Origin of the sequence: Thermochromatium tepidum ATCC 43061 (genome assembly GCF_009664085.1) — a bacterium.
Taxonomy (GTDB): Bacteria; Pseudomonadota; Gammaproteobacteria; order Chromatiales; family Chromatiaceae; genus Thermochromatium; species Thermochromatium tepidum.
Window position 1 is genome coordinate 2,186,662 of record NZ_CP039268.1, and the last position, 85,839, is coordinate 2,272,500.

An 85,839-nucleotide genomic window follows, 5' to 3' on the forward strand; every position below is an offset into this window, starting at 1 on the left:
CAGCCCATCCCGCACGGCGGCGCGGTCGGCATCGATATGGGTATTGCCCGGTTCGCCACGCTCAGCGATGGCACGTTCTACGCACCCCTCAATAGTTTCAAGCGGTATGAGGTTTCCCTGCGTAAAGCGCAGCAGGCCATGAGCCGCAAGGTGAAGTTCAGCAACAACTGGAAGAAGGCGAAAGCCCGCGTCCAGAAGATTCACTCCCGCATCAGCAACGCCCGCCGCGATTTCCTGCACAAGACCTCAACCGCGATCAGTAAAAACCACGCGATGGTGTGTATCGAGGATTTGCAGGTGCGGAACATGTCCAAGTCGGCGGCAGGCACAGCAGATGCGCCGGGAAGAAACGTTCGGGCCAAGTCCGGCCTGAACAAGGCCATCCTCGACCAAGGCTGGTTCGAGTTCCGCCGCCAGTTGGACTACAAGCTGGCGTGGAACGGTGGCTATCTCATCGTCGTGCCGCCGCAGAACACGAGCCGCACCTGCCCGTGCTGCGGCCATGTATCGGCGGACAACCGCCAGACGCAAGCCCGGTTCGAGTGCGTGGAATGCGGGTTCGAAGAAAACGCCGATGTGGTCGGCGCAATCAATGTACTAAGGGCGGGACACGCCCGGTTCGCCTGTGAAGTGAGCGGTGCAGTAGGGCCGCCAGCAGCAGGAACCCGCCGAAGCGACTCAGGAGCGGCTCAATGCCGCGCCTGAGCGCCGTAGAAATCTCCGGCCTTCTGGCCGGGGAGGATGTCAAGGCCTGGGTTGGGGCCCTGGTCCGCACTCTTTTGGTGCAAAAATGCCTGAATCCGTCTATTTGGGTGCATTTGGTTCGCGCGGCCACCGGGTTGAGCCCAACCCTGGCTGCGGCCAAATGCGTCCCATCAAACCGCTCTCGAACGCCAAGGAACTCGGATTCGATCCCCTCCTCCTCGCGGGCGGGTGAAGGGGTTAGGCTGAGCGGGCGAGTGAAATCAAGCGCTTATTCCACTCACCCGGCCCTTTTCGAGAGGCAGAGGGTGTCTTGTAGCCTTTCCCTTGAACCCTAAGCGCTTCATGACGCGACCCGGGGCATCTAACCAGCACCCGAGGTCAACTGACTTTTTTGGTTTGTTCCTTGCATAATGGCGGCGAGGCCAGGGTAGGCCCGTCTGGTCGGAGGATCGATTCCACCGTCCATCTTCACTCAGAACGACCGAATTCGTGCGACGCGCGCCGCAACCTGCTAGGCTCCCGCGCCAGGTCAGGATCGTATCGCTTTGGCTGGCCAGACTGTTCGTGGATATCCTAAGTAGCGGAGACAATTCGAATGACCGATGTCATCAAGATGATCAAAGAAAACGAAGTGAAATTTGTCGATTTTCGCTTCACCGATACTCGTGGCAAGGAGCAGCACGTCTCCGTGCCGGCCCACATTGTCGATGAGGATTTGCTCAAGGACGGCAAGATGTTCGATGGTTCCTCGATCGCCGGCTGGAAGGGCATCGAGTCCTCCGACATGGTCCTGATGCCCGAGGCCGAGACCGCGGTCATGGACCCCTTCGCCGACGAGGCGACCCTGATCCTCCGCTGCGATGTGCTCGAGCCCGATACCATGCAGGGCTACGAGCGCGATCCCCGCTCGCTGGCCAAGCGCGCCGAGGCCTATCTCAAATCGACCGGCATCGCCGATGCGGCCTTCTTCGGTCCAGAGCCTGAGTTCTTCATCCTCGACGATGTCCGCTGGGGTGCCGACATGAGTGGCGCCTTCTACAAGGTCGATTCCGAAGAGGCCGGCTGGAACTCGGAGCGGGTCTTCCCCGACGGCAACATGGGCCATCGCCCGAGCGTGAAGGGCGGCTATTTCCCGGTACCCCCGGTCGATTCCTTGAACGATATCCGCGCGGCCATGTGTCTGACGCTGGAAGAGATGGGCGTACCGGTCGAGGTCCACCACCACGAGGTCGCTACCGCCGGTCAGTGCGAGATCGGCACCAAGTTCGCCCCCCTGGTCAAGCGCGCCGACTGGACCCAGATCCTCAAATACGTGGTGCAGAACGTCGCCCAGGCCTATGGCAAGACCGCGACCTTCATGCCCAAGCCGCTGGTCGGCGACAACGGGAACGGCATGCACGTCCATCAGTCGCTCTCCAAGGACGGCCAGAACCTGTTTGCCGGCGACAAGTACGGCGGCCTGTCCGATCTGGCGCTCTATTACATCGGCGGCATCATCAAGCATGCGCGCGCGCTCAACGCCATCACCAATGCCTCGACCAATTCTTACAAGCGTCTGGTGCCTGGCTTCGAGGCGCCGGTCATGCTCGCCTACTCGGCGCGCAACCGCTCGGCCTCGATCCGCATTCCGCACGTCTCCAGCCCCAAGGCACGGCGTATCGAGGTGCGCTTCCCGGATGCGACCGGCAACCCCTATCTGGCCTTCTCGGCCATGATGATGGCCGGTCTCGACGGCATCCAGAACAAGATCCATCCGGGCGATGCCCTGGACAAGGATCTCTATGACCTGCCGCCCGAGGAGGCCAAGTCGATCCCGACCGTCTGTCACTCGCTCGACATGGCGCTGGAGGCCCTCGACCGGGATCGCGACTTCCTGACCGCGGGCGGTGTGTTCAGCGATGACCTGATCGACGCCTATATCGATCTCAAGATGAAGGAGGTCACGCGCGTTCGGATGACGACCCATCCGGTCGAGTTCGATATGTACTACAGCCTCTAAATCTCTCCAAATAAGGGGGGCTGTTCGGATCGGCACGCTTGGGCTAATCTTTACGGACCATGCTCAACGCCGCGCCGATCCTAGTCTTGCTATTGTTTTGCGCGCCTTCCAGCGCCGCGGTCTACCGTTGGCTCGATACCGAGGGTAAAGTCTATTATTCCGATCGTCGGGTATCGAACGCCGATCGACTCAATGTGGAATCTGGCAGTGTCACTGAGGCCAAGCCCGCCCAATTGGGTCCAAGCTCGCCCGACGAGCCCTATCTCGGACCCTATACCGCGCTTGAAATCCTCGCCCCAGGCGAGCAGACGACCCTGTCTGAATCCGGTATACCGCTGAGCCTGCGACTCGATCCAGCCCTGATCGAGGGCCACCGTCTGTTGCTGTTGGTCGATGACCAGGCTCTACCGGTCGAGGCGACCCAGACCCAGTTCAGGCTGACGGGGCTCGGTGCCGGGACACACAGGCTTCAGCTCCAGATCCGCGGGGCCGACGATCGGAGCGTCGCCCAGTCCGCCCCCACCACCTTCCGAGTCAGCGAACCCAGGGCGCCTGGTCAACTCCCCTGATCAGTGGGTTCCGTGTTCATGACGGTCATGTGCGCCTGGATCCAAGACTGGTGCCGTATTTGCTTGTCTCGTCAACAACGGTCGCTCCGCCAGAAGTGGTCGGTGCGGCCAATCACGATTCGGGATCCAATGGATGACGACTCATGCGACCAAGCCGACGCTCGAGCGCCGGATCCTCGATCATCTTAGCACGTCCGTGATGCTGTTCGACGCCGAATTGCGTCTTACCTATCTCAATCCGTCCGCCGAGGTTCTGTTTGAGGTCAGTGCGCGTCATCTGCTGGGGGAGCCGGCCGCGCGTCTGCTGCCCTGTCCGGACGCAGACATCGAGGAGCGTCTGAGCAAGGCGTTAGCCTCCGGTCATCCCTTCACCGAGCGCGAGATCAACCTCTTGATCGGCGACGGACGCACCAAAACGGTGAACTACACCGTCCTACCCTTACACCCTGTGGAGGCAGAACAGGAGTTGCTGGTCGAGCTCTATCAGGTCGACCGTCAGCTTCGGATTACGCGCGAGGAACAGCTGCTGTCACAACATCAGGCGACTCGGGCCTTGCTGCGCGGTCTGGCCCATGAGATCAAGAACCCGCTCGGTGGGCTGCGCGGCGCCGCCCAGCTCCTGGAACGCGAACTGCCGGAGGCCGCCTTGCGCGAATACACCCGCATCATCATCGACGAGGCCGACCGCCTCCAGGCGCTGATGGACCGCATGATTGGTCCGCATCACCTGCCGCCGCGCCGCGCGCTGGTGAACATCCATGACGTGCTGGAACATGTGCGAACACTCATCCTGGCCGAGTCGCCCCAAGGCCCATTGGTCCAGCGCGACTATGACCCGAGTCTCCCGGATCTCAACGCCGATCGTGATCGTTTGATCCAGGCGCTGCTCAACCTGGCGCGCAACGCGGCCACCGCCGCCGGTCCGCACGGCTGTCTGCAATTCAAGACGCGGGTATTGCGCCAATTTACCATCGGCAGCCGCCGTCACAAATTGGTGCTCCAGGTGCAGGTCCGGGACAATGGACCGGGCATCCCCGACGAGATCTGCAGCCGCATCTTCTATCCCATGGTCTCAGGCCGCCCGGACGGGACCGGGCTTGGGCTCTCGATCGCCCAGGAGCTCATCCATCAGCATGGCGGCCTGATCGCGTGTGAGAGCCGCCCGGGCGATACCGTCTTTCATGTCTACCTACCCTTGGAGCCGAGCTGTGACTAGGGTGCCGCATGTCTGGGTCATCGACGACGACCGCTCGATTCGCTGGGTGCTCGACCGTGCCCTGCGCAAGGCCGGGATGCAGGTGACCTGCTTCTCCGATGGGGTTGGTATCCTCGAATCGCTCCAGCGCGAGCAGCCCGATGTGATCCTCACCGACATCCGGATGCCGGGGATCGATGGGCTAGAACTGCTGCGTCAGGTAAAGGGCCGCTATCCGGGGCTACCCGTGATCATCATGACTGCGCACTCGGATCTCGACAGCGCGGTCTCGGCCTTCCAGGGCGGGGCGTTCGAATATCTGCCCAAGCCGTTCGATCTCGACGAGGCCGTCGCCCAGGTCAGCCGGGCCTGCCGGCGTGGACGGGAAGAGCGCGTCGAGGAGGTCAGTGTCACGCGCGGACCGGACATCATCGGCGCGGCGCCGGCAATGCAGGACGTCTTTCGCGCCATCGGGCGCCTGGCGCGTTCCAATATCACGGTGCTCATCACGGGCGAATCGGGCACTGGCAAGGAGCTGGTCGCCCAGGCACTGCATCGTCACAGCCCCAGGAGCGAGCGACCCTTCATCGCGCTCAACATGGCGGCCATCCCACGCGATCTGCTGGAATCTGAGCTGTTCGGTCACGAGCGCGGCTCCTTCACCGGCGCCCAGGCACGACGCGAGGGTCGGTTTGAGCAGGCCGATGGCGGCACCCTGTTCCTCGACGAGATCGGCGACATGCCCGCCGAGTTGCAGACCCGGCTGCTGCGGGTGCTGGCCACAGGCGAGTTCTATCGGGTCGGTGGCATGGCGCCGATCAAGGTCGATGTGCGCATCATCGCGGCGACGCATCAGAACCTCGAACACTTGGTGCGCGAGGGGCGCTTTCGCGAGGACCTGTTCCACCGGCTCAACGTCATCCGCCTCCAGCTCCCGGCCCTGCGCGACCGGCGTGAGGACATCCCGTTACTGATGCGTCACTTTCTGGTGCAGGCCGCGCGCGAGCTGGGCGGCGAGCCCAAGGTACTCCTGCCGGACGCGGTCGACCGGCTCCAGCAGCTCGACTGGCCGGGCAATGTGCGACAATTGGAAAACACCGCCCGCTGGCTGACCGTCATGGCCTCCGGCAAGCATATCCATGCCGAAGACCTGCCGACCGAGCTCCAGTCCGATCCGGGTGAGGGGGTCCGCGATCAGCCCTGGGAACAGGGCCTACGCCACTGGGCGCGGCAGCGGCTCAAGGATGGACGCGAGGGGTTACTCGACACGGCCTTGCCCGCCTTCGAGCGCATCCTGATCCAGGTCGCGCTCGAACACACGGGCGGTCGGCGTCAGGACGCCGCCCGGCTCCTGGGGTGGGGACGCAACACCCTGACGCGCAAGCTCAGGGAGCTGGGTCTGGACGCGGAAGAGGCCCCAGACGTTGTCAGTGAGCCAGGTGGGTAAGAGCGCTACCCTGGTTGTCAGAGATAAGGAGGACCGCGTTGGACAGCACCAGTATCGAACTCAAGGGCTCCGAGATCGAGTCGATCGACCATGACGGCGATCGCGTCGAGATCCGCTTTTCACGCGCCTATCTGATCAAGACGATGACGGGCTCGGTCGAACGCACGCGCTGGTGGCAGGCCGGCAGCCTGGTGATCGAGGGGGCCGAGGTCGCCGAACGCCCGCCGCAAGGTCCCTTGGTCTGCGCCGGCGGCGATCTCGACGAGAACGTCTACACCTACCGCGACATGATCCCGATTCCATTCGAGAGTCGTGGTCATATCCGGTGTGCGCTGAGGTTCGAAGGGACCGAGTCGAGGCTCGTCGTCACCGGGAACGCCGCCCGACTGAGGATGCTCGATGTCCCCAAATACATCGAGCATCTGCGCCCAGGGAAGGGTGGGTCCTGAACCCGCCCCTACAACCCTGCCATTGTGCGGTGGGGCCGTGTCAGCGCCCTCGAATCAGGGTACCGACGCCAGTATCCGTGAAGAGATCGAGCATGACGGCGTGCTCCACCCGACCGTCGATGATGTGCGCCGACTTCACGCCCGATTGCACGGCCTCGATGGCACAGCGGATCTTGGGCAGCATGCCCCCCTGGATCACGCCCTCATCGATCAGCGCCTGGACGCGCCCGACATCGAGCTCGGGGATGAGCTGACCCTGGGCATCGAGCAGACCGGCGGTGTTGGTCAGGAGCAAGAGCTTCTCGGCCCGCAGCACCTCGGCTATCTTGCCGGCGACCAGGTCGGCATTGATGTTGTAGGAATGACCATCGGCGCCCACCCCGATCGGGGCAATGACCGGGATGAAGTTGCCCTTGGTCAGCATATGGATGATGGCCGGATCGATGCTCTCGACCTCGCCGACATGGCCTAAGTCGATGATCTCGGGGGCCTGGAGTTCGGGGGCATCGCGCGTGATGAGCAGCTTGCGCGCGCGGATCAGATCGCCGTCCTTGCCGGTCAGGCCCACGGCCGCGCCGCCGTGCCTGTTGATGAAATTGACGATCTCCTTGTTGACCAGGCCGCCGAGGACCATCTCGACCACGTCCATGGTCTCGGCGTCGGTCACGCGCATCCCCTGCACGAACTCGCTCGTCTTGCCGAGCCGGTTCAGCAACGAACCGATCTGCGGCCCACCGCCGTGCACGATCACCGGGTTGATGCCGACGAGCTTCATCAGCACCATGTCGCGGGCGAAGCCCTCCTTCAGCGCCGCATCGACCATGGCGTTGCCGCCGTATTTGATCACCATGGTCTTGCCCTGGAAGCGCTTGATGTAGGGCAGGGCCTCGATCAGGACGTGGGCGATGGTCTGGGCACGTTCGGTTGGCAGTGACATGACGGCGGGACTCGCGATTGGAAAGGATTGACAGGGTGTTCAGGATCAAGCCCCATGCTGGGAGGCAGGGGCGAGCTGCGCGCCTGGCCTGGATGAAAAGGTAAAGTGTATCGGCATAACGGACGTGATGCTCGCCCACGTGTGCCTGGGCGGTTCAGATGGCTCCCTGCTATGGCCTCAGTGCGTACCTGTATGACCGAATCCACCCTCCCCGCGCGCTGAGGTCTCGAACGACCCGACGATCTCCAGATCGGCGTGCAGGATCGGCACTAGGACGAGCTGGGCGATGCGTTCCCCGATCTCGATCCTGAAGGGCTGATTGCTGCGGTTCCAGCACGAGACCATGAGCGGTCCCTGATAGTCCGAGTCGATCAGGCCCACCAGATTGCCGAGCACGATGCCATGACGGTGCCCGAGTCCGGAGCGGGGCAGGATCATCCCGGCGACGCCCGGCGCGGCGATATGCACCGCCAGCCCGGTTGGGATCAGCTCGCAGTGGCCGGGGGCGAGATCCAGCGGTGCGTCCAACATGGCGCGTAGGTCGAGTCCGGCAGAGCCCTCGGTTGCATAGTTAGGGAGCGGAACCTCGCGGCCCAGGCGCGGGTCAAGTAACTTGACTTTAAGACGATGCCGCATGGCGTCCCTGGTAGCGTTCGGCGATCAGCTGGGCCAGCGCGCGCGCGAGCCGGGTCTTGTCCATCAGCGGGAACTCGCGCCGACCGTCGCGCCAGAGCACGGTCAGGGCATTCTCGGGGCGCTCGAACCCACCCTGGTCACCGCCGACCCGATTGGCCGCGATCATGTCCAGTCCCTTCCGCAGGAGCTTGTCGCGCGCGTACGCCTCGACGTGGTCGGTCTCGGCGGCAAAGCCGACGGTGAAGGGCGGTTGGGATAGGGCGGCGACCGCAGCGAGGATGTCGGGGTTGCGGACCAGGTGCAGCGTCAGCGACTCGGCATCCTTCTTGATCTTGGTGGCAGCCGGGGTTTCGGGCCGGTAATCGGCGACCGCCGCGGTCGCCACGAAGATGTGGCAGTCGGCGGCGCGTACCATGACGGCCTCATACATCTCCAAGGCCGTCTCGACCTCAACCTGCTCGGTCACGCGCGGTGCAGCCAGCGCGGTGGGACCAGCGATGAGCGTGACCCGAGCGCCCAGCGCCTCCAGTGCCTCGGCCAGGGCGAATCCCATCCGCCCCGAACTCCGATTGCCCAGAAAACGCACCGGATCGAGCGGCTCGCGCGTCGGCCCGGCAGTCAGCAACACGCGCACGCCGGCTAGTGGGCGCGCCACTGGCGGGAACAGCGCCTCGGCGATCTCCAGCGGCTCCAGCATCCGCCCTGGCCCCTGATCCCCGCACGCCTGATCGCCCACGTCCGGCCCCAGGACACGCACGCCACGCGCGCGCAACGTCTCGAGGTTCGCTTGCGTGGCCGGATGGCGCCACATGGCCTGGTTCATCGCCGGCGCGATGACGAGCGGCGCCTCACAGGCCAGGGCCACCGTCGTCAGCAGATCATTCGCCAGACCCGCTACCAGTCGCGCCATGAGGTCCGCGGTGGCCGGCGCAATCAGCAGACAATCGGCCCAGCGCGCCAGTTCGATGTGCCCCATGCCGGCCTCGGCGGCGGGATCGAGCAGCTTGGTGCGCACCGGATGACCGGACACGGCCTGAAAGGTCAGCGGTGCGACCAAGGCCGTCGCCGCCTCGGTCATGACCACCCGCACATCGGCTCCGCGTTCCTTGAGCCGGCGCACCAGATCGACCGCCTTGTAAGCCGCGATGCCGGCGCCGACGCCCAGCAGCACCCGTGAACCCGGATTCAAATCCATGAGCTTATCGCGTAAGTTGATCGACCATGCCGGCTTTAGTGTAACCGATCCGTCGGTCTGGCACCGAGGGCCGACGCCATCTCATAGGGGGCACAGCGGGAACACATGTCGATCAAGGACTGGCCAGAAGGCGAGCGACCGCGCGAAAAACTGCTGGAGCGAGGCGCCGGTGCGCTCTCGGATGCCGAGCTACTCGCCATCTTTCTGCGCACCGGGATCCCCGGCAAGAGCGCGGTCGATCTGGCGCGCGCGCTGCTTGCCGACTTCGGCGGCCTGACCGGACTGCTTGCGGCCGATCGACGCCGCTTCTGCGACGGCAAGGGACTGGGCTTGGCCAAGTATGCCCAACTCCAGGCCGCGCTCGAACTCAGCCGCCGCTATCTGCTCACACGCCTCAGCGGCCAGGACGTGCTGACCAGTCCGGAGGTCACACGCGACTATCTCAAACTGCGGCTCTATGGCGCGCCGCACGAGATCTTCGCCTGTCTTTTTCTCGACAACCGCCATCGGGTCATCCTCTACGAGGAGCTGTTTCGCGGCACTATCGACGGGGCGAGCGTCCATCCGAGAGAGGTGGTGCGCCGGGTGATCGAGACCAATGCGGCCGCCGTCATCTTCGCCCACAATCACCCCTCCGGCGTGGCCGAACCCAGTCAGGCCGATCTGAGCATCACCCGGCGCCTCAAAGAGGCGCTGGCGTTGATCGATGTGCGGGTATTGGATCACATCATCATTGGTGATGGAGACGGGACCTCCTTTGCCGAGCGTGGGTTGCTGTGAGTCGCTGGCGCTTTGCCGTCCTGATGTCCACTCCGGCCTGCCCGCCTCGGATGGGCAAGCCGCCGAAGATTGTTCGAGCGGATGGGTGGCAAGACCCTGAATGGTTAAGGCGGCCACTGCGCTTGAGGTCCATCGCCCTTGACTTAGATCAAGTCGCCCGCTGGCGCGCGATGGGATGCTCACGCCGTCGAACGATCCCGTTCGCCTGAATGAGAGCGAGTCTGCCATGAGTATGTTCTGTTTCCAGTGCGAAGAGGCCTCCAAGGGATTGGGTTGTACCACCAAGGGGGTCTGCGGCAAGCATTCCAAGACGGCCCATTTACAGGATCTATTGGTCTATCTGCTCAAGGGACTGGCGGTCGTCGCCCAAGAGGCGGCGCGACAGGGCCGACCCGATCCGGGCCTGGGGCGTTTCATCGCCGAGTCGCTGTTCATGACCATCACCAATGCCAACTTCGACGATGCGCGCCTGGAGGCACGCATCCAGGCCGTCATCGCCCGCCGCGACGCGCTCAAGGCGGCCATCGGCCATTCCAGCGATCTGGATGCCGTCAACTGGACGGGCGGGCCCGATCACTACGAGAACAAGGGACTGGTCGTCGGTGTGCTGTCGCAGGCCAACGAAGACGTGCGCTCGCTGCATGAACTCCTGGTCTATGGTCTCAAGGGCATGGCCGCCTATGCCGATCATGCCGCCGTACTCGGCTTCGAGAGGCCTGAGATCTATGACTTCATGATCTCGGCTCTGGCCGCCAGCCTGACCGAATCCGACATCCAGACCCTGATCGGCTGGGTGCTCAGATGCGGCGAGTTTGGCGTCACCACCATGGCCCTGCTCGACGAGGCCAATACGACGCGCTATGGTCACCCCGAGATCACCAGGGTCAATCTCGGTGTTCGCCACAATCCTGGCATCCTCGTCTCAGGGCACGACCTCAAGGACATTGCCGAACTGCTGGAACAGACCCAGGGTACAGGCATCGATGTCTACACCCACAGCGAGATGCTGCCGGCACACTCCTATCCAGCGTTCAAGAGATATCCGCACTTCGTCGGCAACTATGGGGGTGCCTGGTGGGAACAGGATAAGGACTTCACTGCCTTCAACGGCCCGATCCTGATGACCACCAACTGTCTCACCCCGGTCAAGGACGACTACCGCGACCGCCTCTTCACCACGGGCCCAGCCGGCTGGCCGGGCGTGATGCATATCGCCGACCGCCCCGCGGGCGGGGTCAAGGACTTCTCGCCACTGATCGAACGTGCCAAGACCTGTGCGCCCCCGACCGAGCTGGAGCGGGGTGAGATCCTCGGCGGCTTCGCCCATGCCCAGGTGATGGCCCTGGCCGACCAGGTGATCGAGGCCGTCAAGTCGGGCGCCATCAAGCGCTTCGTGGTCATGGGGGGGTGCGATGGGCGTCACAAGCAGCGTTCCTATTACACCGATGTCGCCAAGGCGCTGCCCAAGGAGGCCGTGATCCTCACCGCCGGTTGCGCCAAATATCGCTACAACAAGCTTGATCTGGGTGAGATCAATGGCATCCCGCGTCTGCTCGATGCCGGGCAGTGCAACGACTCCTATTCGCTGGCCTATATCGCCTTGAAGCTCAAGGAAGCCTTCGGTCTGGACGACATCAACGAGCTGCCGATCTCCTATGACATCGCCTGGTACGAACAGAAGGCGATCATCGTCCTGCTGGCGCTCTTGCATCTGGGTGTCAAGCACATCCGGCTCGGCCCGACCCTGCCGGCCTTCCTATCGCCGAACGTGGCCAGGGTGCTGATCGAGAACTTCGACATCCGGCCGATCGGTGAGGTAGAAGCGGACGTGCAGGCGATGATGGCCGCCGCCTAACCGGCTGAGCGGTGGGTGGTAACCGCAAGGACGCGGGCGATGGGTCCCAAAATCAAAGAAGCGCTGATTTATTCCCCCTCCCCCTCTGGGCATAGGTATCTACACAATTTCATCCATCCCCTCCGTTAGCAAGAAGAATCGAGTTGGCGAAGGCACGGAGTTCTGGGATGGAAGAGTGATCAAGGGAATCGAGGATGGCGAACAGTATGAAAGCGCCAGCCAACAAGGCGGAGGGGGTAACAAGGCGAGATGCCTTCATCTGCCTGCCGGACAAGCGCACGAGAAACTGCCGGGCGGCTTGTGCCTCCTCGGTCTGCTGCGCAGAGAGGCGCCACACCAGGATACAGGCCTGGGTGGCGATCATCGGGGCTGATCGTGTCGGCACACGCGCTCCACACGCCCTGGGCCGTCACCAGATCCTGCACCGGCACCCCCAAGGGCGCGCCATCCTCGGCACTGACCAGGAGGCTGCTTTGCAGTTCGTCGCCCACATCCGTGGCATGGGTCATTTGCAGGCGATCCCGTTTCGAGGCGTGCCCTCCATCGTTCACTCTCGACCAGTCCGCCACCGCCAACACATACTCACCGCTGTCACCAAAATTCGTCGCATACCGCTTATTTGTACCTCATCTTCCCCGCGAGAAATCCCCCGAACAGAGCCGGATTTGTGTAGATACCCATGCCCCCGCGGGCGGGGGAGAGGGGATTGAATCAGCGTTTCCTCAAAATCGACGGGGTATGGATCGGGCACCCTGGGTCTCAAATGGCCGTGGTTTAACCGGGTCACACTGGGCACGCAACGCCAAGACTGGAGCCGAACGGACGGCTGAGCTATTTTAGTCAGACTGTGCAGCGCCCGGGATGGTCCCGGACGCACCGGACCCGAGGCTCCTTAGATACCATGGCCGATCTCGATACACCCCGTTCCGCCTATCCCAGCACCCGCATGCGCCGCATGCGCCGCGACGACTTCTCGCGTCGGCTGATGCGCGAGACCACCCTGACCCCCAATGACCTGATCTGGCCGGTGTTCGTGCTCGAAGGCCAGGGCCAGTGTGAACCCGTGCCCTCGATGCCGGGTGTGGAGCGTCTGAGTATCGATCTCCTGGTCGAGGCCGCGCGTGAGGCCCATCGACTCGGCATCCCGGTGATGGCGCTCTTTCCGGTCACGCCGATGGAGGCCAAGTCGCTCGACGCGCGCGAGGCCTTCAATCCGGATGGTCTGGCGCAACGGGCGGTGCGCGCGCTCAAGGACGCGGTGCCCGAGCTGGGTGTGATGACCGATGTCGCGCTCGATCCCTTCACCACCCACGGTCAGGACGGTCTGATCGATGACTCGGGCTATGTGATGAACGACGAGACGGTCGAGGTCCTGGTGCGTCAGGCCGTCTCGCACGCCGAGGCCGGGGCCGATATCGTCGCGCCCTCGGACATGATGGATGGTCGCATCGGTGCGATCCGCGCGGCACTGGAGTCCGCCGGCCACATCCACACCCGCATCCTGGCCTACTCGGCCAAGTATGCCTCTAGCTACTATGGCCCCTTCCGCGACGCGGTGGGTTCGGCCGCCAACCTGGGCTCAGGGAACAAATACACCTATCAGATGGATCCGGCCAATGCCAACGAGGCCATCCACGAGGTGGCGCTCGATCTGGCCGAAGGTGCCGACATGGTGATGGTCAAGCCCGGTCTCCCCTATCTGGACATCGTGCGCCGCATCAAGGACCAGTTCGGGGTCCCGACCTGCGTCTATCACGTCAGCGGCGAATACGCCATGCTCAAGGCGGCGAGCCTGAACGGCTGGCTCAACGAAAAGGCCGTGGTGCTCGAGGCCATGGTGTCGATGAAGCGCGCCGGGGCCGATGGCATCCTGACCTATTACGCCAAGGAGGTGGCGCGCTGGTTGTCCGAGTAGCATCCTCGCTGGCGCGCGAGCAGACAGATCATTCAGATGGCCCTAAAACCCTGGTGGACAACCGAGGGCATCCGCTGGCTGTTGCTCGATCTGCTTCGGTCTGATCTGGTCCGGATGCGTCCTGCGGCCGAGGAGGCGCTCCTGGCGGTCCCGGACCCGGATCTCAGTGCCCTGGTGCCAGACTCGCTGGCCTTTCTCGATCTGGCGACCCAGGTCGCACTCCAGTTCCAGCTCCAGGAGACGGGGCTCGACCTAGAGCTGGCCCGGTGCCGCCTGCTGTCTCAGTGGGTGGATCTGGTGCGCGAGAGCCGCTCGAGACAGGATCGAACGATCGGCTTCCTGACCTCGGGTTCGACCGGCCGTCCCAAGCTGTGCACCCACGCGCTGGCGCTGTTGGAACAGGAGATCGAGTTCTTTGCCGGGCTCCTGAAGGGGCCGCGGCGGATCCTGCGCGTGGTCCCGAGCCATCACATCTATGGCTTTCTGTTCGCCTTCATGCTGCCGGCGCGGCTCGGTATCCAGGTGCTCGATGTCCGTCGCGACCTCCCGGCAGCCGTCTTGCGCCAGGCCCAGCCGGGCGACCTGATCCTGGGGTATCCGGCCTTTTATGATCTGGCGGTGCGCGGACCCTTGGCGCTCGCCCCCGGGTTGACCCTGCTCAGCTCGACCAGCCCCTGTCCGTCCGAGCTCTGGGAGCGGCTGCACGCCTGCGGTTGCACGCGGATGATCGAGATCTATGGCTCCTCCGAAACCGCCGGTATCGGTTGGCGCGAGACACAGGAAATGCCGTTTCGGCTGTTGCCCTACTGGTCGCGCGATCCAGACGCGCCCGAACGGATCCGCCGCTTCGACGCCACGGGCAAACCACTGTTTTTTGAGTTGCCGGATCAGGTCGAGTGGCTCGATGACGCGCATATCCGGGTTTTGGGGAGACGTGACCGGGCGATCCAGGTCGGCGGCATCAATGTCTTTCCCGACCGGGTCCGCGCCTGTCTCGAACAGCATCCCGAGGTCGCTGCCGCCCTGGTGCGTCCGGATAGAGAAGGCCCTGATCGGCGCCTGAAGGCATTTGTCGTCCCCAGTACGGCATGCAGTGATCCGGATCGGCTGGCGCAACGACTGGATGCCTGGCTCGCCGAGCGACTCACCCCCCCAGAGCGCCCGGTCTCGATCACATTTGGTTCGCGCCTTCCAAGCTCGGCGCTCGGCAAGCCTGCCGACTGGGAGCCAACCCTTCAGACCCCGGAAGCGAGTCAATGAATTTCGAAGACGCCATCGACATCCATGCGCCACGCCGTCTTGATGCCCTCACCCCAGATGAGCTAAATCGGCTTCCGTTCGGCGCCATCCGGGTCGATGCCGAGGGGCGGATCCTCTTCTACAGCCGCGCCCTAGTGGACCTTGCCAACCGCCAGGTCGACTCGGTCTTGGGGCGCAATTTCTTCTCGGAGATTGCGCCCTGCACCGTGGTCCCGGAGTTTTATGGCCGTTTTCGGCAGGGTGTGTTGACCGGTCAGCTCCACACCACCTTTGAGTTCGTGTTCGACTTCGACATGCAGCCGGTGCAGGTGCGAATCGCCATGCACACCTCGGAGCGTCCGGGCGAATTCTGGATCCTCGTCCAGCCGCTCGCCCTGCTCCCAGCGCGCAACGACAAGCTGGCCTATGAGCTGATCTCCAACAAGTTTTGCGAACACCTCGTCACCCTCTCGGGGTTTTCGTTCGATTTCAGCCAGTGCGATCGCGAACCCATCAGCACCTGTGGCGCCATCCAGCCATTCGGCTGTCTGCTGGTCATCGAGTCAGAGGGCGAGCGGATCCTGGCTTGTAGCGCCAACACCGAGATGTATCTGGGCGTCCCGGCCTCCTCACTCCTCGATGCCCCGCTCTCCCAGGCCCTGCCACCTGCGGGCGCCCCCGAGCTCTATGCCGCGCTGGCAGCCGATCCGACGGGGGCCTGGCCCTATGCGAACTTCTTTCAGTTCAGTCTGCCGCACACTGATCTGCCCTTGGTCGTCCAGGTGCATCGCTGGGGTGGATACCGGCTACTCGAGCTCGAGCCCTATGGCAGGCTTGAGATGGAGGAACGGGTGCGCGGTTTCGACCTCGGCTCCTACCAGCGTCGTCTGCGAGAATATCACGACAGCGAATCGCTCTGCCGCACCATCGTGGAGGTCTTGCGGTCTCTGACCGGATTCGAGCGGGTCATCGTCTATCGTTTCGAGCCGGATGACTCCGGGGTCGTGATCGCCGAGAGCCTGGCCCCAGAGACCTGGCCTTCGATCTTGGGGCTGCGCTACCCAGCCACCGACATCCCCCGCCAGGCGCGCGAACTCTATCGCCTGACCCCCATGCGCTATGCACCCAGCCGCGATCACCCCGACATCCCGCTCCTGAGTCGCTCACTCTCCCCAGAGCACATCGACATCGGGATCGCCCATCTACGCGCCCAGTCGCCTATCCATCGCAACTATCTCAAGCGTTTCGGCGTCAACGGGTCGCTATCGCTGTCGCTGATGCAGGATCAACGGCTGTGGGGTCTGGTGATCTTCCATCATCGCGCCCCGCATCCGGTGCCGCTCTGGGTGCGCCGCTGGCTGATCCAATTTGGCGCGCTGCTTTCAGAACGGATCGCGCTGCTCGAGGAGCGCAAACAAAGACAGGCCAACCAGCTTGGTCAGCTGCGAGTCAACACCATGATCGGCGAGCTCGATGTCGAGCGACCCTTCCCCGAAAACTTCATCGGCAAGGAGGACAGGCTGTGCCAGCTGCTGGAGGCCGACCTGGTCCAGATCTATCACCATCGCCGTCCGATATTCGCCGCGCAGGATTTCGGTCTCGACCCAGGCGCGCTCAACGCCCTGCTCGATTTTTTGGCGAACCGCCCGGGTCCGATCTGGAATAGCGACTGTCTGTCCGCTGAGTTTGAGCCGGCGGCCGCCTATCCAGACCGGCTCGCCGGGGTCCTGGTGATCTTCACCGATGAACACCGCGAGAGCATGCTGGTATTCGGGCGTCGCCGGGTGTGCTATACGGTGGACTGGGGTGCAGATCCGGCCTCGCTGCCCTTTGCCGACGACGATCCGGCCTGGCGGCTGGGCTGGCCGACGCGCGAGTTTCGGCTCTGGCAGGAGGAGCGCACCCATCACTCGCTCCCCTGGTCGGACATTGCGCTCGCCACCGCCCTGGCGCTCAAACAGCTGATCCAGCAGGTTATCATCGCCAATGCCGCCTATTTCGAGCGCCTTGCCAAAACCCTGGCCCAGCAGCGCGACCAGCTCTACCGCTCGCGCGAGGAGATGCGCCACCGCGCCCTCCACGATGCCCTGACCGGGCTGCCCAACCGGGCCCAGTTTCGCGAGGCATTGTGCGAGGCGATCGCTGCCAGCAACCACAGCGGTGAACGCTTCGCGGTCGCGCTCATGGACATCGATCACTTCAAGACCATCAACGACACCCTGGGACACGACAAGGGCGACCTCCTGCTGTGTGCCGTATCTAGACGCATCCGTACCGAGCTCCCCCCGACCGGACTGGTCGCCCGGCTCGGCGGCGATGAGTTCGCCCTCCTGCTGCGCCATCTCCCCGATCCCGAGACCGCCTATGCCCAGGCCGAACGGGTAGTCGCCGCCCTGCGCCGCCCCCTGGTGATCGGTGAGGATAGTTTCAGCGTCACCAGCTCGCTGGGTCTGGTCATGGGTGGGGCCGACCTCGAACCGGGCGAACTCCTCAAGCGGGCCGATCTCGCCCTCTATCGCGCCAAGGAGGCTGGACGCAACCGTGTCGGTCATTTCGATTCCGATCTGGAGTCACAGGCCCAGCAACGGTTATCGATCGACCGCGCCGTGCTCGGTCGCGCACCGCAGGAGGCGATCGAGATCCTGCTCCAGCCCCAGCTCCCCATCAAGGCAGCGCAGGCGCGTCCGCGCTTTGAGGTCTTGGCACGCTGGCGGACCGAGGACGGTCGGTTGCTCATGCCGAACGACTTCATCCCCGCGGCCGAGCGCAATGGGGTGATCGGGGCGGTCACCTCGGCAGTGGTGTGCCAGGCGATCCGCCAACTGGGTCGCTGGCTCGACATCCAGGGGTGCGAGGCCCAGTTGGCGATCAATGTCTCGGCGGCCGACCTCGAGTCGCACGACTTTCCTCAGCGCCTGCTCAAACAGCTCCATGCCGCCGACATCCCACCCGATCTGGTCGAGATCGAGATCACCGAGTCGCTGTTGCTGCGCATGACGACGAGCGTGAAGGCGGCCCTATGCCGCCTCAGCCACGCCGGGATCTGGCTCTCGCTCGACGATTTCGGCACGGGTTTTAGCTCACTGGCCTATCTGCGCGAACTGCCGATCGCCACCCTCAAGATCGACCGCGACTTCATCCGCGGACTCGAGTCGCCGAATGATTACAATCTGGTCGCGGGGATGATCGCCATGGCCCATGCCATCGGCAAGGAGGTGATCGCCGAGGGCGTCGAGACCCCGCGTCAGCTCGAGCTGCTTGCCGAGATCGGCTGCGACTGGGGGCAGGGGTATCTATGGTCGCGTCCGATCCCGCCCGAACAGGCCTTCGCCAAATTCGGCTGATCGATCTGAAGTCCTGGCCCTGCATCCATCCTCACCGCTGAACCCGAGACATCCATCCCATGCCCAACAGCCTCTCCGCCCTTGAGGCCCTTGAGCGTCTGCGCGAAGGCAACGCACGCTTCTCGCGCAACCTCACCAGCCTCGACCGTATGCTGAGCTATCAGCGCCGCGCCGAGCTGACCGCCGGCCAAAGCCCCTTCGCCATCATCCTCGGCTGCTCCGATTCGCGCGCCCCAGCCGAGATCCTCTTCGATCAGGGACTCGGCGACCTGTTCGTCATCCGTGTCGCCGGCAATGTGGTCGCGCCCTCACAGATCGGCAGCGTCGAGTTTGCCGTCTCGCGCTACAACACCCGGCTGGTCGTGGTCCTAGGTCACTCGCACTGCGGCGCTATTGCCGCTACCCTCGAAACCCTGCTTGAGGGCGAAGGCAGCGAGTCGCGCAACATCGCCTCCATCGTCGATCGGATCAAACCCTCGGTGCAGCCGCTGCTCGACACCGATCTGCGCCACGATCGCGAGGCCCTAGGCTGCGCCGCCGTGCGCGCCAACGTCCGCGCCTCGGCCAACCAATTGCGTCATGGCTCGCGCATCCTCGAATCGCTGATCGAGAACGATGGACTGCTGGTGGTCGGCGCCGAATACGCGCTCGATACCGGGATCGTCGACTTCTTTGATGGAGTTCCGGGCCTCAGCAGTCGTCTGCCAAGATCGCCGTCAACCTGAGGGCCATCCTCGAGTGGTCTGGACGGTGTCTTGTACCGACCACCTTCGTTCAATTCCACCGTTTTCCGCACGGCCTCAGTCTTTAGGGAACCTCGCTCCATGTCACAGCCTTCTGCATCCGAATCACGCGGTCTTGCCATCCCCACGCAACGTCTGAGCCGACTCTGGCATCTCGGTCGCGCTGCCGGCGATCTGGCCGCCGGCATCGGTGTCCAGGGGCTGATCGATCTGGCGCGCACCCGTGCCAGCGGTCAGCCTGCACGCCTCCATCTGTCCCCAGAGCACACCCGTCGCTTCACCGATCGGCTGGCGCGGATGCGCGGGGCGGTGATGAAGCTGGGTCAGCTCATGTCGATGGACGGCTCGGACATCTTCACACCCGAGGCCGCCGAGATCCTGAGCACGCTGCGCGAGCGTGCCACGCCGATGCCGCTAAGTCAGTTGGCCCAGGTGTTGGAGCGCGAGTACGGCGCGGGCTGGGACAGGCAGTTCAAACGCTTTGAGTTCACACCGATCGCGGCGGCCTCGATCGGTCAGGTGCATCGTGCCGAGACCCGCGACGGACGACGGCTGGCGCTCAAGATCCAATTCCCCGGCGTGCGCGAGAGCATCGACAGCGACATCGCCAATCTGGCCCTGCTCGGGCGTTCGTTCGGGATGGCGCCAAAGGGGGTGGACATCGCACCCTTTCTGGAAGAGGCGCGACGCCAACTGCATCGCGAGGCCGATTACGAGGCCGAGGCCGAGGCGCTTGAGTCCTATCGCACCTGGGTTGGAGACGACCCGGATTTTTATATCCCAGCGGTGCACCGCGATCTGACCACGCGCCACATCCTGGCGATGGATTTTGCCGAGGGCGTGTCGGTCGATCGGCTGGCCGGTCCCGAGTATCGGCGCGCCGAGCGCGATCGGGCCGCAACACTCCTGATGCGTCTGACCTTGCGCGAACTGTTCGAGTTCGGTCTGGTGCAGACGGATCCGAACTTCGGCAATTATCTCTATGACGCCGCGAACAAGCGCATCCTGCTGCTCGACTTCGGGGCGACCAAGCCGGTCGCGCCCGAGCTGGTCGAACAGTATCGCCGACTGGCGCGTTCGGCGGTTCAGGGTGATCGCACCGGCCTGCGCGAGGCCTCGATCGCGCTCGGCTATGTGGGTACCGATGATCCCGACGAGCACATCGAGGCGATGTTGGATCTGCTTGAACTGGCCTCCGAGCCGCTGCGTCAACCGGGGTACTATGATTTCGGTCTCTCGGATCTGTTCGAGCGCCTCTATCATCGTGGGCGGGCACTCTTCCACTCCGGCGTTTTTAGCACCGCGCCTGCGCCGGAGACGCTGTTTCTGCATCGCAAGTTCATGGGGTCGTTCATGCTGTCGCGCCGGTTGCGGGCGCGCGTGGATCTGAGCGAGATGGCGCGCCTGTGTCTTTAAGGCGGATTGCGCGCTGCGATCGACCGCGACCACATCCGACTGACGCCGCGCGCGCTGTTGCGCTAACATGCGCGCCATCGGCCCAAACCAGACCCATCGTCGCAATCCTGTTCGACGTCATGGGCTAGAGTTCAGGTTCGTGGTTTGGTCGCGATGGACGCCGGTTGCGCATGGATGGCCATCAACCTCCATCAGCCATAAGTTCAGCGGCGCTTCGAAATATCCATGAAGATCAACCTCCCGGTCACGCAACGAGAATACGACTATCCGGACTCCTGGGTCATCGTCTCCACCACCGATACCAAGGGCATCATCACCTATTGCAACAAGGCCTTCATCGAGATCAGCGGTTTCACTGAAGAGGAGCTGCTGGGCGCCAACCACAACATCATCCGCCACCCCGACATGCCGCCGGCGGCCTTCAAGGACCTCTGGGACACGATCAAAAAGGGCAAACCCTGGCGCGGCATCGTCAAGAATCGCTGCAAGAACGGCGATCACTACTGGGTCGATGCCTATGTCACCCCGGTCTATGAGGGCGAGAAGCTGATCGGTTATCAATCGGTGCGCGTCAAACCGAGCCGGGCCGAGATCGCTGCCGCCGAGCGCCTCTATGCCCGGATCCGGGAGCGCAATCTGACTGAACTGCCACGCCGCTTCGATCTCGACTTCAGTCATACCACCTGGCTGACGGCGGCCTTTGTCGTGGTGGGTCTGGGCGCGATCCTGGCCGGCTGGATCGGCAGCCCCTGGGTGGGTGTAGGGGTGTTGGTGTTGTCCGTGATCCTCGCCCGTATCAGCGCCTACACCATCTTCAAGCATATCCACGAGGCCGTGCGTGTAGCCAAGAAGATCGCCGCCGGTGACCTCAGCTCGGCGATCCAGGTCAAGGGCAACAACGAGACCGCCGAGATCCTGCAAGCGATCAAGATGCTCCAGGCCCGGTTGGCTACCGTGATGGGCCGCATCCAGGAGGCGTCCAACACCCTGGCCTCGGCCATCACCCAACTCATCCAGTCCAGCAATGCGACTCATCGGCTGATGGAACAGCAGCACCAAGAGACCGACATGGTCGCCACCGCCATGAACGAGATGTCGGCCACGGTGGCCGAGGTGGCCAACAACACCACGGCCGCGGCCGACGCCGCGCACCAGGCCAGCCACAAGGCGCGCGAGGGCCGGATGGTGGTGCGTCACAGCGTCGATGGCATCCGCGAGCTGGCCACTGGCGTGGGCGAGGCGGCCCAAACCATCCACCAGCTCGAGACCGAGTCGGCAAACATCGGCAAGATCCTCGATGTCATCCGCGGCATCGCCGGTCAGACCAATCTGTTGGCACTGAATGCCGCCATCGAGGCGGCGCGCGCCGGTGAACAGGGACGCGGCTTCGCTGTAGTCGCCGATGAGGTCCGCGCCCTGGCTCAACGCACCCAGGAATCCACCCAGGAGATCCAAGACATGATCGCGCGTCTCCAGCAGGGTGCACGCAGTGCCGTGGCCATGATGCAGCGCGGTCAGGAACAGGCCGAGCAGAGCGTGCAGGCCGCCAACGAGACCGACCAATCGCTCGACTCCATCACCCAGGCGGTCGAGCGCATCAATAACATGAGCGACCAGATCGCCACGGCCGCCGAGGAACAGAGCGCCGTGGTCGAGGAGATGAACCGCAACATCGAGCGCATCCGTCATCTCTCGATGCAGACGCTTGAGAGCACGGATGGCGTGGTGGGCGCCACCAGTCATCTGGAGGATCTCGCCGGGAGACTGATGGAACTGGTCAGTCAGTACAAGGCCTGAGGCATCAAGCCGAGGCGGCGCGTTTGAGCCGCCAGGCCTCCCAGGCGACCAGGATCAGAAAGAGCACTAGACAGACCGTGCCCGCTCCGAGGGCGGGCCAGTCCTGTTGTGTCAAAAGCCAGCGGTTGAACCGATAGAGTCCGACGCCGAAGGCGATATAGCCGAGCACGCGCCCGACGTCATAGGGCACTGGGTAATAGCGCTGCCCAAGCCCGTAGGACAGTCCTACCATGGTTCCATAGCAGACCAGATGCGCCCAGGCCGCCCCCATATAACCCTGGACCGGCACCCACCAGATGAGCAGTCCGATGGTGATCGCCGAGCCGATCAGCGAGACACCCGCGCCCATGAGGGTGCGATCGCTGAGCTTGTACCAGATCGAGAGATTCACATAGACGCCGAGCAGCAGATTGGCCAGCAACAGCACCGGCACTACGTCCAGCCCAGCGCGATAGGCAGCGCCGACGAAATACTGGAACACGTCGATATAGAGCGTCACCAGCAGAAACAAGAAGACACAACCGAGCACGAACCAATTGAGCACCAGGGCATAGGTGCGCCCAGCGTCGCGTCGCTTGGCATAGCTGAAGAAGAACGGCTCGCCGGCATAGCGGAACGCCTGGATAAACAGCGACATCAGGATCGAGAGCTTGTAGCAGGCGCTGTAGATGCCGAGCTGCGCCAGGTTGGTCGACTCGTCATAGGGCAGCAGATACTTGAGCGCGGCGCGGTCGAGCATCTCGTTGACGATCCCGGCCAGGCCGATGACCACCATCGGCAGCGAGTAGCGGATGAGGCGTTTGAGCAAGCCAGGATCGAAGGCGCCGAGTCCGGCGGCCAACCAGGGCGCAAGCAGCACCAGCTTGAGCATGCTCGCGGCCAGATTGGCGATGAAGACATAGCCGATACCGATTGTTGGATCCCACAGCCGCCCAAGCAGCGACTCGGGATCAACCGCCTGCGCCTGACGGGCGACATAGATGAAAAGGATCGTCAGACCGACATTGACGCCGATCTCGCTCAGCTTGATGGCGACAAACACCCCTGCCCGCTCTTCGGCACGCAGCCGAGCGAAGGCCAGCGCCCCGATCGAGTCGAACGCCAAGATGGCGGCGCACCAGACGATGTATTCCGGATGCTCGGCATGGCGCAGCAGGGCGGCGAGCGGCTGGCTCGCCAGCAGGAAGGCCAGGAAACAGAGCGCGTTGATCAGCACGAGGAACCGCAGCACTGTCCCATAGACGGTCTCGGGTTGCCATTCCCCACCAGAGCGGAAACGGAAATAGCCGGTCTCCAGCCCAAAGACCAGGAGCACCGCCAGAAAGCCCATGTAGGCATAGAACTCGGCCACCACACCATACTCGGCCGGGGCAAAGGCATAGGTCAGGAAGGGCACCAGCAGATAGTTCAGGAAGCGCCCGAGGACGCTGCTGACGCCATAGATGGCGGTCTGCGAGGCAAGACGTTTGAGTGGGCTCAAGGCGTTGCGTGGAGACGGCTGATTGCGGGGAGTGTGGATGGTATCCTTAATCTAAACCCTATGGCAGACAGTCTCTTATATCGAGTGCATTCCACAGAGGCCGTCTCTAATTGATGCGCGATCGTCATAGTGGTCCTTATAGGAGGCACTTAGGCGTGACCTTCAAGACGCTTCAACGTTGGCGGCTGGCCACCTTAACGGCCCTCCCTGTGGCGAGTCCGTCCAGCCATAGCGGCGCCGCAGCAAGGATGGTCCTCAATACATTCGATGAAAGCACGCCTGTCAGACCTGAGTCAGCCCTAGGGCGCTCAGGGCAGGAAACGTACCTTGTGAAGGTTTGCACACTTTCTCGATAGCAGATGACCCCTTCCACTGATTTCATCGAACGTCTGGATCGACTCCTCGACCGGCTTGAGCATGTGCTGCCGCCGGCGAGCGCGCCGGTCGATTGGTCGGCTCAGGCCTTTCGCTGGCGTCGTGACGCCGCCGGGCGCGGCTGGCTGCAACCGGTGCGCGCGCCGCATCGATTGGCACTCGCCGATCTGTGCTGTCTGGAGCCTCAGACCGCCGAGATCGAGCGCAACACGCGCCAGTTCCTTGACGGAGGCGGGGCCAACAATGTGCTGCTGTGGGGCGCCCGTGGCACTGGCAAGTCGTCACTGGTCAAGGCCGTGTTCAATGCCTATTGCGAATTCGGGTTGCGTCTGATCGAGGTCGACAAGGACGATCTGGTCGCCCTACCGGACATCCTGGATCTGATCCAGGATCGGCCCGAGCGCTTCATCCTCTTTTGTGACGATCTGTCGTTCGAGGCCGGCGAGTCAGGCTACAAGGCGCTCAAGGCCGCGCTCGAGGGTTCGATCTCGGCCACACCCGAGAATCTGCTCATCTATGCCACATCCAACCGACGGCATCTGCTCCCCGAGTTTCACTCCGAAAACCGCGAGACGCGGATCCAGGATGGCGAGCTCCATCACGGCGAGGCGGTCGAGGAGAAGATCTCGCTCTCGGACCGGTTCGGACTGTGGATCTCATTCCATCCCTTCAGTCAGGCGCAATATCTGCAGGTGGTGCGCCACTGGGTCGAACGTCTTGCGCCGACGGTGGCGCCGCGCACTGCCGCCGACTGGGAGCCGATCGAACGGGCCGCGCTCCAGTGGGCGCTGCGCCGAGGCGCACGCGGCGGGCGTACTGCCTGGCAGTTCGCGCGCGACTGGACGGGGCGCCGTCTGGTCCAGGGTGAGCCTTCGAGAAACACTGATTAAATACCTCTATCCCCGCAAGCTTGGGTGAGGGCATTTTTAAATCAAGCACTCTCCCAGAGGTGGGTATTTTTCGGCCTTTCCTTTCCTTGAGATCAAGGTTAGGCGGCCGCCTTGAGGCTCAATCATAGGACAGGGGAGCGACTGATGAAATTTTCCGAGGCGGATGTAGGTAACGGCTATCTAATCGAGGGCTACAGTGCTGGCTGGATCAGTATCTCGGGGCGCCGCTACACGCGCAGCCTGATCCTGACGCCCTCGGACATCCTACCCTGGGGACCGACCCAGGCAGCGAACCTAACCCCCCTGCACCTAGAGGCCATCGCGCATCTGTCGCCACGGGTGGTCCTGATCGGTACCGGTGAGCGACCTGTCCTCGTTGATCCGGTGCTCTATGTGAACTTGCTCGAACGCGGCATCGGGGTTGAGGTCATGACGACGGGTGCGGCCTGCCGCACTTACAACATCCTGATGGCCGAGGGGCGCGAGGTCGTCGCTGGGCTCATCCTCGAAACGTCGGAGTCTCGCCATGATCATGATTGATTTCACCTTGGTCAAGCCTCGGCGCATCAATCTAGAGCGTTCGCGCTTCTTCTTGTGGTAGCGGGTGCGGACTGACCAAACACCCACAAAAAACCCCGCCGAAGCGGGGTGTGTTGAGCCTCCAGCTACAGCTGTAAGCCCCCAACTTGCAAGTGGCGGCTTGAGACGATGAGTAAGCTAGAACCTCGTCGCTGTGGGCCGAGAGCTGGAGGCAGGCGGCTGAAGGTGACGCCTTACATCATGCCCATATCGCCGCCCATGCCGCTGCCCGGCGTGGTCGCTGCCTCGTCCTTTGGTTCGTCGGCGATCATGGCCTCGGTGGTGATCATCAGGCCCGCGACCGAGCAGGCGTTTTGCAGCGCCGAGCGCGTGACCTTGGTCGGATCCAGGATGCCCATCTCGACCATGTCGCCGTATTCGCCGGTGGCAGCGTTATAGCCGAAGCTGCCCGAACCCTCAGAAACCCTGTGTAGCACGACCGACGGCTCCTCGCCCGCGTTGGCGACGATCTGACGCAGCGGCTCTTCCATGGCGCGCCGGGCGATGGCGATCCCGACGTCCTGATCGTGGTTGGCGCCCTTGAGGTCCTTGATCGCATTGAGTGCGCGCACCAGGGCCACACCGCCGCCGGGCACGATGCCCTCCTCGACCGCCGCCCGGGTGGCATGCAAGGCGTCCTCGACCCGCGCCTTCTTCTCCTTCATCTCGATCTCGGTCGCCGCCCCGACCTTGATCACCGCCACACCACCGGCGAGCTTGGCCAACCGCTCCTGGAGCTTCTCGCGGTCATAATCAGAGGTCGTCTCCTCGATCTGGGCCCGGATCTGGTCACAACGGGCCTTGATGGCCTCGTGCGAGCCCGCACCATCGATGATGGTGGTGTCGTCCTTGCCGACCTGGACCTTCTTGGCCTGACCCAGATCGTTCAGGCTGGCCTTCTCCAGCGACAGACCAAGCTCCTCGGAGATCACGGTCGCACCGGTCAGGATGGCGATGTCTTGCAGCATCGCCTTGCGCCGATCGCCAAAGCCCGGGGCCTTGACCGCGCAGACCTTGAGGATGCCGCGCAGGTTGTTGACCACCAGGGTCGCGAGCGCCTCACCCTCGACGTCCTCGGCAATGATCAGGAGCGGCTTGCCGGCCTTGGCCACGGCCTCGAGCACCGGGAGCAGGTCACGGATGTTAGAGATCTTCTTGTCGTGGAGCAGGATGTAGGGCTGATCCAGCTCAGCGCTCTGGCTCTGCTGGTTGTTGATGAAGTAGGGCGACAGATAGCCACGGTCGAACTGCATGCCCTCGACCACATCCAGTTCGTTCTGCAGTGAATTACCTTCCTCGACCGTGATGACGCCTTCCTTGCCGACCTTCTCCATGGCCTCGGCGATGATGTTGCCGATCGATTCGTCGGAGTTGGCCGAGATGGTGCCGACCTGGGCAATGGCCTTGCTTTCAGTACAGGGCTTAGAGAGTGCCTTGAGTTCGGTCACAGCGGCCTCGACCGCCTTGTCAATACCGCGCTTCAGGTCCATCGGGTTCATGCCGGCGGCAACCGCCTTCAGACCCTCGCGGACCATGGCCTGGGCCAGCACGGTCGCGGTGGTGGTGCCGTCACCGGCGACATCAGAGGTCTTGGAGGCGACCTCCTTGACCATCTGGGCACCCATGTTCTCGAACTTGTCCTTGAGCTCGATTTCCTTGGCGACCGAGACGCCGTCCTTGGTGACGGTTGGGGCGCCGAAGGACTTCTCCAGCACCACGTTGCGACCCTTCGGGCCCAGGGTGACCTTGACCGCATTGGCCAGGATGTCGACGCCGTGCAGCATCCGGACACGGGCATCCCCGCCGAACTTCACGTCTTTTGCGCTCATGCTTCTAAATTCCTCGGAATGAATCTGTTTCTGTCTTGGTGGGGAAAGACCAGATGTTGGTGCGGAAGGCTGATCAGCCCTCGATGACCGCCATGATGTCTTCCTCGCGCATCACCAGGAATTCTTTGCCCTCGAGCTTGACCTCAGTACCGGAGTACTTGCCGAACAGCACCCGGTCCCCGACCTTGACGTCGAGCGCACGCAGGCTACCGTTCTCAAGGATCTTGCCGTTGCCGACGGCGATGACCTCGCCTTGAATCGGCTTCTCGGCGGCAGTATCCGGTATCACGATACCGCCGGCGCTCAGGCGCTCCTCTTCCATGCGACGGACAACGACGCGGTCGTGCAGAGGACGGATATTCATGGATGGCTCCTCGATACAGGTTGAAAAGTGGGTGGGTCGAGTCGCTGCGAGACCGACGTCGATCGGTCTGTTAGCACTCGCTTCTAGCGAGTGCTAATGGTAGACCGAAATCATCGGCTGTCAAGTTCCAAACAGCATTCGAGCGATGAGGCGCTGCGCGCTGAGTCCTTGCTCGGCGGCGGGATGCATCGCACCCAAAGGCGCCCTTGCCACCATGGCGCGTGCTTTGAGATACAAGGAGCGGCTTTAGCCGCGATCTTGGTGGTTGAGGCGGGGATGGACGCTACGATCGCGCCTCAAGGCGCCCCCACCATCATCACTCCTCAAGGCGCCCCTAAAGACCCGCCGACCCGCTTTGCCGAGATCCAACTCGACAGGGCCAGGGCGTGAAATCGTCCTATCGTTCACGGACCGCTCGAGGCGTGTTGCAGCCTTTTGGCTCGAGTGTCTTGATGGGCCACCTTAAATAAATCAGCGTTTCCCTAGGTCCCGATCGATTCGGTCGTCAGCGCCGCCGGTAGACGAGATCGACGACCGGATGTCCGAGCCGCTCGCCGCGCCGCTCGAACTTGGTCGGCGGACGGCTGGCGGGGCGAGGTGCATAGGCGCCGGGTCCGGCGGTGTTCTCAAACAGATGCGGGGCGCCTTCGAGCACCCTGAGCATCTGCTCGGCATAGGGTGCCCAGTCGGTCGCGGTATGGAAGATCCCGCCCGGACGGATGGCACGCGCCAGGAGCTCGACCAGTTCTTGAGTCAGGATCCGGCGTTTATGATGGCGTTTCTTCGGCCAAGGGTCGGGAAAGAACAGGTATACGGCATCGAGCGCGCCCGGCACGATCCCAGAACGTAGTACCTCGACGGCGTCCTGACACAGGAGACGCAGATTGGAGAGCCCCCGCCGCTCGATCTCCAGCAACAGATGCCCGATGCCCGGACGGTGGACCTCGATCCCAAGCCAGTTGCGCTCGGGATCGCGCTCGGCCATCGTGGCCAGCGACTCGCCATTGCCGAAGCCGATCTCCAGTACCACCGGACGGTCATTACCGAACAGTGCCGCCAGATCGAACGGTGCGCCCGGCGTCCAATCCAGGCCGAAACGGGGCCAGAGTTCGGTGAAGGCACGTCCCTGGGCGGCCGTCAGGCGCCCCTCACGCCGCACAAAGCTCCGGATGGCGCGGCGCGGGCGTCCGTCGGTCACTTCCTCTTTTCCCGTCTGGTTCAAAAGAACAAGCCTTCGATCGGCGAGGACGCCGAGGCGAAGCGCTTGGCCGGCATCCGTCCGGCCAGGAAGGCCTCGCGTCCGGCCTCGACCGCCTTGCGCATGGCGCTCGCCATGAGCACTGGATTTTTGGCCGCGGCAATCGCGGTATTCATGAGCACGCCGTCACAACCAAGCTCCATCGCCTCGGCCGCATCCGAGGCCGTGCCCACCCCCGCATCGACGATGATTGGCACCCGGGCGTTCTCGACGATGGTCAAAATGTTGAGCGGGTTACGGATACCGAGACCCGAGCCGATCGGGGCCGCCAGCGGCATCACGGCCACACAACCGATCGCCTCGAGTTCACGTGCGACGATGGGGTCATCGTTGGTATAGACCATGACCGCAAAGCCCTCCTTGACCAGGATCTCGGCGGCCTTGAGCGTGGCCATGACATCGGGGAACAGGGTCTTTTCGTCGCCGAGCACCTCGAGTTTGACCAGGTTGTGCCCGTCGAGCAGCTCGCGCGCCAGCCGGCAGGTACGAACCGCCGTGTCGACGTCATAGCAGCCAGCGGTGTTGGGCAGGATGGTGTAGCGATCCGGCGGCAGCACGTCGAGGATGTTCGGCTCGTCGCTGTTCTGGCCGATATTGGTGCGGCGCACGGCGACGGTGACGATCTCGGCACCACTGGCCGCGATGGCGCGCGCGGTCTCGTCCATGTCCTTGTACTTGCCGGTGCCGACCAAGAGGCGCGAGCGGTACGCTTTGCTGCCGATGACGAGCGGATCGGGAGCTGGGTTGGAGGTAGCCATGAAACCTCTTTACTTATCAAGAGTTGCAAGGAGGGGGCGGGTCACCTGGATCCGAGTAGGAAAGCGACCACTGGACTCAGCCGCCGCCGACGGCCTGGATGATCTCGACCTTGTCGCCGGGGGCGAGCCGATGCTCGGCGAAACGACTGCGGGGGATCAGCTCGGCGTTGATCTCGATAGCGAAGCGCTGACCGAGGAGTTCCAGATATTCGACGAGCTCCGACACCCGCATGCCGTCAGCAATCTCGCGTGGGGATCCATTCAAAATGATTTGCATGGTACTGATCTACCCTTAAGATCCAATGCTGATTTCAGCGCACCTGATTGGCCTCTTGCCCGAGCATCTCAGGCGTCACCAGGGTGACGCCGCCCTCGCTCACATAGAAACCGGCACGCCGGTCGGCCTCGGGATCCAGCCCGATCTGGGTGCCCGCCGGGAGCTTACAATAACGATCGAGGATGGCCTTGCGCACGATGCAGTGTCGCCCGATCTCCACGTCCGGCAGGATCACTGAGTCAGTCACCTGAGTGTAGGAGTTCACCCGCACGTTCGAAAACAGCAGTGAGTGGCGCACCGTCGCCCCCGAGATGATGCAGCCACCCGAGACCATGGAATCGACCGCCATGCCGCGCCGGTCGTCGTCGTCGAACACGAACTTGGCCGGCGGAAGCTGCTCCTGATAGGTCCAAATCGGCCAGTGCTCGTCATAAAGATTCAGCGGCGGGGTGACGCCGATCAGCTCCAGATTGGCCTCCCAGAAGGCGTCTAGCGTGCCGACATCGCGCCAGTAGGCCTGCTCACCGCTGCGTAAATCGCGGAAGCTATAGGCCATGACCCGATAGAGCTTGATGACGTTGGGGATGATGTCCTTGCCGAAGTCATGGCTCGATCCCGGCGTGTGCGAGTCCTTGAACAACTGCTCGAACAGAAAGCCGCGATTGAAGACATAGATACCCATCGAGGCCAGACAGCGGTCGGGCCGTCCGGGGATGGTCTCGGGGTTGGCCGGCTTCTCGGCGAAGCGGCGTACCCGTCCGTCGCTGTCGACCGACATCACGCCAAACTCGCGTGCCCGTTCCAGCTCGACCTCCAGACAGCCGACCGTCATGTCGGCCCCAGTCTCGACGTGATAGGCGATCATGGCGCCATAGTCCATTTTGTAGACGTGATCGCCGGCCAGGATCAAGACATATTCGGGATTATGGTCGCGGATGATGTCGAGGTTTTGGAACACGGCGTCGGCGGTACCGGCATACCAGGCGGTCTCGGCCACGCGTTGCTGCGCTGGCCAGAGCTCGATGAACTCGCCGAACTCACCGCGCAGAAAACTCCAACCCTTTTGGATGTGTAGGATCAGTGAATGGGCCTTGTATTGGGTCAGCACCCCGATGCGCCGGATGCCGGAGTTGATGCAGTTGGACAGCGGAAAGTCGATGATGCGGAACTTGCCGCCGAAGGGCACGGCCGGCTTGGAACGCCAGGCAGTCAGTTGCTTGAGACGCGAGCCCCGCCCCCCGGCCAGGATGAGCGCCAGCGTGTTGCGGGTCAGGCGGCTGATGAACCTGGGGTTGGTGTGAGGCATGGCTCCTCCTGATTTGACAACGGCCCAAAGCGGATTAAAAGCCCTCTTATGATAACATCTCAACGTATTCCAGATCCCCAGAGGCACAGGAACGACATGGCCAATCCGACCAGCTCTGCCCCCAAGCTCCCTGAACCCCTGCAGCGCATCGTCGAGGCACGGCACCACGATCCCTTTGAGGTTCTCGGACGTCATGAGGAAAACGGTCGGGCCGTCGCGCGCGTCTTTCTGCCCCAGGCCGAGCAGGTCCGGCTGGTCGAACCCGATGCCCCGATGGAACGGATCGAGGGCACTGACTTCTTCGTCTGGGAAGGCGAGGCCGAGCACTTGCCCAAGCGCTTTCAGATCGTATGGTGGGATGCCAACGGCCTGGCCCATGTCCAATACGATCCCTATTGCTTTCCGCCACTGCTGGGTGATCTCGACCTGCATCTGTTCGGCGAGGGCAGGCACTGGCACATCTACCGGATCCTCGGCTCGCATGCGGTCGAGGTCGATGGCATCCCGGGCATCCGGTTCGCGGTCTGGGCACCGAACGCCGAGCGCGTGAGCGTGGTCGGCGACTTCAACGCCTGGGACGGACGCACCAACCCGATGCGGGTGCGCGGTACCTCTGGGGTCTGGGAGCTGTTCATCCCGGGTCTGGAGCGGGGCGGGTTCTACAAATACGAGCTGCGCGACCGCGCCACCCATATCCATCTCAAGATCGATCCCTATGCCCAGGCGTTCCAGGAACGCCCACACACCGCTGGTCTGATCGCCATCGATAGCGCCTTCGACTGGGGCGACGCCGACTGGATGGAACGACGCGCCCGGACCAACTGGCAGCACCAGCCGATGTCGATCTATGAAGTCCATCTCGGCTCCTGGCGGCGCGACCCGAACGGTAACTTCCTCAAGTATCGGACCCTAGCGCACGAGATCGCCGACTACGTCAAGAGACTTGGTTTCACGCACATCGAACTGATGCCCGTCACCGAACATCCGCTGGATGCCTCCTGGGGCTATCAGTGCACCGGTTATTTCGCCCCGACCGCGCGTTTCGGCACCCCGGACGACTTCCGTTATTTCGTCGATCACTTCCATCGCCAAGGCATCGGGGTGTTGCTCGACTGGGTCCCAGCCCATTTCCCCAAGGACGCCTATGCCCTGGCCCGTTTCGATGGCACCGCGCTTTATGAGCACGCCGACCCGCGTCTGGGCGAGCACAAGGACTGGGGCACCCTGATCTTCAACTTTGGGCGCAACGAGGTGCGTAATTTTCTGCTCGCCAGCGCGCTCTACTGGCTGGAGGAGTTCCACATCGACGGTCTACGTGTCGATGCCGTGGCCTCCATGCTCTATCTGGACTACTCACGCAACGCCGGCGAGTGGATCCCCAACAAATACGGTGGCAACGAAAACCTAGAGGCCGTTGATTTCCTGCGCGAGCTGAACACGGTCACACACGAACAATTCCCCGGCACGCTCATGATCGCCGAGGAATCGACCGCCTGGCCGGCGGTGTCACGTCCGACCTATCTCGGTGGGTTGGGCTTTAGCATGAAGTGGAACATGGGTTGGATGCACGACACCCTGTCCTATATGCAGAAGGATCCGATCTATCGTCATTTCCATCACGATCTGCTGACCTTCGGTCTGCTTTATGCCTTCACCGAAAACTTCGTGTTGCCCTTCTCGCACGACGAGGTCGTCCACGGCAAGAAGTCAATGCTCGACAAGATGCCGGGCGACGCCTGGCAGAGATTCGCCAGTCTGCGCCTTCTTTACACATATATGTTCACCTACCCGGGAAAGAAGCTCTTGTTCCAGGGGTGTGAGTTCGCTCAGGGGCGCGAGTGGAACTTTGCCGGTCAGCTCGATTGGGAGCTGCTGGAGCGCCCCCCTCATCAGGGCGTGCACAAGCTAATCGCAGACCTCAATCGGGTCTATACCGAACTTCCGGCCCTGCACGAGGTTGATTTCGATGCCGCCGGGTTTGAGTGGATCGATTGTCACGACAGCTCGCAGTCGGTCTTAAGCTATCTCCGCAAGGATCGCGCCGGAAAGGGGCTGGTGGCGGCTGTGTTCAACTTCACACCCGTGCCGCGCACCAACTATCGCATCGGCGTGCCTGAGGCCGGGTTCTACCGCGAGGCAATCAACTCGGATGCCGAACTGTACGGCGGCAGCAATGTCGGCAACCAGGGCGGGGTGATGGCCGAGCCGGTGAGCTGGATGGGGCGTCCTTATTCGCTGCTGATCGCCCTGCCGCCGTTGGCGGGGCTGATCCTGGTGCATGAGCCACCGCGTGGGCCGGCCGGCAAGGCCGAGGCCATCCCAGAGGGGCGGCAAAAAGAGCCGCCGCAGGGTCCGACCCCGGCGGGGCCGGAGGCGCCCGAGGCGCCCTCTGAGACGAAGGACTGAGGTCGGCCTTCAGATAAGGATCTCCGTCAGACAGGCCTGATTGCGCCCGCGGCGCTTGGCCTCGTAGAGCTGGGCATCTGCGGCCGCGATCAGGTCGCTCGCCACCATCGGGGGTCTCGGGCGACAGAGCGCCGCGCCGAGACTGATGGTCACCCAGGGCGAGGCGCTCGATGCCCCGTGCGGGAGGTGCTCGGACTCGACGCTCACGCGCAACTGCTCCATGAGCTGCGACAGGCCCGCAGCCTCGATCCCAGGCAACAGACACACGAACTCCTCCCCGCCATAGCGGGCGGCGAGCTCGCCTGCCCGTCGCATCCCCCGGCCCAGGATCTGCGCCAGACGGCGCAGACAGTCATCGCCGCTCAGATGGCCATGGGTGTCGTTGAAGCCCTTGAAGTGATCGACATCGATCATCACGATCGCTAAGGCATTGCCCAAACGGAGCGCGCGCCGCCACTCTAGGTCGAATTGGCGGTCGAAGGCGCGCCGATTGGGGAGCCCGGTCAGCCCGTCGAGCTGGGCGAGCTGGGCGAGCTGGGCGCGCTGGTGCTTGAGTTCGAGATGGGTCTGGACGCGCCGCCTGACGACGGCCTCTTTGAACGGCTTGGTGATGTAATCGACCGCCCCCAACTCCAGTCCGTGCGTCTCGTCCTCGGTCTCGGAGAGTGCGGTCACGAAGATGACCGGGATGTCGGCGAGATCTGGATCGGCACGGAGCGCCTGGAGTGTCTGATAGCCGTCCATCCCAGGCATCATGATATCGAGCAGGATCAGATCCGGGGCCGAGGCGGCGGCAATCTTGAGTGCCTGACGGCCGCTGGTGGCGACCGAGACCTCGTGCCCATCGCAAAGCATCATCTGACTCAACACCCGGATGTTGTCCGGGATGTCATCGACGATCAGGAGTCGCATCGCGGTCCTCGATCCGGCTCTATGCCATCCCGCCGACCTGGGTGGACAAGGGTGATCCGGGGTATGCTCGCTCTACGGCCCTCGAGCCATGGATGCAGACCCTCTGTAAGGTTTCGGTCAATCAGGCCCGGCATAGGGTGGTATACGGCATTCTAAGGCGATTCCCAAGACAGGGCCAGCCCCTGGGGAACAGGCCGATCTGATCTAGCCTCCTTGCGCGGATCGGCCTCCAGACTACTAATTGACTGGATTTTACTGGCTCGCAGGGACGATGGTAGGTGAATGGATCGGCGTTTCCACAAAAACCCCCTAGGACTTGCATGCTGAACCCAGCGTTTCGATTCAGATCCGTACAGGCCGTGCCCGCTTGGCTGGTCTGGCCCGGTTTGATTCTGATCGGCGGCCTGATGCTCAGCTGGATGCTGGGGGTACACCTGCGCGCACGCGAGCGTGCGATGGAGGCGGCTGAATTTGCGCTGCAGGCCGACGAACTGACGCACGGGTTGCAGGATCGGCTGGCGGCCAATGTGCAGATCCTGCGCGGGGTGGCCGGGCTCTTCATGGCCAGCGAGGGTGTCGGGCGCGATCAGTTCCACCGCTATGTAGAGACACTGCGTCTGAGTACGCACTATCCAGGCATCCAGGCCATCGGTTACGTCACCCTGGTGCTGGGACCCGACAGGGAGCACCATGTCGCGCTCGAACGCGCCCAGGGTCTCACCGACTACGACATCCGACCGCCTGGCGTTCGCGAGCGCTATTCAGCGGTCATCTATGTCGAGCCGTTTGACGCGATCAACCGCCAGGCGCTCGGTTTCGATTGTCTGACCGAACCCATTCGCGCCGCGGCCGCCTGGCGCGCGGCAGAGCGCGATCAGGAGACCGTCTCCAAACAGGTGAGACTCAAACAGGATGAGGGGTCCAGTCCGCGCGCCGGGGTCATCCTGTTCGTTCCGGTCTATGCCCCCAACCAGGCGCGAGAGACGCTCGAACAGCGCCGCGCGGCGCTGCGCGGCTGGGTCTATGCGGCGCTGCGCGTCCAGGATGTGGTGGAGACCCAGTTGAGTCAAGCAAACGGCCTCCTGTCGCGCCTCTCGCTCAGGGTCTACGAGTCCCCGACGCCCAGCCCCCAGGGCCTTCTCTATACCTCGACGCCGGCGCCGAGCCCAGTGCTGGACCACCTGGATCTCTGGCGGCGGGTTCGCATCGCCGATGCGGACTGGGGCGTGCGACTCCAGGCACTTCCGAGCTATCTGGCAGGGACGCGAGTCCAAGCAGGCAGCCAGGCCCTGATGGGGGCCGGTGCGCTGTTGACGCTGGTTCTGTGCCTCTTCTTGGCCGCCCTCCTGCGCAGTCATAGACGCACCGACCTGGCCCTGGCCGAGACCCATCGCGTCAATCAGGCCCTGAACCAGCGCACGCACGAGCTGGCAGCGAGCGAAAGGCGGGTGCACGCCAAGATGGAGGCGCTGATCCAGGCCAGAGACCAGGCCGAGGCGGCCAATCGCGCCAAATCGGTGTTTCTGGCCAATATGAGCCACGAGATCCGTACCCCACTGAACATCATCCTCGGCTTCGCCCAGGTATTGACGCACGACCAGGCCCTGAGCACCAATCAGCGTCAGGGATTGGCAAGCATCCGTCGCGCCGGCGAGTCCTTGCTGACGCTCATCAATGATCTGCTCGACCTGGCCAAGATCGAGGCCGGGCGCATGCATCTAGAATGCGCCATCTTCGATCCGCGCCGTCTGATCGAGGAGACCCTGGACCTCTTTAAGCCGCTGGCCCAAGAACGCGGCCTGGAGCTGATCCTGGAGGCCGGCGCGCTGCCGGCACTCATCCAGTGCGACAAGGTGCGTCTGCGCCAGGTCCTCATCAACCTGCTCGGCAACGCCATCAAGTTCACCGAGACCGGTTCGGTGAGGCTGCACGTGGCTTCAGACCAGGCCGGTTGGTTTGACTTCAACGTCATCGATACCGGGATCGGTATCGCCCCGGAGGAGCAGGCGCGCCTCTTTCAGCCGTTCATCCAAGCAGACAGCGGCGGTCGGCAACGGCAGGGTACCGGCCTGGGTCTGGTCCTGAGCGCTCAATACGTTCGACTCATGGGCGGGGAGCTGACCCTGGAGAGTAAGCCCGGACGCGGGAGCCGTTTCAGCTTCAGGGTGCCGTTTCAGTCCGTGCCGGACTGCGAGGGCGCGCCCGCGTCCAAGGTCGCGGACCCGAATCTGGGCCCCGAACGCCGACCCAGCGCCGCCGACCAAGACGAAGGGGCCATGATAGACCCGCCGCCTGGCGTCGCTGCAGGCCTTGCGCCCGAGTCCGTTGCGGTACGGCTGGCGCACTATCCTGACACCTGGCTGGAGGCGTTGCGGTATGCGGTAAAAATAGGCGATTTCGTGCGCATCGGCAGGCTGCTGGAGCAGATCGCCGGACAGGATCCGGCGCTCGATGAGACCCTTGGACACTGGGCCTATGTCTTTGATCAGGAGGCCTTCCTCAAGGCGCTTGACGGCCAACGCCGATCCTGAGAATCCTTGGCCACCCCCAGGTCCTTGACGTGCAACAGAGGCAACGAGATGTCGATGCCTGATCGGATCAAACTCAACGGCGACCTCAGGGACGGGCGGTTCGAGTTTTTGCGCGATCTTGAGTGCGAGTTGCGATGAGAGCCGAGCGGCGCGCGACCTTCCGGCATGACCCGGTGCGCCTCAAGTCCCGTCCTTCAGGGCCGGATCGGGGCGCGCGGACGGCGTAGGCATCCCTTGGACGATCGATGCGGTGTCTGCTGCTGCTCGATGGATTGGCGCACGATGGAAATCGGCGCACCGCCGCAAGATGAGGCGAAGAAGTAGAACGGCAACCCTAGGGTCCTTCGCGCAACTCTTGGAATGACATCTAAAGGAGCGCTGAATAACTCCCCTCCCCCGCCCGCGGTTACCCTATGCACACATTATTTTTTGGCACGGAATTTGACTTTTCCATGAGATTTCCAGAATGAGGGGTGACTCATGGAGAAGGCGGTGGAAGCCCCAATCGCGGCTAAAGCCGCTCCTACCACCGCTTCGGCACGCGCCATGGCAGCAAGAGCGCCTTTTAAGCGCGATGCCTATCTTTGTTTAGGGCCGGGTTAATAAGCAGCGTTCCTCTAGCATCAGGGACTCGACTTAGCCTCGCGCTGGCGGCGAGTCTCTTGAGCGGGACCAGGGGGTGGTCCTGGCTGGACGCGCCATGACCTTCGACGTACACTCCCGCCTGCCTGGCTCTCTGCCATCGTGTGGGAGCCGTCCCAAGCACCCGCGCGAGGCCCGCCCATGCCCCTTGTTCAACCTCTATTCATCGGACTCTTCGCCTTACTGGTGCCGACCCTGGCCCTGGCCAGCGGTGAGGTCGCCGCCCCCCCATCCATCGACCTGACCGACCAGACCGTCGGCTATCTCGCGCTGCTGATCTTTTGCATTGCCTATCTCTTGGTCGTGGCTGAGGAGTTTCTGCATCTACGCAAGTCCAAGCCGGTCATCATCGCCGCTGGGCTCATCTGGTGCCTGATCGCCTATGCCTATATCCAGCAGGGCCAACCACATGCCGCCGGCGAGGCGGTGCGCCACACCCTACTCGAATATGCCGAGCTGATGCTGTTCCTGCTAGTCGCCATGACCTACATCAACGCCATGGAAGAGCGGCGGGTGTTCGATGCCTTGCGCGCCTGGCTCATCCGCAAGGGCTTCGGTTTCCGCTCGCTGTTCTGGATGACCGGTACCCTGGCGTTCTTTATCTCGCCGATGGCCGACAATCTGACCACGGCGCTCCTGACGTGCGCGGTGGTATTGGCCGTCGGCGGCGACAACCGCACCTTCGCCACCCTGTCTTGCATCAATATCGTGGTCGCGGCCAACGCCGGTGGCGCCTTCAGCCCCTTCGGCGACATTACGACGCTCATGGTCTGGCAGAAGGAGGTGCTGGATTTCTTTGACTTCTTCAAGCTGTTCGTACCCTCGCTAGTCAATTATCTGGTGCCGGCGATCCTGATGTCTTTCGCCGTACCCAAGATCAAGCCCGAGGCGCAGGGCTCCAACATCCACCTGAAGCGCGGCGCGCGACGTATCATCCTGCTGTTTTTGCTTACCATTGCGACGGCGGTGAGCGTGCATCACTTCCTGAACCTGCCGCCGGTCATCGGCATGCTCACCGGTTTGGGCTATCTCCAGATCCTCAGCTATTTCCTACATCGCACGCATGCTAGATGGCACAAGCGCAATGAGGATCGTGCCGCCCTGATCGGCGATATGACCCCCTTCGATGTCTTCAACCCGGTCGCACGCGCCGAGTGGGACACCTTGCTGTTCTTCTATGGCGTGGTGCTCTGTGTCGGTGGATTGGGTCAGATCGGGTATCTGGCGATGGCCTCCGAGATCATGTATGAGCACTGGGGACCGACCCTGGCCAATGTCGCCATCGGTCTGCTCTCGTCCATCATTGATAACATCCCGATCATGTTCGCGGTGCTGACCATGATGCCGGACATGAACGACACCCAATGGTTGCTGGTGACCTTGACGGCAGGCGTCGGCGGCTCGCTGCTGTCGATCGGCTCGGCGGCGGGTGTGGCCCTAATGGGACAGGCACGTGGCACCTATACCTTCTTTGCGCATCTGGAATGGACGCCGGCGATCGCGCTCGGCTTCCTGGCGAGCATCGCCGTCCACTTCTGGATCAACGGCTGAGGTGAGGGAGTGCAGGCTGGCATGGACAAAGTCGCCGCTTGCGGTTATAGTCGCGCGCTTGTCGCCGGCTGCGTCTGCGGGTCGGCACTGCCCCGGAGAGGTGCCAGAGTGGCCGAATGGGCCTGACTCGAAATCAGGTGTACGCGCGAGCGTACCGTGGGTTCGAATCCCACCCTCTCCGCCATTCACCCTTAGTTGTAGGGGCGGGTTCAGAACCCGCCCCTATCGCCATGTAGCCAAGGTCTCTAAGGCCATTCGCACCATGACCTCAGCGCGTTCGGGACTATCGGCCTCGGCATAGGCCCGCAGTTCGGGGGCGTTGCCCGACGGACGCAGATGCAGGATCTCACCGCTTTCGAAGGTGAGGCGCAGCCCGTCGGTGTCGTCGAGTGTCGCAATCGGGCCAAAGTCCTTGCCGAACGTGGCTTCGATGGCAACCTTGTCGCTTGTCCTGTTTCCCGTATTCAGAGCGGCCAACCGCGCCCGACTGAGTTCGGTCGGAAAATCCTTGAGCCGATCGCTGTGGGTGAAGCGTTGGGGCAGACCATCGGCCAGGGCCGAGACCGGCTGACCGCGCTCCACGGCGTCAATCAAGATAGTCACCGCAACCAGCAGTGCGTCGCGCGTCGGGAGCGCCGACAGCACGCCACCCTCGGCGTTCACCAGCGCACTGGCGAGCAGAAAGCCGCCATTGGCCTCGTAGCCGGCGACCGGTTCAAGTCCAGCCTCTATCAGACGCCGCATCCCCTCGATGACGAAGGGCGAGCCGATGCGGGTCCGTAATACCTGCTCGAAAGACCCGCAGCGTTCGACCAGCGTGTTGCTGCTGACCGGTGTGGCCAGTGCCCGGATCCCGAGCCGGCGCGCGCACAGCACACCGGTGAGATCGCCGCGCAGCCACCGACCCCGCTCATCGGCGATCAAGGGACGGTCGCCGTCGCCATCGGCTGAGATGAGGGCATCGAACCGACCGCTCGCGGCCCAATCGCGCGCGCGTGCCTGGTCCTCGGGTCGCACGGCCTCGGTATCGACCGGGATGAAGGTATCGGAGCGTCCTAGCCGTGTGACCTCAGCCCCGAGTGCAGAGAGCACCCTGGACAGGGGGTCGCGTGCGACGCTGGAGTGTTCATAGACGCCAACCCGCAGTCCTTTGAGACAGTCACGTGGAAAGAAATCTAGGTAGCGGGCGATGTAGGCGTCGCGTGCTGAGTCGTCGGGTGCGGGCAACACCCAGGTCTGGTCCTGGCTAAAGGCACCGTCGGCGTCGAAGAGTCCCTCGGGCCGGACGACCGTCTGGGCACGGATGCCCTCCTCATCGGGCTTGAGGATCTCGCCGCTGGGTAGGTTGAACTTGATGCCGTTGCGATCGGCTGGGATATGGCTGCCGGTGACCATGAGGGTTGGGATCGACCGTCCGAGGCCATAGCCAGCCACGGCTGGGCTTGGGATGAGGCCTAGATTGATCGGTTGCCCACCCTGGTCGCGCACGGCACGGGCACAGGCCACCATGATGCGCGGGGTGCTGGGACGCAGGTCGCCACCGATCCCCACCGCCTGGCCGGGCGAGAACGCCTGGATCTCGGTGAGGTAGCTCAAAAAGCCGCACGTGTAGGCATAGCAGACCCAATCGGTCATCCGCTCGACCAGACCACGCGCGCCGCTAGTGCCGAATCCGACCCCGCTTTCGGCCATCAAGTCGCTTATCTGCATCCCAAACTCCTTATGGTGTGATCAGTCTGCCGTTTCGGGTACCGGCCCGTCGGCCGCGTCGGGCGCCTGTGCGCTGCGCGCGGGCAGGCGGGTCTCGGTCGCGGGTTCGCCGACCTCGGCCAGGGGCGCTGCCGGTTCGACTGCCGGCATCTCTGTGCCCGGTTGCGGCATCAGACGATCGATCCAGTCGGCCAGATCTCCATTGCACCAGACCAGGATCAGCCCGGCCAGCAAGACGAGGAGCACCAGATCGGTCATCCAGGGACACCTCTTATCGGCGTAGGGATCGCGCAGCGAGCGCACAGCGCCCTTTGGCCACGGCGCCATCCTGGTGAGTGTGGCGCCGAAGCGGGCGCTGATCCTGGCCTGGGCATTGACCGCCCAGCCGTTGGCCTCCAGCAACGGGTTCAGCGTGCGTTGGCGCAACCTCAGGTGTGCCAGCAATACCGAGGGCCCTGAGATCGCTCCCATCAGTCCCAGCAGCCCCACCAGGACCCGCCACTCGTAGACGAGTCCCATCCCGACCGTCGCCAAGCTGATCGCACCGACCACACCCACCAGCAAAACACCCCCAATCCAGACACCTGACCGCGTGCAGCGCACAGGCGGGTCCGTCCGGCGGCTGCCCTCAGCTAAAGCAGGTCTGACCTCAGCAGTGACGCCCTCCATCGTCTGGGTGATCAGACGTACCAGCCCTCTGTAAGGCGACCAAAAGGCCCTCCAGACGCTCAGCGGCTGCTCGATGAGCTTGACCACAGTCGCATCCCAGTCGGCCCCATCGCGGTCGTAAAAGATGCCGTGGTGACCGACCGCAAGCCTTCCGCCCTCGCCAGCCGTAAGGGCGGCCACAATGGTCAGGGTCTCGGTGCCGCCGCCCGCGGGCAGGCGCCGCCTACAGTCGCAATAGACCAGATAGATCTGGCTGAACTGGGCCAGGGCCGCGTGTCGCTCAAGGTCATCGACACGCACGCAGAGGTCGCATGCGTACCCGTCCAGATAGAGGGTGCCGGCCTGGAACACCGCCTTGCGTCCCGGTGTGTAGAAGTCACGCAGCGAGACGAAGTTCTGGAGCAGCGGCTCCAGGTGCTGGTAGTAATGCACCAGCCGGTCGACCGAGTCGATGGCATCCGATACCCCGGCCAACTCCAGATCCTGCTCGATCAGATCGGCGATCGCGGCCTGGAACGGTCCCTCGACCAGGGCCCGCAGCCGGGTCGCGCCCAGCGGGGCGACCAGGGCGCCGCGTCGATGGGCACGCCAGACCGCATGGGCCTCAAAGCGTGCGCTCAGATCCAACCATTGCGCCTCAGTCAAACACTCGATGTCGCCAAGCAGCGGCACCACCACCCGGGTGCGAAAGGCATCCAGCTCCCGCGCCCAGCGCGGATTGACCCCCTGACGCAGCGGTAGCGGACGCCCAGGCTCGACACGCGCCAGCGGAAAACCCGCCAGTGACTCGGTGGCCGACGACAGGGTCTGGTTGGCCAGGGCGGCATAATCAGCCGCGGACGGGTTGAGTCGCTCGGTGGCGCGCTGGTCGTAGTCGGCCAGTCGGGCTCGGGTGAAATAGTCGTCGATCTTGGTCTTGACCGACTCAAAAAGCTCAGCCGCCGACTCCGTGTCCTCGCCGAGCGGCAGGATGTTGATCGCATCGGCCTCGGCCTGAGCCCACCATTCCAGATACTCGCGCGCCTCGGCGAAGAACCGCGCGCAAAGTTCCCGATCGATGCCCTCCTCGCCGCTGCGGTCGGGGCGCGAGCCGACACAGCGCATGATGTCGCTGATCGCCTGGGCGACCGACTCGTCGCGGGCCGCGCTCGGCTGCACTACACCATCGCCGTTGAAGCGCGACCCGGCGAAGATCTGGGCCGTATTGGCCGTCTCGTCCGCCGTGATGAGGGTCGACTCGGTGCGCCCCAGGTTGTCGAGGATGCGCCAGGCCGAGGCCAGGATCAGGCGCCCTTCCTCGGTGCCGTCGTCGATGGCGTCCAGCGGCAGGCCGGCCTCGTGCTTGAACAGATCGCCCGGATCCTTGAGCCGGCGGCAGGTCCAGCGCACGGACTCCTTGATGTCATCGATGCAAATACGCCCATCGCCATCCCTATCCAACAGATCCAGGGTATGGCGATCGAACTCGAGTCCTTGGGTCGGGCAACTCAAGACCGCCCAGAGCCTGGGGTCGAGTTCAGGCAGATGGCGGATGTCCTCGCCCGAGTCGATCATGACCTGATCGAAACCGCCAAATCGATTGAAGCGCCAGCGATGGGCTGGACGATGGGTGTCTACAGACATGGATCCGGTGTCCTTCTTGACTGACGCCCCTCCTGACAAGGCGAGGCCAGGGGTGGATTGTCGGTCGATCAGACTGGATCGGGCAAGGGCGAGTCCGGCGGCCTGGGTTAGATCCGCTCAGACGACACATTCGGGATATCGTCTCTACAAGCGAGAGGGTCGGCTCGCCCACGCGGACAAGCATGGTCTTGGGCGCACAGCCGATGGAGCGGCACTGAATGTTGTACGTCCGATTGCAGGAGTTCGAGCAAGGGTGCGGCCTTGTGGTAAGTCTCGCGATATTCGGACGCGGGATCGGAATCGATGACGATACCGCCGCCGGCCCAGACCTGGGCGACACCTTGAGACTGGATCAGGGTACGGATGACGATGTTGGTATCCATGGCCCCATCGAAGCCCAGATAGCCGATGGCCCCGCAATAGACGCCGCGCCGATCGGGCTCCAGTTCCTCGATGATCTCCATGGCGCGGCGTTTGGGCGCGCCGGTGATCGAACCGCCCGGGAAGGCGGCGCGCAGCAGGTCGAGCGCTGTGCGTCCAGCCGCCAGCCGCCCCCTGACCGTACTGACCAGGTGATGGACATGGGCGAAGGTCTCGACCTCGAACAGGGCGGGCACCTGGATGCTCCCGATCGCACAGACCCGACCCAGGTCGTTCCTCAGCAGATCGACGATCATGACATTCTCGGCCCGTTCCTTGGGGCTCAGGCGCAGCGACTCGACCAGACGGGCATCCTCAGCCGGATCGTCCGCACGCGGGCGCGTGCCCTTGATCGGGCGGGTCTCGACCCAACCGTCGCGCACCTGGAGGAAGCGCTCGGGCGAGGCGCACAGGATCTGAACCCCCGGTAGGTCCAGATAGGCGCCGAAGGGGGCGGCGTTGAGCGCCCGCAGCCGCTGATAGGCCGTCCAGGGGTCGCCCCTAGCCGGGGCGGCGAAGCGCTGGGCGAGATTGACCTGATAGCAGTCGCCGGCGATCAAATACTCCCGGATGCGCCTCAGGGCCTGGAGATAGGCCGCAGGCGTCAAATTGGACTCGATCGGACCGAGTGTCTGGAACGGCTCGCGGGCCGGGCGTGCGACCGGCGCTACCAGCCGCGCCGCCCAGGTATCGAGCCGATGGGCATCCCAACCGACCAGACAGGCACGCCCCCTGACATGGTCCAGGATCAGGGCCCAGTCATAGATCCCGACCATAAGCTCAGGGAGGCGGTCGGCATCACGCGCGCGATTTGGCAACGGCACGAAGCGGCGCGCCAGGTCGTAACCAAAATAACCGATCGCCCCACCGATGAAGGGCAAGCCGGGCACAGTCTCGCGCTTCGGCCCCAGGAGCTCGCTCAGTAGCTCGAATGGATCGGCAGACGAGCGCCCGCTCAAACCCCAGGCGCACCACTCGCTGTCGGCACCGCGTGTCACCAGGGTTGCGACCGGAGCGGCCGTTAAGATGTCGAACCGCCCTTGGTCGCTGAACGGACGCCCGCTATCGAGCCACACCGGCCAGGGGTGGTCGAGCAGGCGCTCCATGTAGCGACTGGCATCGGGTCGATAGGCGAGATCGCGGACGTGAGGAGACATGCCCCAAGGCCGGTGCGGCCCTTCAGCGCGGTGCGCGATCGTCGAGATTGGCCGGACACAGGACCTCGCGCATGATGCCGATCAGTTCGAGCAGCTGCGCGTTGCGGATGCGGTAATAGATCCGGTTGGCCTCCTTGCGCGCGACCACGATGTTTTTATTCCTGAGCTGTTCGAGGTGTTGCGAGATGTTGCTCTGCGAGGTTCCAGTGCGCTCGACGATCTCGCTGACCGAGAGCTCATTCTTGCCCAGCGAACAGAGGATCTTCCAGCGCAATGGGTGGGCCATCGCCTTGAGCGCGTTGGCGGTCAGGGTCGTGTCTTCATCCTCTTGGGGAATTTCGGGGGTACTCGATTCGTTCATCCTTCACTCCTCCATTTGTTTTTAATCAGGCTCGACGCGGGTATAGCCCGTCATGTCCTTGGCGATACAGATGATATCGCTGATCCGGCCCTCGCCATCCTTCACCGCGGTGCGCGAGAACAGGATCGGCACCCGCCGCCCGTCGCGGGCGATGAAGCGTGCCTCGATCTTGCTCAGGGCCCCGGTACGGATCAATGCCTCCAGCCAGAGACCCATGAAGGCGCCGGCCTGTTCGTCGCCCTCCTCCTCGAACACGTCGCCGATCGAGAGACCAAGTAGCTCCGCCTCGCTGTACCCCAGCAGGCGCTGTGCAGCCGGGTTGGTCAGCTTGATACGTCCGTCCGGCTCCAAGACCAAGAGCGCCTCGCCCATGTGGGTGATGATGTTCTCCAGATATTGGCGGGCCTCGGCCAGTTCACGCGTGCGCTCGGCGACCTTGAGCTCCAGGGTGCGATTGAGGGCGCGCTCCTTTTCGATCAAGCGGAAATAGGTACTGATCTTGTTGATGAGCTGGGCGTCCTCGATCGGCTTGAGCAGATAGTCCGCCGCGCCGATCGCAAACCCCCGGCGCTGGAACTCCTCGGACTTGAAGGCCGCGGTGAGGAAAATAATCGGGATGTCGCGCGTGCGCTTACGCAGCTTCAGGAGCGAGGCGGTCTGGAAACCGTCCATCTCGGGCATCTGCACATCGAGGATGATGAGATCGATGTCGGGGTGCGCATGGGTCAAGGCGATCGCCTCCTGACCTGAACTGGCCTCGAGCACGGTGACATCGAGATGGCGCTCGATGAGCGTGCGCAGGGTAAAGAGGTTGTGGGCGTGATCGTCGACGATCAGGAGCTTGAAGCCAGAGTAGCGCGTCATGTCCTCTCCGTTGCATGACCAGGGGCGGAGGTCCGGGGCCGTTCATCGAGCAGAGGCCCCGGGAGGGCCGAGGTCGCTTGCCCCAGCACCTGAACCAGCAGGGCCGTGAGCGCCTCGGGGGCGACCGGTTTATTCAGGCGGGCGACCTCGCCGCCCCTCGGACAATCGGCGAGTCGCGGATCGGACCCTGGGTTCACCATGACCGCCACGACCGGATGTGGCCATGAGGTCTCGATCAGGAGGGTCTGGATCGTATCACAGGTCGTCTCGGTGGACCCCGAGACGGCCAACAGGATCAGGGCGCAGCCCTCGCCTTCCTCGCGCAGCGTCTCCAAGGCCTCATCGAGATCGGCAGCGGTCTGGACGCGCAGGCCGCGTCGCGACAGCTCGGAGGTGAGCTGAACCAGGGTCTTGACGTCGCGTTCGATGATGAGCACCCAGGGCGTCCCCGGCCCAGACAGGGGCTCGGTGCCGTCCTCGACCTCCGTGCCCACCCCCTCGATGGCCTCGAGTGGCCCAGGGGTCAGAGGGACTGACTCAAACCGCGTCTCGGGCACCGAGGCCCCAGTATCCGGCGACAGCGCCAGCGGCAACAGCAGCGAGAAGCGCGAGCCAAGACCCGGCGTGCTCTCGACCTCGATGACACCGCCGAGCAGGGTCGCCAGCTCGCGGCTGATCGCCAGACCCAGGCCGGTGCCGCCGTAGCGGCGGCGCGTCGAGCCGTCGGCCTGCTGGAAGGCCTCGAAGATGATCTCTTGCTTGTCGGGTGGGATACCGATGCCGGTGTCGATCACACTCAGCATCAATGGCCGGTCCGATTCGGGGCGGGTGCCGACCTCGACCCGGACCTCGCCGCGTTCGGTGAACTTGATCGCATTGGCGAGAAAGTTCTTGAGGATCTGGCGCAGCTTGTCGCGATCGGTCTGAAGCGAGTCAGGTGCGCCCGGCATCAGCCGCAGGATCAGCTCGACCGGCTTATCGGCGAGCTGGGGGCTAAAGAGCTCGATCAGGTCCTCCAGCATCGGCCTCAACTCGACTGGCTCTGGATTCAGGCTGAGTCGTCCGGATTCGATGCGCGAGATGTCGAGGATGTCGTCGATCAGCGCCCGCAGATCGCGCCCGGCCTCATGGATGACCTGGGCCTGACGGCGCTGGATCGGATTCAGACCATTGTCCTCGGCGCCGAGCATCTTCGAGAGCAACAGGATCGAATTGAGCGGCGTGCGTAGTTCATGACTGACATTGGCCAAAAACTGTGACTTATAGCGGTTGGACTGTTCTAACTCGCGGGTATGGGCCCGTGCCACGCGTAGATGCTCGGCATGGGTCGCGGCCAGCTCGGTGAGGCGCTCGCCGAGTTCACGCAGCTCACGCGGCCCGCGCCAACTGAAACGCAGGGGTTCACCGTCGTGCAGGATGTGCTGGATACCGCCGAGCAGCTCGTGACCGAAATGCTCGACACGCGCCGCGATCCAGCGTGCGAGCACCATCACGGCCAGCACCAACAAGGCGATGATGCTCAACACCCGCACGATCAGCTCGTTGCGGAAGGCATCCAGGGGCGAGGGATCGACCACACGCCCGACCCAGAGTGGGAAGCCGTCCTCGGTCAGGAACATGGGTACCCACAGCATCTGCCGCCCCTGTTCGTTCTTCCACAGCGCCAGCTTGCCTTCGCTAAAGATCGCCGCCAGCCCTGGAAAGGTTTCAAAGGCCTCCGGTTGACCGCTCGCCGGCTGACCGGGGCGCAGATAGCTGCCGTCGTGATTGACCCAAAGGGTATTGCGGTAAAACTGTGCCAATCCGCCGACATCGATGGTCAACACCACCGCCCCCTGAGCGGAATTGCCCGGCTCACCACCGATCAGGCTGACCAGATTGAGCGTCATGAGTCGGCGCGGATCCTCAACGCCGGCTTGGGGATCGATCCGGATGCGACTGACCATGACCGCGCCGGGCTGGCTCTGCAGGCCGGCATCGAGGAACTGACGGTTTGGTAGCTGGGGCGGCTGGGCGGTCGGGCGCCATTCTTGGGTGCGCGCATCGCGCACCAACCAAAAGCGCTCCTGTCCCTCGGCGTCGAAGAACAGGATCTGGATGACGTCGCGCTGATCGGCCAGGATCTGGTTGATCCAGGTGGTATAGCGCGCGCGCGCCAGGTCGATCTGACCCGACTCGCCGCGCGCGCCCAGGATCAGCCCCGGCTCAGGCAGCTTGGCTAGAAAACGGATCAGCTCGTGACGGCTGGCCAGATGCTGGTCGAGATCGCGGAAATCGGCACGCAGATTTTGCAAATAGGCGCGCTGATAAAAGAGCGCGGTACGATCGAGCACCAGCGGCAGATTGATGAGCGCGGCCAGGATCAACGGCATCAGGCCGAAGATCAGCAGGAACAGCAGGATATAGGCGCGCAGCTTGAGGTCGGGTGCACGGATCTGGGGCATCCGGGGTCAGAGTGCGCGGACCAGGTCGAGTACCTGGGCGGCGTGACCCTTGGGCTTGACGCCATAGAGGGCGTGACGCACGACACCGGATTTGTCGACGACGAAGGTCGAGCGCAGGATACCGAAACGCTTCGCACCGCGGACCTCCTTTTCGCACCAGACGCCATAGGCCTCGCACACCTTGCCGTCAGCGTCTGAGAGCAGCTGAATCGAGAGTCCGTACTTGTCGCGGAAGGAACCGTGACGGGCGCAACTGTCGCGGCTGATGCCGAGGATCTCGGTCTCGGCGGCCTCGAACTCGGGCTGCAGGTCGGTGAACTCGAGCGCCTCCAGGGTGCAACCGGGCGTGTCGTCCTTGGGGTAAAAATAGATCACGCAATGACGTCGCCCACTGAGCGAGGCGAGGCTCACCGGCTCCATGTCGGCGTTGGGTAGGGCGAAATCCGGGGCGCGATCGCCGGGTTGCAGCATCGGTGAGTGCTCCATCGACAGGTTGAACGATGTCGCGAATGTAGGCATGACGGCTCGGGCCGTCAACTCCGATCCCTGTCGCCCCCCTTGCCCGCCGGCAGCCAGACACGTCCGATCATGCCACCCCCGGGGCGCGGTGTCAGCGTCAGTTCCATCCGGTTGGCCCGTGCCAACTGCTGGGCCACCGCCAGCCCCAAGCCGGTACCGCCGGTGCGGCGGTTGCGCGAGGACTCCAGCCGATAGAAAGGGCGAAACACGGCCTCGAGTTCCGACTCCGGGATGCCCGGACCACGATCCAGCACCTCGATCGCAACCGCCTCCTCCTGACAGTCCAGCCGCAGCTCGACCGGCTGTTCACCGCCATAGCGCAGGGCGTTCTCCACCAGATTGGCGAGGATGCGGCGCAAGGCCAGGACCGCAACCGCCCGGTAGCAGTCGGGCCCGGGCGTCCAAAGCAGATGCGACCGCTTGGCGACCACCTCCGTCAGCAGTGTATTGAGCTCGACCATCTCGGGCGGCTCCGCACCCAGCGTCCGGCCTAGCTCTAGGGCCTGGCCGATGAGGGTATTCATCTCATCGATGTCGCGCTCCAGGCGCTGCGTCAATTCAGGCGGCGTGCCCTCCGGCAGCATGGCCACTGCCAATCGCAAGCGCGTCAGGGGTGTGCGCAGGTCGTGCGAAATGCCGGTCAACAATAGGGTGCGATCGGCCAGCAACTCGCGTACTTGACGGCTGGTTTGGTTGAAGCGACGTGCCAGATTGGCCAGCTCGACCAGGCCGGTCTCGGGCAGATCCTGGGGCGAGCGCCCAAACGCGACCTCCTCGGCGGCCTTGGCGAGCCGGCGTACCGGGCGCGATACCTGGCCGGCCAGGATCAGGGCCGTCAACAGGATCAAGCCCACGGCGACCAGTGCAATGATCGTCAGCCCCAGCAACGGTTGGGTGCCAATGCGACTCCGGGGAAAACCGATCCATAGGGGTTCTTCGTCGATGTCGCGACCGATCTCGACCCAGAACCAGGGCTCGCCGGCGTTCGAGGCGCTTATCATCTCGACCGGGCGCCCTAACCGCTTGCTGAGCGCCTGCTCCAAACGCCACCGATAGGGGAAGAAGTGCCGTTGGTGATCGACGACAGGTGGCTGTTCGTCGAGGCCTAATCGATATTGGTCGATCAGATGCCGCCGATAGTTGGCCCGCGACTCAGGTGGCAGCTGATGAAAGGTACGTGCCGCCAGCACCATGATGTTGGCCAGATCTGCCGCCGAACGTTGTGAAAGTGGCAAGAGCACATAGACCACGATGGCCGAAGCAGTCACCAGGGTGAAGGCGCCGAAGGTAAGGATGAGCGTCAGCAAGGTGCGACCAAAGAGGGTTGCTGGCAACAGCGACGCCCACCACCGGCTCATGGTATGCCCGCCGGGGTGAACATATAACCCCGCCCCCAGACGGTACGGATATAGCGCGGCGACTTGATCTCGGGCTCAATCTTGGCGCGCAGACGCGCAATCTGGACGTCGATGCTGCGATCGAAGGGCGAGCGCTCATAGCCCTTGAGCAGATCCAGCAACAGGTCACGATCCAGCACCCGCTCGGCGTTGGTGGCCAACACCTGGAGCAGGTCCATCTCACTCCGGGTCAGGGCGACCACAGCATCACCGCGCCTCAGTTCGCGCAAACCTGGATACAGACGATAGGGACCAAAACAGATGACCTCATCGCACTTAGGTCCAGCGGACGAATGGCGACGCATCACGGCGCGGATCCGTGCCAACAGCTCGCGCGGATCAAAGGGCTTAGACAGATAGTCATCGGCCCCGACCTCCAGGCCGACGATGCGATCAACCGCCTCGCCGCGCGCCGAGAGCATGATGATCGGGATATCGCTCTGGCTGCGCAGTCGGCGCGTCAGGGTCAGACCATCCTCACCCGGCAGCATCAGATCCAGAATGATCAGATCTGCGGGTGTGCGCGCCAGCCAGGCATCCATCGCCCGGCCATCCTCCGCTACCGCCACCTCAAGGCCCTGACGTGCCAGATAGTCGGCCAGCAATGCACGCAGATCGGGATCGTCATCGACGACCAGGATCTGGGCGCGGCGCTCGGGCTCGACGCGCTTCGATGGCTCGGTGCCAGCAACGCAAGGCACGGACATGGAAACAACCTGTTACAATATTAGAGATTTATGAAATACTTTATTATGGTTAAACAGACAAAATAGCAAGCGTTCGTCGATCGAACAGGCCCTTGGTTCTCCGGCCGCGAGTCGACACCCTCAACGCACAGACGGAGATAACCCCATGAGCTTTGATGCACTCACTCTATTCGGTCTTTCATCTAGCCTGTTGTGCGGCGGCTTTATGGTCGCCTTGGTCAAAGGCAACGCATCACGGACCCGCGACGATCGTTAGACGTCACCACGAGGCGGACATCCCGCCTCACGGCTTGGCACTTGCATCGCCGTGTTTCACGGCAGCAAGCCAATTGGGTCGCCACGGCAGCCACACACCCTGCCGTCGCGGCTCTTTTTTATGTGCGCCGTGCCAGGGCCACGGTATAGTGCGCGCCCTGTTTGAGCTTGTCGTAGTTTCCGAAGACCTCGGTGAGGTTGCGCTTCATGTACTGGCGCAGTCCATTGATGGTGACCAGATAGAGCCGACCGCCGGGGCGCAGGCGGGCATGGGCGTCGTGCAGTAGGATCGCCAAGAGTTCCTTGCCGACCTTGGCCGGGACGTTGCTTGCGATCAGGTCGAAGCGTCGTTCCGGCTCGATCTGGTCAAAACCGTTGCTCAAGCGTGCCTCGGCGTTGTCGAGCCGGTTGAGCCGGGCGTTCAGGTTGGCATAATCGACGGCGACAAAGTCCTTGTCGACCAGGAGCGTGCGGCCCTGGGGGGCGAGTGCCGCCAGGGTCAGACCGATCGGGCCATAGCCGCAGCCGAGATCCAGACAGTCGTCGCCCGGTTCGATGTGGAGATGATCGAGCAGCAGACGGGTGCCCTCGTCGATCTCGCGCGGCGAGAACAGGCCCCAGGTCGTGCAAAATTCGAGGGTACGTCCGCCGAGTTGGACCGAGAACCGGATGTCGCGGCGCAGGGCGGAAAGTTGTTCAGGCGTCAGCATGGGTCTCTAAGTCCATTGGGTTGAGTCAGAACCCGTATCGTAGTCCAATGCCTGGTACCAAGGCCCAGAGTGTTCAAGGAGTCTGCCATGTGTCTCGCCATTCCGGCTCGCGTCACCCATATCACGCGCATCGATCCTGCCATCGACACGGCGACGGTCGATCTGGGCGGGGTCGCGCGCGAGGTCTCGATCGCGCTGGTTCCAGAGGTGGAGGTCGGTGACTATGTCCTGGTGCATGTCGGCTATGCGCTCAACCGCATCAGCCAGGAGGAGGCCGAGGAGACGCTCCGGCTGATGGCCGAGATGACGCGCCTGCTCGATGACGAGATGGATCAGGCCGACCCAGGCGCCTTGCCGGCATGAAATACCTCGACGAATTCCGCGACCGGCAGCTCGCGCGCCAACTGGCCGCGGCCATCGCCGCCGCGGTCGACCCCGGGCGCGAATACCGCCTGATGGAGTTCTGCGGCGGACATACACATGCCATCTTCCGCTATGGCATCCAGCAGCTGATGCCGCCCAATCTGCGCTTCGTCCACGGGCCGGGCTGTCCGGTGTGTGTGCTGCCGATGGCACGGCTCGATCAGGCCATCGCCATGACGCATGAGCATGGCGTAACGCTCTGCACCTATGGCGATCTGATGCGCGTGCCGGCGAGCAGACGTCAGACGTTGCTCAAGGCCAAGGCCGCTGGTGCCGATGTTCGCATGGTCTATTCGACCCAGGATGTGCTGCGGATCGCGCGCGATGAACCCGGGCGTCAGGTAGTGTTCCTGGCCATCGGCTTCGAGACCACCACCCCGCCCACGGCGGTCGCCATCCTCCAAGCACGCGCCGAGGGCTTAAAAAACCTGTCGGTCCTCTGCAACCACGTCCTCACCCCGCCCGCGCTGCGTGCCATCCTGGAGCTGGCCGGACCCGAGGGCGTGCGGCTCGACGGCATCCTGGGGCCCTCGCATGTGAGCACGGTCATCGGCACCCGGCCCTACGCCTTCGTGCCGCACGAGTTTGGGGTGCCTGTGGTGATCGCCGGCTTTGAGCCGCTCGATGTCATGCAATCGGTCCTGATGCTGGTGCGCCAGATCAACACCGGTCGCTGTGAGGTCGAAAACCAATACAGCCGCGCCGTCAGCGAATCCGGGAATGTCCGAGCCCTGGAACTCATGGCCAGCGTCTTCGTCACCCGCCCGAGCTTCGAGTGGCGCGGACTCGGGTTTCTGCCCGAGAGTGCGCTGGCGCTCGCCGAGGACTATGCCGATCTGGACGCCGAGCGGCGCTTTCCGGTCAGGGTCGAGGGAGGCCACGAGATCAAGGGTTGCGAATGCCCGGCCATCCTGCGCGGTCTCAAGGAGCCGACCGAGTGCCGACTGTTCGGCACCCTCTGTACCCCGGACAACCCGATGGGCGCCTGCATGGTCTCGTCCGAGGGCGCCTGCGCGGCCTACTGGGGCCATCGATCGCACCGACCATCTTCAGGACGAAACCCATGACCACCAGATCACGCCTGTCCGCCCGACTGGACCTCGAGCAGGGCCGGGTCGACATGAGCCACGGCGCCGGCGGGCGCGCTATGGCCCAGCTCATCGACGAACTCTTCAGACCGGCGCTCGACAACGAATGGCTGGCCCAGGGCAATGATCAGGCGCTGTTCAGCGTCCCGCCCGGACGGCTGGTGATGAGCACGGACGCCCATGTGGTCTCGCCGCTGTTCTTTCCAGGCGGGGACATCGGCGCGCTGGCGGTGCACGGCACGCTCAACGATATCGCCATGTCGGGCGCGCGTCCGCTTTATCTGGCGGCGAGCTTCATCTTGGAAGAGGGACTGCCGCTGGCCGATCTGGCACGCATCGTCGCGAGCCTGGCGCAGGCCGCACGTGAGGCCGGGGTCGCGGTCGTGACTGGTGACACCAAGGTGGTCGAACGCGGCAAGGGCGACGGGGTCTTCATCACCACGACCGGGATCGGCGTGGTCCCCGAGGGGATCACGATCTCGGGCGACCGGGCGCGACCGGGCGATGCCATCCTGATCAACGGCCCTATCGGCGACCACGGGATTGCCATCCTGTCCCAGCGCGAGCACCTCGGCTTCGAGACCGAGGTGCAATCCGATTCCGCCGCCCTGCATGGCCTGGTCGCCGAGATGATCGCCGCCGTGCCCGAGATCCATTGTCTGCGCGACCCGACCCGCGGCGGTCTGGCGACCACCCTCAACGAGCTGGCCCAGCAGTCCGGGGTCGGGATGCGGGTGCGCGAGTGCGATATCCCGGTGCGCGCGGCGGTCGCGGCCGCCTGCGAGCTGCTCGGACTCGATCCCTGCTATGTCGCCAACGAGGGCAAGCTGGTGGCGATCTGTCCCGCGGAGCGGGCCGAAACCCTGCTGGCGACGATGCGTGCCCATCCCTTGGGGCGAGACTCGGCCATCATCGGTGAGGTGGTCGAGGATCCGCTCGGCTTCGTCCAGATGCAGACCTGCTTGGGCGGGGAGCGCCTGCTCGACTGGCTCACGGGCGAGCCGCTACCCCGCATCTGCTGAACTCAGACGCGCTCAGGTATCCTCGGACCTAGATTCAGACGGCACGTCCTCGGCGGGGTCGTGGTTCGGCTGGAGACGCGCAAGCTGCAATAGGGTCTCGCGACCACGCTCGTCGGTGCGGCGAAAGTGATCGACCAACTCAAGCTCCTGTTCCGACAGCGGCCCCCGGTCGTCGAGACACAGCAGATAGGTCGGCGTGACCGTGCCCAGGGCGACGGACAGCTCATGCGCTTCCTCCAGACCCATGCGACGGATACCCTGCTCATAGTTGCTGATGCGCGACTTGGACAAGGATTGGGTGCGGGCCGACAGGTCGGCGAGACTGAGCTTTTGCTGCTGTCGGGCCAAGCGCAGGCGCTGGCCGATACGTTTCGTCAGGTCCATGGTGATCTTGATGTTGTGCAAGACTTTCTCGTTTGAGATGAGGCTTAGGTTGATGACTGCAAAGGATGTCTATCCCGTCCAGGGGCAGGGTGGAGACACATCCTCGATGCGGGGCGGAGACATCGGACGGCCATCCGGGGCGGATGACGCTCATACGCGCGTTTAGGGCTCGGAGCAGCCATCCGGGGCGCATCAGCCCAAGAGGGCGTCTTCCCATGCGGTGTCGCTGGCGGCCTGCGGCTGGGGTGGCGGCGACGGCTCGATAAGTCGATCGACAAAGACACGATCGAGCGTCTTGATGAAACACTTGGTCTGGGGCGAAAGGAATTTACCACGACGCTGCACGATCCCGTAACTGCGCCGCGGGAAATACTGACCGATCGGGATCCGGTGCAGCCGTTCCGCACCCGTGAGACAGACATCGGTGACGATCGAGATGCCGAGGCCCAGCTCGACATATTTTTTGATGACCTCCCAACCGCCGGCCTCCATGGTCACGCGATAGCCGAGATTGTGCTGCTTGAACACCAGGTCGACCATGCGCCAAGTGCTCAGATGACGCGGCGGCAGGATCAGGCCATAGGGCGCGATCTCCTCCAGTGTTACCTGCTCCTTGCCGGCGAGCGGATGATCCAGCGGCGTGATCAGGGTCGGTTGGTAGGTCACGAAGGGACGATAGGTGATGTCGTCCGGGAGATCCAGCATCGACCCCACCGCCAGATCCACTTCATCGGCTCGCACCATGGCCAGACCATCGCGCCCGGTGACATTGTGGAGCTTGAGCTCGATGCCCGGATACTGCTCGACGAAGGCTCGGATTGGTTCGGGCAGGATGTAGAGGATGGTCGACTCGCCAGCGGCAATGTTCAACACCCCCTGATCCACGCGCCCGGCCTGGGTGGCGAAGGTCTCATGGAGCTTGTCCATACCCTCGACCAGCGGCTCGGCCATCTGGAACAGCAGATCGCCCTCGGGGGTGAGCTTGATCTTGGGTCCGCGCCGCTCGAAGAGCACGGTCCCGAACTCGCGCTCGAGCGCCTGGATCTGGAGTGAGACGGTCGGCTGACTGAGAAAGATCTTTTCAGCGGCGGCGCTGACACTCCCCAGGCGAGCGGCGTGACAAAAGGCGCGCAGCTGTTTGAGTCGGTTCTGTTTGTAATGAATCTGGGAACCTGAACCCACAGTCATCCCCATACTTGGTGCCCGGATAGTAATAGTATACTAAAAAATACATTGATAAAAACAATATCAGAGTCCTTGCCGTAAAAATTCCGTCATCCGTGATTATCAATGTTCGTCGAGCTGGGTCAGGATGTTGCGTGCGACCTGGCGCTGGGCTGCATCCCCCTCCTCCAGCACCTGATAGAGCATCTGACGCGCGGCGAGCTCGTTGCCGAGATCGCGCAACTGGTTGGCGCGAAGGATCTTGTCCTCGACTGGATCTATGGGTGTCTCTGCGGACTTGTCCGAGGTCGGCGTGACCTGGGCGACCTGAGTCGCACGCCTGACATCGCGCCGCTCCAACTCGGTGTCGGTCATGGTGTGCGAGCGATCTGGATCGTTGCAACCGACAGCACCGCCGCTCGGCGCAACGGGCAAGGGACTGGGTACCGAACCGACCGACGACAATGAGTCGCCGGGATCTTCGGCGAACCGTCCCTTGAGCAGTAGTAACCGCGACAACAGGATTCCCAACTCGAACAGCAGCCACATGGGCACGGCTAGCAGTGTCTGCGAGATCACGTCAGGGGGGGTCAGCAACATCCCGATCACGAAGACGCCGACGATCACATAGGGCCGCTTTTGAACTAACCCCTCGGGCGTCACCGCACCGATGGCCACCAGCAGGATGGTCGCGATCGGGATCTCGAAGGCGACGCCGAAGGCGAAGAACAGCGTCAGCACGAAGTCCAGATAGGCCGAGATATCGGTCATCATGGCCACGCCCTCGGGCGTGGTACCGACCATGAAGGCGAACACCAACGGAAAGACGACGTAGTAAGCAAAGAGCGTCCCGAGATAGAACAGCAAGATGCTTGAAACCAGCAACGGCAGCGCTAGGCGCTTCTCGTGCTGATAGAGACCAGGCGCGACAAAGGCCCAGATCTGATAGAGCAGATAGGGCATCGCCAGGAACACCGCCATGATCAGCGCCAGCTTGAAGGGTGCCAAAAGGGGCGAGGCCACCTGGGTGGCGATCATGGTATTGCCCTCGGGCAACTGCGCCAGGAGCGGCGCGGCCACATAGGTATAGAGCTGATTGGCAAAGGGCAGCAGTACCATGGCCATCACGCCGACGGCGATCAGCATCCGGATGATCCGATCGCGCAACTCGACCAGATGCGAGATGAACGGCTGTTCAGCGCCTGGATCGTCGGGCGGTGTCGTGAGAGGCATGGCGTGGATCCTTGGTTGAGTGATGATGCGGCGTCTTCAGCCGACGCGGTTGGCCTTTTCCTCGAGTCCCGAGAGCCCAAAGCGCCGGTCCAGTTCGTCGAGCACCTGGCGCGGTTCCAGCCCCTGGTGGGCGAGCAGCACCAGGGTATGGAACCAGAGGTCGGCGACCTCATGGATGAGCTTGTTGGGCATGCCGTCCTTGGCCGCCATCACGGTCTCGGTGGCCTCCTCGCCGACCTTCTTGAGGATGGCATCGAGCCCCTTGGCATAGAGCTTGGCGACATAGGAAGACTCGGGGTCGGCCCCCTTGCGCGATTCGAGGACTGTCGCGAGTCGGTTGAGTACGTCATTCATCGGCGTGCAAGCACTTCGGTTATATCGAGCCGTAGATGGCCGCGGGATCCTTGAGCACGGGCGCGATCTCGACCCAATCGCCGGTGGTGTCCAGTTCGCGGTAGAAGCAATCATGGCGCCCGGTATGACAGGCGATGCCGCCCTGCTGCTCGACCTCGAGCAGGATCACGTCGCCATCGCAGTCGAGACGGATCGCATGCACCCGCTGGCGGTGTCCGGACGCCTCGCCCTTGTGCCACAACCGGGCGCGCGAACGCGACCAGTAGACCGCATACCCGGTCTCACGGGTCAGGCGCAGCGCCTCGCGATTCATCCAGGCCAGCATCAGCACGCTGCCGGTCCCGTGCTCCTGAGCGATGGCCGGGATCAGCCCGTCCGGCCCCCAGGCGATGGCCTCGAGCCAGGCATCGTTCGTGCTCATCGCTCACCCCCACTCAGGTGGTCGGCCAGCCGCTGGGCGGCGGCGAAGTCGAGCGTCCCTTCGTAGATGGCGCGCCCGATGATGGCGGCTGGGATATCCGCCTCGCACAGCGCCCGGATGTCGTCGAGATGAGTGATGCCGCCCGAGGCGATGATCGGGATCCGGATCGCCTGGGCCAAGGCCCGCGTGGCCTCGACATTGGGGCCTGAGAGCATCCCATCGCGCCCGATGTCGGTATAGACGATGGCGGTTACGCCCTCGTCCTCGAAGCGCCGCGCCAGGTCCTCGACCCGCTGTTCGGTGAGCTCGGTCCAGCCGTGGATGGCCACCTGTCCGTCCCGGGCATCGAGCCCGACCAGGATGTGTCCCGGAAAGGCCCGGCAGGCATGGGCGACGAATTCGGGTGCACGCACCGCCTGGGTACCGATGATGCAGTAGCGCACGCCGGCCTTGAGATAGGCCTCGATGGTCGCCGCGTCGCGGATGCCGCCGCCGACCTGGATCGGCAGATCCGGATAGGCGGCGGCGATGGCGCGGATGGCCGCGCCATTGACCGGCTCGCCGGCGCAGGCGCCATTGAGGTCGACCAGGTGCAGGCGTCGGGCCCCTTCACGCACCCAGCGCCCGGCCAGCTCGACCGGGTCGTCGGAGAAGACGGTCTCCTCGTCCATGCGGCCCTGACGCAACCGCACGCAGCGTCCGTCCTTTAAATCGATCGCGGGAATCAGTAACACTGGATCCTTCTCTCGCTCTATCGCCGTGGGATATCGACAGGACGCTTCTGTGGCGATGCCTTCAGAGCGCCCCCTTGGTCGAGGGCACGAGACCGGCCATGCGCGGGTCTGGTTCGATGGCCAGGCGCAACGCACGTCCGAAGGCCTTGAAGATGGTCTCGGCCTGATGGTGCGCATTTAGGCCGCGCAGGTTGTCGATGTGCAGGGTCATGCCGGCATGGTTGACCAGCCCCTGGAAGAACTCCCGGAACAGATCGACATCGAAGACCCCAATCCTGGCACGGGTGAAGTTGACGTCATAGACCAGTCCAGGCCGCCCCGAGAGATCGACGACCACACGCGAGAGCGCCTCATCCAGGGGCACATAGGCATGACCATAGCGGCGGATGCCCTGCTTGTCACCGAGCGCCTGGGCCAATGCCTGACCGAGGGTGATGCCCAGATCCTCGACCGTGTGATGATCGTCGATGTGACGGTCGCCGACCGCCTCGATGTCGAGGTCGATCAGGCCGTGGCGCGCGACCTGATCGAGCATGTGCTCCAGGAAGGGCAGCCCGGTCGCAAAGGACGCCCGACCCTGACCGTCTAGATCGAGGCTGACGCGGATCTGGGTCTCGAGCGTGCGGCGCTCGACTCGGGCACAGCGGGATTGAGTGGATGGAGCCTGTGACATGATCTGGACTGTGGTTCGAGGCGATGCACCAGGACGGCACGTGTCGAAAAGGGCATTAAACCATAGCCATCGGCTAAAGCATAAGCCGGGGCACGAGACTCGAGCTTAGGGGGTCAGCTTGCGTTTGAGGATCGCGTTGACCTGGGCCGGATTGGCCTTGCCGCCGCTCTGCTTCATCACCTGACCGACAAAGAAACCGAACACCTTCTCCTTGCCGGCGCGGTACTGCTCGACCTGCTCCGGGTTGGCGGCGAGGATGGCCTCGATCAAGGATTCGATGGCGCTGGCGTCTGTGATCTGCCTGAGCCCCTGGGCCTCGATCACGGCATCGGCCTCGCCGCCGCCGTTCCACATCGCCTCGAACACCTGCTTGGCCAGTTTGCCCGAGAGGGTTCCATCCTGGATACGCGCGATCAGGCCGGCCAGGGCGCTCGCTGAGACCGGACTGGCATCGATCTCGCGCTCACTCCTATTGAGCGCCGCCATCAGTTCGCCGCTTACCCAGTTGGCCGCCAGCTTCGGCGCACCACAGGCACGCGCCACGGCCTCATAATAATCGGCCAGTTCGCGGCTGGCGGTCAGTAGATTGGCGTCATATTCCGACAGCCCATACTCAGACTGGAAGCGCACGCGCTTGGCGTCCGGCAGCTCCGGCAGATCGGCGACCGCCGCCGCGATGAAGGTCGCGTCGAGTTCCAGCGGCAGCAGATCCGGATCGGGGAAATAGCGATAGTCGTTGGCCTCCTCCTTGGTGCGCATCGAGCGTGTCTCGTCCTGGTTCGGATCATAGAGCCGGGTCTCCTGGACCACCCTGCCGCCGCCCTCGATCAGCTCGATCTGGCGCTCGACCTCGAAGGCGATGGCCCTCTCCAGGAAGCGGAATGAGTTGAGGTTCTTGATCTCGGTACGGGTGCCGAATTCTTTCTGACCGACCGGACGCACCGAGACATTGGCATCGATGCGGAACGAGCCTTCCTGCATGTTGCCATCGCTGATGCCCAGATAACGCACGATCTGATGGATCTTTTTGGCATAGGCCACCGCCTCTTGGGGCGAACGCAGATCCGGCTCGGAGACGATCTCCAACAAGGGCGTGCCGGCGCGGTTGAGATCGATGCCGGTGAAGCCATGAAAATCCTCGTGCAGCGACTTGCCGGCATCCTCCTCCAGATGGGCACGGGTGATGCCGATGGTCTTGACCCTGCCGTCGTCGAGGACGATCTCGACCCGACCCCGACCGATCACCGGCAGCTCGTACTGGCTGATCTGATAGCCCTTGGGCAGGTCGGGATAGAAGTAATTCTTGCGCGCGAACACCGAGCGCGGCGCGACCTCGGCCGCGATGGCATACCCGAAGCGCACCGCCAGCCGCACCGCCTCGGCATTGAGCACCGGCAGCACCCCCGGCAGCCCGAGGTCGATGGCACAGGCCTGGGTATTGGGTTCGGCGCCGAAGGCGGTCGGCGCGCCGGAAAAGAGCTTGGATTGGGTCGCGAGCTGGGTATGGATCTCGAGACCGATGACGGTTTCCCACTGCATGGTCGGTCCTGTTCGCTGGATGTCGATACCAGTCGCGATCTTACAGGCGCGTCGGGGTGACGGCCAGTTTTTGGCAGGTCGGGACTGACCCAGAGGAATGGCTGGGCAAACCTGGGAAATCTACCGACTGGTGCCGCCGACGGTCAGCCCGTCGATACGCAGCGTGGGCTGACCGACGCCGACCGGGACGCTCTGGCCTTCCTTGCCACAGGTGCCGACGCCCTCGTCGAGCCGGAGGTCGTTGCCGATCAGACTAACCCGGGTGAGAACATCCGGGCCATTGCCGATGAGGGTAGCGCCCTTGACCGGACGGGTGATCCGGCCCTTTTCGATCAGATAGGCTTCGCTCGCGGAGAACACGAACTTGCCCGAGGTGATGTCGACCTGACCGCCGCCGAAGTTGGCGGCATAGAGTCCCTTGTCGACCGAGGCGATGATCTCTTCCGGATCGTGCTCACCAGCGAGCATGTAGGTGTTGGTCATGCGCGGCAGCGGCAGATGGGCGTAGGACTCGCGCCGTCCGTTTCCGGTCGGCGTGGTACCCGTGAGCCGGGCGTTGAGCCTATCCTGCATGTAGCCACGCAGGATGCCGTCCTCGATCAGCACGGTGTTTTGGGTCGGGATGCCCTCGTCGTCGAGATTGAGCGAACCGCGCCGTCCGGGCAGGGTACCGTCATCGACCACGTTCACACCCTTCGCAGCAACCCTCTGACCGATGCGCCCGGCGAAGGCCGAACTGCCCTTGCGGTTGAAGTCGCCCTCCAGACCATGACCGACGGCCTCGTGCAACAACACGCCGGGCCAGCCCGGACCGAGTATCACGGTCAGGGTCCCGGCCGGGGCCTCCACCGCGTCCAGATTGACCAAGGCCTGCCGCACCGCCTCGCGCGCGAAGGCCAGTGCCCGATCCTGGGCCATGAAATAGCCGAGGTCGGCGCGCGCCCCGCCGCCGCTCGATCCCTGCTCGCGCCGCCCGGCCTGCTCGGCGATGACGGTGACATTGAGCCGCACCAGCGGGCGCACGTCGGCGGCCAGGGTGCCGTCGTCGGTCAGCACCAACACCGTGTCCTGCACCGCGACCAGGCTGGCAATGACCTCACGCACGCGCGGATCACAGCGCCTGGCCTCGGCATCGACCCGTTGTAGCAAGGCGACCTTGTCGGCATCGGGCAGGCTACCGATGGGATCGAGCAGTTCATAGAGCCGCTGGTTGAGAGGTCGCTGACCGACGCGCACTCGGGCCTCCCGCCCGCTGCTGGCAATTGCGCGTGCCGCCTTGGCCGCCTCGATCAGCGCCGGGAGCTGCAGCTCATCGGAATAGGCAAAGCCGGTCTTCTCGCCGCTGACAACGCGCAGCCCAGCCCCCTGCTCGATACTGAAGTTACCGTCCTTGAGGATGCCGTCCTCCAGTGTCCAGGATTGCAAGCGGCTGTATTGGAAATAGATGTCGGCTGCATCCAGGGCCGCGCTGGTCAGATGGCCGAGCAGGCGGTCGAGCGCAGACTCGTCCAGTCCGGACGGAGCGAGGATGTTGTCACGGGCGATGGCGATGGGATCAATCATGGGTTCGGCTATGGATGGACGCTTGGGTTCGGTGGCGGGAGGTTTGGCGACCCGGGCACAGATCATCCGCTCACACATCCGGTGTCGCTTGTGACGGGAACTGCGGCCTCAGGTGTTGCATTTCAAACGCCGATGGTAGATGGTCGGGAAGCTGCACCGCACCGACTCCAGGAATTCGCGATCGATCGAGGCACAGACGAATCCAGTCCCGCGCGTAACCTGGGCCAGGATGGTGCCCCAGGGATCGACGATCAGGCTGTGTCCATGGGTCTCGCGTCCGTTGACGTGAAACCCACCCTGAGCTGCCGCCACCACATAGGCCAGGTTCTCGATGGCGCGCGCGCGTATCAGCGGCTCCCAGTGCGCCTTGCCGGTGACGGCGGTGAAGGCCGAGGGCACAGCCAGGATCTCGGCACCCTCGTCGAGCAGACGGCGAAAGAGTTCTGGAAAACGCAAATCATAGCAGATGGCCAGCCCGAGCCGCCCGAAGGGGCTGTCGATGACGACCGGCTGGAAGCCCGGCTCGATAACCGCCGATTCGTGATAACGTTCATCGAGCCCCGGCAGATTGACGTCGAACAGATGGATCTTGTCGTAGCGGGCGACCCGCTCGCCACGATCATCAAAGACCAGACAGGCCGCGCGTACCCGATCGGGATCATCGGCCTGCAGCGGAATCGTGCCGCCGACCAGCCAGACACCCAGTTGCTTGGCCAGCCGTGCCAGGAAGGCTTGCAATGGCCCGTCGCCATCGACCTCGCAGAGCGCGCGCTGATCACGGTCCCCCTGCCCCATGAAGGCGAAATTCTCGGGCAGGACCACCAGCTCGGCCCCCTCATCCACGCTCTCCCGGATGAGGCGCTCGGCCTCGAACAGGTTGGCGTCGACATTGGGGCCGCTCGCCATCTGGATGACCCCGATCTTGTGTTTTTCTTTCATGCCTGTTGTCCGAACTAACCAATCGCACCCCAACCCTGGCGCGGATGTCTCTGTAGGAGCGCCTCAAGGGGCGATCGCGGCGCCCAATCCCTGCCTCAACCGCCAAGATCGCGGCTCAAGCCGCTCCTACGGGAGGCGTTGGTGGGGTAGGAGCGCCTTTAAGCGCGATCCACATCTTTGAGCCGAGCTAATAGGCTTGCAAACCTTTATTGTTTGCTCGTTGCAACCATACTACCAGAGTCGCTCGAACGGAAACCGGCACTCAGTGCACTTCGAGAAAATGGTTGATCGGGCGCGGCGGTTTACTGTCCGGGCTCGCCGGTTTGCCGCGCTCACCTAGACCGCTCAACGGCTCCCAGCCCAATCGTTTCCACTCCGGCTCGGTCCAGGGGCCGGTGACCCGATACTGATAGCGCCCAAGCCGGTCAAGGGTGTTACCGGTGGCGCGATCGACCAGATAGACGGCCGCACCGACCATGGGACCGCCTGCCACGGCGCCGGCCAGGGCCATGCCCGTTGCCAGCCTGGGCTCGACCGTGACCAGCTGGTCGAGCCGTCGGCCAACGAGATCCGCCGTGCCGCCGACCATGACGCGCCCGGCTGGGCCCTCGATCGACACGTCTTCGAAACGCGCCTGACCCTGCCCGATGCGGATGCGTCCGTCCAGACGCTCGAAGGCAAAGCCCTGGCCATAAAGATCGGAGAAGTCGAGCGCCAGCCGCCGTCCGATGGAGCCGATATCGATGAAACCAAGCAGACGCCCGACACCTGGCTCGGCGTTCAGAAAACGTCCCGGATCCACGCCAATGTCGAGCACGCCCTCGGCCCGCGCCCAGTCAAGGCGTTCCAGCCCGCCGGGCCAATCGAGTCGGATGCGCGCCCAGGCGCCCTTGGCCTCAAGGGTCGTCGGCTCGTCGAGCAGTGTTAAAACGCCTGACAGGTCTGGGGTCTCGGCCTTCAGATCCAGACGGCTGCGTCCAGCCTCGGGCGCGCGGACCCATTCGCCCGTGCCCTCGAGCGCCAAGAGTCCAGGTCGGCTCAGACGCAGACGCGGCAGACGCAGCCCCAGGGCATCGCGATACAGCGACAGATCGAGCGCGCCCAGTGTGCGTTCGCCCCAATCGAGCCGAGCGACGTGCAGATCGAGCGATGGCAGTTCGACGATCGGGTCTGACTCGCGCTCGGGACGGGGCGGCGGCGCCCCTGCGGATGCAGGATGCGCCACGAGCGCCTTGAGATCGAGCCGTTCCAACGCAAGACCCAGACGGGTTTGGTCGTCACTGTTGGACGGACGGATCAGCCCGGCGAGCTCGCGTGACTCGACACGAAACTGCCAGCCGGACTTACCCGGCGTGCCCCTGAGTCTGAAGGCCGCAAGCGCCCGCTCACCGAGACGCAGATGTTCGACGTCGAATTCCAGACCCGCGAGTTCGATACCGTCCTTGGCCAGTTCGCTCCGACCGAGCCGAGTCGCCTTGAACCAATCGCTCCAGTTGCTCAGGTCCAACGTGTCGATCCGCCCGGCCAGATGGAGCCCGGACCCCTGGGTACGCAGTGACAGCTCGAGCGGTCGGCCCGCCAGCCTGGCGCCAACCTTGGAGGTCTGGATCCCGCGCTCGTCGAAATGTACCTCGCCGCTCAGATCCGAGAGCTGGATGTCCGTCCCACGCACGCCGAGTGTGGCCGATTCCGGCCAACTCAGCACACCCGACACGCCCAGCACACGCCGTTTTGCCAAAGGTAGAACGATGTCCAGCACCAACCGCGATCGGCCGCTGACCTGGAGGATCTCGGCGAGTCCGCCTAGATCCTTCGACAGTGGCGTCTCGGCCAGGGTGCGCCGACCGTCCTCGAAAGGACCGCGCGCCTCACCGTGGATATGGATCTGCTCGACCCGCGCCAGATCGGGCAGATCGACCCGACCATCGACAAAGTCACTATCGAGGATGCGTCCACGATCGACGCGGATGCTTAGGCCCTCGTTGAGAAAATTCAGCCGGCCAGAAGCCGACTCGATAGCCGGCCAGCTCGGTTGATAGTCCAGCCGCAGATCCTCGAATGCCAGATTCAGCTCGAAACGACCCTGACGCTCGCGAAACGGATAGTCGGACGGGGCGCCATGAAAGATCAGTTCGCCCAGGGTGACCCGCCCGGAGACGATCGCTGCCGTGAGCCAATCGACCACCCTGGGTTGCAGGATGCCGACCGGCAGGTAGAGACGCACCTTGGAGGCATCGGCATCCCGGAAGCGCGCATCGAGATCCAAGAAAGGCCGGCCATCGCGACCCGGCCACAGAAAATCGAACCGCGCCTGACCGCTGAGATCGGCGTTCTCCAGCACCAGATGAGGCACCTTGAGCCGCCAGCCACCATTGGGTTGAGGCTCCCAGTCGAGCTGCCCGTCGCACCGGTCGAAGCGCAGCAGGCGATCAAAGAGCGGATGCAGATCCAGATCCAGACCCTCAGACCCGAACCGTGCCGAGCCGCCATCCTGATCGACGGCGAAGTTCAGCTCCAGACCGGCAAAGCCAGGCTGTTGGTCGCGCTGCTCGAGACTCAGATCCGAAAGCTGGCCGGACATCCGCCAGTGCGCCCTGGCCGGCTCGGCCTTGGACTCGGCCAGATCGAGGTGCAGCGCCAGATGACGCGCCCGTCCACGTGGATGGCGCTCCAGGAGCGACCGAAGCGCCCCAGGCAGCGGCCAGGGACTCGCATGCAGCAGGATGCCCAGATCGCCGAGGTCCAGCTGAGAAAGGCGTGCGTCCAGACCCAGCAATTGCCCGTCCGGAGATAGGCGCAGATCCAGATCCAGGCCCGATAGGGTCGCGCCCTCAACACCAGCCTCCAGCCCGGCGACCCGAATGCCCCAGCTGGATCCCAGCGCACGCACGCGCGCCAATCCGTGCAGATGCCAGGCCGGCGCCGACGGACCATCCTCGGATATCGGCGACCTCTGTCCGACCGGCGTCGCCGTTGCCAGCCGCAGTCCTTGCAGATCGGCCTGGATCAGCGCCTGTTCGAGCCGACCGGCCTTAAGGTCGAACCAGCCCTCGACACCGACATGCTCGGTATCCAGTCGACCGCGTTGCAACATGGACACAGGCAACAGCAGACCGAGATTGGCCACACCCAGACGCAGATAACCACGACCACTCCAGGAAAGCGGATCGGACGCCGGACCCTTCAGCCGCAAGGCCATCTGGAGACAGGGCTCACAGGGTTTGGCCTGGCCATTGGACTCCTGGTCGGTCGCAAGCACGAGCAGATCCGGCGGAAGTGGACGGGCGGAGAGATCCAACCAATGACGTTCGCCGGCGTTCTCAAGTCGCAACCGTACATCGACCAGACGCAACTGCTTGCCGCCGCGCGCCGCATCGACGAACAGGATCTCGCTCTCGCTCAGATCGATCCAGCCCTGACTCAGGAAGCCCGCGAGCACGCGCGGATCATCGCTCACCAGCGCGTCCAATCCATGCACGCGGATATGCCCATCCGGGTCGCGCTCCACAACCAGATCCGCCCCGACCAGGGTGACGCCCGACACCTGGACCGAACGACGCAACAGCGAGGCACCGAGATCCAGGTCCAGTTCGATCGCCCTCAGCGCCAGCGCCCGCGTACCGGAATCCGGGCGATCGAGCGCGACACCCTCCAGCCGCAGACGCAGCTGCCAACCGGACAGGCCGAGTCGCAGCGTCCCGATCGACATCCGATACCCGAGATGCTCAGACAGCCTGGCGGCGATGGCGTCCCGATACTCGTCGGACAGATGCGGCGACAGACGCACGAACGAGACCAACAGCGCCAGGAGCACCAGCCCCATGAGCAGGGTGTTGATGAACCAGCTCGCAAGACGTCTGAGCGAGAGCATGGGAGACATCAGACCAATGGGGCCTGCGGATTGCGCTCGACCGGGATGTTCAGTGTTCATTTGCACAGGACCGCGCATCTCGGCACCGACTCCACAAGGCCTTAGATGAGCACCACGTCGTATTGCTCCTGAGTGTAGAGGGCCTCGGCCTGCAACCGGATGGGCTTGCCGATGAATGCCTCCAGCTCGGCCAGATGCGCCGACTCCTCGTCGAGTAGCCGGTCGACGACCTCCGGCGAGGCCAGCACCAGCAGGCTTTCGACCTCGAACTGACGCGACTCGCGCAGGATCTCGCGGAAGATCTCGTAACAGGTCGTCGCGGCGGTCTTGATCGAGCCGCGTCCACCACAGCAGGGGCAGGGCTCACACAGCACATGCTCCAGCGACTCGCGGGTGCGCTTGCGCGTCATCTCGACCAGCCCGAGCGAGGAGACCTCGGTGAGGTGGGTCTTGGCATGATCACGGGCCAGGCATCTTTCCAGCGCACGCAGCACCTGGCGCTTGTGCTCTTCTTCGGTCATGTCGATGAAATCGATGATGATGATGCCGCCGAGATTGCGCAGTCGCAGTTGTCGGCAGATCGCCTGCGCAGCCTCCAGGTTGGTCTTGAAGATGGTCTCCTCGAGATTGCGATGGCCGACGAAGGCACCGGTGTTGACATCGATGGTCGTCATGGCCTCGGTCTGGTCGATGACCAGATGCCCCCCCGATTTGAGACTCACCTTGCGTTGGAGCGCCTTGCGGATCTCCTCCTCGACGCCATAGAGATCGAACAGTGGACGCTCGCCCTGGTAGTACTCAATGCGCCCCTGGATCTCGGGGATGTACTCGGCGGCGAAGGAGACGGCCTTGTCGACCATGGTGCGTGAGTCGATGCGGATGCGCTCGACCTCGGGCGTGACCAGATCGCGCAGGGCGCGCAGGGCCAGGGGGAGGTCATCATGGATCAGACCGATCTGATCGACTTGAGCGCAACGCTCCTTGATGCCGCGCCAGAGCCGGGACAAAAAGGCCATGTCCTTCTCCAGCGCCCCCTCGCTCACACCTTCGGCAGCGGTGCGAGCGATGAAACCGCCCTCACCCTGATGGGCCTCGACATAGCGCAGCAGGATCTCGCGCAGCCGCCGCCGCTCGGCCTCGTCCTCGATCTTCTGTGACACGCCCGTGGTCGACACCGCCGGCATGCACACCAGATAGCGCGAGGCGATCGAGAGGTTGGTGGTCAGGCGCGCGCCCTTGCTGCCGAGTGGATCCTTGACCACCTGGACGACGATCAGGTCGCCCTCGCGCACCAGTTCTTGGATCTGGTCGCCGCGCGACTCGCCTGGGGTGCCGATGATGTCGGAGACATGCAGAAAGGCCGCGCGCTCCAGACCAATGTCGACAAAGGCCGCCTGCATCCCCGGAAGCACGCGGCAGACGCGCCCCTTGTAGATGTTGCCGACCAGACCGCAGCGTTCGGCGCGCTCGATGATGATCTCCTGCACCACACCGTTCTCGACCACGGCGACCCGGGTCTCGGGCGGTGTGACATTGATGAGAATCTCTTCACTCACTCGGTACGTCCTTACAGGTGACTGGATGCTTGAGACATTGAAACCGCAAAGGCGCGAAGGACGCAAAGAGGGTGTCGTCAGGGCTTGCGTTCGCCGCCGAGCAAGGCCATCCCGGCGCGTTGTAACAGACAGCCGGTTTCATAGAGCGGCAATCCCATGACGCCCGAGTAGCTGCCCCGGAGTTCCGCGACGAAGAGCGCGCCTAGGCCCTGGATGCCGTAGCCTCCGGCCTTGTCGCGCGGCTCGCCGCTCGCCCAGTACGCCAGTTGCTCAGATTCGTCGATGGCGCGAAAGCGAACCAGGCTTACGCTAAGCTCGTACCAGACCTCGCCGGCCCAGGCCAAGGCCACCCCGGTCAGCACAGAATGCGTCCGCCCGGATAGACGCGCCATCATGCGCAGAAAATCGGGGCGGTCGAGCGGTTTTCCCAGGATCTCGCCATCGACGATCACGGCGGTGTCGGCGGCGAGCACCGGGCGCGGGTCTCTGGTCGGTATCCCCGATCGGCCCACCAGGGCCTTCTCGATCGCGATCCGCCGCACATAGCCTTCAGGCGACTCACCGCGGACGGGGGTTTCATCGATCTCGACCGCGAGGGGGGCAAAACGGACGCCGATCTGGGCGAGCAGCTCGGCCCGGCGCGGTGAGCGCGAGGCGAGATAGATCTGGTGATTGGTTTCAGTCATGGTTCAGGCGCGATGATAGGGATGTCCCTGGATCAGACTCCAGGCACGGTAGAGCTGCTCGGCGAGGATGACGCGCACCAGCGGATGCGGAAAGGTCAGGGCCGAGAGCGACCAGCGTTCGCGCGCCCGCGCCAGACAGTCGTCCGACAGCCCGTCGGCCCCGCCGACCACGAGCGCCCGATCGCGCCCATCGGCCAGCCAGGCGCGCAGATGATCAGCGAGCATCTCAGTGCTCCAGGACCGCCCGCGCTCGTCGAGCGCGATTACATCCACACCCTTGGGCAGGGCCTTGAGGAGGCGCCGCCCTTCTTCTTCGCGTGCCCGATGCGGATGAACGGTCTTGGTCCGCTGCACCGGCTCGATCTCGACCAGATGCAGGGCACATTCGGGCGGCAGCCGCTTGGCGTACTCGTGATAGCCTTCCTCGACCCAGCCCGGCATCCGTCGTCCAACACACATCAGATGGATCCGCATACGACATTCGCCTTCCTTCAACCTTCGCCATCATCCCCCATGGCGGCGCCCAAGGTAAACGCGCCCCAAGAGCCGCGCACCGCTTTTAGGGTCAATCGGCTTGCGTTATGATTGAAGACCTGAGTGTTCAAGCCCCGCCTGTGCCAAGGCCTGTTGCCTTGAGTACGGTCGGACCAGATAGAACCCCCAGCGACCAACGGACACTGGGGTCAACGGAGACAAACATGGGTGTCAGTGGCATCAGTATTTGGCAGCTCTTGATCATCCTGGTGATCGTGGTCTTGTTGTTCGGCACTAAGCGCTTGAAGAACATCGGCTCGGATCTCGGCGAGGCCATCCGCGGCTTCCGTCGCTCGATGGCGGGCTCCGACAATGACGACGGGAACGGCGTGCGCGAGAGCGCCGCCATCACCCAGCCCGGCGGGGCACGCCCAACGGATTCGAGCACCCAGTCGCGTCCGGCTGAGACATCGGCCAATCGTGATCGCGCTTAAAGCCGATCAGACACCTGCCACCACCGCTGGACCCAAGCCATGTTCGATGTCGGCTTTCAAGAACTGATCCTGGTGGCCATCGTCGCCCTGATCGTGGTCGGCCCTGAGCGCCTGCCGCGCGTCGCGCGCGTGGCTGGCAAGTGGGTCGGGCACGCCCGGCGCACGCTAGCCAACGTCAAGCACGAGATCGACCGCGAGCTCAAGGCCGAGGAGCTCAAGCGGATCCTCGAGGAACAGGCGCGACACAACCCATTCGACACCATCCTAGAAGTGCCGGCAAAGACCCAACCTCAGACCACACCGCCTGCCGAGTCGCAGACGACGGCAATCGACCTGCTTGCCAAAAAATGACAATCTGCAAGCCTATCGCCTCCGCCTGGAGTGCCGCAGGCGGCGCGGTTTGTTGCCTGCCGCCTACTTAAGGACAGGGTCCTTGTTACAGCCTAACGGACACCGCATCTTCTCCCGGCCAAGCCCCAACGCGTAGACCCGATCCATGCCACGCCGTCTCCTGCCGATCCTGATCCTTGCGCTGGGGATCGGCCTCTTCGCCGCCCTCAAGGCGACCCGCCCCAAACCGCACCCCGTCCAGCCCAGCGAACGAATCTGGCGCGTGCAAGTGACCCAGGTCAGGCCTACCACCCATCGCCCGATCCTGGTGCTCTTTGGCCAGGTCGAGGCCCCGGATCGCATCCAGGCCGCCGCCCCGGTGGCCGGTCGGCTACTGGAGGTTCGGGTACGCGACGGCGATCGGGTCGCCGCCGGAACCCTGTTGGCGCGTCTTGACCCGCGCGATCTCGAACCGCGGTTGACCAAGGCGCGCGCCGACCTCGACAAAGAGCGACTCAAGCTGACACATGATCGTCAGGCGCTGGAGCAGGAACGCGAGATCCTGCGCCTGGCCCGGCAGGCGCTGGAGCGCGCCGAGACCGTGCAGTCCAAACAGCTCGGTTCGGTCTCCAGCGTCGATGAGGCGCGCGAGCAATACGCCCGCGCCCAGCTCGCCGTGACCCTGCGCGAGCAGTCACTCGCCGAACACCCGGCACAGCTGGCAGCCCTGGAGGCGGCGCTCGCCGAGGCCGAGCGCGATCTGGCACGCGGTACCCTCCGAGCCCCCTTCGACGCCCGCATCGCTGGGGTCAAGGCCGCGCCGGGTGATCAGCTCCAGCCCAACCAGGTCATCCTGACCCTCTATCCGCTCGATGGGCTCTATGTGCGCGCCAAGGTGCCTGGCGCCTATAGCGAAGAGCTGCGTACGGCGCTTGCAAACGGCGAACGCCTGATGGCCACCGGGGCCCACGCCGGACGTCCGGTCAGTGCCGTGCTCGAACGGCTCGCGGGCGAGGCCGACGCGCGCGGGGTCGATGCCTTGCTCCGGCTCGACCCTGGGGCTGACTTACCGCTCGGTGCCTTCGTCGAACTGCGGCTTCAGCGCCCGGTCGCGCCCGACACCATCGCCCTGCCCTTCGCGGCGCTCCACGGCGGGGATCGCATCTTCGCGGTGCGCGACGGGCGTCTCCAGGGTCTGCGCGGCGAACGCATCGGCGAGCTCGACACAGACACCGGCGAGGGTCGAGTCTTGCTGCGCGTGCCCGAACTCCAGCCCGGCGAGCCAGTGATGATCACCCATCTGCCCAACGCCATCGACACACTCAAGGTCGAGATCGTCGAATGAACACTGGGCTGATCGCCGTCTTCGTCCGTCATCCGTTACTGGCCAATCTGCTGATGATCGGGATGATGCTCCTGGGCGCCATCAGCCTGACGCGGATGAACATCCAATTCTTTCCAACCTTCGCGCTCGACATCATCGCGGTGCGCGTGGTCTGGAGCGGGGCCGCGGCCGAGGACGTCGAAAGCGGGATCGTCATCCCCCTGGAGGAACGGCTCAAGACCGTCGATGGACTCAAAAAACTCACCTCGACCTCCGCTCAGGGTATCGCCAGTCTCTCGCTCGAGCTCCAGGAAGGCACGGATCCGCTGCTCGCCCTCGATCAGGTGCGCCAGCGGGTCGACGAGTTCCGCAATCTGCCCCAGGAGGCCGAGACCCCGCAGATCAGCCGGATCTCGCGCTATGAGGCGGTGGCGCGGTTGCTAGTCTCCGGACCCAGCCTAACGGAGCTTCGCCCCTGGGTACGCCAGTTCGAGCGCGAGCTTTTGGCACGCGGCATCGATCGCGTCGATATCTCAGGTCTGCCCGAGGAGCGCATCGCCATCGAGGTGCCGGGGCGGGCACTGGAGACGCTCGGGCTCTCAATCGATGGCATCGGTGAGCAGGTCGGACGGATCGCACGCGACCTGCCGTCCGGCCTCGCCGGCGAGTCCGACGGGGCACGTGAGCTGCGCAGCCTAGAGCAGCGCCGCGATCCGGTCGCCTTCGAGGATCTGGCCATCGTCAGTGACGCGCGTACTCTGGTGCGTCTAGGCGATGTGGCGACTATCGTGCGCGAGATGCGGCCCGCGAGTCTGACGCTCGAACCCATCCCGGTGGGGCTCGAATCCGAGCGGCTTGCCGACAAGCCGGCGAGCGTGGAGCTCTTGGTCCAGCGCGCCGAACACGGGCACTCGCTCAAGGCGGCCAAGATCTTCGACGACTGGCTCGCCGCCACCCGTCCGACCCTACCCCCGGCGATCGATCTGCGCGTCTTCGACGCCCAGTGGCAAGTGATCGCTGACCGGATCGACCTTTTGATCCGCAATGGACTTCAGGGATTGATTCTCGTGCTGGTGCTGCTGTTCATCTTTCTGCCGGGGCGGGTCGCCTTTTGGGTCGCCATGGGGATCCCGACCGCCTACCTGGCCACGCTCGCCCTGCTCTGGGCCTTCGGTGGCAGCATCAACATGATGAGCCTGTTCGGGTTACTGCTCACACTCGGCATCATCGACGACGACGCCATCGTGATCGGCGAACATGCCGAGACGCGCTTCCGGCAGGGGTTGTCGCCGGCCGAGGCCGCGATCAGCGGCGCGCAGCGTATGTTTTGGCCGATCCTGGCCTCGGGTCTGACCACCATCGCCGCCTTCCTCCCGCTGATGCTGGTCGGCGGTATCATGGGCAACATCTTGGGCGACATCCCCTTCGTGGCGATCATGGTGCTCATGGCCTCGCTGCTGGAGGTCTTTCTCGTCATGCCGATGCATCTGCGCATGGCCTTCGAGCATCACAAGGACGCCGTGGTGCCGCGCTGGCGCGAGTGGGTCAATGCCGGATTCGACCGCTTTCGCGATGGGGTCTATCGACCGCTCGTGGTCTGGGCGCTGCACTGGCGTGGGGTCACGGTCAGCCTGGTGGTGGTGTCCATACTGTTGGCCATCGGGCTGCTGGTCGGCGGGCGGGTGCCCTTCGTGTTCTTCCCAACACCCGAGTCGCAGGTGGTCTTCGCCAATGTCACCTTCGTCGCTGGTACACCGCGCGAACAGACCGCTTCATTCCTCCATGAACTTGAGCGCGCGCTGATCGCGACCGACGAACAATTCGGCGGCGGGCTGATCGAATCCGCGGTCGCCCGACTCGGGGCGACGATTGCGGTCGAGGCCGGGGCCGGTGCCAGTGGCGATCAGCTCGCCTCGATCCTGGTGCAGCTCGTGCCATCCGAATCTCGCAAGGTGCGCAACGAACAGTTCCTGGCCGCCTGGCGGGCCAATACCCGGATGCCGGCCGGGTTGGAGAGCCTGGTGATCTCGGCGCGCCGTTCCGGGCCACCCGGACGGGACCTGACGGTGCGTCTGACCGGTGACGATGCCGCCCGACTCAAATCCGCCGCACTGGATCTGGCCCAAAGCCTGGAGACCGTGCCGGGCGTCTCGGATATGGTCGACGATATGCCGTTCGGGCGCGAACAGCTGATCTATCGCCTGACGCCGACCGGTCAGGCGCTGGGCTTTACCACCGAGTCGCTCGGACGCCAGTTGCGCTCGGCCTTCGACGGCTATCTGGCACAGCTGGTCCAGGTCGGGCAGGACGAGCTAGAGGTGCGGGTGCTACTGCCACGCGCCGAGCGGGCGCGGCTCAATGCCCTGGAACAACTGCTGGTACGCGCGCCAGACGGGCGGTTTGTGCCCCTGCCCACGGTTGCTCGCTGGGAGACGCGACGCGGCTTCGAGGCCCTGCGTCACGCCGAGGGGCGACTCGCGGTCGAGGTCTCGGCCGACATCGACCGCGCGCTGACCACGCCCGACAACGTCCGCGAGGCCCTGGAGCGCGATCTGCTGCCGCGTTTGGTGTCGCACTATGGCATCGACTACAGCTTCGAAGGCCGCGCCGCCGATCAGCGCGAGACGCTCGGCGACATGCGCCTGGGCGTGGTCCTGGGGCTGGCGCTGATCTATATGATCCTGGCGGCGGTGTTTGGGAGCTGGGGTTGGCCGCTGGTGGTGATGACTGCCATCCCGCTGGGTCTGGTCGGCGCGATCGGCGGGCACTGGCTGCTGGGGCTGGATCTGACCCTGTTATCGCTCTTCGGGCTCTTTGGGCTCTCTGGGATCGTGGTCAACAATGCCATCATCCTGGTCAGCCTGTATCAAGAGCTGCGCGAGGCGGGGATGGATGTCGATGAGGCCCTGGTCGAGGCGGCGGTGTCGCGTCTGCGCGCCATGCTCCTGACCTCAGCGACGACTGTGGTGGGACTGGGGCCACTGATCTTCGAGACCAGTCTCCAGGCGCAATTTCTGATCCCGATGGCGGTATCGCTGGCCTTTGGCGTGGGATTCTCGACCATCCTGGTGCTGATCTTCACCCCGGCGCTGTTGTCGCTACATGAGAGTGCGCAGCGGAGGCTGGGGGCGTTGTGGGTCTGGTTTCAGAGCGATACGAATCGGATCACTCAGGCAGGCCATCGAGAACAATAAGCTGAATAAATAGCGGGCGAAGGGTGGCGATTCTAACCTTCAGCAGCCATCTCGAGCACGGTCGAGACAAATGCAGGCGTTGCCTGATTGCGCTTGAGCGCATCCTCATACAGCACCTCTAATGTATAGGAACAACAACGCCGACAAGGCCTGGTTCTGCGCTAAGGCCGCCACCTTGCCATTGACCGTCAGATCGCTCAAGAACGCTGCGACCTCCTCTGCCCCCCCATCTCTTTTGGATGCCGCTTGCCATGCAACGGGATGAAGCGCTTGATCCAGTGGATATATTGATCCACGGTTACGATTGAGTAATGCTTTGTCCTGAGCCGCTCCCGCACCTGGTCGAGCTGGCGGCTGTCTGGGGAGTTGGTGTAGGTATCATCTCTGGCATAGAGGGGAACCAAAGATATGACTAGATAGTGTCGTCACAAGAAGCGTCTTGCAGCTAAACTGTGCGGCATGATGACAACCACTTCTCCCGCTCTTGCGGCGCATCGGCGCCACGACCTCTGCGACCAGACGTGGTTTATTGCTGGAACCGTTGTTACCCGGACGCCGTGGTCCCTGGGGTGGGGTCGCCAAAGATAACAGCCTGTTTATCAAGGCGGTATTCTGGATTCTGCGCATCGGCGCCCGTGGCGCGATCTACCCCCGGATGATGGGGACGGGAAAAACACGCACCGGCGCTTTTGCCGCTGGCGCGACAAAGGCGTGTGGGCGCCGTGGCTTCCGGCGCTGGTCTTTGAGCCGGACTTTGAATGGATGATGATCGATGCCACCCACATCAAGGTTCATCCTCACACCGCCGGTGCTCGGGGTGGCCATCAAGTCATGGGCGTAACAAAAGGGGGCTGAACAGCAAGTGGCACCTCGCGGTGGATACTCATGGGAGGCCGGTGCGTCTGCGGCTCACCGCCGGCCCCACGTCCGACGGCACCCCGGCCGACCTCTTGATCGACAGCTTGGGCGCCGAGCATCTGTTGGCCGATCGTGGATGCCCCTCCCTAACCCTCCCCGTAAACGGCATAGGTATCTACACAATTTCATCCATCCCCTCCGTTAGCAAGAAGAATCGAGTTGGCGAAGGCACGGAGTTCTGGGATGGAAGAGTGATCAAGGGAATCGAGGATGGCGAACAGTATGAAAGCGCCAGCCAACAAGGCGGAGGGGGTAACAAGGCGAGATGCCTTCATCTGCCTGCCGGACAAGCGCACGAGAAACTGCCGGGCGGCTTGTGCCTCCTCGGTCTGCTGCGCAGAGAGGCGCCACACCAGGATACAGGCCTGGGTGGCGATCAGCAGACGCTTGAATAGGGCTCCCCCGCTCTCCTGTTCCCCACTGCTCCAGTTGATGGCCTGCCTGTTTGAGCAGTTTGAAGAACGATTCGATCTGCCAGCGGAAGTCGTACCACCGTGCCACACGCGCGGCACTGACGGTTTCAGGCACCGACGTGAGCAAGAACCATTCGGCCACCAGATGTCCGGCTTCGTCGCACAGGCGACTGACCACCAGCCGGGCCTTCAGCGGTTCGCCCGGAACCGGTCGCTGCCGCCGCCCGTCAGCGCCGATTTTCTTCGGTTTCGCTGGCCGGGTCAGAACTACCGGCGCACTGGCAATCCAGTGCTGGATCGGTCGGCCTTGGCAGAGAACCTGGCGTTCTCGGGTATAGCCAAGTTGCTTGGCCACCGCGTCGATGCGCATCGAGCCGTTGCCGTAACGTACCGTCGAGTTCCCTTTGGCGCGCACCAGCCACAACTGCCCGGGCCTGCAGGTCGTGAGTCCCCCGCGCAAGAACCGCAAGATCCCCCGCGCCTCTGAGACCGCACTCTACCGGCATCGGGTCGAGAATGCCTTCTTGCAGCTCAAACGCTGGCGAGGGAGTGCCAACCGCTCTGCCAAAAATGCCGCTTCGTTCCTGGCCGCCGCCCAGATTCGTTGCATCGCCATCTGGGCTCGAATCTTATGACGACACTATCTAGAATCGACCGCGTGCCACTTGCCATCTTTGATCTCGACAACACACTCCTGGACGGTGATTCGGACTATCTCTGGGGCTGTTATCTCGTCCGGCATGGATTCGTGGACGGCGCTGAGTACGCGCGCGCCAACGAACGATTTTATCGCCAATATCAGGATGGAACCCTGGATATCCACGAATTCCTAGATTTTTCGTTGCGTCCGTTGCGTGATCACCCGCGTGCGCATCTGGAGGCGCTGCGCGCACGCTTCATCGAAGAGCAGATCGATCCGATCATAACCCCAGCGGCGCGTGCGCTGGTCGAAAGACACCGATCCGCCGGCGACATCCTGCTCATCATCACTGCAACCAACGCCTTCGTCACCGCGCCAATCGCCGAGCGCTTCGGGGTACCGCACCTGATCGCGACCCTGCCCGCCGAGCGCGATGGGATCTATACCGGCGAGGTCGAGGGGATACCGGCGTTTCGCGAGGGCAAGGTCGCGCGGCTCGAACACTGGCTTGCCGAGCAGGGACTGGATCTGGCGGGCAGTTGCTTCTACAGCGACTCGCACAACGATCTACCGTTACTGGAACGGGTCGAACGCCCGATCGCCGTCAACCCAGACGCCCAGTTGCGCGCCACGGCCGAGGCACGCGGCTGGCCGATCCTGTCGCTGCAAACCTCAATCCGCCCCTAGAGCATGCAACTCGCGTTCACAGAGTTGTCATCCTTCTCACATCAGTCCGCAACACTTGTCGCCTAAGATAATTCCTCACGTATTCTTTACCTGAGAGGGCATTCAATGGTCGCTTCGGCTTCCGCGCCGCTCGCCAAGCGCGGCGAGCGTCTCTATGTCGAGATCGCAACATCCAAGTCCGAGGTCCGCGAGGCGCAGGCGCTGCGCTATCAGGTCTTTGGGGAGGAGATGGGAGCGCAGCTCAAGGGCGAGCCGGGCTATGATCACGACGCGTTCGACGACCATTGTCAGCACCTCCTCGTTCGCGACTCGCGCACCGGACGGGTCGTTGCCTGCACCCGTTTGTTGACCGACACGAGTGCCGCCCAAATCGGATGTTTCTATTCCGAGAGCGAGTTCGAACTCGATGCCATCAAGCGGCTCGACGGACGTCTGCTGGAAGTCGGACGCACCTGTGTCGCGCCTGAGTTTCGACAGGGATCGGCGATCGCCGTGCTCTGGTCCGGGCTGGCCGGATTCATCCAGATCAATGGCTTTGACTATCTGTTCGGCTGTGCGAGCGTCCCGCTCGGCGAGGATGACATCCAGGCCGCCGCCATCATGAACCGACTGCGCCGTCAGGCGCTGGCCCCCGAGGATCGGCGCGTCACACCGCGCGTTCCTCTGCTCACAACCCAGGTCGATGATGATGTCCTGGATGCGCCGCTGCCACCCTTGCTGCGTGCCTATGTCCGCCTGGGCGCCAAGGCATGTGGTGAGCCCTGTCGTGATCCAGATTTTGGCGTGGCAGACGTACTCATGCTACTTGATATCGACGCCCTAAACCCAGCCTACTCACGCCACTTCCTCGACAGGCAGGGTCTTTAAGAGACAGCCTGGATGATATTTAAGGACCATGATCGCACGAATACTCTGGAGAAGCTGGCGGGTCGCCGAGCATCTAGTCACCGGAACGCTCATTGGCTTCTACGCCGCGCTTCATGGACGGACGGATCGGTCTCCGCTTTGGCTGCCGCGCGCCGTGCGCTGGTGGCATGGACGGCTGGTGCGTGCCCTGGAGGTCGAGGTCAGGGTTGAAGGGCAGCTGGAACCTGGCTGTCTCTTGGTCGGTAACCATATCTCTTGGCTTGACATCCCTATTCTGGGCGCCCAAGGTGAGATCAGTTTTTTGGCCAAGTCGGATATCCGGCGCTGGCCACTGATCGGCTGGCTAGCTGATCTCGCTGGCACGCGCTTCATCGAGCGCGGCGCGCATCGCGCAGAGAGCGTGGCGCGCCAGATCCTGTCGGATCTAGCGGCGAGGAATACGGTCATGATCTTTCCCGAGGGAACTACAACCGATGGACGCACCCTAGGACGTTTCCATCCCCGCCTTTTCGCCATCGCCCAGCATCCCGGGGTTCGCGTACAGCCGGTGGCCATCCGCTATCGACGGCGAGATACCCTTGCCCTCGATCAGTCCGTGCCCTATGTTGGCGATGACAGTCTGATCGCCAATCTCAGCCGACTTGTCCGGCATCCAGGACTGATCGCCTGTGTCCATTTTCTCACGCCCATACAGGCGCTGGAGGGTGAGTCGCGCCGTGCACTCGCCGAGCGCACCCGCGGGCTCATCCTTGAAACGCTCGATGTTGCAGAGACGAGGGCCATCACGACCAACGGTGACAGAGTGGTGTTGGTGCGCGACGACGATGCCAGTCCACGCTGGCTAAAGTCTAGAGCTATTTGAAACATGCCCAGAGAAACTTGGACCACCCCGCCGTCCAAGGGCGATCGGCTCAGGATCGCCATCGTGACCGAGACCTATCCCCCCGAGATCAACGGCGTCGCCAACACCATGCGCCATCTGGCCGAAGGCATGGCGTCGCGCGGGCATAAAATCCAGTTGATCCGGCCAAGACAACCTGCAGACCCGAGACATCCAGCCCCCTCCAATACGCTTGATCTGCTCCTGGTTCCAGGCTTACCGATCCCGGGCTATCGGGGTCTAAGATTTGGGCTACCGGTCTATTGGCGTCTGCGCCGTCTTTGGTACCGTCGGCCGGTGGATCTTGTCTATATTGCCACTCAAGGACCACTGGGCCATGCCGCGTTATCGGCAGCGCTGGCACTCAAAATCCCGACGATCACCGGCTTTCATACCCACTTCGAGCAGTATAGCCGACACTACGGGCTAGGTGCCCTGACCCGTCAGATCGCCAAAACACTGAGACATTTCCACAACCGCTCCGATGCCACGCTGGTTCCAACCGTCGAGTTGCGTGATAGCCTGGCTGCCGAGGGCTTCGAGAATCTGCATGTCTTCGGGCGCGGAGTCGACGTCGATCAATTCGCACCGGAGCGGCGCTCTGCTGAATTGCGCCGATCCTGGGGCTGCACCGAAGACGATCTGGTCGTCCTCTATGTGGGTCGGATCGCGGCGGAGAAGAATCTGGCCCTGGCACTCGCCGGTTTCAACGCCATCCAGCGGCAGTGTCCGAGCGCGCGCTTTGTGCTGGTTGGCGACGGTCCCGAGCGCCCACATCTGCAACAGGAACACCCGGACCTGATCTTCGCTGGTGCGCGCGTCGGCGACGATCTCGCCGCTCACTATGCCTCGGGCGATCTTTTCCTCTTTCCAAGCCTCACTGAGACCTTTGGTAATGTCGTCACCGAGGCCATGGCCAGCGGTCTGCCCATCATCGCCTTCGACTATGCTGCAGCACACGCACATATCCAGCCCTGGATCAATGGCGTGACCGTGCCGGTCGACGATCAAGAATCATTCATCGACAGCTGCCTGGAGTGCGTCAGCGATCGGGAACGACTGCGACGAATGGGACTCGAAGCCAGGAAATGTGCACTAGATATTGGGTGGGAGCGCGTTCTAGGGCGTGTCGAAGAACACCTGTTCGACGTAATCCACAGAAAACGAGGTCAAACGGAGTCCTGTCATGCAAGCCTGGCTACAACATCTGAATGACTTGGAAGTATCCGTCTGCCGCCTCTGGAGTCGCTCGGGGCAACGCCGCTGGATTCGATATCCCTTTGTGCTCATCAGTCGGTTGGGGGATGGGCTCTTTTGGTATAGCCTCATGGCTGCCCTGCCCCTGGTCTATGGCTTGAAAGGATTGCAAGCCAGTCTGCACATGCTGGCGACCGGAGGTATCGCTCTACTCCTCTACAAGTCGATCAAAGGTCTAACTCGGCGCTCTCGTCCTTGTGATCACGCCAGTGACATCACGGCCTTGGTTCCACCACTCGATCAATACAGCTTTCCCTCGGGTCACACACTCCACGCCGTCGCCTTTTCGACTGTCGCTATCTGCTACTTTCCTGTATTGGCTTGGATATTGATTCCCTTCACGACCCTGATTGCGTTATCTCGCATCATTCTCGGGCTGCATTATCCGAGCGATGTTTTAATAGCGACTTTGATTGGTCTGGGGTTGGCTTATGCGAGTCTTTCTATCTCGTGTGATTTTATTTTGGGAGTTTGGTAAGCAGGTCGAGGCCACCCACAAATCGGGATAGGGGCGGTAAGGATACCTGACCGGGCCCCTCCCACACCACCCGGCATGCGGGTCCGCACCGGGCGGTTCGAGAAGTTGAGGTCATGAGAGACGGGGCAGGCCGAGTTTGTCGAAGTAGGCAATGGTGAGCACGCGGTTGAGTTCCCCTGCGCTGTTCCTCCACCCGCAGCGGGAGTTGCCTGCCACTCGCTTTGCCACCTGTTCGGCGGCTCCGAGGTTGATCAGTTCCCGGTAGATCGTGCTACCTCGCCGCCATTGCTTGAGTTGAATCGCCTGCAGTCGATGACGCAGCCATTCGTCCAACCTCCGCCAGACCTTTGGCGTCTGCACAAAACCAGAAGCTGTAGCCCAGAAACTTCCTTCCCTTCACGCTCGCTACCGCGCTCTTGGTCTCATTGACCTTAAGCCGTAGTTTGCCGTAACGCTTGCGCATCCATGCCATCGCCCGTTCGCTTGCCTTTTGGCTGCGGACATACACGTTGCAGTCATCGGCATAGCGTACAAAGCCATGGCCGTGCTTCTCCAAATACTTATTCACTTCGTCCAGCATCTCGTTGGCCAGGAACGGACTCAGCGGCCCGCCTTGCGGCGTCGGCCTTTCATCCACAAGGCAAGATCTCCCCGGGTAAGAACGCACTCCTTCACTGCACAACCGCCGAATTTACGCCGCTTCGCCTCGATCACGAGAGCTTCGCGGAATCGTGCCCGCTCGCTCTGCTCGGCAGCGCCTTCTATCCGGTTCGTGGTCCAAGGCTCGCAGCTTCGCTCCACGCCTCCTCCCCACACTCGCTCGCCCTCATGCAGTTGCGCTTCGCTTCGTTCGTCGTGATCAACTTACGGTGGGACTTTCACCCACAAGAGTGCGCCCTGCCGGGCGCACACAAAAAACACTGCCCCCTTTGGGGGCAGAGTGGCATGGGAAGGGGTCCCTGGCGGTGCCCTAGGTTCGCCTGGGGAGGCCCCAGACTAGGATCGGCGAAGGCTTGTTTCACGTCTGAGTTCGGGATGGGATCAGGTGGTTCCAAGTCTCTATGGCCGCCAGGGGAAGGGTGGGATCAGCGGTTGGGGGTCGCTGATCCGCGAAACGGTGAGTCTGTAAGGGAAACGGGCTTGGGTGTTATATGGTCAAGCCGCACGGTCAATTAGTACGGGTTAGCTGCACGTGTTGCCACGCTTCCACATCCCGCCTATCGACGTTGTCGTCTGCAACGGACCTTTAGAGGTCTTGAGTACCTTGGGAGATCTGATCTTGGGAGGGGCTTCCCGCTTAGATGCTTTCAGCGGTTATCCCGTCCGGACATAGCTACCCGGCACTGCCACTGGCGTGACAACCGGAACACCAGAGGTCCGTCCACTCCGGTCCTCTCGTACTAGGAGCAGCGTCCCGCAAATCTCCAACGCCCACGGCAGATAGGGACCGAACTGTCTCACGACGTTCTAAACCCAGCTCGCGTACCACTTTAAATGGCGAACAGCCATACCCTTGGGACCGACTTCAGCCCCAGGATGTGATGAGCCGACATCGAGGTGCCAAACACCGCCGTCGATATGAACTCTTGGGCGGTATCAGCCTGTTATCCCCGGAGTACCTTTTATCCGTTGAGCGATGGCCCTTCCATTCAGAACCACCGGATCACTATGACCTACTTTCGTACCTGCTCGACGTGTCGGTCTCGCAGTTAAGCACCCTTGTGCCATTACACTCAGCGGGTTGATTTCCGACCAACCTGAGGGTACCTTCGTGCTCCTCCGTTACCCTTTGGGAGGAGACCGCCCCAGTCAAACTACCCACCATGCACGGTCCCTGACCCGGATCACGGGTCGAGGTTAGAACGTCGAACAAACCAGGGTGGTATTTCAAGGTCGGCTCCACCCAAACTGGCGTTTGGGGTTCGCAGCCTCCCACCTATCCTACACAAGTCGGTTCAACGTCCAGTGCAAAGCTATAGTCAAGGTTCACGGGGTCTTTCCGTCTAGCCGCGGGAACTCGGCATCTTAACCGAGAATTCAATTTCACTGAGTCTCGGGTGGAGACAGTGCCGCCATCGTTACGCCATTCGTGCAGGTCGGAACTTACCCGACAAGGAATTTCGCTACCTTAGGACCGTTATAGTTACGGCCGCCGTTTACCGGGGCTTCGATCAAGAGCTTCTCCTCACGGATAACCCCATCACTTAACCTTCCGGCACCGGGCAGGCGTCACACCCTATACGTCCGCTTACGCGTTGGCAGAGTGCTGTGTTTTTAATAAACAGTCGCAGCGGCCTGGTCACTGCAACCTCTCTCGGCTCCAACCGCGCGGGTCTTCACCTACTCAGAGGCGCACCTTCTCCCGAAGTTACGGTGCCATTTTGCCTAGTTCCTTCACCCGAGTTCTCTCAAGCGCCTGGGGATTTTCACCCAACCCACCTGTGTCGGTTTCGGGTACGGTCACACACCACCTGAAGCTTAGAGGCTTTTCTTGGAAGCCGGGCATCAATCACTTCGTCTCCGTGGAGACTCGTCATCCGGTCTCAGAATTGAACCGCCGGATTTGCCTAACGGTCCTCCCTACACCCTTGAACTGGGACTACCATCACCCAGCTGACCTAGCCTTCTCCGTCCCCCCATCGCAGTGGTGTCTGGTGCGGGAATCTTGACCCGCTTCCCATCGACTACGCCTCTCGGCCTCGCCTTAGGGGCCGACTCACCCTGCGCCGATGACCGTTGCGCAGGAACCCTTGGGTTTTCGGCGCGGGGGACTTTCACCCCCGTTGTCGTTACTTATGTCAGCATTCGCACTTCCGATACCTCCAGCCGGCTTGACAACCGACCTTCAACGGCCTACGGAACGCTCCCCTACCATGCACTCGCGTGCATCCGCAGCTTCGGTACAGGCTTTAAGCCCCGTTACATCTTCCGCGCAGGCCGACTCGACCAGTGAGCTATTACGCTTTCTTTAAAGGGTGGCTGCTTCTAAGCCAACCTCCTGGCTGTCTGGGCCTTCCCACATCGTTTCCCACTCAAGCCTGATTTAGGGACCTTAGCTGGCGGTCTGGGTTGTTGCCCTCTCGACGACGGATGTTAGCACCCGCCGTCTGTCTCCCGTGATCGCACTTCTCGGTATTCGGAGTTTGCCTCGGGTTGGTAGGCCGGGATGGCCCCCGAGCCGAAACAGTGCTCTACCCCCAAGAGTGAAACACGAGGCGCTACCTCAATAGCTTTCGGGGAGAACCAGCTATCTCCGAGCTTGATTAGCCTTTCACTCCAACCCACAGCTCATCCGAAGCTTTTTCAACAGCTCCCGGTTCGGGCCTCCAGTGGGTGTTACCCCACCTTCACCCTGGCCATGGGTAGATCGCCCGGTTTCGGGTCTACTCCCAGCGACTCAATCGCCCTTTTAAGACTCGCTTTCGCTACGCCTCCCCTATCCGGTTAAGCTGGCCACTGAGAAGTAAGTCGCTGACCCATTATACAAAAGGTACGCCGTCACCCCCGCAGGGGCTCCGACTGCTTGTACGCACACGGTTTCAGGTTCTCTTTCACTCCCCTCACCGGGGTTCTTTTCGCCTTTCCCTCACGGTACTGGTTCACTATCGGTCGGTCGGGAGTATTTAGCCTTGGAGGATGGTCCCCCCCTCTTCAGACAGGATTACTCGTGTCCCGCCTTACTCAATTTCATGTTAGGTCGGCTTTCGTGTACGGGGCTATCACCCTGTCTCGCACGACGTTCCAGTCGCTTCCACTAACCTACCCAACACTTTAGGGCTGTTCCCCGTTCGCTCGCCACTACTAAGGGAATCTCGGTTGATTTCTGTTCCTCGGGGTACTGAGATGTTTCAGTTCCCCCGGTTCGCCTCCTGTCCCTATGGATTCAGAACAGGATACTTGGCCTCAGCCAAGTGGGTTTCCCCATTCGGATATTCCCGGATCAAGGCCTGTTTGCCGGCTCCCCGAGACTTTTCGCAGGCTACCACGTCCTTCTTCGCCTCCGACCGCCTAGGCATCC

71 protein-coding genes, 1 tRNA gene, 2 rRNA genes and 2 pseudogenes (2 of these 76 cut by a window edge) are annotated in these 85,839 nt (G+C 63.3%); 34 read left to right on the forward strand and 42 right to left on the reverse strand.

What is annotated here, in order from left to right; all coding sequences use genetic code 11:
- The 6 genes from E6P07_RS10050 to E6P07_RS10075 all read left to right on the forward strand — a co-directional run.
- A protein-coding gene (locus E6P07_RS10050; protein ID WP_153975482.1) for an RNA-guided endonuclease InsQ/TnpB family protein crosses the window boundary here: on the forward strand, positions 1-705 show its 3' portion. The gene continues 516 nt to the left of window position 1, outside the view; 705 of the gene's 1,221 nt are visible here — the last part of the coding sequence; the start codon falls outside the window, past its left edge; the stop codon is at positions 703-705.
- A 595-nt stretch (positions 706-1,300) separates the two neighbouring features.
- A complete protein-coding gene (gene glnA / locus E6P07_RS10055; protein WP_153975483.1) occupies positions 1,301-2,704 on the forward strand; it encodes a glutamate--ammonia ligase in 1,404 nt (467 codons plus the stop codon).
- A 59-nt stretch (positions 2,705-2,763) separates the two neighbouring features.
- Positions 2,764-3,273, forward strand: coding sequence for a DUF4124 domain-containing protein (locus E6P07_RS10060; protein WP_153975484.1), 510 nt, complete (start codon positions 2,764-2,766; stop codon positions 3,271-3,273).
- A gap of 133 nt (positions 3,274-3,406) precedes the next feature.
- Positions 3,407-4,489, forward strand: a complete 1,083-nt coding sequence (gene glnL, locus E6P07_RS10065; RefSeq protein WP_153975485.1) for a nitrogen regulation protein NR(II) — start codon at positions 3,407-3,409, stop codon at positions 4,487-4,489.
- Complete coding sequence (gene ntrC / locus E6P07_RS10070; RefSeq protein WP_153975486.1) at positions 4,482-5,915, forward strand: nitrogen regulation protein NR(I); 1,434 nt, start codon at positions 4,482-4,484, stop codon at positions 5,913-5,915. Before glnL ends, ntrC begins: the two co-directional genes overlap by 8 nt.
- A gap of 38 nt (positions 5,916-5,953) precedes the next feature.
- Positions 5,954-6,364, forward strand: a complete 411-nt coding sequence (locus tag E6P07_RS10075; RefSeq protein ID WP_153975487.1) for a hypothetical protein — start codon at positions 5,954-5,956, stop codon at positions 6,362-6,364.
- 40 nt (positions 6,365-6,404) lie between these two features.
- Here E6P07_RS10075 and argB read toward each other — a convergent pair whose 3' ends face one another.
- The 3 genes from argB to coaBC form a co-directional block, all read right to left on the reverse strand.
- Complete coding sequence (gene argB, locus E6P07_RS10080; protein ID WP_153975488.1) at positions 6,405-7,301, reverse strand: acetylglutamate kinase; 897 nt, start codon at positions 7,299-7,301, stop codon at positions 6,405-6,407.
- A gap of 177 nt (positions 7,302-7,478) precedes the next feature.
- Positions 7,479-7,937 (reverse strand): dUTP diphosphatase, encoded by a 459-nt coding sequence (gene dut / locus E6P07_RS10085; RefSeq protein WP_153975489.1) that lies wholly within the window; start codon positions 7,935-7,937, stop codon positions 7,479-7,481.
- Positions 7,921-9,132 carry a bifunctional phosphopantothenoylcysteine decarboxylase/phosphopantothenate--cysteine ligase CoaBC gene (coaBC, locus tag E6P07_RS10090; RefSeq protein WP_153975490.1) on the reverse strand — a complete coding sequence of 404 codons (1,212 nt, stop codon included), beginning with the start codon at positions 9,130-9,132 and terminating at the stop codon, positions 7,921-7,923. The genes dut and coaBC overlap by 17 nt, the downstream gene beginning before the upstream one ends.
- A gap of 105 nt (positions 9,133-9,237) precedes the next feature.
- On the opposite strand from coaBC, the gene radC reads away from it, so the two are divergent.
- On the forward strand, positions 9,238-9,912 hold the full coding sequence (gene radC / locus E6P07_RS10095; protein WP_153975491.1) for a RadC family protein: 675 nt from the start codon (positions 9,238-9,240) through the stop codon (positions 9,910-9,912).
- 226 nt (positions 9,913-10,138) lie between these two features.
- A complete protein-coding gene (hcp, locus tag E6P07_RS10100) occupies positions 10,139-11,767 on the forward strand; it encodes a hydroxylamine reductase (protein ID WP_153975492.1) in 1,629 nt (542 codons plus the stop codon).
- 109 nt (positions 11,768-11,876) lie between these two features.
- Here hcp and E6P07_RS10105 read toward each other — a convergent pair whose 3' ends face one another.
- On the reverse strand, positions 11,877-12,131 hold the full coding sequence (locus tag E6P07_RS10105) for a hypothetical protein (RefSeq protein ID WP_153975493.1): 255 nt from the start codon (positions 12,129-12,131) through the stop codon (positions 11,877-11,879).
- A gap of 537 nt (positions 12,132-12,668) precedes the next feature.
- Between E6P07_RS10105 and hemB the strand changes: the two genes are divergently transcribed.
- The 6 genes from hemB (at position 12,669) to E6P07_RS10135 (ending at position 22,221) form a co-directional block, all read left to right on the forward strand.
- A complete protein-coding gene (gene hemB / locus E6P07_RS10110; protein WP_153975494.1) occupies positions 12,669-13,682 on the forward strand; it encodes a porphobilinogen synthase in 1,014 nt (337 codons plus the stop codon).
- A 36-nt stretch (positions 13,683-13,718) separates the two neighbouring features.
- The gene (locus E6P07_RS10115) at positions 13,719-14,942 is read left to right on the forward strand and encodes an AMP-binding protein (protein WP_153975495.1); all 1,224 of its coding nucleotides are present in this window, start codon (positions 13,719-13,721) and stop codon (positions 14,940-14,942) included.
- Positions 14,939-18,265: an EAL domain-containing protein gene (locus E6P07_RS10120; RefSeq protein WP_153975496.1), complete on the forward strand. Its 3,327-nt coding sequence runs from the start codon at positions 14,939-14,941 to the stop codon at positions 18,263-18,265. The genes E6P07_RS10115 and E6P07_RS10120 overlap by 4 nt, the downstream gene beginning before the upstream one ends.
- Before the next feature lie 59 nt (positions 18,266-18,324).
- Positions 18,325-18,990: a carbonic anhydrase gene (locus E6P07_RS10125; protein ID WP_153975497.1), complete on the forward strand. Its 666-nt coding sequence runs from the start codon at positions 18,325-18,327 to the stop codon at positions 18,988-18,990.
- A 99-nt stretch (positions 18,991-19,089) separates the two neighbouring features.
- Positions 19,090-20,424 (forward strand): ABC1 kinase family protein, encoded by a 1,335-nt coding sequence (locus E6P07_RS10130; RefSeq protein ID WP_153975498.1) that lies wholly within the window; start codon positions 19,090-19,092, stop codon positions 20,422-20,424.
- 225 nt (positions 20,425-20,649) lie between these two features.
- On the forward strand, positions 20,650-22,221 hold the full coding sequence (locus E6P07_RS10135) for a methyl-accepting chemotaxis protein (RefSeq protein WP_153975499.1): 1,572 nt from the start codon (positions 20,650-20,652) through the stop codon (positions 22,219-22,221).
- A 4-nt stretch (positions 22,222-22,225) separates the two neighbouring features.
- Here E6P07_RS10135 and E6P07_RS10140 read toward each other — a convergent pair whose 3' ends face one another.
- Positions 22,226-23,701: a lipopolysaccharide biosynthesis protein gene (locus tag E6P07_RS10140; RefSeq protein ID WP_153975500.1), complete on the reverse strand. Its 1,476-nt coding sequence runs from the start codon at positions 23,699-23,701 to the stop codon at positions 22,226-22,228.
- A 359-nt stretch (positions 23,702-24,060) separates the two neighbouring features.
- Between E6P07_RS10140 and E6P07_RS10145 the strand changes: the two genes are divergently transcribed.
- Complete coding sequence (locus E6P07_RS10145) at positions 24,061-24,966, forward strand: ATP-binding protein (protein WP_153975501.1); 906 nt, start codon at positions 24,061-24,063, stop codon at positions 24,964-24,966.
- A 144-nt stretch (positions 24,967-25,110) separates the two neighbouring features.
- Positions 25,111-25,506, forward strand: a complete 396-nt coding sequence (locus E6P07_RS10150; RefSeq protein ID WP_153975502.1) for an Mth938-like domain-containing protein — start codon at positions 25,111-25,113, stop codon at positions 25,504-25,506.
- A gap of 233 nt (positions 25,507-25,739) precedes the next feature.
- Here E6P07_RS10150 and groL read toward each other — a convergent pair whose 3' ends face one another.
- The 6 genes from groL to glgC form a co-directional block, all read right to left on the reverse strand.
- Positions 25,740-27,374: a chaperonin GroEL gene (gene groL, locus E6P07_RS10155; RefSeq protein WP_153975503.1), complete on the reverse strand. Its 1,635-nt coding sequence runs from the start codon at positions 27,372-27,374 to the stop codon at positions 25,740-25,742.
- Between the two features lie 73 nt (positions 27,375-27,447).
- The gene (groES, locus tag E6P07_RS10160; RefSeq protein ID WP_153975504.1) at positions 27,448-27,738 is read right to left on the reverse strand and encodes a co-chaperone GroES; all 291 of its coding nucleotides are present in this window, start codon (positions 27,736-27,738) and stop codon (positions 27,448-27,450) included.
- 505 nt (positions 27,739-28,243) lie between these two features.
- Complete coding sequence (gene trmB, locus E6P07_RS10165; protein WP_153975505.1) at positions 28,244-28,936, reverse strand: tRNA (guanosine(46)-N7)-methyltransferase TrmB; 693 nt, start codon at positions 28,934-28,936, stop codon at positions 28,244-28,246.
- 20 nt (positions 28,937-28,956) lie between these two features.
- On the reverse strand, positions 28,957-29,754 hold the full coding sequence (locus tag E6P07_RS10170; protein ID WP_153975506.1) for a thiazole synthase: 798 nt from the start codon (positions 29,752-29,754) through the stop codon (positions 28,957-28,959).
- 76 nt (positions 29,755-29,830) lie between these two features.
- Entirely contained in the window at positions 29,831-30,031 is a 201-nt protein-coding gene (gene thiS, locus E6P07_RS10175) for a sulfur carrier protein ThiS (RefSeq protein WP_153975507.1), read from the reverse strand.
- 34 nt (positions 30,032-30,065) lie between these two features.
- The gene (gene glgC / locus E6P07_RS10180; RefSeq protein WP_153975508.1) at positions 30,066-31,337 is read right to left on the reverse strand and encodes a glucose-1-phosphate adenylyltransferase; all 1,272 of its coding nucleotides are present in this window, start codon (positions 31,335-31,337) and stop codon (positions 30,066-30,068) included.
- A 96-nt stretch (positions 31,338-31,433) separates the two neighbouring features.
- Here glgC and glgB point away from each other — a divergent pair, with 96 nt between their 5' ends.
- Positions 31,434-33,743 carry a 1,4-alpha-glucan branching protein GlgB gene (gene glgB / locus E6P07_RS10185; RefSeq protein ID WP_153975509.1) on the forward strand — a complete coding sequence of 770 codons (2,310 nt, stop codon included), beginning with the start codon at positions 31,434-31,436 and terminating at the stop codon, positions 33,741-33,743.
- 9 nt (positions 33,744-33,752) lie between these two features.
- Here the strand turns inward: glgB and E6P07_RS10190 are convergent, their stop codons facing one another.
- Positions 33,753-34,655, reverse strand: a complete 903-nt coding sequence (locus E6P07_RS10190) for a diguanylate cyclase domain-containing protein (protein WP_153975510.1) — start codon at positions 34,653-34,655, stop codon at positions 33,753-33,755.
- A 359-nt stretch (positions 34,656-35,014) separates the two neighbouring features.
- On the opposite strand from E6P07_RS10190, the gene E6P07_RS10195 reads away from it, so the two are divergent.
- The 3 genes from E6P07_RS10195 to E6P07_RS10210 all read left to right on the forward strand — a co-directional run bounded on the left by E6P07_RS10195 (position 35,015) and on the right by E6P07_RS10210 (position 39,563).
- Positions 35,015-37,186 (forward strand): CHASE domain-containing protein, encoded by a 2,172-nt coding sequence (locus E6P07_RS10195; RefSeq protein WP_162008626.1) that lies wholly within the window; start codon positions 35,015-35,017, stop codon positions 37,184-37,186.
- 783 nt (positions 37,187-37,969) lie between these two features.
- A complete protein-coding gene (gene nhaD, locus E6P07_RS10205) occupies positions 37,970-39,379 on the forward strand; it encodes a sodium:proton antiporter NhaD (protein ID WP_153975513.1) in 1,410 nt (469 codons plus the stop codon).
- Positions 39,380-39,473: 94 nt separating this feature from the next.
- Positions 39,474-39,563: transfer RNA gene (locus tag E6P07_RS10210), tRNA-Ser, on the forward strand.
- 38 nt (positions 39,564-39,601) lie between these two features.
- Here E6P07_RS10210 and E6P07_RS10215 read toward each other — a convergent pair.
- The 10 genes from E6P07_RS10215 to E6P07_RS10260 form a co-directional block, all read right to left on the reverse strand.
- Positions 39,602-41,089 carry a phosphomannomutase gene (locus E6P07_RS10215; RefSeq protein WP_153975514.1) on the reverse strand — a complete coding sequence of 496 codons (1,488 nt, stop codon included), beginning with the start codon at positions 41,087-41,089 and terminating at the stop codon, positions 39,602-39,604.
- Between the two features lie 21 nt (positions 41,090-41,110).
- Positions 41,111-43,381 carry a hypothetical protein gene (locus tag E6P07_RS10220; protein WP_211363104.1) on the reverse strand — a complete coding sequence of 757 codons (2,271 nt, stop codon included), beginning with the start codon at positions 43,379-43,381 and terminating at the stop codon, positions 41,111-41,113.
- Between the two features lie 107 nt (positions 43,382-43,488).
- Positions 43,489-44,958: an aminodeoxychorismate synthase component I gene (pabB, locus tag E6P07_RS10225; protein ID WP_153975515.1), complete on the reverse strand. Its 1,470-nt coding sequence runs from the start codon at positions 44,956-44,958 to the stop codon at positions 43,489-43,491.
- A gap of 22 nt (positions 44,959-44,980) precedes the next feature.
- Complete coding sequence (locus E6P07_RS10230) at positions 44,981-45,319, reverse strand: ArsR/SmtB family transcription factor (RefSeq protein ID WP_153975516.1); 339 nt, start codon at positions 45,317-45,319, stop codon at positions 44,981-44,983.
- A gap of 21 nt (positions 45,320-45,340) precedes the next feature.
- Positions 45,341-46,183, reverse strand: coding sequence for an ATP-binding response regulator (locus tag E6P07_RS10235; protein WP_153975517.1), 843 nt, complete (start codon positions 46,181-46,183; stop codon positions 45,341-45,343).
- Entirely contained in the window at positions 46,180-48,627 is a 2,448-nt protein-coding gene (locus E6P07_RS10240) for a hybrid sensor histidine kinase/response regulator (RefSeq protein WP_153975518.1), read from the reverse strand. The genes E6P07_RS10235 and E6P07_RS10240 overlap by 4 nt, the downstream gene beginning before the upstream one ends.
- A gap of 6 nt (positions 48,628-48,633) precedes the next feature.
- Positions 48,634-49,098 (reverse strand): peroxiredoxin, encoded by a 465-nt coding sequence (locus E6P07_RS10245; protein ID WP_153976207.1) that lies wholly within the window; start codon positions 49,096-49,098, stop codon positions 48,634-48,636.
- 62 nt (positions 49,099-49,160) lie between these two features.
- Positions 49,161-50,480 carry an ATP-binding protein gene (locus E6P07_RS10250; protein WP_246172816.1) on the reverse strand — a complete coding sequence of 440 codons (1,320 nt, stop codon included), beginning with the start codon at positions 50,478-50,480 and terminating at the stop codon, positions 49,161-49,163.
- Between the two features lie 20 nt (positions 50,481-50,500).
- Complete coding sequence (locus tag E6P07_RS10255) at positions 50,501-51,250, reverse strand: response regulator (RefSeq protein ID WP_153975520.1); 750 nt, start codon at positions 51,248-51,250, stop codon at positions 50,501-50,503.
- A 374-nt stretch (positions 51,251-51,624) separates the two neighbouring features.
- Positions 51,625-52,215 (reverse strand): class I SAM-dependent methyltransferase, encoded by a 591-nt coding sequence (locus E6P07_RS10260; RefSeq protein WP_153975521.1) that lies wholly within the window; start codon positions 52,213-52,215, stop codon positions 51,625-51,627.
- An 87-nt stretch (positions 52,216-52,302) separates the two neighbouring features.
- Here E6P07_RS10260 and E6P07_RS10265 point away from each other — a divergent pair, with 87 nt between their 5' ends.
- The 3 genes from E6P07_RS10265 to hypE are packed head-to-tail and all read left to right on the forward strand — an operon-like array spanning position 52,303 to position 54,748.
- Positions 52,303-52,578: a HypC/HybG/HupF family hydrogenase formation chaperone gene (locus E6P07_RS10265; protein ID WP_153975522.1), complete on the forward strand. Its 276-nt coding sequence runs from the start codon at positions 52,303-52,305 to the stop codon at positions 52,576-52,578.
- Entirely contained in the window at positions 52,575-53,705 is a 1,131-nt protein-coding gene (gene hypD, locus E6P07_RS10270; RefSeq protein ID WP_153975523.1) for a hydrogenase formation protein HypD, read from the forward strand. Before E6P07_RS10265 ends, hypD begins: the two co-directional genes overlap by 4 nt.
- Positions 53,702-54,748 carry a hydrogenase expression/formation protein HypE gene (gene hypE, locus E6P07_RS10275; protein ID WP_153975524.1) on the forward strand — a complete coding sequence of 349 codons (1,047 nt, stop codon included), beginning with the start codon at positions 53,702-53,704 and terminating at the stop codon, positions 54,746-54,748. The genes hypD and hypE overlap by 4 nt, the downstream gene beginning before the upstream one ends.
- Before the next feature lie 12 nt (positions 54,749-54,760).
- Here the strand turns inward: hypE and E6P07_RS10280 are convergent, their stop codons facing one another.
- From E6P07_RS10280 to rlmH, 14 genes are all read right to left on the reverse strand, one after another.
- The gene (locus E6P07_RS10280) at positions 54,761-55,132 is read right to left on the reverse strand and encodes a helix-turn-helix domain-containing protein (protein ID WP_153976208.1); all 372 of its coding nucleotides are present in this window, start codon (positions 55,130-55,132) and stop codon (positions 54,761-54,763) included.
- Between the two features lie 192 nt (positions 55,133-55,324).
- Positions 55,325-56,320 carry a LysR family transcriptional regulator gene (locus E6P07_RS10285; protein ID WP_153975525.1) on the reverse strand — a complete coding sequence of 332 codons (996 nt, stop codon included), beginning with the start codon at positions 56,318-56,320 and terminating at the stop codon, positions 55,325-55,327.
- 99 nt (positions 56,321-56,419) lie between these two features.
- Positions 56,420-57,529: a twin-arginine translocase subunit TatC gene (gene tatC, locus E6P07_RS10290; protein ID WP_153975526.1), complete on the reverse strand. Its 1,110-nt coding sequence runs from the start codon at positions 57,527-57,529 to the stop codon at positions 56,420-56,422.
- Positions 57,530-57,565: 36 nt separating this feature from the next.
- A complete protein-coding gene (locus tag E6P07_RS10295; RefSeq protein WP_153975527.1) occupies positions 57,566-57,883 on the reverse strand; it encodes a phosphoribosyl-ATP diphosphatase in 318 nt (105 codons plus the stop codon).
- Between the two features lie 19 nt (positions 57,884-57,902).
- Positions 57,903-58,304: a phosphoribosyl-AMP cyclohydrolase gene (gene hisI, locus E6P07_RS10300; RefSeq protein ID WP_153975528.1), complete on the reverse strand. Its 402-nt coding sequence runs from the start codon at positions 58,302-58,304 to the stop codon at positions 57,903-57,905.
- Positions 58,301-59,038 carry a 1-(5-phosphoribosyl)-5-[(5-phosphoribosylamino)methylideneamino]imidazole-4-carboxamide isomerase gene (gene hisA, locus E6P07_RS10305; RefSeq protein WP_153975529.1) on the reverse strand — a complete coding sequence of 246 codons (738 nt, stop codon included), beginning with the start codon at positions 59,036-59,038 and terminating at the stop codon, positions 58,301-58,303. Before hisA ends, hisI begins: the two co-directional genes overlap by 4 nt.
- A gap of 61 nt (positions 59,039-59,099) precedes the next feature.
- A complete protein-coding gene (gene hisB / locus E6P07_RS10310; RefSeq protein WP_153975530.1) occupies positions 59,100-59,711 on the reverse strand; it encodes an imidazoleglycerol-phosphate dehydratase HisB in 612 nt (203 codons plus the stop codon).
- Between the two features lie 105 nt (positions 59,712-59,816).
- Positions 59,817-61,250: an Asp-tRNA(Asn)/Glu-tRNA(Gln) amidotransferase subunit GatB gene (gene gatB / locus E6P07_RS10315; protein ID WP_153975531.1), complete on the reverse strand. Its 1,434-nt coding sequence runs from the start codon at positions 61,248-61,250 to the stop codon at positions 59,817-59,819.
- Positions 61,251-61,370: 120 nt separating this feature from the next.
- Positions 61,371-62,813, reverse strand: a complete 1,443-nt coding sequence (gene tldD, locus E6P07_RS10320; protein WP_153975532.1) for a metalloprotease TldD — start codon at positions 62,811-62,813, stop codon at positions 61,371-61,373.
- A gap of 108 nt (positions 62,814-62,921) precedes the next feature.
- Entirely contained in the window at positions 62,922-63,752 is an 831-nt protein-coding gene (locus E6P07_RS10325; protein WP_153975533.1) for a carbon-nitrogen hydrolase family protein, read from the reverse strand.
- 262 nt (positions 63,753-64,014) lie between these two features.
- On the reverse strand, positions 64,015-67,623 hold the full coding sequence (locus tag E6P07_RS10330; RefSeq protein WP_162008627.1) for a YhdP family phospholipid transporter: 3,609 nt from the start codon (positions 67,621-67,623) through the stop codon (positions 64,015-64,017).
- A 101-nt stretch (positions 67,624-67,724) separates the two neighbouring features.
- The gene (rng, locus tag E6P07_RS10335) at positions 67,725-69,179 is read right to left on the reverse strand and encodes a ribonuclease G (protein WP_153975535.1); all 1,455 of its coding nucleotides are present in this window, start codon (positions 69,177-69,179) and stop codon (positions 67,725-67,727) included.
- 77 nt (positions 69,180-69,256) lie between these two features.
- Positions 69,257-69,865, reverse strand: coding sequence for a Maf family protein (locus E6P07_RS10340; RefSeq protein ID WP_153975536.1), 609 nt, complete (start codon positions 69,863-69,865; stop codon positions 69,257-69,259).
- Positions 69,866-69,868: 3 nt separating this feature from the next.
- Positions 69,869-70,339: a 23S rRNA (pseudouridine(1915)-N(3))-methyltransferase RlmH gene (gene rlmH / locus E6P07_RS10345; protein ID WP_153975537.1), complete on the reverse strand. Its 471-nt coding sequence runs from the start codon at positions 70,337-70,339 to the stop codon at positions 69,869-69,871.
- A 224-nt stretch (positions 70,340-70,563) separates the two neighbouring features.
- On the opposite strand from rlmH, the gene tatA reads away from it, so the two are divergent.
- From tatA to E6P07_RS10365, 4 genes are all read left to right on the forward strand, one after another.
- Entirely contained in the window at positions 70,564-70,833 is a 270-nt protein-coding gene (gene tatA, locus E6P07_RS10350) for a twin-arginine translocase TatA/TatE family subunit (RefSeq protein ID WP_153975538.1), read from the forward strand.
- A 39-nt stretch (positions 70,834-70,872) separates the two neighbouring features.
- The gene (gene tatB / locus E6P07_RS10355) at positions 70,873-71,184 is read left to right on the forward strand and encodes a Sec-independent protein translocase protein TatB (protein ID WP_153975539.1); all 312 of its coding nucleotides are present in this window, start codon (positions 70,873-70,875) and stop codon (positions 71,182-71,184) included.
- A gap of 145 nt (positions 71,185-71,329) precedes the next feature.
- Positions 71,330-72,508 carry an efflux RND transporter periplasmic adaptor subunit gene (locus E6P07_RS10360; RefSeq protein ID WP_153975540.1) on the forward strand — a complete coding sequence of 393 codons (1,179 nt, stop codon included), beginning with the start codon at positions 71,330-71,332 and terminating at the stop codon, positions 72,506-72,508.
- The gene (locus tag E6P07_RS10365) at positions 72,505-75,681 is read left to right on the forward strand and encodes an efflux RND transporter permease subunit (RefSeq protein WP_153975541.1); all 3,177 of its coding nucleotides are present in this window, start codon (positions 72,505-72,507) and stop codon (positions 75,679-75,681) included. The genes E6P07_RS10360 and E6P07_RS10365 overlap by 4 nt, the downstream gene beginning before the upstream one ends.
- 105 nt (positions 75,682-75,786) lie before the next feature.
- Here E6P07_RS10365 and E6P07_RS14225 read toward each other — a convergent pair whose 3' ends face one another.
- The gene (locus E6P07_RS14225) at positions 75,787-75,882 is read right to left on the reverse strand and encodes a hypothetical protein (RefSeq protein WP_425505131.1); all 96 of its coding nucleotides are present in this window, start codon (positions 75,880-75,882) and stop codon (positions 75,787-75,789) included.
- A complete protein-coding gene (locus tag E6P07_RS14230) occupies positions 75,879-76,019 on the reverse strand; it encodes a phage integrase N-terminal SAM-like domain-containing protein (protein WP_425505165.1) in 141 nt (46 codons plus the stop codon). Before E6P07_RS14230 ends, E6P07_RS14225 begins: the two co-directional genes overlap by 4 nt.
- A 124-nt stretch (positions 76,020-76,143) precedes the next feature.
- On the opposite strand from E6P07_RS14230, the pseudogene E6P07_RS13940 reads away from it, so the two are divergent.
- Positions 76,144-76,685: pseudogene (locus E6P07_RS13940) on the forward strand (IS5 family transposase); the annotation flags it as partial.
- A 109-nt stretch (positions 76,686-76,794) separates the two neighbouring features.
- Here E6P07_RS13940 and E6P07_RS10380 read toward each other — a convergent pair.
- The gene (locus tag E6P07_RS10380) at positions 76,795-77,427 is read right to left on the reverse strand and encodes a hypothetical protein (RefSeq protein WP_343031253.1); all 633 of its coding nucleotides are present in this window, start codon (positions 77,425-77,427) and stop codon (positions 76,795-76,797) included.
- 16 nt (positions 77,428-77,443) lie between these two features.
- Between E6P07_RS10380 and E6P07_RS10385 the strand changes: the two are divergent.
- From E6P07_RS10385 to E6P07_RS10410, 6 genes and pseudogenes are all read left to right on the forward strand, one after another.
- Positions 77,444-77,647 (forward strand): annotated as a pseudogene (locus E6P07_RS10385) (IS5/IS1182 family transposase); the annotation flags it as partial.
- 23 nt (positions 77,648-77,670) lie between these two features.
- Positions 77,671-78,339: a histidinol-phosphatase gene (locus tag E6P07_RS10390; protein WP_153975543.1), complete on the forward strand. Its 669-nt coding sequence runs from the start codon at positions 77,671-77,673 to the stop codon at positions 78,337-78,339.
- A 105-nt stretch (positions 78,340-78,444) separates the two neighbouring features.
- Positions 78,445-79,206 carry a GNAT family N-acetyltransferase gene (locus tag E6P07_RS10395; protein ID WP_153975544.1) on the forward strand — a complete coding sequence of 254 codons (762 nt, stop codon included), beginning with the start codon at positions 78,445-78,447 and terminating at the stop codon, positions 79,204-79,206.
- 28 nt (positions 79,207-79,234) lie between these two features.
- Entirely contained in the window at positions 79,235-80,068 is an 834-nt protein-coding gene (locus tag E6P07_RS10400) for a lysophospholipid acyltransferase family protein (protein WP_153975545.1), read from the forward strand.
- A gap of 3 nt (positions 80,069-80,071) precedes the next feature.
- Positions 80,072-81,301: a glycosyltransferase family 4 protein gene (locus E6P07_RS10405; protein ID WP_153975546.1), complete on the forward strand. Its 1,230-nt coding sequence runs from the start codon at positions 80,072-80,074 to the stop codon at positions 81,299-81,301.
- Positions 81,273-81,821, forward strand: a complete 549-nt coding sequence (locus tag E6P07_RS10410) for a phosphatase PAP2 family protein (protein ID WP_153975547.1) — start codon at positions 81,273-81,275, stop codon at positions 81,819-81,821. Before E6P07_RS10405 ends, E6P07_RS10410 begins: the two co-directional genes overlap by 29 nt.
- A 271-nt stretch (positions 81,822-82,092) precedes the next feature.
- On the opposite strand, the gene E6P07_RS10415 is transcribed toward E6P07_RS10410, so the two are convergent.
- The 3 genes from E6P07_RS10415 to E6P07_RS10425 form a co-directional block, all read right to left on the reverse strand.
- Positions 82,093-82,458, reverse strand: a complete 366-nt coding sequence (locus E6P07_RS10415; RefSeq protein WP_246172817.1) for a reverse transcriptase domain-containing protein — start codon at positions 82,456-82,458, stop codon at positions 82,093-82,095.
- A 320-nt stretch (positions 82,459-82,778) separates the two neighbouring features.
- Positions 82,779-82,894, reverse strand: a 5S ribosomal RNA gene (rrf, locus tag E6P07_RS10420).
- Between the two features lie 78 nt (positions 82,895-82,972).
- Positions 82,973-85,839, reverse strand: a 23S ribosomal RNA gene (locus E6P07_RS10425); it runs 25 nt beyond the window's last position.

Bases quoted from the DNA above. Each gene is read 5' to 3' on its own strand.
- glnA (WP_153975483.1), top strand. From the start codon at position 1,301: ATGACCGATGTCATCAAGATGATCAAAGAAAACGAAGTGAAATTTGTC.
- E6P07_RS10060 (WP_153975484.1), top strand. From the start codon at position 2,764: ATGCTCAACGCCGCGCCGATCCTAGTCTTGCTATTGTTTTGCGCGCCT.
- glnL (WP_153975485.1), top strand. From the start codon at position 3,407: ATGACGACTCATGCGACCAAGCCGACGCTCGAGCGCCGGATCCTCGAT.
- argB (WP_153975488.1), bottom strand. From the start codon at position 7,301: ATGTCACTGCCAACCGAACGTGCCCAGACCATCGCCCACGTCCTGATC.
- dut (WP_153975489.1), bottom strand. From the start codon at position 7,937: ATGCGGCATCGTCTTAAAGTCAAGTTACTTGACCCGCGCCTGGGCCGC.
- coaBC (WP_153975490.1), bottom strand. From the start codon at position 9,132: ATGGATTTGAATCCGGGTTCACGGGTGCTGCTGGGCGTCGGCGCCGGC.
- radC (WP_153975491.1), top strand. From the start codon at position 9,238: ATGTCGATCAAGGACTGGCCAGAAGGCGAGCGACCGCGCGAAAAACTG.
- hcp (WP_153975492.1), top strand. From the start codon at position 10,139: ATGAGTATGTTCTGTTTCCAGTGCGAAGAGGCCTCCAAGGGATTGGGT.
- E6P07_RS10105 (WP_153975493.1), bottom strand. From the start codon at position 12,131: ATGATCGCCACCCAGGCCTGTATCCTGGTGTGGCGCCTCTCTGCGCAG.
- hemB (WP_153975494.1), top strand. From the start codon at position 12,669: ATGGCCGATCTCGATACACCCCGTTCCGCCTATCCCAGCACCCGCATG.
- E6P07_RS10115 (WP_153975495.1), top strand. From the start codon at position 13,719: ATGGCCCTAAAACCCTGGTGGACAACCGAGGGCATCCGCTGGCTGTTG.
- E6P07_RS10120 (WP_153975496.1), top strand. From the start codon at position 14,939: ATGAATTTCGAAGACGCCATCGACATCCATGCGCCACGCCGTCTTGAT.
- E6P07_RS10125 (WP_153975497.1), top strand. From the start codon at position 18,325: ATGCCCAACAGCCTCTCCGCCCTTGAGGCCCTTGAGCGTCTGCGCGAA.
- E6P07_RS10130 (WP_153975498.1), top strand. From the start codon at position 19,090: ATGTCACAGCCTTCTGCATCCGAATCACGCGGTCTTGCCATCCCCACG.
- E6P07_RS10135 (WP_153975499.1), top strand. From the start codon at position 20,650: ATGAAGATCAACCTCCCGGTCACGCAACGAGAATACGACTATCCGGAC.
- E6P07_RS10145 (WP_153975501.1), top strand. From the start codon at position 24,061: ATGACCCCTTCCACTGATTTCATCGAACGTCTGGATCGACTCCTCGAC.
- E6P07_RS10150 (WP_153975502.1), top strand. From the start codon at position 25,111: ATGAAATTTTCCGAGGCGGATGTAGGTAACGGCTATCTAATCGAGGGC.
- groL (WP_153975503.1), bottom strand. From the start codon at position 27,374: ATGAGCGCAAAAGACGTGAAGTTCGGCGGGGATGCCCGTGTCCGGATG.
- groES (WP_153975504.1), bottom strand. From the start codon at position 27,738: ATGAATATCCGTCCTCTGCACGACCGCGTCGTTGTCCGTCGCATGGAA.
- E6P07_RS10170 (WP_153975506.1), bottom strand. From the start codon at position 29,754: ATGGCTACCTCCAACCCAGCTCCCGATCCGCTCGTCATCGGCAGCAAA.
- thiS (WP_153975507.1), bottom strand. From the start codon at position 30,031: ATGCAAATCATTTTGAATGGATCCCCACGCGAGATTGCTGACGGCATG.
- glgC (WP_153975508.1), bottom strand. From the start codon at position 31,337: ATGCCTCACACCAACCCCAGGTTCATCAGCCGCCTGACCCGCAACACG.
- glgB (WP_153975509.1), top strand. From the start codon at position 31,434: ATGGCCAATCCGACCAGCTCTGCCCCCAAGCTCCCTGAACCCCTGCAG.
- E6P07_RS10190 (WP_153975510.1), bottom strand. From the start codon at position 34,655: ATGCGACTCCTGATCGTCGATGACATCCCGGACAACATCCGGGTGTTG.
- nhaD (WP_153975513.1), top strand. From the start codon at position 37,970: ATGCCCCTTGTTCAACCTCTATTCATCGGACTCTTCGCCTTACTGGTG.
- E6P07_RS10215 (WP_153975514.1), bottom strand. From the start codon at position 41,089: ATGCAGATAAGCGACTTGATGGCCGAAAGCGGGGTCGGATTCGGCACT.
- E6P07_RS10220 (WP_211363104.1), bottom strand. From the start codon at position 43,381: ATGTCTGTAGACACCCATCGTCCAGCCCATCGCTGGCGCTTCAATCGA.
- pabB (WP_153975515.1), bottom strand. From the start codon at position 44,958: ATGTCTCCTCACGTCCGCGATCTCGCCTATCGACCCGATGCCAGTCGC.
- E6P07_RS10230 (WP_153975516.1), bottom strand. From the start codon at position 45,319: ATGAACGAATCGAGTACCCCCGAAATTCCCCAAGAGGATGAAGACACG.
- E6P07_RS10235 (WP_153975517.1), bottom strand. From the start codon at position 46,183: ATGACGCGCTACTCTGGCTTCAAGCTCCTGATCGTCGACGATCACGCC.
- E6P07_RS10240 (WP_153975518.1), bottom strand. From the start codon at position 48,627: ATGCCCCAGATCCGTGCACCCGACCTCAAGCTGCGCGCCTATATCCTG.
- E6P07_RS10245 (WP_153976207.1), bottom strand. From the start codon at position 49,098: ATGCTGCAACCCGGCGATCGCGCCCCGGATTTCGCCCTACCCAACGCC.
- E6P07_RS10255 (WP_153975520.1), bottom strand. From the start codon at position 51,250: ATGTCCGTGCCTTGCGTTGCTGGCACCGAGCCATCGAAGCGCGTCGAG.
- E6P07_RS10260 (WP_153975521.1), bottom strand. From the start codon at position 52,215: ATGCTGACGCCTGAACAACTTTCCGCCCTGCGCCGCGACATCCGGTTC.
- E6P07_RS10265 (WP_153975522.1), top strand. From the start codon at position 52,303: ATGTGTCTCGCCATTCCGGCTCGCGTCACCCATATCACGCGCATCGAT.
- hypD (WP_153975523.1), top strand. From the start codon at position 52,575: ATGAAATACCTCGACGAATTCCGCGACCGGCAGCTCGCGCGCCAACTG.
- hypE (WP_153975524.1), top strand. From the start codon at position 53,702: ATGACCACCAGATCACGCCTGTCCGCCCGACTGGACCTCGAGCAGGGC.
- E6P07_RS10280 (WP_153976208.1), bottom strand. From the start codon at position 55,132: ATGGACCTGACGAAACGTATCGGCCAGCGCCTGCGCTTGGCCCGACAG.
- E6P07_RS10285 (WP_153975525.1), bottom strand. From the start codon at position 56,320: ATGACTGTGGGTTCAGGTTCCCAGATTCATTACAAACAGAACCGACTC.
- tatC (WP_153975526.1), bottom strand. From the start codon at position 57,529: ATGCCTCTCACGACACCGCCCGACGATCCAGGCGCTGAACAGCCGTTC.
- E6P07_RS10295 (WP_153975527.1), bottom strand. From the start codon at position 57,883: ATGAATGACGTACTCAACCGACTCGCGACAGTCCTCGAATCGCGCAAG.
- hisI (WP_153975528.1), bottom strand. From the start codon at position 58,304: ATGAGCACGAACGATGCCTGGCTCGAGGCCATCGCCTGGGGGCCGGAC.
- hisB (WP_153975530.1), bottom strand. From the start codon at position 59,711: ATGTCACAGGCTCCATCCACTCAATCCCGCTGTGCCCGAGTCGAGCGC.
- gatB (WP_153975531.1), bottom strand. From the start codon at position 61,250: ATGCAGTGGGAAACCGTCATCGGTCTCGAGATCCATACCCAGCTCGCG.
- tldD (WP_153975532.1), bottom strand. From the start codon at position 62,813: ATGATTGATCCCATCGCCATCGCCCGTGACAACATCCTCGCTCCGTCC.
- E6P07_RS10325 (WP_153975533.1), bottom strand. From the start codon at position 63,752: ATGAAAGAAAAACACAAGATCGGGGTCATCCAGATGGCGAGCGGCCCC.
- E6P07_RS10330 (WP_162008627.1), bottom strand. From the start codon at position 67,623: ATGCTCTCGCTCAGACGTCTTGCGAGCTGGTTCATCAACACCCTGCTC.
- E6P07_RS10340 (WP_153975536.1), bottom strand. From the start codon at position 69,865: ATGACTGAAACCAATCACCAGATCTATCTCGCCTCGCGCTCACCGCGC.
- rlmH (WP_153975537.1), bottom strand. From the start codon at position 70,339: ATGCGGATCCATCTGATGTGTGTTGGACGACGGATGCCGGGCTGGGTC.
- tatA (WP_153975538.1), top strand. From the start codon at position 70,564: ATGGGTGTCAGTGGCATCAGTATTTGGCAGCTCTTGATCATCCTGGTG.
- tatB (WP_153975539.1), top strand. From the start codon at position 70,873: ATGTTCGATGTCGGCTTTCAAGAACTGATCCTGGTGGCCATCGTCGCC.
- E6P07_RS10360 (WP_153975540.1), top strand. From the start codon at position 71,330: ATGCCACGCCGTCTCCTGCCGATCCTGATCCTTGCGCTGGGGATCGGC.
- E6P07_RS10365 (WP_153975541.1), top strand. From the start codon at position 72,505: ATGAACACTGGGCTGATCGCCGTCTTCGTCCGTCATCCGTTACTGGCC.
- E6P07_RS10395 (WP_153975544.1), top strand. From the start codon at position 78,445: ATGGTCGCTTCGGCTTCCGCGCCGCTCGCCAAGCGCGGCGAGCGTCTC.
- E6P07_RS10400 (WP_153975545.1), top strand. From the start codon at position 79,235: ATGATCGCACGAATACTCTGGAGAAGCTGGCGGGTCGCCGAGCATCTA.
- E6P07_RS10405 (WP_153975546.1), top strand. From the start codon at position 80,072: ATGCCCAGAGAAACTTGGACCACCCCGCCGTCCAAGGGCGATCGGCTC.
- E6P07_RS10410 (WP_153975547.1), top strand. From the start codon at position 81,273: ATGCAAGCCTGGCTACAACATCTGAATGACTTGGAAGTATCCGTCTGC.